Source organism: Pseudomonas jilinensis, assembly GCF_003586265.1.
GTDB lineage: Bacteria > Pseudomonadota > Gammaproteobacteria > Pseudomonadales > Pseudomonadaceae > Halopseudomonas > Halopseudomonas phragmitis.
The window spans coordinates 113,574-208,278 of sequence record NZ_QJSA01000008.1; the positions used below are offsets into that span (position 1 = coordinate 113,574).

Here is a 94,705-nt window from a genome sequence, read left to right on the forward strand (position 1 = left end):
ATGATCACCGCGTCATCTTCCATCCGCAGCGTCGAAGCCGCGTCGATCCAGTAGCCGTTCCAGCCTTCAGCCCGCAGCTTCGGATAAACCGCCTGAGTATAGTCACCACCCTGACAGGTAATGATCACATCCATCGGCTTAAGCGATTCCAGGTCAAAGGCGTCCTTTAGCGCAGGAATGTCCTTGCCCACATCCGGACCACGACCTCCGACATTGGAGGTGGTGAAGAACACTGGCTCGATCGCAGCGAAGTCATTTTCTTCACGCATGCGCTGCATCAGCACGGATCCGACCATGCCACGCCAGCCAACCAGACCAACTCTTTTCATGACAACAACCCCCCGTGGGGTAACAATTCATAGACAGCTACGCCCGACCGAGGCCGGGCGCGATGGAAAGTCGTACAGATTACAGGTTTTTCAGCGCCGCGACCACGGCGTCACCCATCTGTACGGTACCGACTTTCTGGCAACCTTCGGCCATGATATCGCCGGTACGCAGCCCCTGGTCCAGCACCAGACTCACCGCCTGTTCGATCGCATCGGCCGCGGCCACTTCATTGAAGCTGTAACGCAGCATCATCGACACCGACAAGATGGTCGCCAGCGGGTTGGCTACACCCTGTCCGGCAATATCCGGGGCACTGCCGTGGCAGGGCTCGTACATGCCCTTGTTGCCGGCATCCAGCGAGGCCGACGGCAGCATGCCAATCGAACCGGTCAGCATCGAGGCCTGGTCGGAAAGGATATCGCCGAACATGTTGTCGGTAACGATCACATCGAACTGCTTGGGTGCACGCACCAGCTGCATGGCGGCATTATCTACATACATGTGCGACAGCTCGACCTCGGGATAGTCCTTGGCCACTTCCTCGACCACTTCACGCCAGAGCTGACTGGAAGCCAGCACGTTGGCCTTGTCGACCGAACAGAGCTTCTTGTTGCGCACCATCGCCATATCGAAGGCCACCTTGGCAATCCGGCGCACTTCGCTTTCGCTGTAGGGCAGCGTGTCGTAGGCCATCCGCTCGCCGTTATCCAGCACCTTGCGCTCGCGCGGCTGGCCGAAGTAGATGCCGCCCGTCAGTTCGCGCACGATCAGAATATCCAGCCCCGATACCACCTCAGGCTTGAGTGTCGAAGCCGCAGCCAGTTGCGGATACAGCAGAGCAGGACGCAGATTGCCGAACAACCCCAGCTGAGAACGGATCTTCAGCAGGCCGCGCTCGGGGCGCAGTGCCGGGTCAATTGTGTCCCACTTGGGGCCACCCACTGCACCGAGCAGGATCGCATCAGCAACGCGCGCGCGCTCCAGGGTTTCATCAGCCAGCGGCACCCCATAACGATCATAGGCGGCACCGCCCAGATCGTCATGACTCAGCTCTACCCCCAGGTCGAACTTGTCGTTGGCAACGTTCAGCACCTTGACCGCTTCGGCCATGATCTCCGGACCAATACCATCACCGGGGAGGATAAGGATATTTTTCATGTACTTGTACAGCTCCCAATATTCAGATGTGGCGGCCAGAGGCCGCCAGCTCATCGCTTTACTTGATTGCCCCGAACAGCCATGGCTGGCTCTGGCGGTGCTTTTGCTCGAAGCTGCGAATGGCCTCGGCATCCTGCAGAGTCAGACCAATATCGTCCAACCCGTTGAGCAGGCAGTGCTTGCGAAAAGCATCGATTTCAAAACCGTACTGCTTGCCGTCCGGTCGAGTCACGGTCTGAGCGGCCAGATCGATGGTCAGCTCATAACCCTCTTCCGCTTCTGCCTGCCTGAACAATTCATCAACATCTTCTTCAGATAAAACAATAGGTAACAAACCATTTTTGAAGCTGTTGTTGAAGAAAATATCGGCAAAGCTCGGCGCGATCACGGTGCGGAAACCGTACTCATCCAGCGCCCAGGGCGCATGCTCGCGGCTCGATCCACAACCAAAATTCTTGCGCGCCAGCAGTACGCTAGCACCTTGATAACGCGGCAGATTGAGCACGAACTCCGGATTCAACGGGCGCTTGGAACAATCCTGCCCAGGGTAGCCCTCATCCAGATAACGCCACTCATCGAACAGGTTCTGACCAAAGCCGGTACGCTTGATCGACTTGAGAAACTGCTTGGGAATGATCTGATCGGTATCTACATTGGCCCGATCGAGCGGAGCCACCAGGCCGGTATGCTGGGTAAAAGCCTTCATCAGCGGGCCTCCTCTGCGAGCATTTCACGAACATCGACAAAATGACCTGCCACCGCGGCGGCGGCCGCCATCGCCGGGCTGACCAGGTGAGTACGTCCGCCATTGCCCTGGCGGCCTTCGAAGTTACGGTTCGAGGTCGAAGCGCAATGCTCGCCGGACTGCAGGCGATCAGGGTTCATCGCCAGACACATGGAGCAACCCGGGTCGCGCCACTCGAAACCGGCGGCCTTGAAGATCACGTCCAGCCCTTCACGCTCAGCCTGCTCCTTGACCAGACCAGAACCCGGCACCACCATCGCTTGCTTGACACTCGCGGCCACCCGGCGCCCCTTGGCCACCACCGCGGCAGCGCGCAGATCCTCGATCCGCGAGTTGGTGCATGAGCCGATGAACACCCGGTCAACCTTGATCGAAGTAATCGGCTGATTGGCTTCCAGGCCCATGTACTGCAAGGCCCGCTCATAGCCACTGCGTTTGACCGCATCCGTTTCAACTGCCGGATCCGGCACCCGATCATCGACCGGCACGACCATCTCCGGCGAAGTACCCCATGACACCTGCGGCTTGATCTGGGCAGCATCGAGCTCGACCACGCTGTCGAACCTGGCGTCAGCATCCGAAACCAGGCCCTGCCAAGCTGCAACAGCGACATTCCAGTCCGCTCCCTTCGGTGCATAGGGACGATCCTTGACGTAAGCGATGGTCTTCTCATCGCAGGCTACCAAGCCAACCCGAGCACCCGCTTCGATCGCCATGTTGCAGATGGTCATGCGCCCTTCCATCGACAGCTCACGAATGGCCGAGCCACCGAACTCGATCGCGTGGCCATTGCCGCCGGCAGTACCAATCTTGCCGATCACCGCCAGCACTATATCCTTGGCGGTAACGCCGAAGCCGAGCGTGCCTTCGACCTTGACCAGCATGTTTTTCATTTTCTTGGCCACCAGGCACTGGGTTGCCAGCACATGTTCGACCTCGGAGGTACCAATGCCATGAGCCAGAGCGGCGAAGGCGCCGTGGGTGGCAGTGTGCGAGTCACCGCAGACGATGGTCATGCCCGGCAGGGTGGCGCCCTGCTCTGGGCCAACCACGTGGACGATACCCTGACGACGATCGGTCATCTTGAACTCGAGGATCCCGAAGTCGTCGCAGTTCTCGTCCAGGGTTACAACCTGCAACTTCGAGACTTCGTCTTCGATACCGGCAACACCAGCACTACGATTGGTGGTCGGCACGTTGTGGTCTGGCGTGGCCAGGTTGGCGTCGATCCGCCATGGCTTGCGCCCGGCCAGGCGCAACCCCTCGAAGGCCTGCGGCGAGGTAACCTCGTGCAGCAGGTGGCGATCAATATAAATAAGGGCCGAACCATCATCCCGTTGCTTGACGAGATGCTGGTCCCAGAGCTTGTCGTAGAGCGTCTTGCCGGACATGCTGAACTCCTGGATCAGGCTGTGACTGCCGGTGCGCCAATGGTCGCCCGCCAGTGCGTTTTAATGACGAAGCCATGATAAGCGCTGGCCAACAATAAAACTAATTCATAATATTCATGCATTGGATAACCAAGAGGAATCCAACATGGATACTGCCAACCTGGTAGCTTTTCTCGCCGTCGCCGACAGCGGCTCGTTTTCCCGGGCTGCCGAACAGTTGCACCTGACTCAGCCAGCAGTCAGCAAACGTATCGCGATGCTTGAGCAACAGCTCGACACCCGACTGTTTGACCGGATCGGCCGGCATATCAGTCTGACCGAAGCCGGGCGTGCGCTGAAGCCTCGGGCCGAGCAGATTTTGCAGGTGCTCAGCGACACCCGCCGGGCTCTGGGTAATCTGTCCGGCCAGGTACGTGGCCGCCTGAGCATGGCCACCAGCCATCACATCGGTCTGCACCGCCTGCCGCCGGTGTTGCGCCGGTTCACCAAAGCCTATCCGGGGGTAGCGCTGGATATCCAGTTCCTTGATTCCGAAGTCGCCTATGACAAGGTGCTGCACGGAGAAATCGAGCTGGCAATCATCACCCTGGCGCCCCAGATCGAAGCCCCGATCATGGCTCACACTATCTGGAATGATCCACTGGAGTTTGTCAGCGCGCCAGAACATCCGCTGAGCCAGCTCAGTGAAGTGAGTCTCAAGCGTCTGGCCGACTACCCCGCGGTTTTCCCCGGGCCCAATACCTTTACCCACCGGGTGGTCAGCGCCCTGTTTGAGCAACACGGCATCAGGCCCGATATCGGCATGAGTACCAACTACATGGAAACCATCAAGATGATGGTATCGATCGGCCTGGCCTGGAGCGTGCTTCCGCGCACCATGCTCGATAACCAGGTTCATGTGCTGAACATCCCCGGTGTACAGTTGCAACGCCAGCTCGGCTGCATCTGGCATAGCGGGAGGACCCGCTCGAACGCTGCCAGCGCACTGATCGAGCTGCTGCAAGCCGAACCTGGCCAGCAATAACCAGCGTCGCTGGCGAGCCTGTGCGCGGCAACATACACTCCAATCATTCCATCAGCCGCGCAAGGATTGTCCGGTGTCGCTCCACAACAAAGCTCTGGTCGTTTACCCGCACGCCCACGCCAACCGCCTCGAGTCGATCCGCGAATATGCGGCGACACAGGCCATCGAACTGTTCGAATTCACCACCGAAGAGTTTTTCAGCCAGCCCGGGCGCTGCCTGGACCAGACCGACCATGTCGTCATTCTGGCCGACGATGAAGACATGACCGAGCACGTCAATCTGGCCAAAACCCTGAATTTCTCGCTTGGCGTCATTCCGCTCAATCCCAGAAGTCGCCTGCACAAGTGGTTCAACATCCCAACCCAGCCCGAAGAGGCGCTTCAGTTGGCCTTTTCCTCAGACAGCACCGCGCTGGACATCATGCGCTGCAACGAGCAGGTGGTACTGGGCATGCTCATGCTCGGTGAAACCCCGTTTCTCGATCAGCGCAGCAAGACTTATCTGAACCGCCGCTCATCCCTCTGGCAGCTTCTGCTGTACCGCCTGGCCCTGGTCTGGAGTAGCCTGCGCAACTTGCTGAATATCAAACCCTTCGCCGTCACCCTGACCACTGGCCGCGAGGTCACCCTCAAAACTGCAATCACCGGCCTGGTCGCCATAGAGAACGATATCAACTGCGCCGCCGCCCGGCTGATCAACACCAGCCTGTCGGCCCAGGATGGCAAGATTTCCACCGTGCTGATTGCACCAAAGTCCATCAGCGAGTACCTGGGCTTTCTGGTCACCGCAATTTTGCGTGGCGAAGCGGGGGTCAAGCGCCTGCCCAGGGCACTGAGCTACATCAAGAGCCAGTACCTGAAGATTGAGTCGAGCCGACCACTGAGCTATTTCATCGACGGGCGCAAGCATGAGGCCAGTTGTATTGAACTGCAGCTCTACCCCGGCGCAGTCCGGCTAAACGCTGGCCCCATCGTCCAAGCTGGACAAAACGGTAGCACCCAGGTCAAGGACACCATGAAGGTCGACAACCTGCCACTCAATGAAACCCGTCTGAACATGATCCAGCACCACCTGCCACTGTTCACCCGGGCGCTGGAAGATGACTTCAAGGACCTGTTCCTGCTGCTGCGCGACAATGCCCAGGCTCACTCGCACTACATTGCGCTGATGGTGCTCAGCGTGATTGTTGCCAGCCTCGGCCTGTTTCTCTCCAGCGCCGCGGTGATCATCGGCGCAATGGTCCTGGCCCCGCTGATGGCTCCCATCATCTCTCTGGCCATGGGGCTGTTGCGCGGCGACCGCCTGCTGCTGCAGCGGTCACTGGCCACTATAGGAATTGGTGTCTTGCTGGCATTGACAACCGCCAGTCTGATCGCCCTACTAATCCCAATCGACAAGATCACCCCGGAAATGGCTGGACGCCTGCACCCCAACCTGCTCGACCTGGGCGTAGCAGTGGCCTCTGGTATTGCCGGAGGCTACGCCCATGCACGCGAAAGTGTGATGAAGAGCCTGCCAGGTGTAGCCATCGCTGTAGCACTGGTGCCACCGCTGTCGGTAGCCGGTATCGGCATCGGCTGGTGGCAGTGGGAAGTGTTCAGCGGCGCCATGCTGCTGTTCCTGACCAACCTGGTGGGTATCGCCCTGAGTGCCGCGCTGACCTTTCTGGTGCTCGGTTACGCCCCGCTGGTCAAGGCCAAGCGCGGCCTGGCGATCTCCGCCGCGCTGCTGGCAGCGGTTGCAGTCCCGCTGACCATTGCCTTCAGCGACATGCAGGACCGCTGGCAAATCGAGCGTGACCTGACTCGCGAGCCATTCAGTATCCACGGCAAAAGCATGAGCATGATCGGCCCGCAAGTCACTCGTCAGGGCGAGGTCATCGTTATTCGCGGCGACCTTGTCGCCGAACAGCCAATCCTGCTGGCTGACCTGCGTGCCCTTAAAACACGCCTGGAAATGCACTGGCAGCGGCCAGTCATGCTGGAACTGAACACCCGCATAAGGATGCGACCAACATCACAGAATTAGTAGTCCCAAGGGAACCAGTAGCACAATTGCAAGGTCTCAAGCCACAGACAACAGGGAAGTGTCCGAGAGCAATCAACCTATGATAAGCGCCGGCCAATGAACTGCCGGCCATGCAAGCCTTGGAGCCAGAACCATGAATAAATCAATGCTGTCAGGTATCGTTATCGGCGCGGTGGTAGCCACTGCGGGCGGTGCAATTGCCGGCTACAGTGCATTGACCAGCAGCAAACCACCGACCCACGCTGAGGTCATCAAGGTTGCCGAGATCAAGGAAACCGAACGCACTCCTCGCCAGGTATGCCAGGACGTAGCCGTAACCCGGCAAAAACCGGTCCAGGATCAACACAGAATCACCGGAACCGTCGCTGGCGCTGTTGTCGGCGGGGTGCTGGGCAATCAGGTAGGCGGCGGCAGTGGCAAAAAACTGGCCACCATCGCTGGCGCGGCAGCCGGCGGCTATGCCGGCAACCGGACTCAGGAACACCTGCAGAACAATAACACCTACACCACCACCGAACGGCGCTGTGAAACCGTCTACGACAGCCACGCCAAAGTGGTCGGTTATCAGGTTGACTACCGGATCGGGGAACAGGTTGGCAGTGTTCGCATGGACCACCACCCTGGTGACCAGATTCCGCTGCATGACGGCCAACTGGTGCTGGCCGGCCAGTAAGCGGATTGCCAACATAAAACGGAGCCCTCGCGGCTCCGTTTTTTTAGAACAAACACTGATTAATTACGCACAAGCCCGGCAGCCCGGTTGGCGCTGACCTGTTCTGGACTGTCGATGCCCCGGATGGGCATCGTCAAGCCCCCAGGGATGGGTTCACGGCGTGTCCAGAACAGGTCAGCGACAATTGGGCCGACACAGAAACTGGCTTAATCAGTGTTTCCTTTATACCTGCTCAACCACTCTCGCGGCACATTTCCAGCCAGCGCTGCATACCGGCACTACGGAACTTGTTGCGCTGCAAGGCAAAGTAGAAGCGTCGATGAAAATTGCGTTGCGGAACCGGTAGCGGCACCAGGCTCCCGCGCCGGAACGCATCGACCAGAGTAATCGCTGACAGACAACCGACTCCCAGTCCCGCCTCAACCGCACGTTTGATCGCTTCGGTGTGCTGTAGCTCAAGCTTGATGTTCAACTCCGGAAGCAACCCATGCATCGCCCAGTCGAAATGCTGACGGGTGCCCGAGCCTGATTCACGCACAATCCACTCAGTCGCCAGCAATTGCTCATCGCTCAGCCAGGGCTTGCCGGCCCAAGGATGGTCTGGCGCACAGAACACTACTAGCTCATCATCGCGCCAAGGCAGCATATCCAGTTCCGGGTGGTGTACCTCACCTTCGATCAGGCCGATATCCAGCTCGAAATTCGCCACTTTGCGCACAATCGTCGAAGTATTGGCCACTTCCAGCTCAACCCGCGCTCCCGCCTGTTCGCCCATATAGCGGGCCATGATTTCAACCGCCAGGTAATTACCAATACTCAGGGTCGCACCTACCTTTAGATGACCAATATCCTGATGGCGCTGCAACGTCAGTTCCAATTGCCGGGCCTGCTCCAGCAAGGCCTCGGCCCGGGGCCTGACGCTCTGCCCCAGCTCATTGAGCTGAAGCCGCTTGCCCACCCGGTCGAACAACTGCACATCAAACTGCGACTCAAGATCACGCAAGGCACTACTGGCCGCCGATTGCGACATGGCCAGGCTCTCTGCCGCACGAGTCAGATTGTTGTGGTGAGCTGCGGCCAGGAACACTTCCAATTGACGCAAGGTGTATCTCATTATCGATTTTCTCGATTATCAAAATAAAAATTAATCGCTTAACCGATAGATTAACCAACCGCTACACTGCCGGCAATCAAGAACGTAAAGGGGGATTTCATGGCTGGCTTCAATACCGAACGCGTACTCAGTGTCCACCACTGGACCGATAACCTGTTCAGTTTTCGCACCACACGTGACTCCGGGTTCCGCTTCAAGAATGGCCATTTCATCATGATCGGCCTTGAGGTCGAGGGCCGGCCACTGATGCGCGCCTACAGCATCGCCAGCCCCAACTACGAAGACACCCTTGAGTTCTTCAGCATCAAGGTGCCGGATGGCCCGCTGACTTCGCGACTGCAGAACATTCGTGAGGGTGATCAGATCATCATCAGCCGAAAGCCGACCGGCACTCTGGTGCTCGATCACCTGCTGCCAGGCCGCAATCTCTATCTGCTTAGCACCGGCACTGGCCTGGCGCCCTTCATCAGTATTATCCAGGACCCGGAAACCTACGAGCAGTATGACAAGGTGATTCTGACCCATGGCTGCCGCCATGTGCGCGAACTGGCTTATCAGGACCTGATCAACCAGCATCTGCCCAGCCATGAGTATTTCGGCGAACAGGTTCAGGACAAGCTGATCTATTACCCGACAGTGACGCGTGAACCGTTCCACAACCAGGGCCGCCTGACCGACCTGATGACCAGTGGCAAGCTGTTCGAAGATATTGGCCTACCCAAACCGAGCCTGGAGCACGACCGCTTCATGCTGTGCGGCAGCCCAAGCATGCTCAAGGACACCTGTGCCATTCTCGATGACTGGGGGTTTATGGAGGCCCGGCACGGCGACCAGGGTCACTATGTGATTGAGCGCGCCTTCGTTGAGAAATAACTCTCGCTGTGATGGATGCTCTACTCGGCGTAGAGCATCTGCCGCGTCATGCCACCATCGGCAACCAGATTCTGCCCGGTGATGAATCCTGCTTCCGGGCTCAGCAAAAAACTCACCAGCGCCCCTATATCCTCAGGCTGACCAACCCGCCCGACGGAGTGCTGTTCATGATCCAGTGCGCGCAGCGGATCGCTGGCCTGCAACGCTGGCGGCCTGGTATCAATCCAGCCTGGGCTGACCGCATTGACCCGAATGTCCGGCCCCAGACTCACGGCCATGGCATGAGTCAGCGCCACCAGCCCACCCTTGCTGGCGGCATAGGCCTCAGTATTGGCTTCCGACTGCAAGGCCCGGGTCGAGGCGATATTGACGATAGCTCCACCGCTTTCTCGCAGCAGCCTGAGCGCATGCTTGCTGACCAGAAAACTGCCGGTCAGGCTGGTTGTCAGCCAGCGATTCCAGGCTTCCAGAGTCAATTGCTCCAGCGGACCGCTATCAGGATCGGCAATTCCGGCATTGTTGACCAAGCCGTCAAGCTGACCAAAGTCCTCTTCGATCCGCTCCAGACAGCGAATAACCGCCGCCTCGTCACTCACGTCCAGCGTCACGAACTCCACCACGCCCAGCCGTGCCAACTCTTCAGCGGCCGCCTGGCCGGCCAGTTCATCGATATCCGCAATCACCACCGACCAACCTGCACGCAGCAGGCTGGTGGCAATCCCTTTACCAATGCCCCGGGCAGCGCCTGTAACCAACGCCACTCTGACAACTTCACGCTCCACTCAGGTGCGCCCTCCTCGCGGTCCGGCCACAAACCAGATAATCAGTCCCAACACGGGCAACAACACCACCAGAGCGATCCACAGCACCTTGGCGCCATTAGTCGCACCACTTTGAACGATATTGACGATGGCCCAGATATCCAGCAACAGGATGATCAAACCAAAAATGCCGCTGACATTCATATTCATCGGACTGCTCCTTGCTCGTCTGTCGGGATTGTCCCTGTGACACTATAGCCCAGACGCATAAGAGCGCTTCGTTAAAGATCCAGCGGCTCCAGCCCGACGAAAGGATCAGCCGTCAGCGGCTGTCCGCGCAAGTCGTCAGGCGTGCTGGCCAGGCATAGCAGCAAACAGCCCTGCCCGACCCTGGGCACGAAGCTCAACGGCGTGTCCGCCGGTAGCTCCAGCAGGCTGCCGGCTTCACAACATACAGCCAGAATCTGCGTCCCCCGCTGCAGAAACAGCGTGCCGGCTCCGCTCAGCAACAACCAGCCTAAAGGCCGGGCATGCTGGCAGGCCGGTTCGATTGATTGGCTGGTCGCTTCGGCATAGGCCGGCAACCCTTCGTAGCTGCGCAGCTCGCCGGCACTGTAATCACTGCCTGGTAGCTGCTCTCGCAGCATCTGCTGCCCCGCCGCCAGCCAGTCGCCCTGCTCGGCCAGCTCAACCGGCGCCAAACGCTGCAGGCCAATCCCCTGCTCTGCCAACGCCGCGAGGATATCCTCATCATGGGTCAGGAGCTTCTGCGGGCAGGCAAGCTGATCGTGGGCGTAGAGAACAAGAACTGTCATCGGCTGAATATCTGTTGGCGGCAAGGTTTGAGGGCAGTATACGGCCCCGCTGGCGATGCCGAAAGGCGGCTAAAGTCGCAACGACTCAAACCCTGGCATCCAGCCGTAAAGCCAGAATCAGCGCTGCACTGGCCGCCGCAAGGCTGGCCAGCACAAAGGTCCACAGCGGCCCCAGCGAACTCCAGCTATAACCGGCGTAGAGGGCTCCCAGGGCGCCGCCAACGCCCGCCAGCGTGGCATAAAGCGCCTGTCCCTGGCCTTGCTGGCGGTCATGAAAGCTGCGCTGCACAAAGTGAATTGCCGCCACGTGAAAACAGCCGAAGGTCGCCGCGTGCAGCAGTTGAGCCAACAATAACCAGGCCAGATTGTCAGCCAACGCACCCAGTAACAGCCAGCGGATGGCAGCCAGGATGAAGCTCGTTAGCAACAACTGTTTGAGGCTGAATAACGCCAGCACACGGGTCATGACCATGAACAGCAGGATCTCTGCCACCACACCCAACGCCCACATCAACCCAATCAGCCCCCGACTGTAGCCCAGGGCCTCCAGATGCAAGGTCAGAAAGGTGTAGTAAGGCCCATGGGATAGCTGCATCAAGGCGACACAGAGAAAGAACGCTGGCACTCCAGGCCGCCATAGTTGCAGCCAAAACCCACTACTGCCTTCAACACCGCGTCCAGCCGACCGTGGCGCTGGCGGCACCAGCAGACTGGCCAGAATAATTCCAAGCATGATCAACAACAGCATGGCCGGATACAGATCCAGACTGAAACGCCCAAACAGCCAGCCCAGGCCAACCACAGTCAGAATGAAGCCAACCGACCCCCACAGACGAATGCGGCTATAGCGCGCCGACTGCGGACCCAGATGCCCAAGGGTGATGGCTTCGAACTGCGGCAGTACCGCATGCCAGAAGAAACTGTGCAGAGCCATCACCAGTACCAGCCACCAATAGTCCTGGCGCAGAAAAATCAGACAGAAGCTCAGTGCAGTCAGCAGTGCGCCTAGCCGTACAATCAGTAGCCGCTGCCCGGTGCGGTCGCCCAGCCAGCCCCAGAGATTAGGGGCCAGGCAACGCATCAGCATGGGGATCGCGACCAACTCACCGATACGTGCAGGAGAAAAGCCCAGATGATCGAAGTACAACGCCAGAAACGGCGCCACCCCACCCAGCAGGGCGAAGTAGAACAGATAAAAGTTGGAAAGACGCCAGTAAGGCAGCGCACCGCTCATATCGCTGCGGCCCTCGCTTCAAAACAAACCCTGAGAGACTGAGCGGGCCGGCGCGCCGGGCTGCGCGCCGTCAGCATGGTGATTACAGCTGCCCCAGTACCGGAGTGGCCACCTGTACCCCGGCATTCTGGGCCCGGTGGCGCAACAGATGATCAATCAGCACAATCGCCATCATCGCCTCGGCGATCGGGGTAGCCCGGATACCTACACAGGGATCATGCCGGCCCTTGGTAATGACCTCGACCGGATTGCCGTCAACATCGATCGAACGGCCCGGCGTGGTAATGCTGGAAGTCGGCTTGAGCGCCAGATGGGCAATGATCGGCTGCCCCGAGGAAATACCACCCAGAACCCCGCCAGCGTTGTTGCTGACAAAGCCCTCCGGGGTCAATTCGTCACGGTGCTCAGTGCCGCGCTGGGCCACCGAGGCGAAGCCGGCACCGACTTCAACGCCCTTGACCGCGTTGATGCTCATCAGCGCATAGGCCAGCTCGGCATCCAGCCGGTCAAAGATCGGCTCGCCAAGCCCCGGCGGCACACCCTCGGCCACGACGGTAATGCGCGCCCCCACCGAGTCCTGATCACGGCGCAACTGGTCCATGTAGGCTTCCAGTTCCGGCACCTTGTCCGGGTCGGGGCTGAAGAATGCATTCTGGCCCACGGCTTCCCAGCTCTTGAACGGAATTTCGATCGGCCCGAGCTGGCTCATGTAACCGCGCACACTGATTCCCAGACTCGCAAGATACTTCTTGGCAATGGCCCCAGCGGCGACCCGCATGGCGGTTTCCCGGGCGGAACTGCGGCCACCGCCACGGTAATCACGGAGCCCGTATTTGTGGTGGTAGGTGTAGTCGGCGTGGGCCGGGCGAAACAGATCCTTGATCGCCGAGTAGTCCTTGGATTTCTGATCGGTATTTCGAATCAACAGACCAATCGGGCAGCCGGTGGTGCGCCCTTCGAACACGCCGCTGAGAATCTCGACCTCATCGGCCTCCTGACGCTGGGTAGTGTGCCGGCTGGTACCCGGCTTGCGCCGATCCAGCTCGATCTGCAGATCCTCGACAGACAGCTCCAGACCCGGCGGACAACCATCGACAATTGCCATCAAGCCCGGGCCATGACTCTCGCCGGCAGTAGTGACAGTGAACAGAGTGCCAATGGTATTTCCGGACATGCGCAGTACCCGACGTCAGATTCAAAGATTCAGATGAGCGCGCAGTATAGCGCCAGGCCGCAACGGGTGACAGTCCGAGACCTCGCCGTTAGCATGTTGCAACCCCGCCGCCTTAACGGAGCCACCATGCCTGAGCTGTTTGACGTGCTACTGCCCAGCACCCTGCCAGCAGCCACAACCCTGCTGCTGATAGCCCTGTCAGCCGTCACCTCGGCCATCACCGCCTCGCTGGGTATTGGCGGCGGCGTGCTGATGTTGGCGGTCATGGCTCTGGTGATGCCACCAACCGCCATCATTCCGGTACACGGGCTGGTTCAGTTCGGCTCCAATCTCAACCGCGCACTGATGACCCTGCGGCATATCAATCTACAGGTCATTGTCTGGTTCCTGCCCGGCGTCATACTGGGCGCCTGGCTGGCCAGCCTGATTCTGGTGGACCTGCCCGCCGCACTGATCCAACTCTGCATTGCCGGTTTCATCCTGCTGCTGGTCTGGGGCCCGGCGATCCCCAAAGTGGCTACCGGTCGCTTTGGTACCTTAGTGGCCGCCACCCTGACCACCTTTATCAGCCTGTTCGTTGGCGCCACCGGCCCGTTGGTTGCAGCCTTTGTCAAACAGCAGCAGGCCGGCGAACGGTTCTCCACCGTCGCCACCTTTGCCGCCGCCATGAGTCTGCAACATGCACCCAAAGCTGTCGTCTACGGCGCCGCCGGGTTTGTATTTTTCGATTGGCTGGGCCTGATCCTGTTGATGATCGCGGCCGGAGCACTGGGCACCTGGCTTGGCCTGCACCTGCTAAGGCACCTAAATGATCGGCGCTTCGCTTGGATTTTCAATGGCCTATTGACCCTGCTTGCGGTACGTTTGCTGTGGCAGGCTTGGACAGGCTGGCCAAGTTAAGACTCAAGTTGCCAGAGCAATGGCCGATAGTTTCGCTGACAAGCCAATGGAAACCGTCATGAGCAGTGCAGAACAGGCCCCTTCGCAAGCCACCAGAGAACCGGCAGAAAAGCCGGTGCGTAACCCGTTCGCCAATGCCAAGCCGTCTGACTTCTACTGGATTCAGCTACGCCCGATCTTCAAAGGCCGGCAACTGGCCCAGACTGAAGTACTGGCCCAGGTTGCGGTCACCCATGAACAGGTTGCCAGTCTGGAACTACTGCGCCTGCAGGCAAGAATCGAAGGGGAAACCCCAGGCGGCAACCTCAACACCCTGGAAGTGCTGGTCGACCACAAACACCAGCGGCTGCGCTTTGGCCCACCGGAAGGGATTCAGATGGGCCCACCTCAACGCGGCCTGGCCGGTTTTTTACTGGCGCAACTGATTGACTGGTGTCAGCGCAACTGCCCTGACTACGCAGTAACCCCCATCATGCTCCACAGTGCGGATGTAGCCACCGAAGAGTTGCGCCTGATCCGCGAGCGACTGCTCAAGCGCGCCGGTTTTTTCATCCACTACACCGACGAGGCCATGAGCCAGGGAAAAGCCCAGGCCAACCGTGCCTCGGACCTGATCAGCAGCTGGAATACCGAGCTGATCCAGCCACTTCAGGTCAGTGAGCTACTGCGCCAATTGCGCGAGCAGGAAACCGCCAACCGCAAACTACAGGCTGAACTCAGCACTCTGCAGGCCACCCTGGAGCACTTCAAGCGCAACGATCTGGGTCACCGCTTCGCGATTGGCTGCCTGATCGTCTTTGCCGTGTTTCAGGCGTTGATGTTGCTATGGGTGGTATTACGCTGAAAACAGCGCCTGATGGCGGCGACACTGTTCTGCCGTCAGCACGAAGACCCCGTGACCACCACGCTCGAAGTTGACCCACTCGAAGTCGACATCAGGCCAGGCCGTTGCCACATGTACCATGCTATTGCCCACTTCGATCACCAACAGACCATCCTCGCTTAGGTGATCCGCCGCCTGGGCCAGCATTCTGCGCACCAGATCCAGCCCATCGTCACCCGCAGCCAGGCCCATTTCTGGCTCATGGTGGTACTCATCCGGCAGGTCGGCCATGTCTTCAGCATCGACATACGGCGGATTGCTGACAATCAGATCAAAGCGCTCGCCCGGCATCCCATCAAAGCCGTCCGACCAGCGCGCCTCAACCCGTTCAGCCAACTGGTGCAAATCGATGTTGGCCTCAGCCACTGCCAGCGCATCGGCGGACAGATCGGCCAGCAGCACCTCGGCTTCGGGGAAGGCATAGGCACAGGCAATACCAATGCAGCCGCTGCCACAGCACAAATCGAGAATCTGCTGCGGCTCGCGCTCCAGCCACGGCGAGAAACGCCGCTCGATCAGCTCGGCAATCGGCGAGCGCGGCACCAGCACCCGCTCATCCACCAGAAAATCGAGCCCGGCAAAGCGCGCCTGCCCGGTCAGATAGGCCGCTGGGATGCGCAAATCGATACGCTGGTGCAGCAAGGCCAGAACAGTCTCGCGCTCTTCATCGGTCACCTGGCAGTCGCTGTACTCGGCGGTGGTTTCCCATGGCAGATGCAATGCGTGCAACACCAGCAGACGCGCCTCATCCCAGGCGTTGTCGGTACCGTGGCCGAAGTACAGACCGGCCTGATGGAAACGGCTGACGCCCCAGCGCACCAGGTCCTTGATTCGGGTCAAACGGGATACATCGCTCATAATAGCCTCTTAAGAACCTGTCCATGATCTGCTGCGCGCCGGCCCTGGGGTCTGGACAGATCTAGTGTTATTGACTGCCAGCTATTCTAACCTGCGCAGGCACGGCTTCTACTGATAAACTTCAGGTTTTTGCAGCCAGTTCAGCCCAGAACCATGAGCCACGATTCCAACGACACCGACGATCTCGAGCTGTTTCGCAGCGCAGTCAAAGGCGCCAAGCCCCTACGCGTCGATCAGGCCGATACCGGCAAGCCCCGGATCGACAAAGACCGGCTTCAAGCCCGTCGCCAGGGGGCACTGACCGGACAGGAACCGGTACGGGTGGATGGCCTCTCCGACCAGTTCGTTATCGATGTACACCCTGAAGAGGAGCTGGCCTGGGCCGGCAACGGTATCCAGGACAGTCAGTTGCGTAAACTCAAGGGCGGACAGATCCCCTTTGACGGGTCGATCGACCTGCACGGCATGACCGTGGAAAAAGCCCGCGACCTGTTGTGGGAGTTTCTTGCCGAAGCCACCCGCCTGGAAATACGTTGCGTGCGGGTAACCCATGGTAAAGCGGTACGCAAGGATGGGCGCAAACCCATCCTCAAGAGCCACGTCAACACCTGGCTGCGCCAGCACCCGCAGGTGCTGGCGTTTAGTTCCTGCCTGCCGCGCCATGGCGGCACCGGCTCGGTCTACGTGCTACTCAAGCGCACCATGCTTGAAGGACGGGATGAGTAGGTTCAAATACAGGTTGCGCCGCCATCGACCGGCAAGGCAATCCCGGTTGTGAAGCCCGCACCTTCCGAGCACAGATAGAGTACCGCCGCGGCGATCTCTTCGGCCTTGCCCAAACGTCCGACCGGATGCATTGCCGCAGCGAACTCAGCCTTGCGCGGCTCAAGGGCCGCAGCCCGGCGGAACATATCAGTATCGATAACCGCCGGGCACACGGCATTGATGCGAATGCCTTTTTTGGCATATTCCACCGCTGCCGAACGGGTCAGACCCAATACTGCGTGCTTGCTGGCGGCGTAGATGCTCATCTTCGGCGCCGCACCCAGCGCAGCTACCGAAGCGGTATTGACAATAGCTCCGCCGCCCTGGGCCAGCATCAGAGGCAATTCGAAGCGCATGCACTGCCAGACGCCCTTGACGTTGACATCCATGATGCTGTCGAACACCTCTTCATTGCCGTCGGCCAGCTTGTCCTTCTCAATCTCGATACCAGCGTTGTTGAACGCACAATCCAGACGGCCAAACTCGGCCTTGATCTGCCCCATCATGGCCTCGACCTGATCAGCCTTGCGCACATCGCAGGCAATGAACAGAGCCTTTGCGCCCGCAGCGCGAATGGCCTGGGCCAGCGCTTCACCGCCCTGGACGTCGATATCCGACACCACAACGCTGGCGCCTTCTGCGGCAAACGCCTCAACGGTTGCCTTACCGATCCCAGCGGCACCACCGGTAACCAGGGCTACCTTACCTTCGAACTGCTTACCCATCTGTCTCACTCCTGACCAATACACTGCCGAAGACATTTCGGCCTATCCAGACAGATCATAAAAGAGAAAAAGTCAGAAACCGACCAGATTGACGAAATTGTTCACGAAACATGCCCAGAACCAATAACCGGCCCCACTGGCTGTTGATGAACCGGAAAGGATTGCCCCGTCATTGCCAGGAGCACAGCAACGCGGCAATCCATCGCAGCCTGAACCCCCGCCTTCGCATGACGGTATATAGGTGGCAGCGATTACTCAGTGGCTCGCGCGCTCGCGCAGATACTCAATCACAGCTACCTGCTCGCCACTGAATACCACTCGCGCCTCTTTGCCACTACGCTGATAGGCATACATCGGGTCGTAGTATTCATTGAGCAAAGTCTCGATCCAGCCACAGTGATCGGATACGTCGCCACTGCGCTGCTGGATTGCCAAGGCATCACTCATCAGTCTTTCAAGCTGCTGATAGCGCTCACCGCCCAGGCGCTTGCGAATTCGCTGCAAGCTTCCCAGCAGATGGGCCGAGAGCGCCTGGAAAGCCTGTTCGGGCTGATCGGGGTGGAGCAGTGCAAACTCAGCCTGCATGTCCACCACGTAATCCTTGAGGATACGCTGGACGCGGTTGTCGAAGCTGTCTTCCAGCCATACCAGCGGAGCATCCTGCATGACACGGTAGAGCTCCAGCGGCACCGAGCAACTACCAACGATGCGCCCTTCATCCTCCAGAACCAGACTGCGATGACCCGCCTCGCGGCGGTGCAGGATCTCGATCGCCAAACGATTCTCAAAATCGATCTGCGATGGCTGCGGAGTCGCATGACGACCAAAACTCGAGCCCCGGTGGTGGGCATGCCCTTCCAGATCCAGACTGTTATCCAGGGCAGTGATGACCTCAGTCTTACCCGTACCAGTCAGCCCGGCCACCAGCAGCAGCGGGCAATCAACGACAGCCTGCTCCAGGGTATCGATCAGAAACCGGCGCATGGCCTTGTAACCGCCGATCACCCGCGGATAGTCGACGCCAGCCTCAGCCAGCCATTGCTGGACTATCTGCGAACGCAAACCGCCCCGAAAACAGAACAGATACCCCTCTGGATGGGCCTGGGCGAAGGCCAGCCACTGCTCGACCCGGGCCGCCTTGACTTTGCCGCCAACCAGTTGGTGACCCAGGGCAATGGCCGCCTGTTGCCCCTGCTGTTTGTAACAGGTCCCCACTTTCTGCCGCTCAGCATCGGTCATCAGCGGGTGATTGACTGCACCGGGAAAAGCGCCCTTGGCATGTTCGACCGGGGCCCGCACATCCATCAGCGGTACCTGATCAAGGAACAGCCGACGGAAATCCTCGGTATTGCTACGCATCAAACCACCTCGACCCAGACTTCACCATCACTGGGCAAGCATTCGCCAATCGCGGTCAGTTGCAGCCCCTCTTGCGCCGCCAATGCCATGAATGCCTGCTCGGCCTCCGGCGCCACGGCTACCAGCAAACCGCCACTGGTTTGCGGGTCGCACAGCAGGTCACGCCAGGCTTGCGGCATGTCTGCCACTTTGTGCCCATAGCTGGCGAAATTGCGTCCGGTACCACCCGGGATGCAGCCCTGTTCCAGGTAGTAATCAACGCCGTTAATCCGCGGCACCCGGGCCTGCTCGATACGCGCCTTGACCTGCGAGCCTTCAGCCATTTCCACCAGGTGGCCAAGCAGACCGAAACCGGTAACATCGGTCATTGCCTGCACCCCTTCCAATGTGGCGAAACGCTGACCAGACCGGTTCAGGCGGCACATCAGGTCACGGGCAACGCCAACATCCTCGGCCCGCAGCTTCTTCTGCTTTTCAGCCGTGGTAAGAATGCCGATGCCCAGCGGCTTGGTCAGGTACAACCGGGCTCCGGCCTTGGCCTGATCATTACGCTTGAGCTGACTGCGGGTGACTTGCCCGGTGACCGCCAGACCGAAAATCGGTTCAGGGGCATCAATCGAGTGACCGCCAGCCAATGGCATGCCTGCCTCGGCGCAAACGGCACGGGCCCCGGCGATGACCTCGCCGGCAATCGCTGGGGCCAGCACATTGACCGGCCAGCCCAAAATGGCGATGGCCATCAATGGTGTGCCGCCCATGGCGTAGATATCGCTGATTGCATTGGTGGCGGCGATGCGGCCAAAGTCATAGGGATCATCAACGATGGGCATGAAGAAATCGGTGGTGCTGACGATGCCGGTCTCATCATCCAGACCGAAAACTGCTGCATCATCCCGACTGGCGTTGCCCACCCACAACCGCTCGAAACGGGGACCGGGTTGGCCGACCGCCAGGATTTCATCCAGCACCTTGGGAGATATCTTGCAGCCACAGCCGGCACCATGGCTGTATTCGGTCAATCGCACGGTCTGAGTCATGCCTTAATCTCTCACTCTCGCTCATTGGCAGATCGGGACCGGCATTCTACCAGCTGCGGCGAGCCGCGCATCAATGCCGGCTGCGCTCGAACCGATCCAGGGTATCGCTGGCCACCTGACGGCCCAGCTCAATCAGCTCAGGAGCCCGGTAAAACTCGAAAAACCGGCACAGCCGCTTGGGTACATCAATCACCAGATCAGGGGGGTAGCCCGCGATCTTGTACTGGGTCAGGGAGGCCTGCATCGCTTCGAAGGACAGGGTCACCAGTTCGAGCATGCTGGCCGGGCCCACACTTTCTTCAACCTCGAGCGGCTTGCCCTGATCCTGTTCACGCGAGTGCGGCGCTTCAGGCTGCCCCACCGTCTCACTCTCTGGCAGATAGGCTAGGGCATCCCCCTCCGGCGAGGGCTCAGCACCCTTGCGCGCCAACCAGTTGCGAAACTTGAACATTTCCAGCCACTGCTCCCACTGCTGACGCACCGGGGCCGGACGCTCAATCACCGGCAGAGTGTAGCCATTGGTGTGAGTGGAGTTGAGGTTGACAGCAATAATCAGATCGCAGTGCGCCGACACCACCGGAATGATCGGTAACGGGTTGAGCAGGCCACCATCGACCAGCACTCGCGAGCCCTGGCGAACCGGCGAGAACAAACTGGGGATCGCAGCCGAGGCACGCATGGCCTGGTGCAGACAGCCCTGCTGGAACCAGACCTCCTGCTGATTGGTCAGGTCGGCCGCTACTGCGGTGAAAGGGATTGCCAGATCTTCGATCTGCTGATCACCCAGCATCTCACGAATCCGGCCGAAGACTCGCTCGCCACGGATTGCGCCCAGATTGCCGAAGCCGATATCCAGCAGGCGCAAAACGTCCAGATAATCCAGCCCTGAGACCCAGTCACGGTAGTCGTCCAGCCGTCCGGCAGCATAAATCCCGCCAACTACCGCCCCCATTGAGCACCCGGCGATACAGCCAATCTCGTAGCCCCGGCGCTCGAGTTCTTCGATGACGCCGATGTGGGCATAGCCCCTGGCTCCGCCGCTACCCAGCACCAGTGCAACACGCAACCCCATGTTCAGTTCTCCATTCGGTGAATCCGGATTGACGAGGACAGTCCCACTAAGCATGATGCCCGGACCGTTCCGTTCTAACCAAGGTCAATCGTGATTAAAGGTCGTCAATCCACCAAGATAAAACTGCTGGCCGCTCTGTCTCTGCTGGCGATTGTGCTGATCGCCGGCTGGAACTGGGTTCAACACACCGCCGAGGCCCGGCGTAGCGGCCAGCTCAACTTGACCGGCCTCAAGGCTCCGGTCAATGTATTTTACGATGCCTGGGGGGTTCCCCACATCGATGCCAGCAACGACCTTGACGCCTATCGCACCCTGGGTTATCTGCATGCGCAGGATCGACTGTTCCAAATGGACATGTTGCGCCGAATTGGTGCCGGCCGGCTATCCGAACTGTTTGGCCAGGACTCGTTCAATACCGACCGATTCTTCCGCACCCTGGGAATCAGCCGCTATGCCCGCCAGTATGCCGAACGTCTTCAGGAGCAAAGCGACAAGCCTCACGTGCAGTTGATCAAAGCCTATCAGGACGGAATCAATCAATACATCGATCAGGGCGGACGCCCAGTCGAATACCGCCTGCTGATGACCCGTCCGGATTATTTCAGCACAGCCGATATCGCCCACATCATGGGCTATATGGCCTACTCCTTCGCTGAAGCATTCAAGACCGATGCGCTGGTTGACCATGTTCGCGGTACCCTGGGTCCACGTCACATGCAGGACCTGGTGCCAGGCTGGCCAGACAACCTGCCGCCCCGCGCCCAGTCCCATAGCCCGAGTCAAACCAGCCTGCTGACACCCCTATTGGAGCAGTTGGCCGAAGTTGAACGCAGCGTCCCTGCTGGCCAGTTCATGGGCAGCAACGCCTGGGCAGTCAGTGCCGAGCGCAGCCGCAATGGCGCTCCATTGCTGGCCAATGACCCACATATCGGGTTTTCGGTTCCAGCGGTATGGTACGAAGCTCATATCCGCACCCCTGAGCATGAGGTTTACGGACACTTCCTCGCGGGTCTGCCGTTCGCCCTGCTCGGACAAACCCGTCAGCATGCCTGGGGACTGACCATGCTGATGAACGATGAGATCGACTTTTACCGTGAACGAGCCAACCCCGACAATCCAGAACAGGTCTGGGCGGTCGATCGCTGGCAACGCTTGCGGGTACACGAAGAGGTTATCAAGATTCGTGGTCAGGAAGACCGCCTGGTCCGCATGCGCAGCTCGCGTCACGGCCCGATCATCAACGATCTACCGGGCGAACTGGAAAGCCTGGAGCGTCAACCGGTCAGCCTGTTCTGGACCTTCCTTGACCCCGAGAACGATTCGGCCGAAGCCTTTTACGGGTTTGCCCGTGCCAACAACATGCAGGAGTTCGAGGCGGCCGCAGCACTGCACTGGTCACCAGGTCTGAATGTTGTGTATGCCGACGTTGAAGGCAATATCGGCATGTGGGCGATTGGCCGACTCAAGCGCTGGCCGGCCAGCAGCAATGGCTTTGCTTTGCTCAATGGCGGCAGTGGCCGCGACGACTTCCTCGGTTATCAGCCGTTTTCGGCCAACCCTCGGGTCATCAACCCGCGCGAGGGTTATCTGTTCAGCGCCAACAACCCCTACCCCAACAGCAATCCTCGGCGCATCCTGCCCGGTTATTACGCCCCAAGTGAGCGAGCCGAGCGTCTGGCCGAACTGCTGAACAGCGACGAGCCTTTCGATCTCGCCAGGTTCAAGGCCATGCAGCTCGACACGCAGCGTCCCCAGGCCCTGGCCATGGTCCGTGACGCTCTGCCACTGTTCAATGAACACCTGCTGCGCACTGATCTGCGCGCCCCTGCTGAGCGTGCCATGGCGATCCTGGGCGAATGGGACGGCAACTTCCAGCGAAGCAGCGTGGGCGCCACCATTTTCCAGCGCTGGCAGGAAAAGCTCATGGAAGCCCTGTTCGCTGACGAACTGGGCCCCCGCTATGAGTTTTTCCGCAACACTTACATGGCCGAAAAAAGCCTGAACAGCCTGTACTGGAAACCGGCTTCACCCTGGTGGGACAACCGCCTGCAGCCAACCCTGGACGGACGTCAGGCTGCAATCGAGCATGCCTGGGCACGCACCTTCGAGTCGCTGGTAGAACAGTTCGGGATTGATCCGAATGACTGGACCTGGGACCGGATGATCAGCCTTCAACACATTCATCCGCTGGCGGACAAAACCTGGTTCGGCAGCCGATTCAATACCGACCCGGTGATCGTCGACGGCGGCCGCGAAACGCTCAACAACATGGCCTTTGACCTGGGCGGCAGTAGCTACCGGGTCAAGGCTGGCCCCTCAACCCGGCGAATGATAGATCTGGGCGATCTCAACGGCACTCTGGGCATCAATCCGCTGGGGCAGTCGGGCAACCCATTCGACCGGCATTACGACAACCAGGCCGAACTGTTCAATGCAGGTCGTTACCGCACTCAACTGTTCGACTGGCTGGCGATTCAGGCTCTGCCCGACCGTCTGGAGGTGCGCCCCGCACGCCGTCAGCGCTGATGGGTCAGAGCGTACTGATCCGAATCCCCACCTCCGGACTAGGCTCCCCTACCTCCAGGCGCTGATCCCGGATACCCCGGTCAACCAGCGCCTGAACGAAAGCTGGCGCCTGCACTCCGTGAACCGCTACGCGCATACGCATATCGGTTCGCAGAGCACGATTAAGCAGATCAAGCCAAGTGCGAGTGGCCTCACTGTCGGGATCGGTCATGTCGGCATTTGGCAGGTCAATCGACCCGTCCGCCCGAAGGACCTTGACCAGCGTCGCCGGTGTCGGATATAGATCCTCGGTTACTGGCTGATCCGGGGTGAACTGGTCAATGTGCAAAAACACCTGGCGATTGCCGCGGGTAATCGCGTAAAGACTGATGAAACGCTGCGGCTCGTCATCCAGGCGCATGGATACATAGGCCTGATTATCTTCAGGGCCATACAGACGGGCGAACCCCAACACCTGATTGGCCCACAGGCTGCTGCTGCCACATTCACGGCCTTCGCAGAAATACAGCATGCGGTGCGGCTGCGCCAGCACCTGGCGCTTGGCATGCAGGAAAGCCTCAGTTCTGTCGTGTCCTGCAGGAATTTCCAGAGTCACCCTTATCAGTTCGCCGGTAGTACGCACTTCGCGCTCGGCTCGCAATTGATTGTTGATCCGCCGGATGCTGCCGATCACCACGCCGTGATCGACGCTTTCCTCCACTACCTGCTGTACTATCGACGAGCGCGGAAAGGGCTCAATGACCAGTCGTTCGTTCGCCGCAGCCCACCCCACTGGGCCCAAGACGAACAGGGCTATGGCTGCCCCTCCCAATCCAACACGCGATCTGTACAACATCGACACTCCTTATGGCCAAACGCAACCTGGATACAGGTTCATGCTGCAAGCCTTGCCCAGTGCGCCTGAGTGGTCAAGCCAGGCCTTGGAAAAAACTGTCAAGAATCGTTGCCACTTCCGGGGCCTGGCTTTCAAGATGCAGGTGATGGCCACCATCAATCCGATGCACGACGATATGTTCGAAGCGCTCGATCCGCTCCAATACCTGGGGATGCTTATGCATGACGCCCTGATTGGCCAGCACCAGACTCACCGGTGAGCGGATCGCCTCAATAAAGGTCAGTGCATGTCGGCTGGTAAATCGTAATGGTGAAGGCAGCATCAACTGCGGATCGGTGCGCCAGGTCCAACCGCCGTGGTCAGACATCAGCCCTCGCTCGACCAGGATACCCGCGGCCTCGCGTGACAATGGCGTGGTTCCGCCCATGACCCGCGCACTGACCGCCTGTTCCATACTGCGATAAACCGGTTTGCGCTTGCTGCTAAGCGCCAGGCTGGCTTCGAAGAAGCGTGCCATCTGCTTGGGTGCATCGTCGGCTTCGGAGGTGAATGGCAGCAAACCATCGATCAACCCTGCACCAATGACCCGCTCCGGCAAGGTTCCGGAAAGAATCCCGCTGATGATTGCACCCATTGAGTGACCAAGCAGAGCAAAGCGCTCCCAGCCCAGACTTTCAGCCACCTGCAACACTGTCGCGGCCTGCTGCCAAAGACTGTAACCACCGGCAGGCAGGTGCCCGGACAGCCCATGACCAGGTAAATCCAGCGCCACCAGATGAACGCCCTGCAGACGTGGTGCAATCAGGTCGAAGGTGGCAGCATTGTCCAGCCAGCCATGCAGGCCGATAACCGGCAAACCGTCAGGATCACCCCAGACCTTAGCCGCAACCTCAATGGACGGCAGATTGAATCGCACCTCGTGACTACTTGTTGTTTGCATGTCGACTTCTCGGCTCTTGTTCAGGCCCAGACCCTAACAGATTCAGTTCTCGGGACAAGCCTGGCGCAGCCTGTGAATACGTCAGCATAACGCTCGCTCAGCGCTAGTCCATGGCATGCCATACCACGGGCTGGCCACTGACCGACCACAACTCGCACTGCTCGCGGTAAGTGGCCTCGACCACGCTGCGCTTGATTTTCAGGGTCGGTGTCATGAAGCCATTTTCGATCCGCCAAGCATCACCAATCACCACCAGACATCCCAGCTTCTCATGCCGATCAAGCCGCGCGTTGACCGCCAGCAACAACTCTCCCAGCATCTGCTCCAGCACTGCACGCTGTTGCTGGGCCTGACGCAACCCAAGTTCCGACAGCTGAATCAGCGCCAAAGGCTGAGGCAGGTTGTCGCCAACCACACATACCTGCTCGACACGCTCATGTTCAGCCAGCAGGCTCTCAATCGGCCCTGGCGCCACATACTTGCCCTTGGAGGTCTTGAAGATATCCTTGAGCCGGCCGGTCAGGCGCAAAAAGCCTTCATTGTCGATTTCACCAACATCACCTGTGTGCACAAACCCCTGCTCATCCAGGGTTTCAGCGGTTCTTTCCGGGTCCTTGTAATAGCCGAGCATATTGGCCTTGCTGCGTACCAGCACTTCGCCCTGCTCAGCGATCCGGCACTCAACCCCTGGATTGGGCAGCCCGATCCAGCCGGGTTTGAGCTTGCGCGGCCGACCCAAGTGCGAATAGCCACAATTTTCGGTCATTCCATACACCTCGGCGATCTTTAACCCCAGGCGCTTGTACCACTCCAGCAGGCTCGGCGGCACCGGTGCCGCACCACAGACCGCATAGCGGATCTGATCCAGCCCTAGCCTGGCCAACACCCGGCGCCCTACCCTGTGTCTGAGCACCGGCACCTTCAGCATCGCATCCAGCAGTCGCGCCGGCATCTTGGCAATCACCCCCAGATGGAGCTTGACCCAGATCCGCGGCACACCAAAGAACACGGTCGGTCTGGCCCGCTGCATGTCCTGCAGAAAGGTTTCAAATGTCTCAGAGAAGTACACCGTTTCACCGGCCAGCAGTGACGCAATCTCAACAAACTGCCGTTCGGCCACATGACACAACGGCAAGTAGGACAACAGGCGGTCCTGATCGGTAATCCCGAACAGCCTCAAACAATTCTTGGCGGAAAAGTACATACCAGCAAAACTCAGCATCACCCCCTTGGGCATGCCAGTAGTACCGGAGGTGTAAACAATAGTGGCCAGCGCCTCGGGATCCGGTGTCGGGCTATCCGTCATCGGCTCATAGGCCTGCATCAGCTCTTGCCAGGGCCGCAGACGCGCATCCTCGGCCGCCAGTGGCAGGCCAACCCAAGGAATATCCTCAGGCAGCCCCGAGCTCAGAGAGGCCCAGTCATCCAGCTTGCCAACCAGAACCACCCGCGATTCGGAGTGTTCGATAATTTGCCTGGCCGAATCAGCCGTCAGGTTGGGATACAAAGGGACTGAGACATGCCCTGCCATCCAGATCGCCAGGTCGGCAATGATCCAGTGGGCACAGTTCCTCGACACCAAGGCAATACAGCTACCCGGAGCCAACTCCAGACTGAGCAGATAGCTCGCCAGACGGCGGGCCTGATCCCCCACCTGCCCCCAGGTATACTGCTGAACCTGTCCGCCGGGCAGTGGCTGGATCAGGTAGGTCTTATCAGGATGAGCCTGCTCGCGAGCATAAAACGCGTCCAATGCGGATGAACCAGCCAGCGCCACCTGGTTGTTCATGGCGTCACCTCTATCAACGTGAGATTTGTAGTTATTGTTGTCACGAGCCGGGCAACCCGGCCCTGCGCCTTAATGGGGCTCACTATCCCATGCCAGAGCCCTGGCAACAAGCTCAGAACCTTTGGCATTCAGATCAACAGGGTGGAACTGCCCAGCAACTCAAGAATCTTTTGGTGTATTCAGGCTCAACAGTTGTGCCAGTCCGGCAGCGACCACGTCCATTTCCAAACATGCCAGGGCAGCGGTCGGCATGGGATAATGCCCACGACGGTGTCCTTCGACCAGCAGACTCACCAATTGACTGACCAGTGGCTGGTGACTGACCAGCAATAGCGACTGTTCAGTGCGCTCGCTCAGGTAATTGATCACCTGCATGGGGTCATCATCCGGCGTCAGCCAGGGTGCAGTAGCCACGCCGCGGGCAAAGTTCAGATGCTCCCCTACCAGCCCGGCGGTCTGTTGGGCCCGCAGATACGGGCTGGCCAGGATGCCATCCAGTTGCTGGTCACGTAGCAGCTCGGCCATGTGCAGGACATCTGCACAGCCTCGCTCGGTCAACGCCCGCTGCGGATCGGATGCGGCCATGGCTTGCGCTTTGCCATGACGCAAAATCCAGAGTTTCATGGCTTGGGGGCCTCATCGCCAGACGTACCCGGCTTGCGTTGCCACTCGGCCTCGGCGGCCGGCCACTCCATGAACGGCCAGGGTTTCTGCTCACTCGCCCCACTGACATAGCGGCCAATCTGCCAAGCATACTGGGACAGACTGTTACCGAGCCCCGCCACCCGTACATTGGCTTCGCCCTGGAACAGACGGAAGCCGATCTGGACAATGACCACCAACAGCAGCAACAACTCACAAACCTGCCAGGCCAACGCAAACAACAGGATATACAGCAGCCGCAGCCAAAAATCCGCCGAACTGACCGTCGCCACGAAACCAGGTTTCTCGCTCATACCCCCTCCAATGGTGTGCAAGCCATAAAGGCCGCGAACTCGACATCATGCTTCTGCTCCGCACTCATCAGCTTGCCAATAACCTGGGGCAGCGGCTGCTGTTCGAACAGGATCGCATGCAGGCCACTGACCAGCGGCATGTAGACCCCCTCCTCATCTGCCTTCTGTTTCAGCACTTTGAGTGTATTGACGCCCTCAGCCACCTGACCGAGTCTGGCTACGCTTTCCTCAAGAGACAAGCCCTGCCCCAGCGCATGTCCAACCTGGTAATTGCGCGACTGCGGCGACATGCAGGTCACAATGAGATCGCCTACCCCGGCCAGCCCCAGGAAAGTCAGCGGGTTGGCCCCCATATGCACGGCAAACCGGGTCATTTCAGCCAACGCCCGGGTAATCAGCATGCTGCGGGTGTTTTCGCCCATGCCCATTGACGCAGCCATACCGGAGATGATCGCATAGACATTCTTCAGCGCCCCACCCAACTCAACTCCGTAGCGATCCTGGCTCGCGTAGACTCGCAGGCTACGACTACCCAGCACCTCTTGCACTTCACGGCACAGCGCCTCGTCATCGCTGGCTACCACCGTAGCGGTCAGGGCGCCAGCAGCCATTTCCTTGGCCAGGTTCGGCCCGGACAGCACCGCTACCCGAGCATCAGGCGCTTCCTGCTCGACGATATCACTCATCATCAGAAAGCCCGGCTGTTCGATCCCTTTGGTTGTACTGATCACGCCTTTGCCAGCCAGGGCCGGCCCAATCTGCTGCAACACGGTGCGAAAGGCGCTGCTGGGAATCGCCAGAAACACCAGCTCAACGTTGGCCAGCGTCGCCATCAGATCAGTACTGACCCGCAGCCGCTCATCCAGCTTGATACCAGGCAGATAACGGCTGTTCTCATGCTCACGGCTGATTGCATCGGCAACTTGCTGATCACGTAGCCACAGGGTTACCGGAACGCCATTGCAGGCCAGCAGATTGGCCAGGGTGGTGCCAAAACTTCCGCCACCGAGAACGGCTACAGGCACTTTTTGATCGGTCATGAAAAATCCTTGCTGCTTTGTAACATACGCTTGAGTAGTCAACGCGGCCCGGTAGCCTGTCCAACCGAACAACGTTGAATCAGTATAGGGTGGCCGCAGAATAACAGCGATCAGGGAGTGGAAAAACCATCGGCTACCGTTAATATGGGGGCCAAAGTCAAAACGATAACTCGACGCCATCACTATGCCGATATCGCGCTCCAGACGCATTACAGCCCTGTTTTTGCTGGGGACGGCCTTGCCTGTCGCCGCTTTCGATGATCCTCTGCTGAACGCTCCCGAACTGCCGACTGTGCTCAGTGCCTCTCGCCTGAAGCAGGCTCCCACCGAAGTTCCCGGTAGCATGACAGTCATTGATCGCGAGCTGATCCGCGCCACAGGGGCTCGGGATATCCCGGAAATTCTGCGTTTGGTCCCTGGTATGATGATCGGCTATCGGCGCGGTAACCAAATCAATGTCAACTATCACGGTACCAATGTCACCGAAGCCAGGCGCCTGCAGGTTTTGATTGACGGACGTTCAGTTTACCGGCCCGGTCTGGCCACAGTGGACTGGACGGAGATCCCTCTGGCGATTGAGGACATCGAGCATATCGAAGTATTTCGTGGCCCCAATACCGCCGCCTATGGCGCCAACGCACTGATGGGGGTAATCAATATCGTTACCCGCCACCCTCGAGAAACACTGGGCAGCACACTCAAGATCACCCGCGGCAAACGCGGGGTCAACGACTGGTATGCCAGCCAGGGCACCGCCGGTGAGAACAGTCACTGGCGCCTGAGCCTGTCCGGGCAGGAGGATGATGGTTTCGATCACTTCCCCGATGGCCGAGACTACCGCGACGGTCGTCGCCTCAGCCGCATCAATCTCAGCAACTCACTGCAACTTTCAGCCAACCAGACCCTTGACTGGCAAGCTGCCGCCAGTGAAACCAATCGCCAGAGCTATTACGAGTTCAGTCCATTCGTTCGGGTACCCAACCCACCGCAAAGCCAGTATGACCGAGTCGTCGGAGCCCACACCCCGCCAGCAGATATCAGCGGCAAGGATTACGCCTTGCAAGGGCTATGGAAAATCGACCCCAGTCCTGATCACAGTTTCCAGCTCATGGCCTATGCCCAGCACATGGAACGACTGCGTGACTGGCGAGTGTGCAACGCACCGGTGACACTGTCACCCGAGCTACGCCGGATCAACCAGCTAAGCACCCTGGCTGCTCGACGGGTCAGCCAGTTCCTGCGCCCAGAGAACATTCATAGAGATATGCGCACACTCTTGATGCAGACCACAGACGGTCAATATACCGAGGAAATTGGTGATTTAGCTGACATTGTCAAACAGAAACACCTCGACTCACTCGATAGTGATCCGGCGTGCTGGGACATTGACCAGAACATTCGCGAAACCCGCTACCAGCTCGAGTTCCAGGATACTCGTCGCCTCTCTCACTGGCTGCGTATGGTCAACGGAATCAGCTACCGGCACGACCAAGCCAGTTCACGAACCTTTTTTGCCGGCACTGTGAAAAACGATATTGTTCAGGTTTTCAGCAATATTGAAGTACGTCCGCATCAGCGTCTGCTACTGCAGGCCGGGGGCATGTACGAAGATGCCTCGCTGATCGGCACCTCATTTTCTCCGCGTCTGGCCGCCAACCTGTTCATTGCCCCCCAGCACAGCCTGCGTCTGGTCTACTCCGAAGCCGTCCGCTCGCCGGACATGTACGAGAACAATGCCCACTGGACCTACCAGATCAAGAATCTCAGCGGCCCGCTCAGTGGTCCACAGACCTACTATGCAGTAGCCTACGGGCCCGGCAATCTCCAGCAGGAGAAAATGCGCTCCAAGGAACTCGGTTACAACGGCCAATTCCACCACTTGGGGCTGGCAATCGACATACGCGTATTCCGGGAACAGATCAACGACATGATCAGCGAACCGTTGCGGGTCGATGACTTTCTGCCAAACAACGACGCCAGCATTCGCTTCAGAGGAGTAGAGACCCAGCTTGACTGGCGCCTGACCCGACGCGACCGCCTGCGTCTAACCCATGCGCAGATCAACTTTGAGGCCAGTAGCCGTTTCGATCAGCGCCTGACAGCCCGCCACTCAGGTAGTGCCGCCTGGTTGCGGCAATGGCCGGCCGGTTTCGAAAGCAGCCTGATCTATTACGGTGCAGATAAGCTTAACGAGCGCCGATTCGAGCGCCTGGACAGCCGACTGGCCAAGCGTTTTGCACTGGGCAACAACAGCAGCATGGAACTGGCGCTGACTTGGCAGCACCGACTGGACGACGAAGCGCTCACCTGGTCGGAAAACCTGTACGATAGTCGCAATCACTACTATCTCAGTGCTGAGCTAAACTTCTGAAGCCAGTGAACAAGGGGCTCCCCCTTTCTGGAGTCCTGTCATTGCAGACAAGGAATGTCGCCATGGACCATTCATACAGCACCCGGAGGCCGTCATGAAAGCATGGCGTCAGCTTCTGTTTGCCGTGCTGTTGATACTGCTGGGCTCAACATCTGCCCTGGCCAGCGACATTGCCGTCGTTCTGCCAGCACATACCGAACTGACTCGCGAATTCGTTCAAAACCTGAAACAACAGCGGCCCGCTGACCGCATCACAACCCATCTGCTCGACGAGCAGCCCGCGCCTGAATCTGCAGACTTCATAATTACCTTGGGGCAGCGGGCTCTGGAATGGCGTTTGCTGCAGGATCTGGAGACCCCCACGCTGGCCTCCTACATCACCCTTGACGGTTTGACCCGCCTGGGCCGTCCAGTCCTACCCAGCAGTCTGCAATTGCTGCTAGCCAGCGCCAAACCTGACCGTCAGCTTCATTTGGCCAAACTGCTGATTCCGCGTCTGAGCAGCAGCGGGCTGCTCTATAGCGAAACACAACAGTGGCAGTTGTTTGATTGGGAACAGGCTGCCAGGCGCCACAACCTGCAAATCAACAGCGCCCTCGTCGAAGATTCCGCTCACCTGCCCCGTCGGCTGATTGACCTTCTGGCAGACAGTGATGTCCTGATCGGGCTGGACGATCCCTCCATTTACAATGCAGACCAAGTGAAAACCATTTTGCTGACAAGCTATGCCCGCAACAAGGTATTGATTGGTCCGAGCGCCCCGTTTATTGGCGCTGGCAGTCTCAGCACCACCTACAGCACTCCAACTGACATGGCCCGCAGTCTGGCTCAACTCATGGATATGCCCTGGGTAGCCGGGCGCATTAGTTACCCGAGCCATTTCTCAGTTCTCAGCAACCCGCAGGTCGCCCGTTCGCTGGGCCTCACACTGCCGGAAGACAAGCAGTTGGCCCAGTTAATCGCGGCCCAGGAGCAACAACAGTGAAAGTCCTGAAACGCGGCACCATTCAGCGCAGATTGCTACTAATAGCATTGCTTCCTGTCATGCTGCTGAGTCTGGCACTGGTTGGCTACTTCATCAGTGCACGTCTGGATGACGTCAATCAAGCACTGAACGAAACTGGGCAGCGCATTGCCGAACAGTTGGCCACCGCTGCCGAATATGGAGTTATCAGCGGTAATATCGACACACTCGAAAGCCTGGTTCGCGGTACGCTGGACATTCCCCATGTGCAACATGTTCAGGTTTTCGACAGCCAAGGACAGATACTGCTCAGCCTGGAGCGTCAACCGCCCAAAGACGGCCAGCGACGTCACTTCACAGCCGATATCCTGCGCGAACGCGTTGCCTTGCACAGCGACCTGTTTCTGCTAGACACCCCAACCACGCCACGGGGAGAGCCACAATATCTGGGCCAGGTCTCAGTTGGTCTGAGCAACGCAGCCTTCCTTAAACGGCAACGCCAGATACTGCTAAGTGGGCTGGGGCTGGCCGCCCTGACCCTGATCGCCGCACTGATCCTGGCCTTGCGCCTGGCACAGGCGCTGGCCAAGCCGCTGCGGGACATGAGTCAGGCTGTCAACGCCCTGAGCCAGGGCCAGTTGAACACTCGCCTGAACGTCAGTGATCAACACGAGATTGGTCACTTGATGAGCAATATAAACGCCTTGGCCAGTACCCTGGAGCAAGCCCGACAGGAGCAGCAACAGGCTATCGAACAACTGGTCAAGGCACGCGAAGAGGCCGAATCGGCCAACCGCGCCAAGTCTGACTTCCTGGCGATGATGAGCCATGAGCTACGCACCCCGATGAACGGCGTGCTGGGCATGCTGCAACTACTTGAAACGACTGAGCTAAATCGCGAACAGACCGAGTACGTAGAAATCGCCGGCGACTCTACCGACCATCTGTTAAAGGTCATCAACGACATTCTTGATTTTTCGCGCATTGAGCGCGGCGCGGTCGAAATCGAGCACATCGGTTTTGATCTGCCGCAGCTACTGCGTAGCTCGGTTGCGGTATTCGAGCATGCGGCCAGCCAGAAAGGCCTGAGCTTGATTACTGAGCTGCAAGGTGACCCGATGGACTGCACGGTGGTCGGCGACCCGACCCGGATTCGTCAGATTCTGGTCAACCTGATAGGCAATGCACTGAAGTTCACCGAACAAGGCAGCATCCGCCTGCGGGCCGACTGGAGTGAAGATGGTCCCAACCAGATATGGCTGCAGTGCCGGGTAGAAGATACCGGCATCGGCATCGCTTCAGACCGTCTGGACAGCATGTTCGAAGCCTTCCGCCAGGCTGACAGCAGCACTTCTCGACGGTTCGGCGGCACCGGCCTTGGCCTGTCGATCGCCCGCACCTTCGCCCATCACATGGGCGGCGAGCTGACCGCGGTCAGTCGCGAAGGCCATGGTTCCTGCTTCACCCTCTCGCTACCCCTGACTCGCTCGCTGGCGCCACTTAATGCCCAGTCGGCATCCACCACCCGTGTCGGCCCGCACGACAACGAGCAGCCGATCCTGCTGGTCGAAGACAACCCGGTAAACCAGATGGTGATCGAAGGCATGCTTCGCAGCCTCTCCCTGCGCGTCGAAGTCGCCGCAACCGGCACCCAGGCACTGGAACGGCTACGAACACCCGAACAGCACTACGCCGCCATTCTCATGGATATCCAGTTGCCGGATATCGACGGCCTGGAAGTCTGTCGTCAATACCGCCAGTACTGTCAAACCCAACATATCGAGCCGATTCCCTGTATCGCCCTGACTGCCAGCGCCTTTGAACTGGATCGCCAGCATTGTCTGGCCGCCGGAATGCAGGATTTTCTTGGCAAACCAGTATCGCGCCAGGCGCTTCAGGCTGCTCTGGAGCGCTGCCGGAACCTATCCAGCGAAGATCATTGACCAGACTGATCAGTCACTATTTCGCCAACCCTGAAAGCTGGATTCCAGCCCGGTAACTGGCACACTGAACGCTGTCCCAACAACAACAGCAGTGGCGGAAGCGTTCATGAGCATCACCCCTTCGACCCCCGTAACTCTCGAAAGCCCCTATACCACCCTGCCCGCCCTGGTCGCGGTGCATGCTCGTGAACGTGCCGAACACCCGGCCCTGATCCAGGACGGCCGCCAGGTCAGCTACCGGGTACTGAACCAGACCGTTGATCAGGTCGCGGCGGCGCTGCAACGTGATGGTTTGAAACCTGGTGACAGCATCGCCATCTGCGCCAGCAATTCGATTGCCTATGCCAGCCTGTTCATTGGCGCCCTGCGTGCCGGCGTGGTGGTAGCTCCGCTGGCTCCCTCGTCCACTGCCGACAGTCTGCTGACCATGATTGCCGACTCCGGAGCCCAGCTGGTCTTCGTTGATCAGGCCGTGGACCAGGCCATCGAATCAGTCAAGGGCAGACTGCACGCCACCTTGCTCAGTCTGGACGACAGCCGTGCGCAGCAGGGCTTCAGCCAGTGGCTGTGCGACGCTGCGCCGCAGCCAGTGGAGCTGGCTCCGGAGCTGCCGTTCAATATCATCTACTCCTCCGGCACCACCGGCGAACCCAAGGGCATTGTCCAGTCCCACGGCATGCGCTGGTCGCATATCCAGCGGGGAATCGCGTTCGGCTATGGCCCCGAGTGCGTCACCTTAATTTCCACGCCGCTTTACTCCAATACCACCCTGGTATCCTTCCTGCCAACACTGGGTCTGGGCGGCACACTGGTGCTGATGGCCAAGTTCGATGCTGGCAAGTACCTGGCCCTGGCCGCCGAACACCGGGTTACCCACACCATGCTGGTACCCGTGCAATATCAAAGAATCATGGCCCGCGACGACTTCGACCAGTACGATCTTTCCAGCTTCCAGGTCAAGTTCAGCACCAGCGCCCCCTTTCATGCCGAGCTCAAGGCCGACATCCTGGCCCGCTGGCCGGGTGGTCTGGTTGAGTTCTACGGGATGACCGAGGGTGGCGGCTCCTGCATGCTGCCGGCCCATCAGTACCCGGACAAACTCGCCACCGTCGGCAAGCCGCTGGACGGCCATGACATGCGTGTTATCGACGAAGATGGCCACGAGCTGCCCGCAGGTGAGATCGGCGAAGTGGTCGGCCACTCCCCGGCCATGATGACCGGCTACCTCAATAAGCCGGAAAAAACCGCCGAAGCCGAATGGTTCGATAGCACCGGCAAGCGGTTCATCCGCACCGGTGATGTCGGGCGCTTCGATGAAGAGGGTTTCCTGACCCTGATGGACCGGCGCAAGGACATGATCATCAGCGGCGGCTTCAACATCTATCCCAGTGACCTGGAGGCGATTCTGCGCCAGCATCCGGCCCTGCTTGAGGCCACCGTGATCGGCGTGCAATCCAGAAGCTGGGGTGAAACCCCGGTCGGCTACGCGGTGCTCAACCCCGGGGCCAGCGACAGCGCCGATAACATTTTGCAATGGTTCAACCAGCAGGTCGGCAAAACCCAGCGCCTCAACCGCCTGATCCTGACCAGCGAGCTACCGCGCAGCGCCATCGGCAAGGTACTCAAACGCGAACTGCGTGACGCGTTCCAGGCCAAATTCGGCGAACTGGACTGACCCACACCCCCACAAATACGGCCGAGGTACGGAAACTTTTGTCCTCGGCCGCCTTCGCAGGTATCCTCATCGCGTTCAGCGCATTGCATAGAGCAGTGCCTTAGCGGTGTGACTTTCGCCGAAGCCAATCAGTCTGAAGATACGCTGACGGCATTTGTGATCCAGTCGCAATGCCGAAACATAACACCCCGATACTGCCGGGGATGAGCAGGAGCCTCTATGTCAAAACAAAATGCGTACAGCCGGGAAGAACTGCTGGCATGCAGCCGCGGTGAAATGTTCGGCCCTGGAAACGCACAATTGCCAGCCCCCAACATGCTGATGATCGACCGTATCACTCACATCAGCGATACCGGTGGTCGCTTCGGCAAAGGTGAGATTGTTGCCGAACTGGATATCAACCCCGATTTGTGGTTCTTTGGCTGTCACTTTGAGGGTGACCCGGTAATGCCCGGATGCCTGGGCCTCGATGCCATGTGGCAGCTGGTTGGTTTCCATCTGGGCTGGCTGGGCTATGAGGGCCGCGGCCGCGCGCTGGGCTCCGGCGAGGTCAAATTTTTCGGCCAGGTGTTGCCGACCGCCAAGAAAGTCACCTACACCATTCATATCAAGCGCACCATCAACCGCTCGCTGACTCTCGGCATTGCCGATGGCAGCCTGGCCGTCGATGGCCGCGAGATCTACACCGCCGAAGGGCTGCGGGTAGGTCTGTTCACTTCTACCGATAGCTTCTGAGGATTATCACCATGCGTCGCGTCGTGATTACCGGCATGGGCATTGTCTCCTGCCTGGGCCAGGACCTGGAAACCGTTGCCGCCAGCCTCAAGGCCGGCAAGCCGGGCATCCGCCACAACCCCTCGTACGCCGAAATGGGCCTGCGCAGCCAGGTTTCCGGCAGTGTAGATATCGACCTGGATGCAGCAATTGACCGCAAGATCAAACGCTTCATGGGCGATGCCGCCGCCTTTGCCTACCTGTCAATGGAACAGGCCATTGCCGATGCGGGCCTCAGTGAAGAGCAGGTCAGCAACGTTCGTACCGGCCTGGTTGCCGGTAGCGGCGGCGCCTCAACCCTGAACCAGATGGAGTCGGTCGACCTGCTGCGCGAAAAAGGCGTCAAGAAGATCGGGCCATACCGCGTACCACGGACCATGGGTAGCACCGTTTCCGCCTGCCTGGCCACCCCGTTCAAAATCAAGGGTGTCAACTACTCGATCTCCTCGGCCTGTGCCACCAGCGCTCACTGTATCGGCCATGCCGCCGAACTGATCCAAATGGGCAAGCAGGATGTGGTCTTCGCCGGGGGCGGTGAAGAGGAGCATTGGTCACAGTCGATGCTGTTCGATGCCATGGGCGCCCTCTCAACCCAGTACAACGACACTCCGGAAAAAGCCTCGCGTGCCTACGACGCCAAGCGTGACGGTTTCGTCATCGCCGGTGGCGGCGGCATGGTAGTGGTCGAAGAGCTGGAACATGCCCTGGCCCGTGGCGCCAAGATCTATGCCGAAATCGTCGGCTATGGCGCCACCTCTGACGGCTACGACATGGTTGCTCCCAGCGGCGAAGGTGCCGTACGCTGCATGCAGCAGGCCCTGGCTACCGTCGAGGGCAGCATCGACTACCTCAACACCCATGGCACCTCAACTCCGGTTGGCGACGTCGCCGAACTGAAAGCGATCCGTGAAGTGTTCGGTGACAAAGCGCCGAAGATCAGTTCGACCAAGAGCTTGTCCGGCCACTCACTGGGCGCAGCCGGTGTACAGGAAGCGATCTACTGCATGCTGATGATGCGCGACAACTTCCTTGCCGCTTCGGCCAATATCGAAGAGCTGGATGAGAACGCCGGTGATCTACCGATCCTGCGCGAGCGCCTGGACACTGCCGCCAATCTGGTCATGTCCAACAGCTTCGGCTTTGGTGGCACCAACGCCACCCTGATCCTCAAACGCTGGGCCAACGCCTGAGTTGAACCCGCCTTGAACACAACGGGCCTCCCCTGACGGGCAGGCCCGTTTTTTATGCCAGCCACGCACCAACTGCGCGCACATATCTACAGTAATGGGCGCCAATGGCGCTTTTTCCTGCTGTCTGCCCCTCATACCGCCGCTTTATAATGGCATCTTGCTTGCAATATGCCAGATAAACGCACACCGACAAGGGGCCGATCTTGAGTCTGTTCAACCGTTCGCGCTATCGACAACAAACCAGCAACGACCTGGAACGCCTGCTCTCGCACCTGGATCTGAGCGTCGACATCAATAGTCAGGGGCAGCGGCTACCCGGACTGCCCGATTTCGTTCGCAATCTGCAGCAACGCATCAGTAGCAGCCTGACTGCGGCAGTAGGTATTGCAGCGCACGCACCGGAACTGGCCAGCATTGCCGAAGACACTGCCAGCCACGGCGAGCAACTGGCCCAGTCCTCGGAGTTGATCGCCAGCGCCATCGAGCAAATCAGCATGACCCTGGAGGCCGAGCTGGTCCCCGGCGCGACCCAGGTCGCCAGTCTCGGCAGTGACGTCAACGCCCGCCTGCAACAGTGCCGCAGCGACAGCCATCAGTTGCTTGGCCAGGTCGAGACCATAGAGTCGGCCGAGGCCCAGTTGGCCGGAGAAATTCAGCGCCTGGGCCAACAACTGGATGAGGTCACCCAGGTCATCGGCATGATTGCCAGCATTTCCCAGCAGACCAACCTGCTGGCCCTGAATGCCGCGATCGAAGCCGCCCGCGCCGGCGAGCATGGTCGCGGTTTTGCCGTGGTCGCCGACGAAGTCCGCCGACTGGCCGGACATACCACCGAAGCCACCGACCAGGTCAACCAGATCATCGAAGCCTTCCGTGCCGGCATGCAGCATTTGAATGACGCTGGCCAGAGCATGCATCAGGCTATCGCCGAGGGGCGAGAAGGTATTCAGAACATGGATCAACGCCTGAGCGAAGCCAGTCAGGACATGACCCAACTCGATCAACGCATGGCTGGCATGGCTAGTGGTACCGAGCAGATTGGTGCAGCGGTACGCTCGGTCAGCCAGGACGTGCAGAACATTGCCGATGTCGCCGGACAGTTGCTAGGCAAGGCCACCCAGGTCAAACGCCACAGCGCCGCCGTACGCGAAGAAGGCGATCACCTGCTGGAGGGCCTGGGCGGGTTCCAGCTCGACCTGCATCAGCAGGTTTGTCAACGGATCACCGAACTGGCCAGCGAGCAGGTGTTCTGCGGCCCACCGGCCCAGGCTGAACAGCGCCTGCGAAGCTTTATCGCCAGTGATCCACGCTTCGAACTGCTTTATCTGGTTGGAGCTGACGGAATCCAGGTCAGCGAGAACATTCCGGCCGATGATCTCAAGGCCTCGACCAAAGGCAGCATGCGCGGCAAGAACTGGTCCGACCGTCCCTGGTTCCGGGCGGTCAAGGACAATCTCCAGCCGCATATCAGCCCGGTCTACCGCTCCTCCGCTACCGACGCCTACTGCTTCACCCTGTCGGCACCAGTCTTTGACCAGAACGGCCAACTACGTCATGTGCTGGGGGCAGACGTACGCCTGAACAGTCTGCTCGAGCGTATCGGCAGCCCGCGCCGGGTAGCGGCCAGTTGATCAGCCCATTCCGTACTGCACGCCACCAGCCCGGCGCGCCTGCCGGGCCATAAGCACGACCAGTAGCGCGCAACCGGTCATCACCAGCGCCATAGGCACCGCCGTGCCGTCATGCAGCACCCCAATCAGCGCCGAGGTAATCCCAGCGATGACAAACTGCATGGTGCCCATCAGCGCCGAAGCCAGCCCGGCCTGATGGCCTTGCCCAGCCATGGCACAGGCCGAGGCGTTGGGCAGTACCAGTGCCACCACCGAGACCGCAAAAAACAGCGGCAGCATCAGTGGCCACAACGACTCCGGTTGCACGAAAGTAGTGACCAATAGCCACAGACAGCACAGCAAAAATACCAGCGTGGTGCGCTGCAGCAGCTTGACTGGCGGACGCCGACGCAGAAGCCGGCTATTGAACTGGGCAAACAGGATAAAGCCGGCGGCATTGATCGCAAAAAACCAACCGAAATGCTCCGCCGCGATGCCATACAGCTTGATGATCACGAACGGCGAACCTGCGATATAGACGAACATGCCGGCCATGGCCAACCCACCGGTCAAAGCATGAAACATGAACACTGGCTCACGCAACAGACGCAGGTAGCGGCCCAGTGCGCCAGATAAAGCCGGGCGTTCCTGGGTTTGCGGCAGGGTTTCCTGCAGCCAGATAAATACCGCCACAGCGGCCAGACAGGCGAACAGCGTCAAAAAATAGAAAATCAGCGGCCAGCCACCCAGCTTGAGCATCCCGCCACCCAGCAAGGGCGCCAGGATCGGCGCCACCCCCATTACCAGCATCAATTGGGAAAAGGCCCTGGCTGCCTCTATCGGCTTGCACAGATCGCGTACCACCGCACGGGTTACTACCATCCCGGCGCAACCACCGAGCGCCTGGGCAAAACGCGCCGCCAGCAACCATTCCAAAGTTGGTGCCAGGGCGCAGGCCAGCGACGCCATAGCGAACAGGGCAATGCCGAACAACAGCGGTTTGCGTCGGCCATAGCGGTCGGCGATCGGCCCATAAAATAACTGTCCTGAAGCCAGACCGATGAAGTACGCCGACATACTGAGCTGAATATGCTCGATATCGGTGGCATACGAGGCCGCCATGGCCGGAAATGCCGGGAGATAGAGGTCAATGGCCAGTGGGCCGAAAGCGCTCAGGCCACCCAGAATGAGCAGAATCTTTAAAGGCATGGAATATCCGGAAACAGAAGGACGAACGGCTGACCGCTCAGTCAGAGCCATACATCATGCCAGAACAGCTGTGCGAATGCTGGCAACAGACTGTTGCCAGCATTTCACCTGCTCCTAAAACCTTCCCCCTAGGGCGGCTCAACGCCGAATCATGAAAGTCCGGCCTGCGGTAAAGGCCCCAATGATCAGTACTGCACCGATGGCCGGCATCCAATATCCCTCGACTTGCGGGATGGTGCGCAGGAAGACGAAGGCCACCGCAGTAGGAGCGACGAAGCGCACCAGGAACTGCCAGGCGGAAAACCAGCGATCATTGGTCGCCATTTGCCGGATCACGTCCTCACGGGTCAGTGCCCAACCTGCAAACAGCGCAATCAGCAAACCACCCAAAGGCATGAGGATGTTAGTAATGAACTCCAGTACATCGAAGGGTGAGCGACCGAACCACTGGTGAGTAATGGTGCCCTCGGACCAGACATTGAAGCTGAACACGGTCAGCAGCCCCAAGGCCCAGCAGCCACCGACCATGATTGCTACGGCCACCGGACGGCTCAGATCGAAACGCTCAAGCAGCCAGGCCGCCACCGGCTCAACCAACGATATCGCCGAGGTCAGCGCCGCGCCAATCACCAAAATGAAGAACACTCCACCAAGGATCGAACCGCCCGGCAGATCGGCAAAGGCTATTGGTAAAGTTACGAACATCAGTCCTGGCCCCTGCCCGGCTTCCATACCGCTGCCAAACACCAGCGAAAAAATCGCCACCCCAGCCATCAGAGCAATCAGCGTATCGACAACAGCAATCGAGACGGCAGTACGCGTCAGGGAAGCTTCGCTGGACATATAAGCGCCATAGGCCATGATCGCACCCATGCCAAGGCTGAGGGTGAAGAATGACTGCCCCATCGCCTGCAGCCAGCCCTCCAGGCTCAGGTCATTAAGGTTGAAGGTAAACAGAAAGCGCATGGCCGCAGCGGCATCCCCAACCACCACACCATAGACCAGCACAATCATCAGGATCACGAACAGGGCTGGCATCATGATCCGCAACCCGCCTTCGATACCCTTGTGAATCCCCATGGCAACAATCAAGCCGGAAGCGCCAATGAACAGGGTATGGTAAAGCAGCAGACGTTCTGGCGAAGCCAGCAAGGCACCGAAGGAGGCACCTATCGTTTCGGCATCAGCGCCGGCCAGAGCCCCGGAAAACAGCAACCCGGTGTAATGGATCGCCCAACCAGCGATAACTGAATAGAAACTCAGGATCACGAAGGCCGCACCAGCCCCCATCCAGCCGATCACCTGCCAGGCCGAACTGGTGCCGTGACTTTCCGTCAGGTATTTCATCCCCATGATCGGGCTGCGGCGGCTGGAGCGACCGAGCAGAGTCTCAGCGATCAAAATAGGGATCCCCACCACCGCGATGGTCAAGGCGTAGACCAGAATAAAGGCGCCGCCGCCGTTCTCACCCGTCAGATAAGGAAAGCGCCAAAGATTGCCTAACCCGACCGCAGAGCCCACAGCGGCCAACAGAAAGGTTCCCTTGTGAGTCCAGATATTTTTTCCACTCATTGCAACGACTCCCCGTTGGAAGTGCGTGGGTTGCTTCGTTATTCAGGTTAGCATAGGGATCACACTTGGCTTTTCCGAGGCGCTATGAGCCGGATTTCCCAGCGTTACAGGCATGTACTCGACTTTGCCCGGCGCTTCGTTATGCCCTATCGCTGGTGGGTGCTTGGCGCCCTGGCGGCACTGGTGTTTACTGCTGCCGTTACCCTGTCCTTGGGGCAAGGGCTACGTCTGCTGGTCGACCAGGGTTTTGCCACAGGCTCGGCGCAGCAGTTGAATCAGTCGGTAGCGCTGTTCGGACTGCTGGTGGTCGCGCTGGCGATCGGCACTTTCGCCCGCTTTTATCTGGTGTCCTGGATTGGTGAACGGGTGGTCGCCGATATCCGCTGTCAGGTGTTCGATCACCTGATTGAGCTGCATCCGGGCTTTTTCGAAAGCAATCGCGGCCTGGAAATCCAGTCGCGCCTTACCGCCGACACCACGGTGCTGCAATCGGTGATTGGCTCTACAGTATCGATTGCCCTGCGCAACGCGCTGATGCTGATCGGTGGCGTGATCCTGTTGTTCATCACCAACCCCAAACTCACCAGCATCGTGATGACCGCCATTCCGCTGGTGATTGCCCCGATTCTGTTCTTTGGCCGTCGGGTGCGGCGCCTGTCCCGGCTCAGCCAGGACCGGGTCGCGGATGTCGGTGCCTACGTTGGTGAAATACTCGGCCAGATCAAGACTGTCCAGGCCTACAACCACCAACATGCCGACAAGACCCGGTTCGCCCAGGTCAGCGAGCAGGCTTTTCAGGTCGCCCGTCAGCGGATTGCCCAACGAGCCTGGCTGACCTTTGCCGTAATCACCCTGGTTCTGGGCGCGATTGGGGTCATGCTCTGGGTTGGTGGTATGGATGTGATTCAGGGCCGCATCAGCGGCGGTGAACTGGCGGCCTTCGTGTTCTACAGCCTGATCGTTGGGGTTTCTGCTGGCGCCCTGAGTGAAGTCATTGGTGAGCTACAGCGCGCTGCCGGCGCCACCAGCAGAATCCTCGAACTGCTGGCCAGCCAACGGGAAATCGGCCCACCAGCCCATGACCTTGAGCACCTGCCACAGCCACCCAGTGGCCGAATCAGTTTTGAACAGGTGAGTTTCGCCTACCCGTCCCGGCCTCAGCGCCAGGTCATCAACCAGTTCAATCTGAGCGTCAGTCCGGGTGAGACCCTGGCTCTGGTTGGCCCTTCCGGAGCCGGCAAGTCAACGCTGTTCGACCTGCTGCTGCGCTTCTTCGACCCCGGTAGTGGTTGCATACGAATTGACGGCATCGACATCCGCCAACTTGATCCCGATGAGCTGCGCAGCTGCTTCGCCCTGGTATCGCAAAATCCGGCCCTGTTCTATGGCAGCGTGGCTGACAACATCCGTTACGGTCGGCCACAGGCCAGCCAGCAGGAGGTCGAAGCCGCTGCCCGGGCCGCCCATGCCGAAGAGTTCATTCAGACCCTGCCGCAAGGCTATGAAACTCACCTGGGCGATGCCGGGTTGGGGCTTTCGGGTGGCCAGAAGCAGCGTCTGGCGATCGCCCGGGCACTGCTGCTCGACGCGCCGATACTATTGCTCGACGAAGCGACCAGCGCGCTGGACGCCCATAGCGAACACCTGATTCAGCAGGCGCTACCCAGATTGATGCAGGGGCGCACAACACTGGTGATCGCCCACCGGCTGGCCACCATTCAGCATGCCGATCGGATCGCGGTGATCGATCAGGGGCAACTCCAGGCCCTGGGTAGTCATACTGAACTGGTGGCCAACAACCCCCTGTATGCCCGCCTGGCCGCGTTGCAATTTGGCCAGTCCGAAACTCAGCCTCAGTGACAGCTGCCTGAGGCCCCGCGCAGCTTGTCCGGATTGACCACCGAGTAAATACCGGTGATGGCGCGACCATCACTTTCCAACAGCACTACCGAGCGCAACTGGCCATCCAGCAAAAGCAACACCCCGGTCTGACCATTGATCAGTGCCAGACGCATCTGCAACCGGTCACGCCAACTGCGCTGCAAGCCCATCGCCAGACGGGTCGCCGCCCGCACCCCGTGCAAGACCCGGGATGCCGCACGTACTCGCCCGCCACCATCGGCAATCCACCGCACCTCTTCTGCCAACAGGCTGGCAAACGCCTTGGCGTCTCCTTGCGCCATCGCCGCAACGAAGCGCTCCAACAATTGCCGGTGAGCCGCCGGGTCCACATCGAAGCGTGGCCGCTCATCACGCAGACGGGCACGGGCGCGGCTGATGGCCTGACGGCTGGCGACCGGACTCTTGCCTATCATTGCCGCAATCTCGTCATACGAGTAATCGAACACCTCACGCAGCAGAAACGCTGCTCGCTCCTGGGCGCTCAAGCGCTCCATGGCCAACAGAAAAGCCATCGACAGGTCAGAGGCCATTTCAGCCAGACGCTCGGCTCCCGGCACCATGTCGTCGAACACCGGCTCCGGTAACCACGGCCCGCTGTACTCCTCACGGCGGCGCTTGAGCTGACGCAGACGGTCAATCCCCAGTCGCGTCACGACGGTAACAAGCCAGGCCTGGGGGTCAGCAATCTGCTTATGATCAGCCTCGCTCCAGCGGAACCAGGCATCCTGTACCAGATCCTCGGCGTCCATCCGGGTACCCAGCAGTCGATAGCCCAAGCCCAGCAAACGCGGGCGGGCCTGATCAAAAAGTTCAGCCTTGTCATTCATATTGCAGTCTCTGGTGGTGTACAGCCAGGACGCTGGTTTGCGTCCGTCTGTGACAGTTGCTGTCACACTTGTCCAGGCTACGACGTCCTGGGGGTTGTTGACACTTTTCAAGCCACTGGAGTTTATACCCATGCGTCTCGACTACCTCAGACATGCCGACGCCCTGCCCTTGCAGGCACTCACCGCCATCAGCGCCCACCTGCATCATTCGACACTCGACCAGGAACTGCTCGCCCTGATTCAGTTGCGTGCTTCACAGCTCAACGGCTGCGCCTACTGTATCGACATGCACAGCAAGGATCTGCAGGCCCTGGGAGCCGAGCCAGCCCGTATCCATCTGCTGCCGGCCTGGCGCGAGGCCGGAGTCTACAGCCCCGCCGAGCAAGCAGTCCTGGCCTGGACCGAAGCCGTCACCCTGATCAGCCATGAGCAGGATCTGCAAGCCCGGTTCAAGAGCCTGGCTGAACATTTCAACGAAACGGAAATCACCCGGCTGACCTTTGCGATCATCGCCATCAACAGTTGGAATCGCCTGAGCGTCGCCTTTGGCCGGCAACCCGATGGCTATCAACCCGGTGACCTGGAACCGTTTATGCAGCAGGCATTGAAACGTTTTACCAGCCCCGCCTAGGGGCTGGTCCAATGACCTCGCCCACCACACAATGGCTCAACCCTCGACATGCCGTTAAAGCAGGACACTAATTAGCGTAGAAGCCTTACAGGGTGCAGAAGTAGTACTCAACGCTCATGCAAACGGGCGTTGAGTTCATCCACTACCGGCGCCCATTCAGCATCTTCAAGGATTTCCTCACGCAGGAACGCTGCCTGCGAGGCATTCCAGAATGGCGCCTCAGACAGCTTGGCATCGTGGTCCAGGGAATGGGTCGCGAAAAAAGTGTCGATACTCGACGGGTCTGAATCAAGGCCGAGTTGGGCAAACAACTCGGCCAGGGTCTTGTTCGGCATATCCATGGGCACCTCCGGCAAACCTGGGAAAACCTGCACTTCCCATTAAAGCAGAGATGACACCCAACGCGGGCTTGTTCAGGCTTCTGTCAGAACAACTCCAGCTCAGACAGCGCCAGATAGGCATAGAAACCCAGCAAGGCCAGGGCCCGCTTGCTCACCCGCTTGCGCGGCTGGGGTAAAGCCTTGTAGGCATGCAGGCGCTGATACAACGCCAGATTCTGGCGCGCCTGGTGGCGCAGCCGGAAACGTTTTTCGGCATCTTCACCGGCCTGACAGGCCATGCGCTGACGCAACTCAGGATTCCGGTACAAGGCCAGGATGCTGTCTCGGGCCTGATCCACATCCAGATCAACCAGCAACCCGTTGACCCCCTCCTTCACCAGTTCGGGGATAAACCCCACATTTCCGCCAATCACCGGGCAACCGCAGGCAAGCACCTCGCGCAAGGTCCGGCATGACTGGTCAGTGCCACCGACCGGGAAGTACAGCAGATCCATGGCCCGGTAGGCCGCCACCAGATCATCACCCTCGATATAACCCGGCATTACCAGCAGATCGCTGATGCCCAGCCGCTCGGCCGGCGCATGAACAACGTTATTGGCATCGCCATGACCGACCAGGAACAGCTTGAGATTGGGGATCTGCTTGCGCAGCTCCGCAGCTGCGTTGAGCAGCAGATCCAACCGCCGGCGCGGCTGAATGCGCGAAGCCATGCCGATCACGAAATCATCCGGACCAAAACCGAAACGGGCGCGCGCCTGCTCACGGTCCATCGAGGTATTGAAACGCTCAAGATCGATCCCAGGCTCAATCACTGCAATCCGGCTGGCGGGAAACTTGAATCGCTCAACCGCCTGCTGGCGAGCATGCTCACTGATCACCACCAGTCCGTCAGTGGCGTTTTTGAGCAGAAAGCGTGAACGCCATTTGTCATCCGGGCCGTTGGCATTGTAACTGGTGCGCACCAGCAAATGCTTGCCACCAGTCATACAGTTGGCCAGGACGCCGAGCATATGGGCATTGGGCATATGGCAATTGATGACGTCAGTCTGGTGTTCACGCATCACATTGACCAGCTTTGGCACATCCCGTGTTGCCGACATGATCCGCAAGTGTTTTTCCATTTCCAGAGTAACCGGCTCCAGGCCTTTCTTGCGGCACTCCCATAGAGTCGACCGTCGCGCCTTGGGGCTGGGTTTGCCACACACCAGCTGCGAGTCCGCGCCTTCCTGCTGCTCGGCAATCACCAGGTCGGTAACCGGTTCGGACCGCTCGGTCCAGCGCCAATTGCTCAATAAATGGGTGACTTTCGGAGATGCCGATTGCTTGTTCACAGTCAAAAGCCCTGCAAGTGGTTGAATAATCGGCGCGAATTATAGGCAAAAGGCCAGCTGTGGACGACCCCAAAATCGTAACCGAAATCCCCCTAGCCCCCATCTCCGACGACCAGTAGCCAGGAAACACCTCTACTCAGCTTGAACAAGACCGCCAACCCAAGCAAAATACTGAATAAATAACCAGCACTTGATCAGTCCGCATGCCCGACTCACTCGGCCCAGAACATTACTATCTCAGCAACTTCCTGACCGCCCTGAACTGGATTGAGGAGCGTTACGGCGACCTGCTGAGCGCCGAAGAGCATGCGTTCATCTGCGGCTTCAGGCATTTGCCGCTGGCCAGCCAGGCCCTGCTGGTACGTTTAGTGATGCGCAAGGGTCCGCACTTTCGCCACAGCGCACTGAAGTACCCGGAAATTGGCGACATCGCTATCGCCGCCGAGGCTTTGCTCAAGCACGGCTGGCTACGCGACGACCAGCCGCTGGACGCGGCGCAGCTATTTGCCCTGCTGCGCCGAGGCGAACTCCTGACCCTATTGCCTGATACCCCGAGCAGTACCCGAAAAGCCGATCTGTTCGAAGCTCTGTGTGCAAAGATCAGCCAGCCCACCAGGTTCAGCGAACTGGCAGGATTTCTCAATGAGCCGCTCTACACCCTGATGGTCGGCCCGCTCTGCGAGCGCCTGCGACTGATGTTCTTCGGCAACCTGAGCCAGCAGTGGTCGGAGTTCGTCCTGGCTGATCTCGGCATCTTTCGCTATGAACAGGTGCCCATTGCCGCGCAAGCCCGGGGCTTCAGCCAACGGGCCGATATCGATGACTACCTGCACCTGCGAGCCTGCCGCGAACAGCTAGAAGCCGGCGCCAGTGTCAACAGCGTACTGGAACAACTCGGCCCAGTGCGCAGCGACAACCCCTGGATTCTCAACCGCCATGCCAAGCTGCTGTTTTTGCTGGCCCGGCAAGCGGAACGCGACGGTGAACTGCACAACGCCGTGATGCTGTATCAACGTAGCCACTACCCTGGCGCCCGCCAGCGCCGGATTCGCCTGCTTGAGCGCCTCGAATCCTGGGATAGCGCCTGGAGTCTGGCCCAAGTCGCTCTGGCCTCCCCCGAAAGCGATGCCGAGCAGCAATTGCTGGATGGGATAGCGCCTGGAGTCTGGCCCAAGTCGCTCTGGCCTCCCCCGAAAGCGATGCCGAGCAGCAATTGCTGGAGCGGCTACTGGCACGCCTGGCGCGCCAGCTCGACCAACCAGCTCCGGCACCACGCCCGCGCTGCGAGCCTGAGCGCATTGACCTGACCCTGGCCAATACCGGCAGCGTCGAATGGGCCGTGCGCGAACACCTGCACACCGAGCAGACCCCGGTGCACTATGTCGAAAACACCCTGATCAACAGCCTGTTCGGTCTGCTGTGCTGGGAAGCGATCTTTACCCCACTCCCCGGCGCCTTCTTCCACCCGTTCCATACCGGCCCGGTCGATCTGCTCAGCGCCGATTTTCACCAGCGCCGCGCACAACAGTTCACTCGCTGCCTGGCGCGGCTCGACGATGGCAGCCATGCCCAGCATATCCGCGCCATCTACCAGGCCAAACAGGGTATCCAGTCGCCGTTCGTGGCCTGGGACTGGCTGCCTGCCGAGCTGCTTGACCAGGCTCTGCTGTGCCTGCCAGCCGAGCACCTCAAAGCCTGGTTCCAGCGCCTGCTACAGGATTTACGCAACAACCGCGCCGGCATGCCCGACCTGATCCAGTTCTGGCCGCAGGAGCGGCGCTACCGGATGATCGAGGTCAAAGGTCCCGGTGATCGTCTGCAGGACAACCAGAAGCGCTGGATCGAGTTCTGCACCCGGCACAACATGCCGGTGCAAGTCTGCCATGTGCGCTGGAGCGAGGCATGAGCTACCGGATCGGGGTACGCGCGCTCTGTGAGTTCACCGCCCGCGAGGGCGATCTGGACCTGCGTTTCACCCCGGCGCCAACCGCCGAGGAAGGCCAGGCCGGGCACCGTACGATTATTGCCCGGCGCGGCCCGGACTACCTCAGTGAAATCCCGGTGGCAGGCGACTACCCAGGCCTGCGGGTAGTTGGGCGGGCAGATGGCTATGACCCTGACTTCAAACTGCTGGAAGAAATCAAGACCCACCGTGGCGATGTCAGCCGCATTCCCCACAACCATCAGGTACTGCACTGGGCCCAGGTCAAAGTCTACGGCTGGTTGCTATGCCAGCAGTGGGGCATGGATGAAATCGACCTGGCGGTGGTGTATTTCAACGTCGTCACCCAACAGGAAACCGTATTTCGTGAACGCTTTGGCGCCGAATCGCTGCGCGAATTTTTCCAGTTGCAGTGCCAGCGTTTCATCGCCTGGGCTGAACAGGAAACCCTGCATCGTCAACGTCGCGATCATGACCTGGGCGCTTTGAGCTTTCCCTATCCGAGCTTTCGCCACGGTCAGCGCCAACTGGCCGAAGCTGTTTATCGCGCCGCCCGTGATGGCGAGCAACTGCTGGCTCAGGCTACCACAGGAATTGGTAAGACACTGGGCACCCTGTTTCCCCAGCTCAAGGCCTTTCCCGCCCAGCAACTGGACCGGCTGTTCTTTCTCTGTGCTAAAACACCCGGCCGGCATCTGGCGCTGGAGGCCTTGCAGGCTCTGCACCAGCATAATCCCGGCTTGAACCTGCGGGTACTCGAACACGTCGCCCGCGACAAGGCCTGCGAATACCCCGAACGCGCCTGTCATGGTGATTCCTGCCCGCTGGCCAAGGGCTTCTACGACCGTTTGCCGGCCGCACGTCTGGCGGCGCTACAAGCTGGCTGGCTGGATCAGGTCCAGGTCCGAGCCATCGCCAGGGAGCACCAGATCTGCCCTTATTATCTGAGCCAGGAGTTGTGTCGCTGGAGCGATGTAGTGGTCTGCGACTACAACTACTACTTCGATCTTGGTGCCCTGCTCTATAGCCTGACCCTGATCAACGACTGGCGCGTTACCCTGCTGGTCGATGAAGCGCACAACCTGATCGACCGGGCCCGCGGCATGTATAGCGCCGAACTCGACCAGGCCCGCTTCAACAGCCTGCGCCGTAGCGCTCCCGCCCGACTCAAGGGCCCACTGGATCGGGTCGCCCGGCACTGGAACCAGCTACACCAGGACCAACAAGCCGACTATCAGATTTATCCGCAGGTTGCCGACCTGTTTGTCGCCAGCCTGAACAAGGCCGTCAGTGCCCTGACTGACCACCTGACCGACCAGCCCACCGGCAATGACACCGCGCTGTTGCAGTTTTACCTGGATGCCATGCTGTTCTGCCGACTGGCCGAGGCCTACGGCCCGCACTCGCTGTTCGACATCACCCGCTACCAGGACCGCCAGCAAGCGCTGTCAACCCTGTGCCTGCGCAATGTAATTCCCGCGCCCTTTCTTGCCGAACGCTTTCGCCTGGCGCACAGCAGCACCCTGTTCTCGGCCACCTTGAGCCCGGCGCCCTACTACCGGGACCTGCTGGGGCTGAATCAGGACTGCCAGGCCCTGGAGGTTGAATCGCCTTTTCGCCCGGAGCAACTCGACGTGCGCATTACCTCCAAACTATCGACCCGCTACCCGGATCGCACCGACAGCCTAGGCCCCATCAGCGCCCTGATCGCCCAGCAGTTTCACCAACGCCCCGGCAACTATCTGGCGTTTTTCAGCAGCTACGACTATCTGCAACAGGCCCTGGCGCATCTGCGCCGTCATTATCCGCAGATACCTCTGTGGGAGCAGTCACGGCAAATGAACGAATCCCAGCGCCAGAGTTTTCTCGAGCGGTTCACCAGCGAATCCCAAGGGGTGGGCTTTGCCGTGCTCGGCGGCGCCTTTGGCGAAGGCATCGACCTGCCGGGACCACGCCTGATCGGCGCTTTTATCGCCACCCTGGGTCTGCCGCAAGTCAATCCGGTGAACGAGGAAATCCGCCAGCGCATGGAAGATCAGTTCGGCAATGGCTACGACTACGCCTACCTCTACCCAGGCCTGCAGAAAGTGGTCCAGGCCGCTGGCCGGGTCATCCGCACCACCGAAGATCAGGGGGTGGTCTGGTTACTGGATCAACGCTTTGCTGAGCGCCGGATCCGCCGCTGGTTGCCCAGTTGGTGGCAGATCCGCATTTGATTGCATCAACGCAGCAGATCAGCCAGCGCCTGCATGGCCAGCCGAGTGGTCGCAAAGGTATGCGCTGACGGAGCCAGGGGGTGCGATGACAGCCGCACAACCACCAACCCGACCTCAGGGTTGATATGCAGCAGTTGCCCGTAAGCACCAAGCGCCTCATAGACCCCGTCCGGGTTGTGACTGACCCACCATTGGCTACGGTAGGAATAACCCGGCTGGTAATCACGCCCGGAAGCAATAAAAGCATCCTGGTCAGCCCCCCGGCGCAGATCGGCAATCACCTCGGGACTGATGATCTGCTGGCCGTTGAAACGCCCATCCTGGCGCATCATCTCGGCAAACCGGGCCAGATCACGCAAGGTCGCGTTGAACCCGGCCCCAGCCCATTCGGTACCAAGCCGGTCAAGCAGCAGATAACCGTCCTGCTCCGCACCCATCGGCTGCCACAGACGCTCACTGAACAGTTGCGCCAGCGACATGCCGGTAGCCCGGCGCATTATCCAGCCCAGCACCTCGGTATGCACCGTGCGGTAGATAAAGCCCTGGCCATGCTCACCGCCAGCCTCAATGCTGGCCAGGTAACTGTAAATATCCTGCGGTCCGGCGTACTGAGCCGGGGTCGGCAGTAAACCGGCGGCAAAACCATATTGCAGAACATCGGACTGCAGGTCGGTTTCGCTGTAGGCGACCTCGGCGGTCATATCCAGCACCTGGCGCAAGGTAGCTCCGGCCCAACCACTGTGTTTCAACTCCGGGATATAGTCGCTGACCAGCATCTGCTCATCCAGCACGCCCTCAACCAGCAGTTGCGCCGCCAGCACGCCAAGCAGTGACTTGCTGAGCGACCAGAGCATATGCGGTGACTCTGCCGGCATGCCCTGATGATAGGCCTCGTAGATGACCTGGCCGTCCTTCATGATCAGCGTGGCATCGGCATAGCTGCTGCGAAGATATTGCGCAAAGCTCAGTCGCTGATCATCCGGGCCGACAAAAACCAAGGCATCGATACGCTCACGCAGGCTTTCGCCAGTCGGCAGCAGACTCGGCGGCATCAGTCCACGCGCGATATTGCGGCTGGGAAGCAGCTCGCGCATATGATGAAAAGCCCAGCGAGAATTGGGGTAGTTCAGCAGGTAGTTGTCACGCGTGATCTGCGCCTGAGTTGGCGGCGGGAAGCCTTGCATCAACCCCAACTGATCCAGACGCACCGCTTCCGGGTCTGGCAGTCCTTCGGCCACCAGCCCCAGTGGCGTCGCCAGCCACACTCCAAGCAGGGCTGATGCCCATGACCTAGGGAACATAAGCGGCAACCTCGGTGAGCGGGCAGTCACGCCGAATGAAGTCATGTAGCAAGGCATTCAACTGCTCAGGCTGATCGAGCGGCGTGGCATGTCCGGAATCGCACACCACTTCGAGCTTGGCGTTCAAGAGTTGCGCGGTGTAGGCCTGTTTGAACGCCAGCGGGGTGTAATCGCGATCACCGGCCACTACCAGTACCGGCACGTCGGCCTGATTGACCGAGTCCGGTGCCGCCCAGCCAAGGATGGCACGCAATGCATGCAGGTAGGAAACCCGATCATTGCTGGCCAGGCGTTGCGCCACCCGGCGGCGCAGATCAGCCTGCTCCGGGTGTGGGAACAGCTTGTGCGCCAGCACATGGCCCAAGGTCTTCAACCCCAGCAGACGGATCATCGCCAGGCGGGTTGCCACCTTGAAACGCACAGCCCAACTGTCCAGCGGGAAGCTCGGCGCACTGTTGATGACCACCAGGCCACCGAGCAACTCCGGACGCCGCGCCAGCAATTCAAAGCCGATCATCCCCCCCATGGAAATACCGACCAGAATGCAGTCCTGAATGCCGACCGTTTCAATAAACTCGGCTACATCACCCGCCAGTTCCGCGACTGTGACCGGCGCTCGCAGCGCCTGACTGTCGCCATGGCCCCGCAGGTCCAGAGCCCAGACCTGCGCGTAACGCGACAGATCATTGATCTGTGGCTGCCAGTCCTGCAGCGACGAGCCCAGCCCATGCAGCAGCAAGACCGGAACCCCCTGTCCTTCGCGCACGTAAGCAATCCGCGCGTTGTTCAACTGAATAAAGTTCACTTTTCCCCCTTGAATCCTGTCATTGGCATGACTGCCATTAGCGTTCCCCGATGCAAGCCGTCAGCCACGGATTCGTCCCTGTGCCAGCGTCCTGGCGCGTTTGCCTAATCACCCGGCGGGCCTATAGAATCAAACGGTTTTCACAGAGACCTCACCATGTACAGCATTTCCAGTCCTACCCAGGCGCGTAGCCGCAAAGCCCTGGAGCGCTTTCTCAATGTGACCGCCGAACTGCTGGCCGAAAACCGCTTTGAAGAAACCAGCATTGCCCAGATCGCCCAACTGGCCGAATCTTCGGTCGGCACCTTCTACCGCCTGCTCGCAGACAAAGACGTATTGCTGTATGCCGTTCACCAGCGTTTTGTCGAACAAAGCCAGTTGGCAATTGGTGAGCTGCTGGCTGACCTGCAGCGCAACGACGCACCACTGACCGAACAGGTCGAAGGCTTTGTGCATGGCATCATCCAGCTGTTCGAGGGGCACGAAGGTCTGCTGCGCGCCTTGATCCGGCGCAGCTCATCCGACCTGCAGTTCCGCCAGCGCTTCCATGAACTCAACGCCTACATTGGCCACAGCCTGCGTGAGCTGGTGCTGGCCCACAGCGGTGAGCTGTCTCACCCTTACCCTGCTCAGGCTGCCGACCTCGCCGCCCATGTCCTGCTGGCCAGCATGAACTACTTCACCATGGTCGGAACCCTGGGCGAAACTCCCCGCACTCGCGTTGCCGGGGAGCTGTCACGCCTGATCTGCAACTACCTGGAAGCCTGACTCTGCCTAACGCCGGCTGTCACGGCGCAATTGCGCCGGCGTGAAGTCATTGGGTCGCAGTTCAACGTTGAACTGGTGTGGTGGCTCCTCGTTGGACAAAAGACCGATCACATAACGCCCACCAATCAGGTCATACACCGCATCCCCTTTGGTCCATACCAGTGGCTGGTCATACAGGTTGATCGTGTAGGACTCGCCCAGCCGCCAGAGGTTGTCGCGGTTGTCGTAGTGATCGACCACCACCAGGTGATAGCTGTCCTCATCGAAGTACATGTCGCGCTGCTTGTACTGATGACGCAGCCCATCCTTTAGCGTCGCGCGTACGTGCCAGACACGATGCAACTCATAACGCAGCAAGTCCGGATTGACATGGCCACGCTGGACGATATCGCTGTAGCGGTTGCTCTTGTCCGCCAGCCGGTAGCTGTTGTATGGAATGATCAACTCCTTCTTGCCCATCAGCTCCCAGTCGTACTTGTCCGGGGCGCCGGAGAACATGTCGAAGTTGTCCGTGGTGCGCATCCCGTCCGAAGCGGTGCCGGGCGAGTCATAGGCCACATTCGGCGCTCGCCTTACCCGCCGCTGACCGGCCGCGTAGATCCATGACATCCGCGGCTCGCGTACCTGATTCACAGTCTCATGTACCAGAAGCTCAGTCCCGGCCAGCCGCGCTGGCGCCAGTACCGACTGGCGGAAGTAGAACAGGATGTTGCCGTTGGGCTGGTTGTGATCGCCGGCGTGCTCGTTGAAGAGGAAATAATCCTCAATCCTGGTCATGAAATAATTGCCGTTCGGCTGCGGAACCGCTTGTGCATAGGAGCGCTTGACGCTGTCACCGCGATAGCGCAGCAGGTGGTTCCACAGCACCTCCAGTGCCGAACCCGGTATCGGGAAAGGCGTCGCAACGCTAAAACCGGCAATCCCGTTGCCGTCATCAATCAGCTCAGCGGTGGCCGTATTGGCCTTGGCCGCGGCATACACCTTGTCCGGATAGGATGCCGAGCGCCGGGTTGGATAGACATTCAGCTTCCAGCTATCGGCATAGCGCTCAAGCATCGCCACTTGCCCGGGACTGAGCTGCTCCCGATAGTCGGCAAGGTTGCCCGCCGTCACGGTGAACAGCGGCTTGTCCATCATGAACGGATCGATATAGCCGCGCTCAGCGTGGAAGGCATTGGCTGACGCCTCCAGACCACCCTCCCATGAAGGAATACTGCCAGCAGCGTTGCCGGCACGCTCTGCCCCCAGCGGGGTCAGATCCTGCCCCAGGCGCGCCACCTGGGCCGGGTCAACCTTGGCCTGCGCCACACCGACCGCCAACAGGCAGGCAAAGGCGCCTACCAGAAATGACTCTGTATTTTTCATTGTTTTCATCCTGTTAGAAGCTGTACTTGACACTCAGGCTCAGGTAATCGCGATCGGTTCGCTTGTTCGCCAGCCCCCCGCCGTCGTAGCCGACGTAACGCACCCCGAAGGTCAGCGCTTCCTGATAAACCGCATCGACTCCCAGCGAATAGCTGCGAGCCCGCTTGATCAGGCCATTGGTCAACTGCGGTGCCACGCCATTGATCCCATACTGATAACCGGCACTGGGAATCAGGTTGAACAGGTTCATGACATTGCTATAGGTCAGCGACATGCTGCCCTGGGCGCCCCAGGCGCTGGATGTGGCACCGTAGTAATCGATCTGCGAATCAAGCCCCTGAACCCGGCTACCGACCAGTTCCAGCATCAGCGTTCCGGTATTCGAGCCCAGCAAGCCGTTGAAGCTCTGGATGCCGACCAGCGCCGCCTGCCACATCGGTTTCTCGTGATAGCCATCCAGCCGCGTACCGACCGGCAATCCTGCAAGGTTGCCCAGCAGCGCCGTTGGCAGGTATTCCCCCAGTCCCAGGGCGATCGGCGCATTCGGGCGATAACTCAGCTCCCCGGCCACCGACACGCCATTCAGCCAGCTGTCGCCGCCCAAACTGGTATTGAAGCTGAGCCCATAGAGATGGCGCTTTTCAAGATACTCGGCGTAATAGCGTGAGCTGGTGCCCACCGGCAGCACACCGACTCCGGAAATGACCACCGGCTGACCGACGGTCAGGCCGAGCATCGGCACATTCATGTTGTAGCGCAGGTAATAGAAGCCCAACTCACTGTAATTGAGATCAGGCACCAACCAGCGCAGCGCCACCCCATACTGGCTGGCGCCATCGGCCTTGTGGTCCCGCTCACGCGGTATATAGGTGGTTGGCAGGTATCCCTTGAGCGCAGCGAAGGCTGGCAAGTCCGGCAGACTGTCGGCGAAGGCCTGGGCCTGACCCGGACTGTCGAACGCCAACCCGCCGGTCAAAGGCTCCTGCAGGGGCGGTAGCATCAGGTAGTTGCAACCACCACCGATCACATCAAGCGTGGAGAAATAGGTGCCGCATGGGTCAATGCGGGTGCGCTCCCAGGCACGGCTGGGCTGCCAGTAACCTTCAACCGACAGCCCCTCGCTCAATTCGAACGACAGATAGCCCATCAGCGTCGGCATGTAGGCTTCCTTGAGCTCGGAGCCGGGAGCCCGCAAAGCGTTCAGATCGACCGGATTGGTCGCACCGATACCGTTCTGGGCAAACAGACCTTCACCCCAGTTGATCACCTGGCGCCCCACCCGCGCATTCAGCGCCCGGTCGGCCAGCGTCCAGCTGCCATACACGAAGGCATCGAGCAGATCGACACTGGAGCCGGCATCATTCAGTCCCCGACTAGGGATGTCCCGGTGCCGCCGCGAATCGTCCTCAAGCTCGAAGTCATAGAACGCCCGGCCGCGTACAAACACGCCAAAACGTTCCTGGTAACTCAGATCAAGATCGGACACAGCCTTGGCCACTTCCGAAAACAGCTCACCACGCTTGAAGTTGAGATTGCCGTCATCGGAATTGATCAGCGCGCTGTTATCCCCCCGACCGCCGTTGGCGCGGGCAATAAGCCGGCTGTCCTGTTTCTGCATACGGTAATTGACCCCATAGGAAAGGGTCGTATCGAGCGATAGCGACCAGTCTCCCGAGCGGGTCTGAAACGCCAGAACCTGGCTGCTTGTCAGCAGCGCCAGGCAACCTGCCACCCACGCTTTTCCCTGTGTTGCCACGAGGACCTCCAAAGTATTGTTATTATCGGAACCGGAACATCGGTTCCGATATATTAGGCGTGAGTTGGGCACTTCACAAGTCTTTGCGGAAAATTTTCTTCATGAGCCAAGAATGCTGATTCAGAGCCGTTACAGACTTATTACCAGGGCTTGGATGAACTGACGCCTTGACAGAATCGGAATTCTGATTCCTATTTATAGAGCGATAAGCACACTCCCGGGCTGCAGCTTTTGGCCCGTTCACAATGACAAAAATGGAGGTTCGCCATGGCTACACTCACCCGATTGCCACTGAAGTGGCTTGCCCTGCTCTGCCTGATGCTAAGCGCATCACAAGCCTGGGCCGATTCGCGCTGTAACGAACGCAAGAGGACCCTGTTACTGCCCGGCAAGATCAGTTGCAGCTACCAGTCAACCTGGATAGCGTCCAGCGATTTTACTCAACGCAAGATCATCTATCAGTTGCCCGTCGGTACACCACCGGCAGATGGCTGGCCAGTAGTACTGATTTATCAGGGCTCTTTCTTCCCACTCAACAACTTCACCTACTACAGCAACGCCCCATACGGCGGCTTTTATGAAGGCAAGCTGGTACAGACCCTGCTGGACAATGGCTATGCCGTAATCGCCCCCAGCGCCCCTGCCGACCTGTTCTGGCATACCAATATCCCCGGGCTGGCCAGCTTTTATGAGTTGAGTACCGACTTCAGCTTCCTGACCAATGTCTTTAGCGCTATCGATGACGGCCACTTCGGCCCGCTCAATGGTCAGCGCAAATACGCCACCGGCATCTCCAGCGGAGGCTACAACACCAGTCGCATGGCCGTATCGTTTCCTGGCCAGTTCCGTGCCCTGGCGATCCAGGCAGGGTCCTATGCCACCTGCAGCGGCCCGCTCTGCTCAGTACCTGATACCTTGCCGGCTGATCACCCGCCCACCTATTTCCTGCATGGCTTTGTCGATCTGACCGTTCCATGGTGGAGCATGAACCTGTACTACGATCGTCTGCTGCATCAGGGCATCCCCACCGCACGGCATACCGAAACCCTGGGCGGGCATGAGTGGTTCTCCGTCTCGCCCAGCAAAATCCTCGCCTGGTTCAACGCCCACCCCTGAAGGCGGCCTGGCCTAACGCAAGAGACCACATACCCAGTACAGTAAAATAGAGACAACAAAAAACGCCCACTCCAACCGATAATCCGGATTGAAGTGGGCGTTCCCTTACTACAGTCTGGTTAGTGAATCATTACCTTGCAGGCTGCATCTGCAATAGCACTTCACCACCCTGTTCCCGCTCTTTTGCCCATTGAGTTATCAGCACCATCATCATAAATCCACCGGCGATCAACAACGGATACATAATCAGTATTTCAACCAGCGAATACTTCCAGGACAACGCCCGACCAATACCCAAAAACGCAGCATAAAACCAGGACACTCCAGAAACCACTCCTGCCAGTAAAGCAAAAGTACGCTTATCGAAAGACATCGACAACAAACACCCTGCCTTCTGAATGGCCGGCAATACCTTGTGGTGCAAAAAAATACCATTAAGCGTCAACAACATTACAACGGCAATCTTGGCCTGAAGTTTAGGGTTGAGCAGGTACTCAGCGCCTTTGCCCAGCATATCGACACCAATAATAGCCAGGCCGGTTACCCACAGCAGCACCAGCGCCCAGAATACTGTCGTTTGCAGATGCTGCATGTGAGAACTCTCAGCAACAGGGCTTTTTTCTTGCTTTATCAAGGCCTTGAGCATGGCAAAATCACTACTTAGAATGCTGCCGATGGCGACACAGCAAGCGATCAGATGCGCATACAAAATCCCTAGCCGCACAAACTCCATGATGGTCTGGTTTTCAACCAATGACGAGATGAAAGAAAGTTCCATCGAAGCCTCTCTTGTTCTTTCCAAGATCTGGACCCTCGCCCCACGCGAAGTATCCATAAGTTTTACCTGTGCATTGAAGAAACTACTCCAGTGCGTTTATCCGTTGCTTTTCAGCAAACTCAATAGCACTACTGATCGGCGAATGAATACCTCCTCATTCCGCTTCCTCTGGTAACAGTAAAAACTTCTCTTAACGCAGAACGATGCGCGACAAGAGCACTGCTTTTTTCAATTGACTCCAGACTTCAATACAAGATTTGTCTGGCCACTTGTAAGAGTGGCCAGACCCGCTTAGCGTTCATTTTTCGAACAGTGAAGCCGACAAACGGTACAATGCCACAAACCTTGCGCCATACTAGCCATCAGCCAGACAGGACATACAAAACCGCGTCCCAGACAACTCCAGTCGCGAAAACAAACCCATACTACCTAGGGGTATGAATGATCAGGTCAGCCCGCCACACGACGAACCACCGCCAGCGGAACCGGGCGCGCCTCGCGCTGGGTCAGGTAGCGGGTACAACTGACCCGCAGAAAGGAAGCAAAATTCACCACCTCACCACGCAACTCCATAACCTCATCGTAGAGCTTGCTGATCAACTGGTTGGTGGTCATGCCATCGACCTCGGCAATTTCCTGCAGAATGTCCCAGAACTGGTTTTCCAGCCGCAGGGTGGTTACAACACCGCGAATCCGCAGTGAACGGGAGCGCGACTCATAGAGAATCGGGTCAGCTTTGACGTAGAGCTCACACATGACCACCTCCTTAATGATGGGCCGCCATCGGTCCAATGGCGGCCCCGCGTGACAGATTACAGACGAATCTCAGCGCCCAGCAGCTTGACGAAGGCCGCCAGCCAGGCCGGATGCGCAGGCCAGGCCGGGGCGGTAGCCAGATTGCCCTGAACATGGGCCTGATCAACCGGGATATCCATATAAGTACCACCAGCCATGCGCACATCCGGGCCACAAGCCGGATAGGCACTGCACTCGCGCCCCTCCAGAACGCCAGCTGCCGCCAGTAGCTGCGCGCCATGACAAACGGCGGCAATCGGCTTGCCGGCCTGGTTAAAGGCTTGAACGATCTCGATCACCCGTGGGTTCAGACGCAGGTACTCAGGCGCTCGACCACCGGGAATTACCAGGCCGACATAGTCATCGACCCTGACCTGATCAAAATCGTAATTGAGGGCGAAATTATGGCCCGGCTTCTCAGTATAGGTCTGATCGCCTTCGAAATCGTGAATCGCGGTGCGTACCGTTTGCCCAGCCTGCTTATCCGGACAAACGGCATGCACGGTATAGCCCAGCATGCTCAGGGCCTGAAAGGGCACCATGGTTTCATAGTCTTCGGCAAAGTCGCCGGCCAGCAGCAGAAGTTTCTTGTCGGTCATGGTGGTCATCTCCGTACCAGGGTGTGGAGCTGACAGCATGCGCCGGTTTTTTCCATCCGGGGTAACAGCCGGGTACTACATGGGCTTTAGCCGTTTTGCCTGGCTTTGCTGAACATGCGCCAGCGCCCCGTCCACCAGAGCCAACAGGGCATCGATAGCCTGGGTTGCCTGCTGAAAATAGCGCTTGGCCTCAATGCCTGGCCGTTCGGCATTCAACAGGTTCTGCTCCATGCAAAACAACAGCTCCTGCACCGCACGCTGACAGGACGACAGCTCCAGCAGCCCTGAGGGCAACGGCTGACGGTCCAGGGCGGTGAATGCAGTATCGGACAACTGCTGGATCTTCTGATGCAAAAACCGCAGGCGCACACGTTGCTCAGGGCTGCTTGCCTGAGCGGCAGCGATTCCGACCCCCAAAGCCCGGGCCTGCCCGGCCCATTCGGCCGCCTGAACCACCTCCCGCCAGATACACGGCAGATAGCCAAACTCCATCAACCCTTGTCCCAGATCGCGCTCGGCGGCAATGTCTTCTATCAGGAAAATAGTATTACGAATGATCAGATGGTGCTGCTGCAGGTTGTTGGCCGGGTCAGCCACCCGCCCCTGACGCAACCGCGACCAGTGATCAATGACCCCACTCCAGGCTTCGGCATGCCGTGCATCAATTTCCGCAGCTCCGGCAATAACCCGATCCAACTGCCCGCGCACAGCTTCCTGATCGGCCCGCAGGCTCTGATCGCCAGCCAGCAACCCCTGACTCAACCCCCGATGCCGCTGAAACCCTGCCAGCAGCTCACGCAACAGGCGTAACTGCTGCAAGTTGCGAGCAATCGCGGTACGGATCTGACGCTGGCGACGCCAGTGCAGAGCCAGCATCACTCCCGACAGCAGCGCTATCACAACCAAAACGATTACCATGCTGAAGCTGATCGACATTGCATCACCCCGTCAAATGAGCCAAATGGTGAGCAATCGTGCGGGCCTGACCGGCAGCCTGGAGGTTGTCGGCATTGCCCTGACGTACCCGGTCGGCCAAGGTGGCGATTTCCGCTACCGCCTGGCCCTGCTGGCCGGTGCTGACGGCAACCTGCATGACCTGCTCGGTCAGCTCATGGGTTTTCTCGCGCACCTGCTGAAGCACACCAGCCACGGCTCGGGAGCCCTGGGCACTGTGTTCAGCCAATTCGGTCAAGGCCGACATGTGATTGCCTGCCTGCAGAATATGCTGGCGCACCGTCTCGATATTTCGCCCAATCTCAGTCGCCGAGTCCTGGCTGTGGGCTGCCAGGCGCCGCACCTCATCTGCCACCACGGCAAAACCACGCCCGTTTTCACCGGCCCGAGCAGCTTCGATCGCCGCATTCAGGGCCAGCAGATTGGTCTGCTCGGCAATCGTGCGAATCGCGCTGGACATGGCGTTGATGGTCTCCGACGACTGACCCAACTGGCTCATCAGTTCGTTTGTAGCGCAGGCCTGTCGGTTCATCTGCGACACCTGCTCCAGCAGTTGCGCCAACTGTCGGCTGCTCTCGTCCAACTGACCGCTGGCCAGCACACTGGTCTGACGTGAGCGGTCGGCCAGCGCCGCTACGTCAAGGATACTGACGTTCAACTGCTCGACCGCCGCTGCCGCTGTATTGGCCGCCTCACTCTGGCTCTCGGCATTGCGCGTGACCAGCACCGCGCTGTGCTCCAACTCCTGCGATGAATGCGATATTTCATCCAGCCGTTGCTGCAACGCCTGCTGACGCCGACGCTCAAGCAGCAGCAATTGCTGAAAAGACTCAGCCACCGGACGCAGCGCCTGCCACTGGCTGCCCACCGGAGGCTCCCCTGCCGGGTCGCTGCACAGTTGCTGACAACGCTGCTGCAGCCGGGTCAATTCGGCGAATACCAGCCACAGTGTCGCCCAGGCCAGATAGCCCGTCAGCAGCAGCCACGGCCACACCGGCAACGCTGGTGCCCACCACTGCACTATCAGCCCGAGCGCCACCATGCCTGCCAGCAGACGACGTACACCTGTCAAACCCAGTTCACCCAGCAACAATGCCAGGGGATATGCCAACCTCATCATCGCCCTACTCCCAGCCCTACAAAAAAGGCGCCCGGGCTCGCCATTCAAAATGGAAAGTCCAGGCGCCTTTGCCTGCCGGGCCATGGCCCGGTAATTCAGATTGTCATGGAACCACTGAAAACTACCTGCGTTGGCAATACTGCGTTAAAAACAGCCTCGATCGCGAGCCCGGTCAAAATGCTCATTTACACCGCGTAAACTGCGCTTTTTCGGCTGTTTTTGCCTTGTCTTGCCTGCCTCGTCTACGTTTTTCAGTGGTTCCTTAATAAAAATGCTGGGCAAGATTCGTACCATCCGGCAACCCCGGCCTGGCCCCCGCAAATGCAATCATTCAGCCATCAGCGCGAACCAATGCCGCCTTTTGCCGATCCAAAACAGGGCATGCCAGCAACCCGCGCCGTTTTCTGGTGCTTGCTGCTATCATGAGTCTGGGCCAATGCCGACCGCCTACCCGGCTCCTGGCAGCCCTCGTTCTGGTTTACCGCACCGGAATGCTTCATCACACAAAGGAATGAATACATGCTCACCATCGCACGCATTTCCCTATTCACCGCACCGGCATTTGCCCTGCTACTGACCGGCTGCAGCAGCCCCAGCTCCGACTCAAGCTCTCCTACCCAGATCAGCGCTGAACAACTGGCAGCCTATTACTGGGTGGTACAGGGCGCCACTGATCGCAATGGCAACCCGGTTGAGGCATTCGAAGGCGATTTCGAACGTCCGCTGCAACTGACCCTCAACAACAACCAGCTCGGCATCGCCGGCAGTTGCAACCTGATCGGCGGTGATTATCGCCTGGAAGGCCCGACCCTGACGCCCGGCCAACTGGTCCAGACCATGATGTACTGTGACCCTGAAGCCGTGATGCTGCGCGAGGCAGCCATCAAGCAACAGCTGGAAACCGCTCAGGAAGTGCAACTCAGCAGTACCATCCCGCCGCGTCTGACCCTGACCAATACTCACGGCCAGCGTCTGAACCTGCAGGGTGAAGCCACGCCGGAAACCCTTTACGGCAGCAGCGGTGAAATCATGTTCATGGAAGTGCAGGCCCAGCGCGTTGAATGCCCGCACCCGCTGATGCCCAACCACCAGTGCCTGCATGTGCGCGAAGTGGTCTACGACGAAACCGGCATCAAGCAGTCAACCGGCGAGTGGCAGAACCTGTACCAGGAGATCCAGGGCTACGAACACCGCCCCGGCATCCGCAACGTGCTGCGGCTCAAGCGCTTCGATGTGGCCAACCCACCAGCGGACAGTTCGTCTGTGGCCTACGTACTGGATCTGGTAGTCGAATCAGAGGTCGTCGAACGCTGAGGAACCAGCGGCGCAGGCGGGAGTCATAGGGCTGGCTCCCGCCAGCACCGTATATGCAGCCAATGTAAAGATAGGTAAAGATCCCTTTACAACCTAAGCATTTCGCTCGTTTTCCGGTCTTAAGGAGTAACCCAGGCGCACTTGAGGGATGCTACCGCGCTCTGGATTACCAAGGACATTTGAACCTGAGCGAGATCAGAACAATGAAAACTTTCCGTTTTGTAGCCACTGCGTGCATCACGGCCATGCTATTCGGTACTGCGGCCCAGGCATCGCCTTTCAAGCCAGCAACGCCGCAAAACGGCGGAGCGCAATTCCAGATACAACAGGCCTCGCATAACGCCTCCCAAAACCGCCATCACCGCCAGGAGCGCAACCAGCGGCAGCACCGCCATGAACGCCACAACCAGCAACGTCGGCACCAGGCGGTCCAGCAACATCGGCGCTCTGATCATCACTACCGGGCACAGCGCCATGTCTATCATGCACCGCCGCCAGTCCATGTGATCCGCCAGCAAGTGTATCCAAAGCGTCACTACATCAGCCGCGGGCCGGTCTACCATAACAACATCATCATCGTGCAGGGCCGGCCGATGCCCAAGGGTTACGGCAAGCGTGTGAGTCATTATCAGGTCCGCCATCTGCCACACTACCCGGGCTACGAATGGCGCCAGGTCGGTCGTGACCTGATTCTGGTCGCCATCACTACCGGGATTGTCTACGCCATTCTCGACAACGTCCTGAACTGATCTTTCACCGGTGCAACGGCCCTCGGCCGTTGCACCGCCTTGAACCCTGCATTTCACCCCGTTTCTGGCATCAGCCCGACTGATTGGTTATATTGGCGCCCCCAAAACTCAGGACGAGGTATTTAGGCGTGGAGACGCTGGCCTTTCTCAAAATCGCACTGTTCATCATCATCGCCGTCACCTCACTGGCCAGCTATTTCACATACAGCGGCCGGCGCCGGGAAACCGCCCAGACCTTGAAAGGCCTGCGCGATGATCTGCAACCCCTACGCCAGATCAGCAATGAAGAAATCGACGCGCTGCTGCCACTGCTTGAGGATCCAGCCAAGCCAGGTACCAAGCTCAGCCTCGACAGCAAGGATGTCTACCTTCTTGAAGGTGACTATATGCGTCATGGGCTGGAGGGCAACAGTAGCACCTGGCACGACACCATTGCCGGTGTCGAAGTCATTCTGCCCTTCGACGCCGCACTGTTTCTGGGCCAACACAACCAGGCCGAAGTGGTGCTGGCCGGCAACCATGCCGCGGTAGTACGTCTGAACAACGGTTTCGACCTGCTCGGTGGACTGGCGCGTCAGCAACAGGTTCAGCAGCAGAACGACAACTGGGCCGCCGGCAAGAGCGGCACCCTGTCACCAGCACCCAGCTACAACCTGCAGTTCCCGCAGGGCGAAAACGCAACCGACACTCAGGCCGACAGCCTGGCCGTTGATGAAGCCTCCATCAGCATCACTGCCGACACCCCTGACTCTGGTATTCACATCATTTCCCAGCGCGAGGAAAGCCCGGAAGAAAGCCTGTATCGCAAGGGCCGGGGCTATGGGCTGCTGTCAGCCCTGTGCTGGATCCCCGCGTTCATTCTGTTGAGTTTCAGCCAGGACAGCAGCAGCGCCGGCCCCAGTCTGCTGGCGGCCAGTCTGGCGCTGATCGGTCTCGGTTGCTGGCTGTTCTGGCGTCGGCAAAAGCCAGGCACCCCGGAAAAAATCAATCGGGTTTCTGCTCCCTTGAGCAAAACGCTGCTACCCAATGTCGAGCGCCCGGACCTGCCCCATCAGCAATACCTCCTGGGCGCCAACATGGCCATTGAGCTGCCCAAGCACTGGGAGGCCAGTGCTGACCGCATGCTCGGCCAACAGGTACAGGCGGATCTTCGCGTATCGGACTATAAAGCCCTGAACCTGGGCCTGCGCCTATCTATCGCCGACGAAGTCAAACGCTTCCCCCTGGCCTACTGGGGCCGCCACCTGACCCTGGCGCTGGTGGGCGCTGCGGCACTGTTCTGGGTACTGGGGGTATCGCCAGGCGCACGCCTGGACGCCATGCTTGCCTATCACTGGCTCAAGGGTAGCGATGCCCAGCAATATGACAGCAGCGCAGCCCTGCTCGCAGCCCAGCCCGGAGCTGGCAGTCTGCTGAGCCTTGAGTTTCAGGGGCGTTGCCAGGTAGTTCCGCCGGTGCCTGGCTGGGGCTATCATCGCATCGATTGCGATCTGATCCGCTGGGATGGCGCGGCTATGCAGGTCGAAACTCCCGAACTGAATGAAACCGTGCAAACCCTGTATCAGGGCGGCTTTGCCCAAACCCGCCGCGACCGCATGGTTGAACAGCTGTTCCGCATCCGCAACGGTGGCAGCCTGCGCTCAGCCACTCCGGTCGTGGTGACCAATCTGCGTGAAATAGCCGAGTTGATCAATAGCGCCTGTACCCTCTCGGCATCCGGCGACGCCAGCCGCCAAAGCCGTCATTACTGCAGCCAGTTGCAATCGATTCTGATGCATGACATGCAATTGCCCTGGGGACTGCGCGGCCTGGATTGGGACGAATTCCACGCAACCCTGACCGCTCCGGACCAGACCGACGCCGAGTGGGAAGCCATCATTCTCAACAGCAATCTTGAGCAGCTCTATAGTCGAGCCCGCGCCATGGTCAGCGAACTGATGACCGACAATACCGAACTCTTCGCCAAGCGGCTGGTCGCCGCCCAGCAAGGTGGTGTACTGCTGCAACAGATCGATTCATCGGATAACCGCAGTTATTACTATCGCGGCCAGCAAGACACCACCAAGCTCTGGGAAGATTTACAGTATTACAGTAGTGAAGACGGGCTCCAGACCCTGCAAATTGAAGGCATGCTGGTCAGTAACCAGCAGCATGAAGACGGCAGCCCGCTCCTGCTGATAGATACCGCGCGTACCATCGACAATGGCTGGCCAGCGACAGTACGTACTCTTTGGTTGCTGCTGGCACTGCTGCTGGTCGGTGTTCACGGCGTACTGACCGCACGCGGACTCAGCGCCAAGGAAGAACGCGAAAAGGCCCTGGCCAAGCACTGCCAGACGCTTTAATCCAGCAGCACCGCCCTGGCCTCATTGATCAATGCGGCCAGGTAGGCGCTGCCACCATGGTCCGGGTGCATCTTCTGCATCATTTGCCGATGCGCCTGGATGATCTCTTCCCGGCTGGCTCCGGGTTTCAGGCCGAGAATATCCAGCGCCTCGGCCTCCGTCAGCGGCTGGTGACCTGTACTGGCACTCTCGGAATCCGCACCTGCCGCTCCCGGGTCATCGGCACGCCAACTATCGGCAAAACGGCGGTCCAGGTAAGACTCGAGCAAGCGTGCCGAATCGTAATCATGCTGGCGGCAATACTGCAGCAACTCAATGAATTCACCTTCACTCAGATGCGCCAGAGAGCGCCCGGCCAGCGGGCCCTGCAGCACCTGCCCGGTCATCTCACCGGTATCATGATCCAGGCTCATTTCGAGAATATCGGTTGCCACCCGCGACTGGTTGCCCGGATTGGCCTGGGTTGGCCCACGCGCCAGCAAAGCCATCAACAGCCGGCGCAAGAACGGCAACACGCCAGCCAATATCGCCAGCGCCAGATATACACGACCACTCAAGCTCAGATACAGCAGCACCACTCCGCCGACCACCAACAGCATCTTGACCAGCGCCGGCCGACGCTGGTTCGGAGGCTGACTGGCCAGCCACAACCAGCCGCCAAGAACAATCAACAAAACAAGCAGCACCAGCGCAATCATGAAAGCTCCCAGGGCCCGAGTTTTACTTGAGCTGTCGAGTCAAGCGCTTGACCTCCGAAGAGCTGCGCGCCGAAAAGTTTTCCAGCGCCTTGACGCCACCGGAGGCATAAACCGCCACCGCCGCCAACAAGTCCTTCAATACCTGCGGACTGCGCCGATCGAAGGGCGCATAAGCGCCACCCGACAGCTTGCTGACCTGCTGAAACACTGCGCGAGCATGCCGGTCATCCCCCTCATGGAACATGAACACAGGTGTGCGCAGCATCCCCAGCTCGCCGGCAGCATGGCACAGAGAATCCACATGCTCTTCGCAGCAATCGCCAATGAACACCACGGCCTTGACCGGTTGTTTGCGGGTTTCCTCCACCGCATGACGCAGTACCCGGCCAATCTGGGTGATACCGCCCAGGCAGCTCACTCCGTTCATCAAGCCCAGCAACTGCTGAGTCTGAGTCACGAACCGGGTAGCCTTGAATTCCTTGTAGCCGCGGTAGTAACACAGTTGAATCGCCAGCCCGCCGAGATTCTCGGTGGCCAGAAACAGCTCGCTCTGCAAGTGACTGGCCTGATCCCAGGTTGCTTCCCGACTGGCCGTCGCATCCAGCGCAAAAATAAGCCGCCCTTGCCCGCTCCCCGTACCCTTGGGCAGAGACTGTACCTGGTGGATAAACAGATCCAACGCCTGTCTATCGGTTTTTGCCGAAACCCCTTTATCAGACATGGCTGCAACCGTGTACTCGCGTTACCCCCATAGTAGAAAAAAACCAGGGGTATTCACAGGCGCAGCCCCAATCAGCTTTGTCACAAAAGAATGTGACCCAGATCGCATCCTGCACGCTGGATCACGCCACCGATGCTGGCCAGTGGTACATTTCCCGGCTTTTCGAGACAGTACCTGCAGAGCGACTCGCCGAGTGCTCTAGAACGCAGTTTGTATCTTTTTGTAGCCTGCGCGTGCGGCACTGTTTCAAGCGGGTAGAATCCCGCCCCTTGCAGATGCCGGGGCCAGATCAACCGGCCTATACAAGCAGTTCAAGGTTGATTCGACACAAGCCTTGCGGCAGTCGCATCACATGGAGTGAGACTATGATCAAGCAATTCGGAATCATCATGCTGGCCGCCGTTGTTGCCGGTCAGGCTCAGGCCAAGGTCGACCCTCTCCAGGCCGAACGGCTCGGTCGGGATCTGACCCCGCTCGGTGCCGAACGCGCCGGCAACGCTGCCGGGACCATTCCCGAGTGGACCGGAGGTGTCACCCCGCCAGCCCACTATCGCCCGGGTATGCACCACCCAGACCCCTATGCCAGCGACGCCGAGCTGTACCGGGTCAACGCCAGCAACCTGGCGCAGTACGCGAACCAACTACCCGAAGGTCTGAGCGACCTGCTGCAACGTCACCCTGACTATTACATGCGGGTATATCCTACCCGGCGCAGCGCCTCCAACCCGCAACGCATCTACGATGCAACCAAACGCAACGCGGTCAACGCTGAGCTGATCGCCAACGGCAACGGTATCACTGGCGCCGCTGCCGGCATCCCGTTCCCGATTCCGCAAAGCGGCATTGAAGTCATCTGGAACCACATCCTGCATTACAAAGGTGACCAGAACCACTTCATCACCAACCAAGCGGTGGTCATCAACGGTCGCAGCAACCTGATCCGCCGCGACCGTCAGATCTATTATGTCTACGGCCGTGAGGGCATGACCCCGGATCAGTTGGACAATACCCTGCTGTACTACAAATACGTGGTGACCGCCCCAGCCAGGCTTTCTGGCACCGCCCTGGTCGTACAGGATCCACTGGATCAGGTTCTGAGCACCCGCCGCGCCTGGCGCTACAGCCCCGATAACCGCCGGGTACGGCGCCTGCCATCACTGGCCTATGACTCGATCCAGCCCGACACCAGCGGCCTGGCGACCGCCGACGTGGTCGACACCTACAACGGCGCCCCGGATCGCTATGAGTGGAGCCTGCTCGGCAAGCGTGAAATGCTGGTGCCTTATAACAGTTATGCAGTCCATCAAAAGGGTATTCCCTACGACCGCATCGTTCAGGAGAGAACCCTCAACCCTGAACTGCTGCGTTATGAGCTGCACCGGGTCTGGGTTATTGATGCCACCCTGCGCCCAGGCATGAGCCATGTTTACCAGCAGCGGCGTTTCTATGTCGACGAAGATAGCTGGCAGATTCTCGCGGTCGATTTGCGTGACAGGAGTGGAGAGCTGGTCGGCCTGCAGGAAAGCCACCCGATCAACTATTACGACGTGCCCATGGTCGGCAGCACGGTGGAAACCCTATATCACCTCAAGACCGGGAATTACTTCGTCGACGGGCTCAACAACAACGAGCCCATGTACGACTTCAATGCCCAGCTCAGCCCGCACGAGTTCTCCGCCCAGGCCTTGCGCCGCAGCGGCAACTAAACCAGCGGTAACCAGGCTGTCAGGCTCTGCCAGCAGAGCCTGACAGCCCAATCCTCAGTCAAGATCGTCGAGCGTTACGGTCAGATCCCGGCGCGACACATCAACATCCCAGAAGGTGTAGCTGTCACCGTCGGAGTCGACCAGCTTGATATCAAAGATCGGGCTCTTGTAACCCTTGAGCGTCACCCGCTTGGTAGAACCATTGGGCATCACATCATTGCCCAGCACATCCTTTTCCCAGGACTCGGAATTATCCGGGCTCACATACAGGTACATGATGGTGTAGCCGGTGTTATTGGTAATATCCACATAAAATTCCCGAGCCTGTGCCGACAGCACAAACAGCATGGCAAAGAGAAATACCGCCCAATGTTTTAACCGCATGATGAGTCCTCTTGAAAATCCCTGAGTGACGGACTGTCGCTCCGTTGCGCGTAATATTTTGCAACAGACTAGTATCATAAAGCCATAAGAGCGCCAGTGCTTTTTACTGGTTCACAGCCTGCCTCTGAGCGGCAAACATCTCTTGCAGAAAATCGATCAGCGCCCGGACCTTGGGCGTAACAAACTTGCGCGTTGGATAGACCGCATAAACACCCAGCTCCAGAGCCTGGTAGCCGGGCAACAGTTCAATCAGCCGCCCTGCCGCCAGATCCTCGCCAACCAGAAAATCCGGTTGCAGGATGATCCCCTGATCGCTCAATGCCACCGCCCGGCAGGTATCGCCGTTATTGGTGTCCATCCAGGGCCTGGTTCTGACACTGACCTCGCCCTGCGGCCCGCTGAAACGCCACTCATCTCCCGAGTTGAAATAGCTGTAGGCAACCACCCTGTGCGCAGCCAGCTCCTCCGGTTGCGATGGCTGGCCATGCCTGGCCAGATACCCGGGGGAGGCACAGACCCGCAGGCGGGTGCTGGCAATCCGACGGCTGACCAGCGTCGAGCTGGGCAACGACGCGATCCGAATCGCCAGATCAAAGCCCTCCTCCACCAGATCCACCAGGCGGTCCGACAGGGTGATATTGAGCTTGACCTGCGGATGCAGCTCGCTGAACCGCCCCCACAAAGGCGCCAGACGGGTAATCCCAAAGGTCACCGGCACATTGACTCGGAGCAACCCGCGCGCACTGCTGCTGCGCGAACCCAGTTCAGCTTCAGCCTCCTCAACACCGGCCAGCAACTCCTTGCTACGCTGAAAGAACACCTCCCCTTCCTCCGTCAGCGACAGGCGTCGCGTAGTACGATGCAGCAGACGCACCCCAAGCCGCGCCTCCAGATCATTGATATAGCGCGACACCGCCGCCTTCGAATACCCAAGCGACTCCGCAGCCCGGACAAAACTCCGCGCCTCGACCACTGCGCAAAAGGTCTGCATTTCAACGAAACGATCCATTGTCTCACCCACAGAGATAGTTATTATCAAAAACTCATGTTTATCTCATAAAAATGGATAGGTAAAGTTCACCCATCGCAACACAACAACCCGAGAAAAACCAAGAGAGAGCCTCATGAACACAGCCTTGCTAAACCGGATCGTCAACACCAACGCCAACTGGAGCGCCCTGTTTCTGCGCATCCCGGTCGGCATCATCTTCGCCGCCCATGGAGCCCAGAAACTGTTTGGCTGGTTCGGTGGCTACGGCCTTGAAGGCACCGGCCAATGGATGGCCTCAATCGGCCTGAATCCCGGTTACCTGATGGCCCTGATGGCCGGCAGCGCCGAGTTCTTTGGCGGCATTGCCCTGATCATCGGCCTGCTGGTCCGCCCAGCCGCCGCCGCACTGGCCTTTGCCATGCTGATCGCGATCTTTGCCGTACACTTCGAGAACGGCCTGTTCATGAGCAACAATGGCTATGAATTCGGCCTGGCACTACTGGCCGCCTCGGTTTCACTGCTGTTCAGTGGCGCTGGGCGCGCCTCGGTTGACGCCTTGCTGGCCCAACGCTAAACCCAAAGCGCCGGAGGAAGCACCATGAACATCTTACCCAGTCTGTTCGTATCTCACGGCGCCCCTACCTTTGCCCTGGAGCCCGGCCTCGCCGGGCCCCGCCTGCGGGCACTGGGAGAGGCACTGCCCCGGCCACGCGCTATTCTGATCATCTCGCCGCACTGGATGACCCGTGACCTGCGCATTACCGGCAACGCCGCCCCGGAAACCATTCACGACTTTGGTGGCTTTGCTCCAGCGCTCTATCGCCTTCAATACCCCGCAGCCGGTCACCCGGCACTGGCCAGTGAACTGGCCGAATTGCTGACCGAGGCCGGTTGGCCTGCCAGCCTCGACTTACAACGCGGGCTTGATCATGGCGCCTGGGTTCCGCTGCTGCATCTGTATCCACAGGCCGACATCCCGGTACTGCAACTGTCTATGCCAACCGACCTTGACCCCGAGTCCGCCTACGCACTCGGCCAGGCTCTGGCCCCACTGAGCAACCAGGGAATTCTGGTCATCGGCTCCGGCAGCCTGACCCATAACCTCTACGAGGCCCTGGGCCACAGCCCCGGTGATGCCGAATACGCCAGTGAGTTCTCTGCCTGGGTCCGCAATGCGGTACACAACGGCCAGCATCAACAGCTCAAGCAAACTCTGACACTGGCCCCCCATGCCAGCCGGGCACACCCGACCAGCGAACACTTTCTGCCATTGCTGGTAGCCTTGGGCGCCGCCTATGGCCGCACCGACGCCACGGTATTGGAAGGTGGGCTGGACTACGGCGTGCTGTCGATGGATTCGTTTGTGTTTGGGGCCAGCCTGACGGGCATATGATGGGTTGGAACCTCCAGCACCAGTCAGGCATTGACCCGGCGGCTTTCTGGGGTAATATCCGCGGCTGACCAGGGAAAGCTCAGCCGCCACAACGCCAAGGAGTCAGGCATGTCAGCACACTCGGCCACCCGCACCAGCGGTCTGCCCCGATGACGGCAGAGCAGCGCAACGGCCACTATCATCTGACCTTCGCCGATGGCCGCCGGGAGCCCGTACACCTGCGGGCCAAAGCGCTCAATCGCGGCGCCGATGGCGCCATCTACCGCTCGCCGGACGGACGTTTCGCCTTCAAGTTCTACCACGAGCCCGGCAAGGATCCCGAACGCCGTACCAAAGTCTGGGAAATGATCCTGCACCCGCCTGAGGACAGCCAGGCCGACCATTTCGCCTGGCCCTGCGCCCTGATCAATGACAGTGCCGGGCGTTTTGTCGGTTTTGCCATGCCGCTTCTGGATATCGCCAGCTATGCATCGCTCGACCCGCTGCTCAGTGGCCGTGGACGCCAGCGCGAGTCGCTGCCCGACGACAACAGCTTTCGTCTCAAGGTTGCGATCAACCTGGCCAAGCGGGTGGCCGAACTGCATGCAAAAGGGCACTGCATCATCGACCTGAAGCCGGCCAACCTGCTGGTACACCGGCACACAGGCGATATTGCCGTGGTCGATTGCGACGGTTTTGCCGTGCGAGGCAATACCCAATTCTTCCCGGCTCACCAATTCACGCTTGGCTTCATCGCCCCCGAAGCCTTTCGCGCCAGCCAATCCCCGCAAGTGCTACGTCAGGCTCAGGACCAGTTTGCCCTGGCGGTAATCCTGTTCAAACTGCTCAACAACGGCCTGCATCCGTTTCAGGGCGTGCCGGCCAAGGGGCGTGAGCTTCCAAGCGACAACCAGAACCGTATTGCCGGCGGCTTCTACCCTTATGGGCTGCGCCCGCACGCCGACATTGGCCCGTCACCGTGGAGCGTGCATCGCAATTTCCCCAAACCCCTGCGCAACGCCTTCGATCACAGTTTCAACTCGTCCAGACGCCCTTCGGCCGATTACTGGGTCGAATTGCTGCAACAGGCGCTGCAGCATCAGGTTCGCTGCCAACGCAACCCAGACCATGCCCACTGGGGCAAGCAGTGCCCGCATTGCGCACTGCAAAACCAGCGGGTCGTCGTTCCACCAGCGCAATCAACACCAAGACCACGGCGAGCCGCCAGGACACAGAATCCCCAGGCGGCGATACCACTCAATACCGTTTTCACCGGCCACCAACAGACGCATGTACAGGTGCAGTGGCATATCAACCCGGCGCCATCAAACCAGCCATACGTCACCGCACAAATTCTGCGCTGGCGCAGACGCATCCAGTGGTTACAACGGGCCGGCGCTGCCTTGCTGGCATTGCTGGCCCTGTACTGGCTAGTGCAACTGTTCTATGACCCCGGCCCCGCCCTGCCAGAGGCCGTAGCCAAGGTCAGCGTGCTTAAACCAAGCTATCGGACCGACGACAGAGTACGGTATGCCGATCAGCGCCGCGCCTACCCAGGCTCGTACGCCAACAGCCAGCCGGTGTTGATTCCCCACCACCGTTTGGGCCGGTTCGACACCCCCGAGCGCCTACCGGTGCTGCTCAGCAGACCAGCCAGTAGCGACTATGCCAACAACAGCCGGTTCGGATTTCGCCTGGATCAGCTCAACACCCGGACCAAACGCAGGAATACCAACCTCGACACCACCACTACCCGCCCCGTGAATCTGGCCAATCTGAGTCTTGGCGACTGGCAGGCTGATCACAACGGTGCAGGGATCTTCAGCTACGGCTGCAACCCGCAGCTGTTATGCCATGAAGTGCTGTATCACAACGGTCGCGGCTCACCGATCAGCTTCAGCTTTCCCACCCAATCGGCGAGTAGCCGGGCAACGCCTCAGAAGCTCCTGCCCTGGCGCTTCAACCTCAGCCCAGATGGCAACTTCATGGCAATGGCCAGCGGCCAACAGGTAGTGCTCTACAAAACCGACCAGCCCGATCGCCCGCTGGCGAGCCTGGACCTGCGCCAAAGCCTGCACAATTACCGTGTCGACGCCCTGTCATTGACACACGGCGGCTCGCGGATATTTGTCAGCCTGTCGCAGTCAGACCGCCATATTTCATACCCTGCCGAACTGATCGAGCTTGAGCACACCAGCAAGGGGCTGGTTCTGGTGAGCATGTTCCAGCGCCGTGCCATCCATGAAGGCATCGAAACGCCTGCCGCCTTCCACAGTATCGACGCGGCTGGCAACACCCTGGCTCTGGCCGACTATCGATTGCGCCATCACGACGGCAGCCTCATATCTGGTCGGTACAACAGAGGGACCCTGGGCTATCCCGGCATCAGCATCTGGCGCCGTAACCAGCAGGGCCGCTGGCAGTACAGCCACCGTATAGACGGCATGGATCTGTTGACTCGCGAACCTGTCCAGGTAACCCGCCCGTTGCCCGCAACCGCGTACAGCACCCAGAGCATCATGGCCCACGGGCCTCTGGGCAATCACGGCCAGCCACATCTGGCAATGCAGCTCAGCCCTGACGGCAAGCATTTGCTCACAGGGCTGCAACTGGAACATCACAACAACAGCGTCTACGCCAATGCCTACCTGTTCAATGTGCAGGCTGAAGAAGCCAAGCTGCTGGCCCGCCTGAGAGAAAAGATCGACACACCGCGCAGTGACATGCATATCACCTACGGCGACATCCGCCTCTCCAATAACGCCAACCATATTGCCCTGGGCCTGTTCAGCTACCACGAAAAGCGCAACGGCCCACTGACCCAAGCCTACAAGCTCAGAATCTACGACCTGCAGGAGCTGACCGGCAAAGGACCGCTCTGAACAGAGTTCGATGCACTACACTGAGAAGCTTGGAAAACAACCGCAGAAAAGGATAGTTCGCATGAAACCTACCCGCCTGAACTACGCTCTGGCCTGGGCCTTGTCACTCCTGCTCGTCGGTGCCGCCGACGCCTGCACCCGAGCCGTCTACCACGGCCCAGACGACCTGATAATCACCGCCCGCTCAATGGACTGGAAAGACGAAATCCCGGCCAACCTGTGGCTGTTCCCTCGTGGCCTTCAGCGTCACGGCGCCGTCGGCCCCAGCTCAGTCACCTGGACCTCCCGCTACGGCAGCATCGTCGCCAGCGCATTTGACATCGCCAGCGCCGATGGCATGAACGAGAAAGGGCTAGTCGCCAACCTGCTGTGGCTGGCCGAAGCCCAGTACCCTGAGTTCAGCGACGGCCAGCCCGGTCTGAGCATCGCCGCCTGGGTTCAGTACGTACTGGATAATTTCGCCACGGTTGAAGAAACCGTCGAAGCCCTGCGAGCCGAGCCATTTGTGGTCGTCGCCAGTGACATCCCCGGCACCGACCGCTTTGCCACCCTGCACCTGTCGATCTCCGACGCCAAGGGTGACAATGCCATCTTCGAGTACATCAACGGCAAGCTGGTGATTCACCACGGCATGGACTACCGGGTGATGACCAACTCACCGATCTTTGAGCAGCAACTGGCGCTCAACGCCTACTGGCAGAAGATCGGCGGCACCACGATGCTGCCCGGCACCAACCGTGCCGCAGATCGTTTTGCCCGCGCCTCGTTTTATATCGACGCCATCCCTAAAACCAGCGACCGGCAAGTGGCTGTGGCCAGCGTTTTCAGCGTAATCCGCAACGCTTCGGTGCCGTTCGGCATTTCCTCCGAAGCCGAGCCGAACATCTCATCAACCCGCTGGCGTTCGGTAGCCGACCAAAAACACCTGACCTACTACTTCGAAACCGCCCTCACCCCCAATACCTTCTGGGTCGATCTGAACAAACTCGACATCAGCGCAGGCGCGCCAGTCAGACGCTTGCAGGTTGCCAATCACGAAAGCTATGCCGGCGAAACCTCGGCTCAATTCCAGCAAGCCAAACCCTTCGAGTTTGCCGGTCTGTAACCTGGCCGGGCCGGAATCAACCCGCTTCCGGCCTGGGTCAGTGATCGTCCTGTTTATCGCCAAACTTGACTTATAGGACAACTGACCTATTCTTTGCTCAACATTTAGGACATCTGTCCTAACAACACCATCAAACAGTCAGGACAGCGCCTGGACATGCCGCACAAAGCCACCCGCGAACAGATCGTTGCCGCCGCTGATCAGTTGTTCTATCAGCAAGGTTACGAGTACACCTCGTTTGCCGACATTGCTGCCGCAGTCAGTATCTCCCGGGGTAATTTCTACTATCACTTCAAGAGCAAGGACGACATCCTGGAAGCCGTTATCCGCCTGCGCCTGGGCAACACTCAGGCCATGCTTGAGCTCTGGGCCAGCCAGGGCAAGACCGCCCAAGAGCGCGTGCGCTGCTTCATCCAGCTACTGATCCGCAACCGCGCCAAGATCGCTCTGTACGGCTGCCCGGTTGGCACCCTCTGTGGCGAACTGGCGAAACTCGAGCATCCCGCCCTGAATGACGCCAATCAGTTATTCCGCCTTTTCCGCCATTGGCTGCGCCAGCAGTTCGAGTCCATGGGCCATCGCGACCAGGCCGACGCTCTGGCCATGCACCTATTGGCCCGCAGCCAGGGTATCGCCACCCTAGCCCAGGCATTTCAAGACCAGGCCTTCATCGAGCAGGAAGCCGAGCAGCTCGATATCTGGCTCACACAGCTCGGCACCCACTAGAGGCTGCGCCATGTTCATCATTTTGCTGCGTTTTGGCCCCAACCGTGCTCAGGCCGGCCAGTTCATGCCGGACCATAAGGCCTGGCTCAAACAGGGCTTCGACGACAACATATTCCTGCTCAGCGGCAGTCTTCAGCCCAATCAGGGAGGCTGCATCCTGGCCCAGGGCGACAGCCTGGAAAGTGTGCAGGCCTGTGTCGAGAAAGACCCATTCGTAGTTCACGGCATAGTCACGGCGGAGATTCTTCAGATCAGCCCGCACCAGGCTGCCGAATCCATGCAGTTCCTACTCAACTGACACCCCACCCGGAGCTTTACCATGACCCTGCTTGCCACCATCGTCGTCATTCTGATCGCCTTGCTGCACGTATATATTCTGGTGCTGGAAATGTTTCTCTGGGACAAGCCTGCCGGGCTTCGCGCCTTTGGCAACAGCCCTGAGCAGGCTGCGCAAACCAAGGTGCTGGCAGCCAATCAAGGGCTGTATAACGGCTTTCTGGCCGCAGGACTGCTCTGGGGTGTGCTGCAAGGAGCAGAAGGCCTGGAATTCAAGGTGTTTTTCCTGCTGTGCGTAATCGTCGCCGGGGTCTACGGCGCCTACAGCGCCAGCCGCAAGATTCTATTCATCCAGGCGTTGCCAGGGCTGATTGGCTTGGGACTGGTACTGTTCAGTCATTAACACAGCCATCCGCTGCATGCCTGGAAGGCCTGAGGTTTACTGTCTATAAACCGCCTGAATACCCCGTTAATGTGGTATTTGTCGGTACCACGCGCCTACACTTTTGCTGGATTTCTAACCCGGTCATTCTCAGCAGAGGCCCCATGAAAACACGCATCACCGAACTCTTTGGCATCGAGCATCCAATCATTCAGGGCGGCATGCACCACGTTGGTTACGCCGAACTCGCCTCGGCAGTCGCCAACGCCGGTGGCCTGGGGATGATCACCGCCCTCACCCAGCCCAACCCCGAGGCCCTGGCCAACGAAATCCGCCGCTGCCGGGAAATGACCGACAAGCCTTTCGGCGTCAACCTGACCTTCCTGCCGTCGGTCAACACCCCGGACTATCCCGGTTATATCGAGGCGATCATCAAGGGTGGCGTCAAGGCCGTGGAAACCGCCGGCAACAACCCGCAGAAATACCTGCCGATCCTCAAGGAGCACGGCATCAAGGTGATTCACAAGTGCACCGCCGTGCGTCATGCGCTCAAGGCCCAAGCCATTGGCTGTGATGCCGTGAGTGTCGACGGCTTCGAGTGTGGCGGCCACCCCGGCGAAGACGATGTACCCAACTTCATCCTGCTGCCGCGCGCCGCCGAGGAGCTGGACATTCCCTTCGTAGCTTCCGGTGGCATGGCTGACGGCCGTTCACTGGCCGCCGCCCTGGCCCTAGGCGCCGAAGGCATGAACATGGGGACTCGTTTCATTGCCACTAAGGAAGCCCCGGTACACGACAACGTCAAACAGGCGATTGTTGCCGCCAGCGAACTGGACACCCGGCTGGTCATGCGTCCGCTGCGCAATACCGAACGGGTACTGAGCAATGCCGCTGTCGAACGCCTGCTGGAAAAAGAGCGCAAGCTCGGCGCCGAACTCAAGTTCGCCGACATTGCCGAGGAAGTTGCCGGTGTTTATCCGCGCATCATGAAAACCGGTGAAATGGACGCCGGCGCCTGGTCCTGCGGCATGGTCGCCGGCCTGATCCGTGATGTGCCCAGCGTACAGGAACTGATCGAGCGCATCATGACCGAAGCCGAAGGCATCATCCGCCAACGCCTGGCCAGCATGATCAACCGCTGATCATGCGGACACGCCCCATGGATCGCCACGGCGCTACGCGCCTCGCGATGACGGTGCGGTGGTGCGGGGTGAGCGCACAACGTCCCGTCACAATCCCGCGTCATTGCGAGCGCAGCGCGGCAATCCAGCCGGCACACCCCATGGATCGCCACGGCGCTGCGCGCCTCGCGATGACGGTGCGGTGGTGCGGGGTGAGCGCACAACGTCCCGTCACAATCCCGCGTCATTGCGAGCGCAGCGTGGCAATCCATGCAGGCTAAATTTCACACCACCGGCCAGTTACCTGCCGGAGATCAGCAAACAAGGAACCACTCATGAATTTCGACACACCGCTCTACCTCTGCGGCCCGCTGCGCGAGCCCAAGCAGATGCTGGCCGATCAGGAATACAGTGGCCATACCTCGATCCATGACGACGCCATGGCCGAAAAACTCGGCTTCAAGGCCGGCCCAATTGAAGGCCCGACCCACTTCAGCCAGTTCACCCCGCTGCTGGCCGAAATCTGGGGCCAGGCCTGGTTCGAACGTGGTTGTTTCTCCAGCCATTTCCTGAACATGGTGGTCGAGGGTGAGCAGGTGCGCGCCTTCGTCGAACGCCCGGCCCCGGGGGCTACGCGCGTGCGCTGCTGGGCAGAAAAAGCTGACGGCACTCCAGTGCTGGAAGCCAGTGCCAGCCTTGGCCCGGATGATGGCCCGAGCTTGCTCGACGAGCGTATGGCCAAACTGCGCGCCCCGGAGAAGCTGGTCATTCTGTCAGACCTGAGCGTCGGCATGAAAGGCGCAGTAGACGAGCCGGTCCGCATGGACCCTGACCAGCACATGGGCAATCTGTATCCGTTCTCGCTGAATCAGAAGCTTGAACGCATCACCGAAAATTCGCCCTGGTACTCCGATCCGGCAAGCACTCCCTGGGGCCGGGCGATCATTCCACTGGAAATGGTCAGCGTACTGGCCGAATACAGCAGCAAGCTGGCGCAATTCCCAGTCAAACAGCCGGTCATCGGCCTGTTTGCCGACCAGGAAATCCGCATGATTGACGGCCCGCTGTTCGTTGGTGAAGACTACCTGATCCGCCGCGAAGTAGTGGCTCTGTCGGAAAGCAAGCGCACTGAGTCCTACTGGGTTCGCTCACGCATCTATGACGCCAGCGGCACCACCCTGAAAGCCGAAATGCTGCTTAACCACGCCACCCTCAAGCATTCGTACGCCAACTACGAGGCCGAAGCCAAGGCCTGAGTCAGAAACACCAGCGGCGGCCAAGGCCGCCGCTGGGATACCTCAAACCAATATCTCAGACGGCTAACCGCGTTTTCTGCTCCAAGCCCCCCTGGCTTCTCCCCGCCAAAGACTTCTTCAATCGAGCCTGCCATGCTAGGCTTTGCCTCGGTTGCGAGAAGCGCCCCAGGACTCACCAATTGCCACCAAAGGAATGCCAATGCAAATTCAGATCAACACCGACCGCAATATCACCGGTGACACCCGCCTTAGCGAAACCATCGAAGCCGAGCTGCGCAACAGCCTGGCCCGTTTCAGCGATCAGATCACCCGAATCGAACTGCACCTGCGCGACGAAAACAGCGCTACAAAATCAGGCTCCGCCGACAAGCGCTGCCTGCTTGAAGTCCGCCTGGCCGGACAGAACCCCGTCACCACCCAGGACACTGCCGAGCATGTGATGCAAGCAGTGACCGGCGCCGCCGAAAAAATGGTGCGCCTGCTGGAAACCCAGCTCGGAAAGCTCTCGCGCCACTAAGCACCGCCTGAGCCCTGGCATTACTCGCGCTCCGCTGATTGGCCTGTTCGCCAGGCCAATCATCCAGCGCGTATCAGCCCCCATATCCGCCAGACCTATTGCCGCCCCTGTGCGCCTGTCCCGGCCCCTTGTTCTGACGAACCTGCTCCCATGACGACACAACGTATTGCCCTGATCATCCTGTTCGTACTGGCCCTGAGCCTGGGCGCTGGCTGGGCTAGCTGGACCTATTTGTTTAGCGAAGATATCGACAAGGCCCGGACTGCGGCCCTGGAACACGTACGCGCGCTGCACGATGAACAACTCAAAGCCGAGCTTCGGGCGCAAATCAGCTCGTTGTACTCTCTCAAGCGCAGGGCCCAAACGCTGCCCGGCGAATCCTATCGAACCGAGTATATTGACGACCAAACCACCATTTTGCGGCAGCAGCCAGACTTACAAGAGCTGACACGCGCCTGGCTGGAGGGCACCGTCTTCGACAGCTACCCAGGACGCAACGACACGATCCGGATGCTCACAAGCAACATGCCCTTCTCTCTGCGCTACAACTCCGAGCTGCAGTTTCCCTATAGCCTTGAATGGCACTCCATCACCCTGGACAACGGCCAGGTTCTGGAGGCATTGGACAGTTCAGCCCGTCCCGACGGTATCTGGCTGCACAAGTGGACAACGTTTAACCGCCTTGACCTGAAATACCCGCAAGACCAGGACGACCGCCCCGCCCCGGTAACCATGAACGGCAAGGCCGAGGTGGTCATTCCTCGCAGCATCCGGCTTTTTCACTTTTCCAAATCCGAAGTCGGCACCACCCAACAGGACGGCAACCTCAGCGTCAAACTGCTGTCCGTTGGCGACAACCACGCCGAAGTCGAGCTGATCAACCGCCACCCGCCTGCCGCAAACACGCCTGAATGGGCGCTCACCCCCATGTCGGTTCACGCCCAGGACCATACAAACCGCTACCTGGCCACACTAGGCAGCCTCAAGGCAGACCAAGCAGAAATGCGGCTTTACGAACGGCAGTTGCGTGCCGCCATGAAACAAAGCGCCTACCAGGAAAGCTTTTTCAATGAGCAACACGCCGAGCGGCTCGCATTCAAACGCATGCAGCGCAAGTATCGCCACAAGATTTATTTCAGGGGCGGTGTTGAGAACATCACGGTCATCGCACTCGATCTGTCGGATATCACACTCCACCTGCAAGACCTGATGGCACCGGTCTACCAGCTTGAGTCGCGGGTCAAGGACCTGGAGTTTCGAGCCTATCCAGCTCCCACCGTCATCCATGACGAAAGCCTGCCGGCGTACCTGAGCGACTATGACATCAGCGAAGAAGAACAGCGCCAGCGCATTAGCTTCTTTCAGGAGGCGGAATCGTCTCGTAACGCAGTGATCCGGTTCGACAATGGCGCCCCCTTCAACTGGCGTGTCGCCGGCAGGACCAACAACCCAGTCAACTTCTACTCACGAAGCGAATCAGGGGCCAGGGAGCCGATTCAGGACGTCAGTCAGCATGCGTTCAGTATCAACATCTACGACCAGAACATCCGCTACTATCTCCCCAACTTCAGCAACAGGCAGCGTCCAGCCTATGCCAGTGGCACCATGCCGCTGGTTCGGCCAGTGGTGAAGCGGTTCGAGTATGCGGCAGATGCCCTGCCTGAAAATCTTGAGCTCAAGGACAACGCCCTGCTGATCCAGCTACACGACTATCCGGAACAGCGCTGGCGGTTTTACGCCAGGGACAGCAACGGCAAGTACCTGCTGCAGATGTTCGAAGCCAGCCACACGGGCGATGACAGCAAGCCGCTCTACAAGGCCCTGTACTTCTATGGCCAGCCGGCCAGCATCGATGCTTACTTCCTGGCTGAGGTTCACAGGCTGAATTACGATTTTGATATCGAACTCAGAGAGCCCGAGCATCCCTGCTATGCCTCTGACCACATCATGATGGCGGGCTGCCTGTAAACCGAGCCGCCTGCTATCAGCCCTGCTCCCCGCACAGCGACCGGGTCAGCAACGCTGCCAACCGCTCGCCGCTGTAGCCCAGCGCCAGCAGCACATGCAGCTTGGCGAAAGCCGCTTCGGGGGTCAGATCGTTGCCGGGGATCACGCCAATGCGGTTGAGCGCAGCGCCCGTGGCATAGGCGCCCTGGCTGACCTGGCCCTGATAGCACTGGCTGATATTGAGCACGCTGATACCGGCCTGCACCGCCCGCTGCAAGCTATCCATCAACGCCTTGTCGGCATCCGGCGGGTTGCCGACCCCATAGGTCGCCAGCACCAGCCCCTGCAAGCCAGGGCTGGCCAGCACCGCATCGAGCAAACTGGCCGGCATGCCCGGATAGACATTGAGCACCGCCACCCGACTGGCATCGAAGGCTGGAATCCGAAAATCCGGCTCGCCCTTAGGCAGCAGCAGATCATCGCGCAGATGCAGGTCAATACCCACCTCGCCCAGCCAGGGCGCATTTGGCGAGTCGAAGGCATCAAAGCCGGTGCTGCGCACCTTGCGCGCACGGTTACCGCGCAGCAGACGGCCGCGGAAGTAGATGCACACCTCGTGAACGCGGCCACTGGCGGCCAGGATCAGCGAGGTGGCGAGATTATCCAGCGCGTCCGTGCGCGGCTGCGCCAGCGGGATCTGCGAGCCGGTCAGGATCACCGGCTTGTCACAGCCGCGTAGCAGAAAAGACAGCGCCGACGCAGTGTAGGCCATGGTATCGGTGCCATGCAGCAGCACGAAACCGTCGTAGTTGTGCCATTGCTCAACCACAACCCCGGCAATACGCGCCCAGTCGGCCGGCACCAGATTGGCGCTGTCGATCAGATGCTCCAGCTCGATCAGATCATAGTCGGGCAAGGCCTCGGCGCCGTCGTCCCAATGCGCGTGCAAGCGCCCGGCAAAGCCGGGCATCGGCACATAGCCGTCGGCCGACGGCAGCATGCCAATGGTGCCGCCGCAATAGACGATCAGCACCCTGCCCTTCACGACACCACTCCTGCCGGTGCCAGCATGGCCCGTGGGCTTAGCAAACGATCCAGCTCCAGCTCTTCCAGCAACCCTTCGCCAAGCACCAGTTCGCGCACGGTGCTGCCGCTATGCAGTGCCTCGGCAGCGATGCGGGTAGCGTTGGCGTAGCCGATGCGCGGTACCAATGCGGTGATGATGCCGATGCTGTTGTCGACATGCCGGGCGCACTGCTCGGCATTGGCGCGAATGCCCTGGATGCAGCGCTCATCAAGCATGCTGCAGGCAGCTTCAAGCATCTTCATCGAGTTCAGCAGGTTGTAAACGATCAACGGCTCCATGGCGTTGAGCTGCAACTGCCCGGCCTCGGCAGCCAGGGTTACTGCCAGATCGCTGGCGATCACCTGATAGGCCGTCTGGTTGACTGCCTCGGGGATTACCGGATTGACCTTGCCGGGCATGATCGAGGAACCCGGCTGGCGCGGCGGCAGCAGAATCTCGCCAAGCCCGGTGCGCGGGCCGCTGGAAAGCAGGCGCAAGTCGTTGCACATCTTGCCGAGCTTGACCGCAAAACGCTTGAGAATCCCCGAAAACAGCACGAAGGCACCCATGTCCGAGGTAGCCTCAACCAGGTTGCTGGCCGACACGATCGGCTTGGCGGAAATCTCCGCCAGATACTTCACCGCCAGCGCCTGATAGCGTGCAGGCGCATTGATACCGGTACCGATCGCGGTACCACCCAGGTTGACCTCGCACAGCAGCCGGCTGGCCTCGTGCAGGCGATCAACGTCTTCACCCAGGTTGACGGCAAAGGCCTCGAACTCCTGGCCCAGCGTCATGGGTACCGCATCCTGCAACTGAGTCCGGCCCATCTTGACGATATCGGCAAACTCGCGGCCCTTGGCTTCCAGGCTGCCCTTCAAGCGGATAATCGCCTGCTCCAGAGGCTCGGCACAGAACTGCACCGCCAGACACACGGCAGTCGGATAGGCGTCGTTGGTCGATTGCGACTTGTTGACGTCGTCGTTGGGGTGCAGGTACTGGTACTCGCCCTTGGCATGCCCCAGCTTTTCCAACGCCAGGTTGGCGATCACCTCGTTGGCATTCATGTTGGTCGAGGTACCGGCTCCGCCCTGGATCAGGTCGACCACGAACTGGTCGTGCAGCGCCCCAGCGATGATGTCGTCACAGGCCGCGACAATCGCCTCGGCCTTGTGCGGCGCCAGCACCTCAAGATCGCGGTTGGCCAGCGCAGCGGCCTTCTTGACCATGGCCAGCGCGCGAATAAACGCCGGGAAATGGCTGATCGGCACGCCGGTAATGGCGAAGTTGTCCAGCGCACGCTGGGTCTGAATGCCATACCAGGCGTCAGCGGGCACCGCCAGATTGCCGAGCAGATCGTGTTCAATACGGGTGTTCATGATGGCGAGGGACCTCAGTGGGTATCACAGTGAACGGGAGGGGTGGCCCGCCCAGGCGGGCAGGCCGTTGGATGGATCAGGAAAGGGTTTCGCGCGGCTGGGCCAGAGCGGCGCTACGCTGCTGCAGGCGCTCGATATCCTCGGGCTCCAGCACCCAGGCCGCTGGATCAACGTTCATGTCGCGGAACTTCTCAGCCTCGAAGATCGGCTGCTCGACACCCTCGGCAATCTGCCGGTCGTAGTCCTTGAGAATCCGCAGACCCGGCTTGAACAGCGCCACCAGAGCAATCAGGTTGACCAGTGCCAGCAGGCCCATGGTCACATCGGCAAAGGCGAACACAGTGCCCAGATCGGTGGTCGCACCCCAGCACACCAGACCAATGGTGATCACCCGGAAGCCGTTGAACAGGTTCTGGTTCGAGGTATTGAAGAAGTTGATGCTGTTCTCGCCCAGGTAGTAGTTGTACAGCACGGTACTGAAGCCAAACAGCAACAGCGCGATACTGACGAAGCTACGGCCCCAGTCACCGACGTGATCAGCCAGTGCCGACTGGGTCAGCGCCACACCGCCGATGTCAGCCAGCGCCGCCGGATCGTAGATGCCGCTGAGCAGAATGATGAAGGCGGTGCAGGAACAGATGATGATGGTGTCGATGAACACCGAGAACGACTGCACCACGCCCTGGTTGGCCGGGTGCGGCACATAGGCCACCGCCGCTACGTTGGGCGCACTGCCCAGACCGGCCTCGTTGGAGAACAGGCCACGCTTGACGCCCATCATGATCGCCGCGCCAATGCCACCACCGACGACCTGCTCCAGACCGAAGGCGCTCTTGACGATCAGTACGATCACATCAGGAATCAGGCTCAGGTTCATGCCCAGTACGACCAGGGTAATCAGCAGGTAACCCACCGCCATGATCGGCACCAGGAACTCCGCTACCCGGGCAATTCGCTTGACCCCACCGAAGATGATCAGACCGGCGATCATCGCCAGACCAATGCCAGAGTAGAACACCGGAATATTGAAGGCGTCATTCAGCGAGGTCGCCACCGCATAGGATTGCAGCGCATTGAAGCCGAAACCGAAGGTCACCAGCAGCAGTACCGAATAAACCGCTGCCATCCACTTCCAGCGCGGCCCCAGCCCCTTGGAGATATAGTGCGCCGGACCACCACGATAGGTGCCATCCGGCTCAGCCTGCTTGTAGGCCTGGGCCAGGGAACATTCAAGGAAACTGGTGGCCATACCTATCAGGCCGACCATCCACATCCAGAAGATCGCGCCCGGACCACCCAGCGTGATCGCCACGGCGACACCGGCGATATTACCGCCACCCACCCGGCCGGCAATCGACAGCACCAGCGCCTGGAATGAGCTCAAATGGCCGTGTTTATTGCGCTGAAACGCCTGACTGGCGCCCAATACGCGGAACATGCGAGTGAAATAGCGGAATTGAACGAAACGCGAAGCAACAGTGAAGCCGACACCGACGATCAGCAGCAGGGCTATCAGGACCTTGCCCCACAGCAGGTCATTGAGTAAGTCCAGCATGGCAGTCTCCGTGGTTGTTGTTGTAGGAAGAGATGCATTTAAACAACCCGACGGCGCTGTTAGAATTTTGCTTTCTAGCGTCAAAGTGGCGCAAACTGTCGCTGTTAGCGCATCAAATCGCGCTAGCGCAAACTGACGCACATGAACACGGAAACCGCCTGATGAGCGACCCCGGACTGCATGACGATCTGGCCCAGAACCTGAAGCTGCTCTGCAGCTACTACAAATCCATCGCCGAAGTCTGCCGGCGCCTGGATATCAACCGCCCACAGTTCAACCGCTACCTCAGCGGTCAGCACAAACCCTCCGCCAACACCCTGCGCCGTCTGTGTGAATTCTTTGGGGTCGAGGTGCAGGAAATTTTGCTGCCGCACGAGCAGTTCGAACGGCTGGTGCAGGTTCGCCCGCGTTACGAGCGCAGCACCGTCGATGCCGCCGGCACCGTACTCGAACATCTCGACCAGCTAGGCAAGACCAGCGGCGAACTGGAGCGCTACCTGGGTTACTACTTCGAGTACTACCTGTCGATGTCTACCCCCGGCAAACTGCTGCGCAATCTGGTCTGCCTGGAGCGGCGCGACGATCAGGTGGTGTTCCAGCGTACCGAACGCATGCAACCCAGCCCCGCAGAGCCGCCCTATCACAACCGCTATCAGGGCATCGCCTACCTGCTGGCCGACCGCCTGTTTCTGGTCGACTATGAAACCCTCAACCGCCGCGAAATCACCCAGACCATCCTGTTCCCCAGCTTTCGCAACCGGGTTACCCGGCTGACCGGGCTCAAGGTCGGCGTCTCGGACAACAGTCAACGCATGCCCTGCTGCGCCCGTGTGCTATATGAATACCTCGGCCCCAGCGTGCGTCTGCGCAAGGCGTTCAGCCTCTGCGGCCTTTACGACAGCCAGGACCCGCGCATCGACCAATCGATCCGCGAAGCAGTCAGCAACGACATGCTCCCCGGCCAAACCCTGTTCCAGGCAAGGCACTGACATGACCCCGGTCAAACACATCAGCATCAGCATCAACCGCCCACCCGCCGAGGTTTACGCTTGGGCCGGTAACCCGCTTAACCTGCCCCAATGGGCCGCCGGCCTGGCCCGCTCGCAGGTCAGCCAAGACGGTGACAGCTGGCAAGTCCAGGCCCCCTTCGGCCGCGTGCGCCTGCGCTTCGCCCCGGCCAACGACTTCGGCGTCATGGACCACGATGTCGAACTGGAAACCGGCGAAGTCGTCCACAACCCCATGCGCGTAGTCCCCAACGGCACCGGCAGCGAGTTCATCTTCACCCTGATCCGCCAACCGGGCATGACCGATGCACAATTCGAAGCCGACGCCCAAGCGGTGGCGGCAGACCTGCAAACATTGAAAAGGCTATTGGAAGCACAAGGCTAAAAAGCAGCGCCGCCGGCTGCCAGAGGCCGGCCGAAGCAAGCCTGCAGACTTCAGGAGCCACCATGAAAGCCATACTGCTAGGCAATGCCGGCGCCGGAAAAAGCACTCTGGCCAGACAACTGATCGGCGAACGCCCGATAGCCCGCCTCTCGCTGGACGAAATTGCCTGGGACGAAGGGCCCGAGCGCAAACCGCTGAGCGAAAGCCTGGCCCTGCTGCACGAGTTCATCGGGCAACATGAGCACTGGGTGATCGAAGGCTGTTACAGCGACCTGATTGAAGCGGCCCTGCCCCACTGCAGCGAACTGCGCTTTCTCAACCCTGGCACCGACACTTGCATCGCCCATTGCCGCAGCCGGCCCTGGGAGCCAGAGAAATTTGCCTCGCCCGAGCAGCAACAGGCCATGCTCGAATACCTGATCGACTGGGTTGGCAGCTATGCCAGTCGCGACGATGAATACGGCCTCCAACGCCACCGCCAACTGTTTGAGCGCTTCACCGGCCCCAAGGTCGAATACCTCAGCCCCGCCAGCAACCCCGCGCCCTGGCAGCTCTACCGTATCGACGACAACGGCAACGAAATCACCATGCAACGCTTCAGCGACTACAGCGAGGCCGAATGCACCCGCCAGGACTTCGAACAACGCGGCCACAAGCAGACCTACCTGATCAAAGCCAGCCCCTGAGCCTCCCAGGATCTCTACCGAGGTCTCCCACTCCCATCAAAGCACCACCCCCTGGGAGCCTGGAGCATCTGCTCCAGGACACAAACGCTTCAACACGGCGCAAGTGTGTCTCACACCAATCGAACAAAAACACCTACACTGCTGCAGCAACGCCCACAACAACCAAAAACAAGGCCAACACGCATGACCCTGAACTCCATCTTTCTCCCGATCGTCGTCCAAACCCTGCTCATCCTGTGGCTCTACATCCTGCTCAACCTGCGCAAACAGCGGGCCGCCAGTCAGGGCCAGGTTGATGAAAGCCGCCGCGCGCTGTTCGATGACGCCTGGCCTGAGTCGGTAATCAAAGTCAACAACTGCATTCGCAACCAGTTCGAGTTGCCGCTGCTGTTCTGCGTTCTGTGCATCACGTTGTCGATCCTCAATGCGGTCGGCTGGCTGGCGCTGGCTTGTGCCTGGCTGTTTGTCGCCAGCCGGATTGCGCATGCCATCGTCCACACCGGCTCCAACATCATCATGGTGCGGCGACGACTGTTCATGATCGGCACCGTGCTGGTACTGATCATGACCGTCCTGCTACTGCTACGCCTGCTCGGCCTGTATTAGGCCAGCCCCCGCATAAAACTCGCAGCCGGCCCCTGTGTGTGTCGCGCTCCCGCGCGACACCTCACCTCCCCAAAAGTACCCCCCAGCGCGTTTTTATGAGACCATCGCGCCCCCTGAAAGCCCTACGCACGTACAGCCAACCCCCGGTAAGCCGCCCATGGAAATCAAAGTCAATTATCTCGACAACCTGAGACTTGAAGCCAAGTTCGACGACTTTACCGTCATTTCCGACCAGCCCATCCGCTACAAGGGTGACGGCTCGGCGCCCGGCCCGTTTGACTACTTCCTGGCCTCCTCGGCCATGTGCGCAGCCTATTTCGTCAAGGTCTACTGCAACACCCGCAACATCCCGACCGACAACATCCGCCTGTCGCAGAACAACATCGTCGACCCCGAAGACCGCTACAAGCAGATCTTCAAGATCCAGGTCGAGCTGCCCGAAGACATCAGCGAAAAAGATCGCCTGGGCATCATCCGCTCCATCGACCGCTGCACCGTGAAAAAGGTCGTGCAGGCCAGCCCCGACTTCCAGATCGAAGTTGTGGAAAATCTCGACGAAGACGCCCAGGCCCTGCTGACCCTGAACCCAGCCAGCGACAGCCAGACCTATATCGAAGGCAAAGACCTGCCGCTGGAGCAGACCATCGCCAACATGACGGCAATCCTCGCCGAACTGGGGATGAAGATCGAAATCGCCTCCTGGCGCAACATCGTGCCGCACGTCTGGTCACTGCACATCCGCGATGCCGCCTCGCCCATGTGCTTCACCAACGGCAAGGGCGCAACCAAGGAAGCCGCGCTGTGCTCGGCACTGGGCGAATTCATCGAGCGGCTGAACTGCAACTTCTTCTACAACGACCAGTACTTCGGCCAGGACATCGCCAACAGCGCCTTCGTACACTACCCGAATGAAGAATGGTTCCAGCCCGGCCCCAACGGTGAACTGCCCGACGGCCTGCTCGACGACTACTGCCTGGCCATCTACAACCCCGAAGGCGAACTGCTCGGCACTCACCTGTACGACACCAACTCCGGCACCCCGGAGCGCGGCATCTGCGCCCTGCCCTTCGTACGCCAGTCCGACGGCGAAGTGGTGTACTTCCCGTCCAACCTGATCGAAAACCTGTACCTCTCCAACGGCATGAGCGCCGGCAACACCCTGCCCGAAGCCCAGGTACAGTGCCTGTCGGAAATCTTCGAACGCGCAGTGAAAAAGGCCATCATCGAAAACGAACTGGCCCTGCCCGACGTACCCGACGAAGTGCTGGCCAAGTACCCGCATATCCAGGAAGGCATTCAAGCGCTGGAAGCCCAGGGCTTCCCGGTACTGGTCAAGGATGCCTCGCTGGACGGCCAGTTCCCGGTCATGTGCGTAACCCTGATGAACCCAAGAACCGGCGGCGTGTTCGCCTCCTTCGGCGCCCACCCGAGCTTTCAGGTCGCACTTGAGCGCAGCCTGACCGAACTGCTGCAAGGCCGCAGCTTCGAAGGCCTGAACGACCTGCCAGCGCCGACCTTCAACTCCATGGCGGTCAGCGAGCCGAACAACTTCGTCGAACACTTCATCGACTCCAGCGGCGTAGTGTCCTGGCGCTTCTTCAGCGCCAAATCCGAGTTCGAATTCTGCGAATGGGACTTCTCCGGCACCAGCGAGGAAGAAGCCGCCACCCTGTTCGGCATCCTCGAAGAACACGGCCTGGAAAGCTACATGGCCGTCTTCAACGACCTGGGCGCCCCGGTCTGCCGCATCCTGGTGCCCGGCTACTCCGAGGTCTACCCGGTCGAAGACCTGATCTGGGACAACACCAACATCGCCCTGCAGTTCCGCGAAGACATCCTCAACCTGCACCACCTGAGCGACGAGCAACTGGCCGCCCTGCTGGAACGCCTGGAAGACAGCGAACTCGACATCTACATGACCATCATCACCCTGATCGGCATCGAGTTCGACGAAAACACCGTCTGGGGCCAGCTCACCATTCTGGAACTGAAACTGCTGATCCAGCTCGCCCTCGGCCAGCACGAAGCCGCGCTGGAAGGCGTGGAAACCTTCCTGCAATACAACGACAACACCGTCGAGCGCCGGCGCTTCTACCAGGCCATGCAGGCCGTACTGGAAGTCACCCTGGACGACGAACTGGAACTGGACGACTACCAATACAACTTCCAGCGCATGTTCGGCGCAGAGACCCTGGACGCCGTCATCGGCTCAGTCAACGGCAGCACCCGCTTCCACGGCCTCACCCCCACCAGCCTGGCACTGGAAGGCCTGGACAAACACCAGCGCCTGATCGACAGCTACCAAAAACTCCACCGCGCCCGCGCCCAAAAAGCCGGCCAATAAACAACCCAAGGCCCCAACCTCGGGGCCTTACCCCAAAAGCTTGCACCTGAGCCTACACCTGGGAGCCTGGAGCATCCGCTCCAGGCAACCCCCAAGCCCCACTACCCCAACACGCCCCACTCCCAACCACCAGCTCACCTGGGAGTGTCGTGCGCCTGCGCGACACAAAACCCACCACACCACAAAAATGGCCCTTGGCCTCCACGCCATAACGGTTTATCTTCAAACCATCATCGACAAGGAGGTCAGCATGGCCCAGCAAGGACACGTCCCACACCCCAGATCACCTGCACGCGATCAAACACCAACGCCTGTGCTTAAGCCTATCCTAATGATTGGGCAAAAAGACGATGCGGCACTAATACGGCTGGGCTAACGGAGGAATTATAACCTCATGAATATGAAGATATTTTTGGGCCAGCACAAGACACATCCCTGCGTACTATATCGAAGAAACTGTTATGCATTAGTGCAGCGTGCGATCTAATCACTGTTACATGCATCAAATTAAAATAACCAGTCGAGGTTGAGTTATGGCAAATGAAGTTGAAGTTGAAATTAAGATCCTCAAAGAAGGCGATGAGATTATAGGCCTTTGGGAGAACAGAATACTAGTAAGACATAAAGATGGGAGTGCGGAGTTCTTTATTCTAGATATAGATGAAAATGGCTATCCTCGACTGAGCAATAAAACATGGAAAATAACGAAAGGTGACGGTGAGATTCATATCAGCAAAAAGGTAGAAAAGGAAAAGAAAGGATCTAAAGGTAGTAATCCGCCAAAAGTAATTACATTTTAAGGCGGTCGTTATGGCATGTTCTAAGTGTGGTAAAACTGGGCATAATGCTAGGTCTTGTCCAAATGGCCCGAGTGAAGAAAAGTCTATTGTAGGTGGACGAGATCGCATGATCATTGCGATTGACAACACAGATGAAGAAAGTCTACATGAAATAGCCGCGGCAGTTATGAAGGCGAAGCGGAAAATTGCTCCAAATGCCCGTGGAACGATAGTTATTGGCGATGAGAGATCACTTCCACATAAGGTACTTCAGCTTTTAGAAAATAAAGAGGCGGATGATGAGTAAGAAAAGACCGCCGGGTCATGTCAAAGCTCAGAAAGAAGTTAAAGAACGAGAAGGCTATATGTGTTTACGCTGTGGTGGTGTTTACAAAGATGCTCATGGGCATCACCTGCTTTACTATAGCGAGGGAGGTCCTGCTAACTATCACACCATGGCAACGAAATGTCCTGAATGCCACAGAAAGTATCATGCTAAAAAAGCAAACATAGACATAATTCGCTTCTAGCATGTAACAAGTTGCTGCACGCGGAAAAATTACTCGCTACGCTCCCAATTTTCCGGTGAGCAAAGCGTTACAAAGCATAGGAGAGAGCAGTGTCATCTAAAATTGAATCCATGAAAAAGGAAGTCCGCTCTCTTGTCGCCAGAGGCAATCACCTGTATCTGGCCATGCTTGACGATGTTTCTGGCTTGCCTGATGAGATAACTAGCCAACTTAAAGAAAACAAGATAAAACTTCCCAATTTCACAAGCGATTATGATTCTTGGTACTCGGAATCCCTCGCTTTGATCAAGCAACTATTGCCTGATCGTCTTGAAGATTTTAAGAGGCAGTACAAGGACGAAAAAAGAAAGGAAATTTCGTTTCTTACCTACGGTATATCGGACTATTTATATGGCCTCAGAACAACAAGGGGTTATCAGCAGGAAGTTGTAGCAGACAAATCAGCGGCCGTAGGAAAAATGCAGGTGCAAAATTCGATCTTAGCCGCTGTGGAGAAACGCCTAGATAGTTCGCTTTTTGACATTCAGGAAATATTGCAAGCAGACCTTTTTGATTCCGAACTTGGCGCAGCACAAGAACTAGCAAAAAAAGGTTTCGTTCGTGGTGCTGGGGCAATTGCTGGTGTGGTCCTAGAGAAGCATCTTGGCCACGTCTGTGATATGCATAATCTTAAGTCACGAAAGAAGCATCCGTCTATTTCCGACTTTTATCAGTTGCTGAAAGAGAACGATGTAATAGACACTCCGAAGTGGAGGTTCATTCAGCATCTTGGCGATTTGCGGAATCTGTGCGATCACAGTAAGGATAGGGAACCTACAAAAGAGGACGTGCTAGAGCTCGTCGAAGGCGTTCAAAAAGTGATCAAAACGGTGTTCTGAGAATGCTTTGTAACAAACGGCTGCACCGGACAAATTTTCGCTGTCACCTTTTGTGCAAAGGACCGCACAAAAGCCGCCATCAAAAATCTGCTCGGTGAGCCGGGCGTTATGCAACCGAGTTACCCACGGAGAGTAGA

Annotated in this window: 87 protein-coding genes and 1 pseudogene (1 of these 88 running past the window's edge); 46 read left to right on the top strand and 42 right to left on the bottom strand. The window is 59.2% G+C overall.

Going from position 1 to position 94,705, the window contains the following annotated elements:
• The 4 genes from asd to leuC all read right to left on the bottom strand — a co-directional run.
• Positions 1-329: the 5' portion of an aspartate-semialdehyde dehydrogenase gene (gene asd, locus C2846_RS10310; protein ID WP_080050823.1), read on the bottom strand. The gene continues 784 nt to the left of window position 1, outside the view; 329 of the gene's 1,113 nt are visible here — the first part of the coding sequence; it begins with the start codon at positions 327-329; its stop codon lies off the left edge, out of view.
• Between the two features lie 79 nt (positions 330-408).
• Positions 409-1,488: a 3-isopropylmalate dehydrogenase gene (gene leuB / locus C2846_RS10315; protein ID WP_119701431.1), complete on the bottom strand. Its 1,080-nt coding sequence runs from the start codon at positions 1,486-1,488 to the stop codon at positions 409-411.
• Positions 1,489-1,546: 58 nt separating this feature from the next.
• Positions 1,547-2,194: a 3-isopropylmalate dehydratase small subunit gene (leuD, locus tag C2846_RS10320; protein WP_080050824.1), complete on the bottom strand. Its 648-nt coding sequence runs from the start codon at positions 2,192-2,194 to the stop codon at positions 1,547-1,549.
• Positions 2,194-3,624, bottom strand: coding sequence for a 3-isopropylmalate dehydratase large subunit (gene leuC, locus C2846_RS10325; RefSeq protein ID WP_080050825.1), 1,431 nt, complete (start codon positions 3,622-3,624; stop codon positions 2,194-2,196). Before leuC ends, leuD begins: the two co-directional genes overlap by 1 nt.
• Positions 3,625-3,769: 145 nt before the next feature.
• Here leuC and C2846_RS10330 point away from each other — a divergent pair, with 145 nt between their 5' ends.
• The 3 genes from C2846_RS10330 (at position 3,770) to C2846_RS10340 (ending at position 7,350) form a co-directional block, all read left to right on the top strand.
• Positions 3,770-4,648, top strand: coding sequence for a LysR family transcriptional regulator (locus tag C2846_RS10330; protein WP_119701389.1), 879 nt, complete (start codon positions 3,770-3,772; stop codon positions 4,646-4,648).
• Between the two features lie 73 nt (positions 4,649-4,721).
• Positions 4,722-6,677 (top strand): DUF389 domain-containing protein, encoded by a 1,956-nt coding sequence (locus tag C2846_RS10335; RefSeq protein WP_119701390.1) that lies wholly within the window; start codon positions 4,722-4,724, stop codon positions 6,675-6,677.
• Positions 6,678-6,810: 133 nt separating this feature from the next.
• Complete coding sequence (locus C2846_RS10340; protein WP_080050828.1) at positions 6,811-7,350, top strand: glycine zipper 2TM domain-containing protein; 540 nt, start codon at positions 6,811-6,813, stop codon at positions 7,348-7,350.
• Positions 7,351-7,582: 232 nt separating this feature from the next.
• Here the strand turns inward: C2846_RS10340 and C2846_RS10345 are convergent, their stop codons facing one another.
• The gene (locus tag C2846_RS10345; protein WP_080050829.1) at positions 7,583-8,464 is read right to left on the bottom strand and encodes a LysR family transcriptional regulator; all 882 of its coding nucleotides are present in this window, start codon (positions 8,462-8,464) and stop codon (positions 7,583-7,585) included.
• A 99-nt stretch (positions 8,465-8,563) separates the two neighbouring features.
• Here C2846_RS10345 and C2846_RS10350 point away from each other — a divergent pair, with 99 nt between their 5' ends.
• Entirely contained in the window at positions 8,564-9,337 is a 774-nt protein-coding gene (locus C2846_RS10350) for a ferredoxin--NADP reductase (protein WP_080050830.1), read from the top strand.
• 20 nt (positions 9,338-9,357) lie between these two features.
• Here C2846_RS10350 and C2846_RS10355 read toward each other — a convergent pair whose 3' ends face one another.
• The 5 genes from C2846_RS10355 to aroC all read right to left on the bottom strand — a co-directional run bounded on the left by C2846_RS10355 (position 9,358) and on the right by aroC (position 13,321).
• Positions 9,358-10,119 (bottom strand): SDR family oxidoreductase, encoded by a 762-nt coding sequence (locus C2846_RS10355; RefSeq protein ID WP_205890171.1) that lies wholly within the window; start codon positions 10,117-10,119, stop codon positions 9,358-9,360.
• Entirely contained in the window at positions 10,120-10,308 is a 189-nt protein-coding gene (locus C2846_RS10360; RefSeq protein WP_080050831.1) for a PLDc N-terminal domain-containing protein, read from the bottom strand. It abuts the gene before it with no gap.
• 71 nt (positions 10,309-10,379) lie between these two features.
• Positions 10,380-10,913, bottom strand: coding sequence for a hypothetical protein (locus C2846_RS10365; protein WP_080050832.1), 534 nt, complete (start codon positions 10,911-10,913; stop codon positions 10,380-10,382).
• Positions 10,914-10,998: 85 nt separating this feature from the next.
• A complete protein-coding gene (locus C2846_RS10370) occupies positions 10,999-12,147 on the bottom strand; it encodes an MFS transporter (RefSeq protein ID WP_119701391.1) in 1,149 nt (382 codons plus the stop codon).
• A gap of 82 nt (positions 12,148-12,229) precedes the next feature.
• A complete protein-coding gene (gene aroC / locus C2846_RS10375; RefSeq protein WP_119701392.1) occupies positions 12,230-13,321 on the bottom strand; it encodes a chorismate synthase in 1,092 nt (363 codons plus the stop codon).
• Between the two features lie 126 nt (positions 13,322-13,447).
• Between aroC and C2846_RS10380 the strand changes: the two genes are divergently transcribed.
• Positions 13,448-14,221 (top strand): sulfite exporter TauE/SafE family protein, encoded by a 774-nt coding sequence (locus C2846_RS10380; protein WP_119701393.1) that lies wholly within the window; start codon positions 13,448-13,450, stop codon positions 14,219-14,221.
• 58 nt (positions 14,222-14,279) lie between these two features.
• On the top strand, positions 14,280-15,065 hold the full coding sequence (locus tag C2846_RS10385; protein WP_080050836.1) for a hypothetical protein: 786 nt from the start codon (positions 14,280-14,282) through the stop codon (positions 15,063-15,065).
• Here the strand turns inward: C2846_RS10385 and prmB are convergent.
• Complete coding sequence (gene prmB / locus C2846_RS10390) at positions 15,057-15,962, bottom strand: 50S ribosomal protein L3 N(5)-glutamine methyltransferase (protein WP_080050837.1); 906 nt, start codon at positions 15,960-15,962, stop codon at positions 15,057-15,059. The two genes, C2846_RS10385 and prmB, sit on opposite strands and share 9 nt — an antisense overlap.
• A 153-nt stretch (positions 15,963-16,115) precedes the next feature.
• Here prmB and C2846_RS10395 point away from each other — a divergent pair, with 153 nt between their 5' ends.
• Positions 16,116-16,688, top strand: coding sequence for a Smr/MutS family protein (locus C2846_RS10395; protein WP_080050838.1), 573 nt, complete (start codon positions 16,116-16,118; stop codon positions 16,686-16,688).
• A 2-nt stretch (positions 16,689-16,690) separates the two neighbouring features.
• On the opposite strand, the gene C2846_RS10400 is transcribed toward C2846_RS10395, so the two are convergent.
• From C2846_RS10400 to C2846_RS10415, 4 genes are all read right to left on the bottom strand, one after another.
• Positions 16,691-17,452 (bottom strand): SDR family oxidoreductase, encoded by a 762-nt coding sequence (locus C2846_RS10400; protein WP_080050839.1) that lies wholly within the window; start codon positions 17,450-17,452, stop codon positions 16,691-16,693.
• 255 nt (positions 17,453-17,707) lie between these two features.
• Positions 17,708-18,811 (bottom strand): tRNA 2-selenouridine(34) synthase MnmH, encoded by a 1,104-nt coding sequence (mnmH, locus tag C2846_RS10405; protein ID WP_119701394.1) that lies wholly within the window; start codon positions 18,809-18,811, stop codon positions 17,708-17,710.
• The gene (selD, locus tag C2846_RS10410; protein ID WP_080050841.1) at positions 18,811-19,848 is read right to left on the bottom strand and encodes a selenide, water dikinase SelD; all 1,038 of its coding nucleotides are present in this window, start codon (positions 19,846-19,848) and stop codon (positions 18,811-18,813) included. Before selD ends, mnmH begins: the two co-directional genes overlap by 1 nt.
• Positions 19,849-19,918: 70 nt before the next feature.
• Positions 19,919-20,920 (bottom strand): patatin-like phospholipase family protein, encoded by a 1,002-nt coding sequence (locus tag C2846_RS10415; protein ID WP_119701395.1) that lies wholly within the window; start codon positions 20,918-20,920, stop codon positions 19,919-19,921.
• Between the two features lie 90 nt (positions 20,921-21,010).
• Between C2846_RS10415 and C2846_RS10420 the strand changes: the two genes are divergently transcribed.
• A complete protein-coding gene (locus C2846_RS10420; RefSeq protein WP_165443805.1) occupies positions 21,011-23,446 on the top strand; it encodes a penicillin acylase family protein in 2,436 nt (811 codons plus the stop codon).
• Between the two features lie 4 nt (positions 23,447-23,450).
• Here the strand turns inward: C2846_RS10420 and C2846_RS10425 are convergent, their stop codons facing one another.
• The 6 genes from C2846_RS10425 to C2846_RS10450 form a co-directional block, all read right to left on the bottom strand.
• Entirely contained in the window at positions 23,451-24,281 is an 831-nt protein-coding gene (locus C2846_RS10425) for a DUF4892 domain-containing protein (RefSeq protein WP_119701397.1), read from the bottom strand.
• A gap of 73 nt (positions 24,282-24,354) precedes the next feature.
• A complete protein-coding gene (locus C2846_RS10430) occupies positions 24,355-25,221 on the bottom strand; it encodes an alpha/beta fold hydrolase (protein ID WP_080050845.1) in 867 nt (288 codons plus the stop codon).
• A 103-nt stretch (positions 25,222-25,324) separates the two neighbouring features.
• Positions 25,325-27,010 (bottom strand): AMP-binding protein, encoded by a 1,686-nt coding sequence (locus C2846_RS10435; protein ID WP_080050846.1) that lies wholly within the window; start codon positions 27,008-27,010, stop codon positions 25,325-25,327.
• A 159-nt stretch (positions 27,011-27,169) separates the two neighbouring features.
• Positions 27,170-27,634 (bottom strand): phosphohistidine phosphatase SixA, encoded by a 465-nt coding sequence (sixA, locus tag C2846_RS10440; RefSeq protein ID WP_119701398.1) that lies wholly within the window; start codon positions 27,632-27,634, stop codon positions 27,170-27,172.
• Positions 27,631-27,966 carry a DUF4389 domain-containing protein gene (locus C2846_RS10445; protein ID WP_080050848.1) on the bottom strand — a complete coding sequence of 112 codons (336 nt, stop codon included), beginning with the start codon at positions 27,964-27,966 and terminating at the stop codon, positions 27,631-27,633. Before C2846_RS10445 ends, sixA begins: the two co-directional genes overlap by 4 nt.
• The gene (locus C2846_RS10450) at positions 27,963-29,006 is read right to left on the bottom strand and encodes an NAD(P)H-dependent glycerol-3-phosphate dehydrogenase (protein ID WP_080050849.1); all 1,044 of its coding nucleotides are present in this window, start codon (positions 29,004-29,006) and stop codon (positions 27,963-27,965) included. The genes C2846_RS10445 and C2846_RS10450 overlap by 4 nt, the downstream gene beginning before the upstream one ends.
• Before the next feature lie 184 nt (positions 29,007-29,190).
• Between C2846_RS10450 and C2846_RS10455 the strand changes: the two genes are divergently transcribed.
• The 7 genes and pseudogenes from C2846_RS10455 to C2846_RS19240 form a co-directional block, all read left to right on the top strand.
• Complete coding sequence (locus C2846_RS10455) at positions 29,191-31,377, top strand: TonB-dependent receptor plug domain-containing protein (protein ID WP_119701399.1); 2,187 nt, start codon at positions 29,191-29,193, stop codon at positions 31,375-31,377.
• Between the two features lie 94 nt (positions 31,378-31,471).
• The gene (locus tag C2846_RS10460) at positions 31,472-32,362 is read left to right on the top strand and encodes a hypothetical protein (protein ID WP_119701400.1); all 891 of its coding nucleotides are present in this window, start codon (positions 31,472-31,474) and stop codon (positions 32,360-32,362) included.
• Complete coding sequence (locus C2846_RS10465; RefSeq protein WP_240638190.1) at positions 32,359-34,284, top strand: ATP-binding protein; 1,926 nt, start codon at positions 32,359-32,361, stop codon at positions 34,282-34,284. Before C2846_RS10460 ends, C2846_RS10465 begins: the two co-directional genes overlap by 4 nt.
• 106 nt (positions 34,285-34,390) lie before the next feature.
• On the top strand, positions 34,391-35,959 hold the full coding sequence (locus C2846_RS10470; protein WP_205890173.1) for a class I adenylate-forming enzyme family protein: 1,569 nt from the start codon (positions 34,391-34,393) through the stop codon (positions 35,957-35,959).
• A 219-nt stretch (positions 35,960-36,178) separates the two neighbouring features.
• Positions 36,179-36,694: a 3-hydroxyacyl-[acyl-carrier-protein] dehydratase FabA gene (gene fabA / locus C2846_RS10475; RefSeq protein ID WP_080050853.1), complete on the top strand. Its 516-nt coding sequence runs from the start codon at positions 36,179-36,181 to the stop codon at positions 36,692-36,694.
• An 11-nt stretch (positions 36,695-36,705) separates the two neighbouring features.
• Positions 36,706-37,923, top strand: coding sequence for a beta-ketoacyl-ACP synthase I (gene fabB, locus C2846_RS10480; protein ID WP_080050854.1), 1,218 nt, complete (start codon positions 36,706-36,708; stop codon positions 37,921-37,923).
• A 689-nt stretch (positions 37,924-38,612) separates the two neighbouring features.
• Positions 38,613-39,554: pseudogene (locus C2846_RS19240) on the top strand (methyl-accepting chemotaxis protein); the annotation flags it as partial.
• Here C2846_RS19240 and C2846_RS10490 read toward each other — a convergent pair.
• Positions 39,555-40,742 (bottom strand): Bcr/CflA family multidrug efflux MFS transporter, encoded by a 1,188-nt coding sequence (locus C2846_RS10490; RefSeq protein ID WP_080050856.1) that lies wholly within the window; start codon positions 40,740-40,742, stop codon positions 39,555-39,557.
• A 138-nt stretch (positions 40,743-40,880) separates the two neighbouring features.
• Positions 40,881-42,314, bottom strand: a complete 1,434-nt coding sequence (locus tag C2846_RS10495) for a sodium-dependent transporter (protein WP_119701403.1) — start codon at positions 42,312-42,314, stop codon at positions 40,881-40,883.
• Positions 42,315-42,398: 84 nt separating this feature from the next.
• Between C2846_RS10495 and C2846_RS10500 the strand changes: the two genes are divergently transcribed.
• Positions 42,399-44,174 (top strand): ABC transporter transmembrane domain-containing protein, encoded by a 1,776-nt coding sequence (locus C2846_RS10500; protein WP_119701404.1) that lies wholly within the window; start codon positions 42,399-42,401, stop codon positions 44,172-44,174.
• Here C2846_RS10500 and C2846_RS10505 read toward each other — a convergent pair.
• Complete coding sequence (locus tag C2846_RS10505) at positions 44,168-45,043, bottom strand: RNA polymerase sigma-70 factor (protein ID WP_119701405.1); 876 nt, start codon at positions 45,041-45,043, stop codon at positions 44,168-44,170. The two genes, C2846_RS10500 and C2846_RS10505, sit on opposite strands and share 7 nt — an antisense overlap.
• Positions 45,044-45,173: 130 nt before the next feature.
• Between C2846_RS10505 and C2846_RS10510 the strand changes: the two genes are divergently transcribed.
• Positions 45,174-45,674: a carboxymuconolactone decarboxylase family protein gene (locus C2846_RS10510; RefSeq protein ID WP_231705526.1), complete on the top strand. Its 501-nt coding sequence runs from the start codon at positions 45,174-45,176 to the stop codon at positions 45,672-45,674.
• A 107-nt stretch (positions 45,675-45,781) separates the two neighbouring features.
• Here C2846_RS10510 and C2846_RS10515 read toward each other — a convergent pair whose 3' ends face one another.
• Both C2846_RS10515 and C2846_RS10520 read right to left on the bottom strand, forming a co-directional pair.
• A complete protein-coding gene (locus C2846_RS10515; protein WP_080050860.1) occupies positions 45,782-46,015 on the bottom strand; it encodes a DUF2789 domain-containing protein in 234 nt (77 codons plus the stop codon).
• A gap of 83 nt (positions 46,016-46,098) precedes the next feature.
• On the bottom strand, positions 46,099-47,307 hold the full coding sequence (locus C2846_RS10520; protein WP_131038215.1) for a glycosyltransferase family 4 protein: 1,209 nt from the start codon (positions 47,305-47,307) through the stop codon (positions 46,099-46,101).
• Between the two features lie 242 nt (positions 47,308-47,549).
• On the opposite strand from C2846_RS10520, the gene C2846_RS19140 reads away from it, so the two are divergent.
• From C2846_RS19140 to C2846_RS10530, 3 genes are read left to right on the top strand one after another with little or no spacing between them, the layout of a single operon-like run.
• Complete coding sequence (locus C2846_RS19140) at positions 47,550-48,653, top strand: PDDEXK family nuclease (protein WP_420849039.1); 1,104 nt, start codon at positions 47,550-47,552, stop codon at positions 48,651-48,653.
• Positions 48,560-49,252 (top strand): VRR-NUC domain-containing protein, encoded by a 693-nt coding sequence (locus tag C2846_RS19145; RefSeq protein ID WP_420849040.1) that lies wholly within the window; start codon positions 48,560-48,562, stop codon positions 49,250-49,252. The genes C2846_RS19140 and C2846_RS19145 overlap by 94 nt, the downstream gene beginning before the upstream one ends.
• On the top strand, positions 49,249-51,504 hold the full coding sequence (locus C2846_RS10530) for an ATP-dependent DNA helicase (RefSeq protein ID WP_119701406.1): 2,256 nt from the start codon (positions 49,249-49,251) through the stop codon (positions 51,502-51,504). The genes C2846_RS19145 and C2846_RS10530 overlap by 4 nt, the downstream gene beginning before the upstream one ends.
• 5 nt (positions 51,505-51,509) lie before the next feature.
• Here the strand turns inward: C2846_RS10530 and C2846_RS10535 are convergent, their stop codons facing one another.
• Together C2846_RS10535 and C2846_RS10540 are read right to left on the bottom strand one after the other, a co-directional pair.
• Entirely contained in the window at positions 51,510-52,805 is a 1,296-nt protein-coding gene (locus C2846_RS10535; protein WP_165443806.1) for a serine hydrolase domain-containing protein, read from the bottom strand.
• Complete coding sequence (locus C2846_RS10540) at positions 52,795-53,610, bottom strand: alpha/beta fold hydrolase (RefSeq protein ID WP_119701408.1); 816 nt, start codon at positions 53,608-53,610, stop codon at positions 52,795-52,797. The genes C2846_RS10535 and C2846_RS10540 overlap by 11 nt, the downstream gene beginning before the upstream one ends.
• 156 nt (positions 53,611-53,766) lie before the next feature.
• Here C2846_RS10540 and C2846_RS10545 point away from each other — a divergent pair, with 156 nt between their 5' ends.
• The gene (locus C2846_RS10545; protein WP_080050866.1) at positions 53,767-54,378 is read left to right on the top strand and encodes a TetR/AcrR family transcriptional regulator; all 612 of its coding nucleotides are present in this window, start codon (positions 53,767-53,769) and stop codon (positions 54,376-54,378) included.
• Positions 54,379-54,384: 6 nt separating this feature from the next.
• Here the strand turns inward: C2846_RS10545 and C2846_RS10550 are convergent, their stop codons facing one another.
• Together C2846_RS10550 and C2846_RS10555 are read right to left on the bottom strand one after the other, a co-directional pair.
• On the bottom strand, positions 54,385-55,743 hold the full coding sequence (locus tag C2846_RS10550; RefSeq protein ID WP_080050867.1) for a DUF1329 domain-containing protein: 1,359 nt from the start codon (positions 55,741-55,743) through the stop codon (positions 54,385-54,387).
• 13 nt (positions 55,744-55,756) lie between these two features.
• Complete coding sequence (locus C2846_RS10555; RefSeq protein WP_165443807.1) at positions 55,757-57,475, bottom strand: DUF1302 domain-containing protein; 1,719 nt, start codon at positions 57,473-57,475, stop codon at positions 55,757-55,759.
• A 291-nt stretch (positions 57,476-57,766) separates the two neighbouring features.
• On the opposite strand from C2846_RS10555, the gene C2846_RS10560 reads away from it, so the two are divergent.
• Positions 57,767-58,615, top strand: coding sequence for an extracellular medium-chain-length polyhydroxyalkanoate depolymerase (locus C2846_RS10560; protein ID WP_119701410.1), 849 nt, complete (start codon positions 57,767-57,769; stop codon positions 58,613-58,615).
• 130 nt (positions 58,616-58,745) lie between these two features.
• On the opposite strand, the gene C2846_RS10565 is transcribed toward C2846_RS10560, so the two are convergent.
• From C2846_RS10565 to C2846_RS10585, 5 genes are all read right to left on the bottom strand, one after another.
• Positions 58,746-59,393, bottom strand: a complete 648-nt coding sequence (locus C2846_RS10565) for a hypothetical protein (protein ID WP_080051753.1) — start codon at positions 59,391-59,393, stop codon at positions 58,746-58,748.
• Positions 59,394-59,843: 450 nt separating this feature from the next.
• Positions 59,844-60,149: a ribbon-helix-helix domain-containing protein gene (locus tag C2846_RS10570; protein WP_080050870.1), complete on the bottom strand. Its 306-nt coding sequence runs from the start codon at positions 60,147-60,149 to the stop codon at positions 59,844-59,846.
• Positions 60,150-60,205: 56 nt separating this feature from the next.
• The gene (locus tag C2846_RS10575; protein ID WP_119701411.1) at positions 60,206-60,787 is read right to left on the bottom strand and encodes a DJ-1/PfpI family protein; all 582 of its coding nucleotides are present in this window, start codon (positions 60,785-60,787) and stop codon (positions 60,206-60,208) included.
• A 75-nt stretch (positions 60,788-60,862) separates the two neighbouring features.
• Positions 60,863-61,723 (bottom strand): nitrate- and nitrite sensing domain-containing protein, encoded by an 861-nt coding sequence (locus tag C2846_RS10580; protein WP_119701412.1) that lies wholly within the window; start codon positions 61,721-61,723, stop codon positions 60,863-60,865.
• Positions 61,724-61,727: 4 nt separating this feature from the next.
• A complete protein-coding gene (locus C2846_RS10585) occupies positions 61,728-62,945 on the bottom strand; it encodes a methyl-accepting chemotaxis protein (RefSeq protein WP_420849041.1) in 1,218 nt (405 codons plus the stop codon).
• Positions 62,946-63,380: 435 nt separating this feature from the next.
• On the opposite strand from C2846_RS10585, the gene C2846_RS10590 reads away from it, so the two are divergent.
• The 3 genes from C2846_RS10590 to C2846_RS10600 all read left to right on the top strand — a co-directional run bounded on the left by C2846_RS10590 (position 63,381) and on the right by C2846_RS10600 (position 67,269).
• Entirely contained in the window at positions 63,381-64,175 is a 795-nt protein-coding gene (locus tag C2846_RS10590; protein WP_119701414.1) for an META and DUF4377 domain-containing protein, read from the top strand.
• A 203-nt stretch (positions 64,176-64,378) separates the two neighbouring features.
• On the top strand, positions 64,379-64,924 hold the full coding sequence (locus tag C2846_RS10595) for an RcnB family protein (RefSeq protein WP_231705527.1): 546 nt from the start codon (positions 64,379-64,381) through the stop codon (positions 64,922-64,924).
• 128 nt (positions 64,925-65,052) lie between these two features.
• The gene (locus tag C2846_RS10600; RefSeq protein WP_119701415.1) at positions 65,053-67,269 is read left to right on the top strand and encodes an IgaA/UmoB family intracellular growth attenuator; all 2,217 of its coding nucleotides are present in this window, start codon (positions 65,053-65,055) and stop codon (positions 67,267-67,269) included.
• On the opposite strand, the gene C2846_RS10605 is transcribed toward C2846_RS10600, so the two are convergent.
• The gene (locus C2846_RS10605; protein WP_205890175.1) at positions 67,266-67,967 is read right to left on the bottom strand and encodes a J domain-containing protein; all 702 of its coding nucleotides are present in this window, start codon (positions 67,965-67,967) and stop codon (positions 67,266-67,268) included. The two genes, C2846_RS10600 and C2846_RS10605, sit on opposite strands and share 4 nt — an antisense overlap.
• 22 nt (positions 67,968-67,989) lie before the next feature.
• Complete coding sequence (locus tag C2846_RS10610) at positions 67,990-68,688, bottom strand: VWA domain-containing protein (RefSeq protein ID WP_119701416.1); 699 nt, start codon at positions 68,686-68,688, stop codon at positions 67,990-67,992.
• A gap of 365 nt (positions 68,689-69,053) precedes the next feature.
• On the opposite strand from C2846_RS10610, the gene C2846_RS10615 reads away from it, so the two are divergent.
• Positions 69,054-70,394: a DUF1329 domain-containing protein gene (locus C2846_RS10615; RefSeq protein WP_119701417.1), complete on the top strand. Its 1,341-nt coding sequence runs from the start codon at positions 69,054-69,056 to the stop codon at positions 70,392-70,394.
• Between the two features lie 54 nt (positions 70,395-70,448).
• Here C2846_RS10615 and C2846_RS10620 read toward each other — a convergent pair whose 3' ends face one another.
• On the bottom strand, positions 70,449-70,778 hold the full coding sequence (locus C2846_RS10620) for a hypothetical protein (RefSeq protein WP_080050878.1): 330 nt from the start codon (positions 70,776-70,778) through the stop codon (positions 70,449-70,451).
• A 103-nt stretch (positions 70,779-70,881) separates the two neighbouring features.
• A complete protein-coding gene (locus C2846_RS10625) occupies positions 70,882-71,787 on the bottom strand; it encodes a LysR family transcriptional regulator (protein ID WP_080050879.1) in 906 nt (301 codons plus the stop codon).
• Between the two features lie 115 nt (positions 71,788-71,902).
• Between C2846_RS10625 and C2846_RS10630 the strand changes: the two genes are divergently transcribed.
• The 11 genes from C2846_RS10630 to C2846_RS10680 all read left to right on the top strand — a co-directional run bounded on the left by C2846_RS10630 (position 71,903) and on the right by C2846_RS10680 (position 83,374).
• Entirely contained in the window at positions 71,903-72,343 is a 441-nt protein-coding gene (locus tag C2846_RS10630; protein ID WP_080050880.1) for a DoxX family protein, read from the top strand.
• Between the two features lie 24 nt (positions 72,344-72,367).
• Positions 72,368-73,162, top strand: coding sequence for a dioxygenase family protein (locus tag C2846_RS10635; protein WP_119701418.1), 795 nt, complete (start codon positions 72,368-72,370; stop codon positions 73,160-73,162).
• Positions 73,163-73,311: 149 nt separating this feature from the next.
• Complete coding sequence (locus C2846_RS10640; protein WP_119701419.1) at positions 73,312-76,023, top strand: protein kinase domain-containing protein; 2,712 nt, start codon at positions 73,312-73,314, stop codon at positions 76,021-76,023.
• A 61-nt stretch (positions 76,024-76,084) separates the two neighbouring features.
• Positions 76,085-77,128, top strand: a complete 1,044-nt coding sequence (locus C2846_RS10645) for a linear amide C-N hydrolase (RefSeq protein WP_119701420.1) — start codon at positions 76,085-76,087, stop codon at positions 77,126-77,128.
• A 156-nt stretch (positions 77,129-77,284) separates the two neighbouring features.
• A complete protein-coding gene (locus C2846_RS10650) occupies positions 77,285-77,854 on the top strand; it encodes a TetR/AcrR family transcriptional regulator (RefSeq protein ID WP_080050884.1) in 570 nt (189 codons plus the stop codon).
• Between the two features lie 10 nt (positions 77,855-77,864).
• A complete protein-coding gene (locus tag C2846_RS10655) occupies positions 77,865-78,152 on the top strand; it encodes a YciI family protein (protein ID WP_080050885.1) in 288 nt (95 codons plus the stop codon).
• Between the two features lie 21 nt (positions 78,153-78,173).
• The gene (locus C2846_RS10660; RefSeq protein WP_080050886.1) at positions 78,174-78,533 is read left to right on the top strand and encodes a DUF1304 domain-containing protein; all 360 of its coding nucleotides are present in this window, start codon (positions 78,174-78,176) and stop codon (positions 78,531-78,533) included.
• A 143-nt stretch (positions 78,534-78,676) separates the two neighbouring features.
• Positions 78,677-79,654: an NAD(P)H-dependent flavin oxidoreductase gene (locus C2846_RS10665; protein WP_080050887.1), complete on the top strand. Its 978-nt coding sequence runs from the start codon at positions 78,677-78,679 to the stop codon at positions 79,652-79,654.
• A 314-nt stretch (positions 79,655-79,968) separates the two neighbouring features.
• Positions 79,969-80,889, top strand: coding sequence for a hotdog family protein (locus C2846_RS10670; RefSeq protein ID WP_119701421.1), 921 nt, complete (start codon positions 79,969-79,971; stop codon positions 80,887-80,889).
• A 199-nt stretch (positions 80,890-81,088) separates the two neighbouring features.
• Positions 81,089-81,406, top strand: a complete 318-nt coding sequence (locus C2846_RS10675) for an HPF/RaiA family ribosome-associated protein (RefSeq protein WP_080050889.1) — start codon at positions 81,089-81,091, stop codon at positions 81,404-81,406.
• A 231-nt stretch (positions 81,407-81,637) separates the two neighbouring features.
• A complete protein-coding gene (locus C2846_RS10680) occupies positions 81,638-83,374 on the top strand; it encodes a hypothetical protein (protein WP_131038216.1) in 1,737 nt (578 codons plus the stop codon).
• Between the two features lie 16 nt (positions 83,375-83,390).
• Here C2846_RS10680 and C2846_RS10685 read toward each other — a convergent pair whose 3' ends face one another.
• The 3 genes from C2846_RS10685 to C2846_RS10695 all read right to left on the bottom strand — a co-directional run bounded on the left by C2846_RS10685 (position 83,391) and on the right by C2846_RS10695 (position 87,353).
• A complete protein-coding gene (locus C2846_RS10685; RefSeq protein WP_080050891.1) occupies positions 83,391-84,398 on the bottom strand; it encodes an asparaginase domain-containing protein in 1,008 nt (335 codons plus the stop codon).
• Complete coding sequence (locus C2846_RS10690; RefSeq protein WP_119701423.1) at positions 84,395-85,798, bottom strand: aspartate ammonia-lyase; 1,404 nt, start codon at positions 85,796-85,798, stop codon at positions 84,395-84,397. The genes C2846_RS10685 and C2846_RS10690 overlap by 4 nt, the downstream gene beginning before the upstream one ends.
• 76 nt (positions 85,799-85,874) lie before the next feature.
• Positions 85,875-87,353: an alanine/glycine:cation symporter family protein gene (locus C2846_RS10695; protein WP_080050893.1), complete on the bottom strand. Its 1,479-nt coding sequence runs from the start codon at positions 87,351-87,353 to the stop codon at positions 85,875-85,877.
• 161 nt (positions 87,354-87,514) lie between these two features.
• On the opposite strand from C2846_RS10695, the gene C2846_RS10700 reads away from it, so the two are divergent.
• From C2846_RS10700 to C2846_RS10740, 9 genes are all read left to right on the top strand, one after another.
• Positions 87,515-88,342, top strand: a complete 828-nt coding sequence (locus tag C2846_RS10700; RefSeq protein ID WP_205890177.1) for a helix-turn-helix domain-containing protein — start codon at positions 87,515-87,517, stop codon at positions 88,340-88,342.
• A 1-nt stretch (position 88,343) separates the two neighbouring features.
• Positions 88,344-88,745: an SRPBCC family protein gene (locus C2846_RS10705; RefSeq protein ID WP_119701424.1), complete on the top strand. Its 402-nt coding sequence runs from the start codon at positions 88,344-88,346 to the stop codon at positions 88,743-88,745.
• 62 nt (positions 88,746-88,807) lie between these two features.
• On the top strand, positions 88,808-89,431 hold the full coding sequence (locus C2846_RS10710) for a P-loop NTPase family protein (protein ID WP_205890191.1): 624 nt from the start codon (positions 88,808-88,810) through the stop codon (positions 89,429-89,431).
• A 183-nt stretch (positions 89,432-89,614) separates the two neighbouring features.
• On the top strand, positions 89,615-90,037 hold the full coding sequence (locus tag C2846_RS10715) for an MAPEG family protein (RefSeq protein WP_080050895.1): 423 nt from the start codon (positions 89,615-89,617) through the stop codon (positions 90,035-90,037).
• A gap of 157 nt (positions 90,038-90,194) precedes the next feature.
• Entirely contained in the window at positions 90,195-92,381 is a 2,187-nt protein-coding gene (locus C2846_RS10720) for an OsmC domain/YcaO domain-containing protein (RefSeq protein ID WP_119701425.1), read from the top strand.
• 533 nt (positions 92,382-92,914) lie between these two features.
• A complete protein-coding gene (locus tag C2846_RS10725) occupies positions 92,915-93,181 on the top strand; it encodes a hypothetical protein (RefSeq protein ID WP_119701426.1) in 267 nt (88 codons plus the stop codon).
• 106 nt (positions 93,182-93,287) lie between these two features.
• A complete protein-coding gene (locus C2846_RS10730) occupies positions 93,288-93,467 on the top strand; it encodes a hypothetical protein (protein WP_119701427.1) in 180 nt (59 codons plus the stop codon).
• Between the two features lie 58 nt (positions 93,468-93,525).
• Positions 93,526-93,690: an HNH endonuclease gene (locus C2846_RS19150; protein WP_420849043.1), complete on the top strand. Its 165-nt coding sequence runs from the start codon at positions 93,526-93,528 to the stop codon at positions 93,688-93,690.
• An 89-nt stretch (positions 93,691-93,779) separates the two neighbouring features.
• Positions 93,780-94,568, top strand: a complete 789-nt coding sequence (locus tag C2846_RS10740; RefSeq protein WP_165443808.1) for a hypothetical protein — start codon at positions 93,780-93,782, stop codon at positions 94,566-94,568.
• Positions 94,569-94,705 lie beyond the last annotated feature (137 nt).

Bases quoted from the DNA above. Each gene is read 5' to 3' on its own strand.
- leuB (WP_119701431.1), bottom strand. From the start codon at position 1,488: ATGAAAAATATCCTTATCCTCCCCGGTGATGGTATTGGTCCGGAGATC.
- leuD (WP_080050824.1), bottom strand. From the start codon at position 2,194: ATGAAGGCTTTTACCCAGCATACCGGCCTGGTGGCTCCGCTCGATCGG.
- leuC (WP_080050825.1), bottom strand. From the start codon at position 3,624: ATGTCCGGCAAGACGCTCTACGACAAGCTCTGGGACCAGCATCTCGTC.
- C2846_RS10330 (WP_119701389.1), top strand. From the start codon at position 3,770: ATGGATACTGCCAACCTGGTAGCTTTTCTCGCCGTCGCCGACAGCGGC.
- C2846_RS10340 (WP_080050828.1), top strand. From the start codon at position 6,811: ATGAATAAATCAATGCTGTCAGGTATCGTTATCGGCGCGGTGGTAGCC.
- C2846_RS10345 (WP_080050829.1), bottom strand. From the start codon at position 8,464: ATGAGATACACCTTGCGTCAATTGGAAGTGTTCCTGGCCGCAGCTCAC.
- C2846_RS10350 (WP_080050830.1), top strand. From the start codon at position 8,564: ATGGCTGGCTTCAATACCGAACGCGTACTCAGTGTCCACCACTGGACC.
- C2846_RS10360 (WP_080050831.1), bottom strand. From the start codon at position 10,308: ATGAATATGAATGTCAGCGGCATTTTTGGTTTGATCATCCTGTTGCTG.
- C2846_RS10365 (WP_080050832.1), bottom strand. From the start codon at position 10,913: ATGACAGTTCTTGTTCTCTACGCCCACGATCAGCTTGCCTGCCCGCAG.
- C2846_RS10370 (WP_119701391.1), bottom strand. From the start codon at position 12,147: ATGAGCGGTGCGCTGCCTTACTGGCGTCTTTCCAACTTTTATCTGTTC.
- aroC (WP_119701392.1), bottom strand. From the start codon at position 13,321: ATGTCCGGAAATACCATTGGCACTCTGTTCACTGTCACTACTGCCGGC.
- C2846_RS10380 (WP_119701393.1), top strand. From the start codon at position 13,448: ATGCCTGAGCTGTTTGACGTGCTACTGCCCAGCACCCTGCCAGCAGCC.
- C2846_RS10385 (WP_080050836.1), top strand. From the start codon at position 14,280: ATGAGCAGTGCAGAACAGGCCCCTTCGCAAGCCACCAGAGAACCGGCA.
- prmB (WP_080050837.1), bottom strand. From the start codon at position 15,962: ATGAGCGATGTATCCCGTTTGACCCGAATCAAGGACCTGGTGCGCTGG.
- C2846_RS10395 (WP_080050838.1), top strand. From the start codon at position 16,116: ATGAGCCACGATTCCAACGACACCGACGATCTCGAGCTGTTTCGCAGC.
- C2846_RS10400 (WP_080050839.1), bottom strand. From the start codon at position 17,452: ATGGGTAAGCAGTTCGAAGGTAAGGTAGCCCTGGTTACCGGTGGTGCC.
- mnmH (WP_119701394.1), bottom strand. From the start codon at position 18,811: ATGCGTAGCAATACCGAGGATTTCCGTCGGCTGTTCCTTGATCAGGTA.
- selD (WP_080050841.1), bottom strand. From the start codon at position 19,848: ATGACTCAGACCGTGCGATTGACCGAATACAGCCATGGTGCCGGCTGT.
- C2846_RS10415 (WP_119701395.1), bottom strand. From the start codon at position 20,920: ATGGGGTTGCGTGTTGCACTGGTGCTGGGTAGCGGCGGAGCCAGGGGC.
- C2846_RS10425 (WP_119701397.1), bottom strand. From the start codon at position 24,281: ATGTTGTACAGATCGCGTGTTGGATTGGGAGGGGCAGCCATAGCCCTG.
- C2846_RS10430 (WP_080050845.1), bottom strand. From the start codon at position 25,221: ATGCAAACAACAAGTAGTCACGAGGTGCGATTCAATCTGCCGTCCATT.
- C2846_RS10435 (WP_080050846.1), bottom strand. From the start codon at position 27,010: ATGAACAACCAGGTGGCGCTGGCTGGTTCATCCGCATTGGACGCGTTT.
- sixA (WP_119701398.1), bottom strand. From the start codon at position 27,634: ATGAAACTCTGGATTTTGCGTCATGGCAAAGCGCAAGCCATGGCCGCA.
- C2846_RS10445 (WP_080050848.1), bottom strand. From the start codon at position 27,966: ATGAGCGAGAAACCTGGTTTCGTGGCGACGGTCAGTTCGGCGGATTTT.
- C2846_RS10450 (WP_080050849.1), bottom strand. From the start codon at position 29,006: ATGACCGATCAAAAAGTGCCTGTAGCCGTTCTCGGTGGCGGAAGTTTT.
- C2846_RS10455 (WP_119701399.1), top strand. From the start codon at position 29,191: ATGCCGATATCGCGCTCCAGACGCATTACAGCCCTGTTTTTGCTGGGG.
- C2846_RS10460 (WP_119701400.1), top strand. From the start codon at position 31,472: ATGAAAGCATGGCGTCAGCTTCTGTTTGCCGTGCTGTTGATACTGCTG.
- C2846_RS10470 (WP_205890173.1), top strand. From the start codon at position 34,391: ATGAGCATCACCCCTTCGACCCCCGTAACTCTCGAAAGCCCCTATACC.
- fabA (WP_080050853.1), top strand. From the start codon at position 36,179: ATGTCAAAACAAAATGCGTACAGCCGGGAAGAACTGCTGGCATGCAGC.
- fabB (WP_080050854.1), top strand. From the start codon at position 36,706: ATGCGTCGCGTCGTGATTACCGGCATGGGCATTGTCTCCTGCCTGGGC.
- C2846_RS10490 (WP_080050856.1), bottom strand. From the start codon at position 40,742: ATGCCTTTAAAGATTCTGCTCATTCTGGGTGGCCTGAGCGCTTTCGGC.
- C2846_RS10495 (WP_119701403.1), bottom strand. From the start codon at position 42,314: ATGAGTGGAAAAAATATCTGGACTCACAAGGGAACCTTTCTGTTGGCC.
- C2846_RS10500 (WP_119701404.1), top strand. From the start codon at position 42,399: ATGAGCCGGATTTCCCAGCGTTACAGGCATGTACTCGACTTTGCCCGG.
- C2846_RS10505 (WP_119701405.1), bottom strand. From the start codon at position 45,043: ATGAATGACAAGGCTGAACTTTTTGATCAGGCCCGCCCGCGTTTGCTG.
- C2846_RS10510 (WP_231705526.1), top strand. From the start codon at position 45,174: ATGCGTCTCGACTACCTCAGACATGCCGACGCCCTGCCCTTGCAGGCA.
- C2846_RS10515 (WP_080050860.1), bottom strand. From the start codon at position 46,015: ATGGATATGCCGAACAAGACCCTGGCCGAGTTGTTTGCCCAACTCGGC.
- C2846_RS19140 (WP_420849039.1), top strand. From the start codon at position 47,550: ATGCCCGACTCACTCGGCCCAGAACATTACTATCTCAGCAACTTCCTG.
- C2846_RS10530 (WP_119701406.1), top strand. From the start codon at position 49,249: ATGAGCTACCGGATCGGGGTACGCGCGCTCTGTGAGTTCACCGCCCGC.
- C2846_RS10535 (WP_165443806.1), bottom strand. From the start codon at position 52,805: ATGTTCCCTAGGTCATGGGCATCAGCCCTGCTTGGAGTGTGGCTGGCG.
- C2846_RS10545 (WP_080050866.1), top strand. From the start codon at position 53,767: ATGTACAGCATTTCCAGTCCTACCCAGGCGCGTAGCCGCAAAGCCCTG.
- C2846_RS10550 (WP_080050867.1), bottom strand. From the start codon at position 55,743: ATGAAAAATACAGAGTCATTTCTGGTAGGCGCCTTTGCCTGCCTGTTG.
- C2846_RS10560 (WP_119701410.1), top strand. From the start codon at position 57,767: ATGGCTACACTCACCCGATTGCCACTGAAGTGGCTTGCCCTGCTCTGC.
- C2846_RS10565 (WP_080051753.1), bottom strand. From the start codon at position 59,393: ATGGAACTTTCTTTCATCTCGTCATTGGTTGAAAACCAGACCATCATG.
- C2846_RS10570 (WP_080050870.1), bottom strand. From the start codon at position 60,149: ATGTGTGAGCTCTACGTCAAAGCTGACCCGATTCTCTATGAGTCGCGC.
- C2846_RS10575 (WP_119701411.1), bottom strand. From the start codon at position 60,787: ATGACCGACAAGAAACTTCTGCTGCTGGCCGGCGACTTTGCCGAAGAC.
- C2846_RS10580 (WP_119701412.1), bottom strand. From the start codon at position 61,723: ATGTCGATCAGCTTCAGCATGGTAATCGTTTTGGTTGTGATAGCGCTG.
- C2846_RS10585 (WP_420849041.1), bottom strand. From the start codon at position 62,945: ATGGCCCGGCAGGCAAAGGCGCCTGGACTTTCCATTTTGAATGGCGAG.
- C2846_RS10590 (WP_119701414.1), top strand. From the start codon at position 63,381: ATGCTCACCATCGCACGCATTTCCCTATTCACCGCACCGGCATTTGCC.
- C2846_RS10595 (WP_231705527.1), top strand. From the start codon at position 64,379: ATGAAAACTTTCCGTTTTGTAGCCACTGCGTGCATCACGGCCATGCTA.
- C2846_RS10605 (WP_205890175.1), bottom strand. From the start codon at position 67,967: ATGATTGCGCTGGTGCTGCTTGTTTTGTTGATTGTTCTTGGCGGCTGG.
- C2846_RS10610 (WP_119701416.1), bottom strand. From the start codon at position 68,688: ATGTCTGATAAAGGGGTTTCGGCAAAAACCGATAGACAGGCGTTGGAT.
- C2846_RS10615 (WP_119701417.1), top strand. From the start codon at position 69,054: ATGATCAAGCAATTCGGAATCATCATGCTGGCCGCCGTTGTTGCCGGT.
- C2846_RS10620 (WP_080050878.1), bottom strand. From the start codon at position 70,778: ATGCGGTTAAAACATTGGGCGGTATTTCTCTTTGCCATGCTGTTTGTG.
- C2846_RS10625 (WP_080050879.1), bottom strand. From the start codon at position 71,787: ATGGATCGTTTCGTTGAAATGCAGACCTTTTGCGCAGTGGTCGAGGCG.
- C2846_RS10630 (WP_080050880.1), top strand. From the start codon at position 71,903: ATGAACACAGCCTTGCTAAACCGGATCGTCAACACCAACGCCAACTGG.
- C2846_RS10635 (WP_119701418.1), top strand. From the start codon at position 72,368: ATGAACATCTTACCCAGTCTGTTCGTATCTCACGGCGCCCCTACCTTT.
- C2846_RS10640 (WP_119701419.1), top strand. From the start codon at position 73,312: ATGACGGCAGAGCAGCGCAACGGCCACTATCATCTGACCTTCGCCGAT.
- C2846_RS10645 (WP_119701420.1), top strand. From the start codon at position 76,085: ATGAAACCTACCCGCCTGAACTACGCTCTGGCCTGGGCCTTGTCACTC.
- C2846_RS10650 (WP_080050884.1), top strand. From the start codon at position 77,285: ATGCCGCACAAAGCCACCCGCGAACAGATCGTTGCCGCCGCTGATCAG.
- C2846_RS10655 (WP_080050885.1), top strand. From the start codon at position 77,865: ATGTTCATCATTTTGCTGCGTTTTGGCCCCAACCGTGCTCAGGCCGGC.
- C2846_RS10660 (WP_080050886.1), top strand. From the start codon at position 78,174: ATGACCCTGCTTGCCACCATCGTCGTCATTCTGATCGCCTTGCTGCAC.
- C2846_RS10665 (WP_080050887.1), top strand. From the start codon at position 78,677: ATGAAAACACGCATCACCGAACTCTTTGGCATCGAGCATCCAATCATT.
- C2846_RS10670 (WP_119701421.1), top strand. From the start codon at position 79,969: ATGAATTTCGACACACCGCTCTACCTCTGCGGCCCGCTGCGCGAGCCC.
- C2846_RS10675 (WP_080050889.1), top strand. From the start codon at position 81,089: ATGCAAATTCAGATCAACACCGACCGCAATATCACCGGTGACACCCGC.
- C2846_RS10690 (WP_119701423.1), bottom strand. From the start codon at position 85,798: ATGAACACCCGTATTGAACACGATCTGCTCGGCAATCTGGCGGTGCCC.
- C2846_RS10695 (WP_080050893.1), bottom strand. From the start codon at position 87,353: ATGCTGGACTTACTCAATGACCTGCTGTGGGGCAAGGTCCTGATAGCC.
- C2846_RS10700 (WP_205890177.1), top strand. From the start codon at position 87,515: ATGAGCGACCCCGGACTGCATGACGATCTGGCCCAGAACCTGAAGCTG.
- C2846_RS10705 (WP_119701424.1), top strand. From the start codon at position 88,344: ATGACCCCGGTCAAACACATCAGCATCAGCATCAACCGCCCACCCGCC.
- C2846_RS10710 (WP_205890191.1), top strand. From the start codon at position 88,808: ATGAAAGCCATACTGCTAGGCAATGCCGGCGCCGGAAAAAGCACTCTG.
- C2846_RS10715 (WP_080050895.1), top strand. From the start codon at position 89,615: ATGACCCTGAACTCCATCTTTCTCCCGATCGTCGTCCAAACCCTGCTC.
- C2846_RS10720 (WP_119701425.1), top strand. From the start codon at position 90,195: ATGGAAATCAAAGTCAATTATCTCGACAACCTGAGACTTGAAGCCAAG.
- C2846_RS10725 (WP_119701426.1), top strand. From the start codon at position 92,915: ATGGCAAATGAAGTTGAAGTTGAAATTAAGATCCTCAAAGAAGGCGAT.
- C2846_RS10730 (WP_119701427.1), top strand. From the start codon at position 93,288: ATGATCATTGCGATTGACAACACAGATGAAGAAAGTCTACATGAAATA.
- C2846_RS19150 (WP_420849043.1), top strand. From the start codon at position 93,526: ATGTGTTTACGCTGTGGTGGTGTTTACAAAGATGCTCATGGGCATCAC.